Here is a 92,610-nt window from a genome sequence, read left to right as displayed (position 1 = left end):
GCGAGAGTAGGGAACTGCCAGGCATTAATTAAAGTGAAGAAGCCCATCCTGACGGATGGGCTTTTTTGCGTCTGTGCGGGGCAAAAACCGCCGGATGCGGCGTATCGCCTTATCCGGCCTACAAAAGCTAGTCCTGCTACCCGCGTACGAGGTTGAGTAACGGGTACGGTCGTCCGAGATCGTCCACCTGTGTACGTCCCGTCACGCTAAATCCCATCTTCTTATAGAATCCAACCGCCTGCTCATTCTGCTCGTTAACGTTGGTTGTTAGCGTTGAACTCATTGATAAAGCATGTTCAATCAGCAGTTTACCAACACCACTACCACGCACATCCGGATCGACAAACAAAGCATCAATATGCTGGTCGGTCAGGAGCATAAAAGCGACGGGCTCATCCTGTTCTGTCACTGCAACCCACAGAGGGGCTTCTGGTAAAAATGAACGTACCAGCTCCTCCAGCTCAATCCGATAATCCGCAGAGAGGAAATGGTGCGTGGCATCTACTGAGCGACACCAAATAGAAACTAACTTATCTCCTTCGTCCTGACGCGAACGACGAATGGTAAGGTTCATAGCATTCTCCTTTTTTTCTTTACTGCACTATTCTACAGCAAGGAGCCGTGAAACTTTCTCAACTTGAGGATGCAGGCTCGACATTCGCATGATTCCTGGGTATCTTCAGCTATCTGGATGTCTAAACGTTTAAACGTATGTTGTGAGGTTATCAGGTTATGCCAATTCGCGTGCAGGACGAGCTACCCGCCGTCAATTTTTTGCGTGAGGAAAACGTCTTCGTGATGACGACATCCCGCGCTTCCGGTCAGGAAATTCGTCCACTGAAGGTGCTCATCCTTAACCTGATGCCAAAGAAGATTGAAACGGAAAACCAGTTCCTGCGCTTACTGTCTAACTCACCGCTGCAGGTAGATGTTCAGCTATTGCGCATCGATGCCCGCGAGTCACGCAACACCCCAACGGAGCATCTGAATAACTTCTACTGTAATTTCGAGGATATCTGCGATCAGAACTTTGACGGATTGATCGTGACCGGCGCACCGTTGGGCCTGGTTGAATTTAATGATGTGGCTTACTGGCCGCAGATTAAGCAAGTGCTTGAATGGGCCAAAGATCACGTTACCTCGACGTTATTTGTCTGTTGGGCGGTGCAGGCCGCGTTGAATATCCTGTACGGAATTCCCAAGCAAACCCGCACGGACAAACTCTCAGGCGTCTATGAGCACCATATTCTGCACCCTCATGCGTTGCTGACGCGTGGATTCGATGATGCGTTCCTGGCCCCGCATTCGCGCTATGCTGATTTCCCTGCAGCGCTTATCCGCGACTACACCGATCTCGAGATCTTTGCTGAAACCGAAGAGGGAGATGCCTACCTGTTTGCCAGCAAAGACAAACGTATCGCCTTCGTGACGGGTCATCCTGAGTATGACGACCATACACTCGGCAGCGAATATTTTCGTGACGTCGAAGCGGGCTTATCGCCGGAAGTACCCTATAACTATTTCCCGAAAGATGACCCGCAAAACAAACCGCGGGCAACCTGGCGTAGCCACGGTAATTTGTTGTTTACCAACTGGCTCAACTATTACGTCTACCAGATCACGCCATATGATCTGCGTCACATGAATCCAACGCTGGATTAATCTTCTGTAGCAGACGATCCTTAAGCGTTTCAGCATATTGAATCAGGCACCTTCGGGTGCCTTTTTTATTTCCGAAACGCACCTCATCGTGTAATTAAATTTTATTTATATTGTTATCAATAGGTTAATTGATAATTAAATTAAAAATGGAAATTGTTTTTGATTTTGAAATTTAAATGAGTAGTCTTAGTTGTGCTGAACGAAAAGCGCACAACGATCCTTCGTTCGCATTGGGGATGTGTTTGGATCAATGACGAGGAACTACGCAATGAATCAACAGGCAACGACAACCGATGAACTGGTCTTCACCAGGCCGCGTGGCGAACAGGAACAGCAAATTCTGACCGCTGAAGCAGTGGAGTTTCTGACTGAACTGGTGACAAGATTTACGCCAAAGCGGAATAAACTTCTGGCTGCACGTATCCAGCATCAGCAGGATATTGATGACGGTAAGTTGCCTGATTTTATTTCGGAAACAGCTTCCATTCGTGAAGGTAACTGGAAAATTCGCGGAATTCCTGATGATTTACTGGATCGCCGCGTAGAGATCACCGGACCCGTTGAGCGCAAGATGGTCATCAACGCGCTGAACGCGAACGTCAAAGTCTTTATGGCTGACTTCGAAGATTCACTGGCTCCTGAGTGGAGCAAAGTTATCGACGGGCAGATCAACCTGCGCGATGCGGTCAATGGCACCATTAGCTACACCAACGAAGCGGGTAAAATTTATCAGCTCAAGCCTAATCCGGCTCTGTTGGTATGTCGCGTTCGTGGTCTGCATCTGCCGGAAAAACACGTCACCTGGCGTGGCGAATCTATCCCGGGCAGCCTGTTCGACTTTGCCCTCTATTTCTTCCACAACTACAAAACGTTGCTGGCGAAAGGCAGCGGCCCTTATTTCTATCTGCCAAAAACGCAGGCCTGGCAAGAAGCGGCATGGTGGAGCGAAGTGTTCAGCTATGCAGAGGACCGCTTTAACCTGCCGCGCGGCACCATTAAAGCGACCCTGCTGATTGAAACGCTGCCTGCCGTCTTCCAGATGGACGAAATTCTGCACGCCCTGCGTGACCACATTGTGGGTCTGAACTGCGGTCGTTGGGACTACATTTTTAGCTATATCAAAACGCTGAAGAACCATCCGGATCGCGTGCTGCCGGACCGTCAGGTGGTGACGATGGATAAACCATTCCTCAGCGCCTATTCGCGTCTGCTGATTAAAACCTGTCATAAACGTGGCGCATTCGCGATGGGCGGCATGGCAGCGTTCATTCCCAGCAAAGATGCGGAACGTAACAACCAGGTTTTGACCAAGGTAAAAGCGGACAAAGCACTGGAAGCAAATAACGGTCATGACGGCACATGGATTGCCCATCCGGGACTGGCAGATACCGCCATGGCGGTGTTCAACGACGTACTCGGTGAAAACAAAAATCAGCTGTTCGTGACCCGTGAAGAAGATGCCCCGATTACCGCAGAGCAACTGCTGGCACCTTGTGAAGGTGAGCGTACTGAAGAAGGCATGCGCGCCAATATCCGTGTCGCGGTGCAGTACATCGAAGCGTGGATCTCCGGTAACGGCTGCGTACCGATTTACGGTCTGATGGAAGACGCGGCCACCGCCGAAATCTCCCGTACCTCCATCTGGCAGTGGATCCACCACGAGAAGACGCTCAGCAACGGCAAGCCGGTTACCAAACCGCTGTTCCGTCAGATGCTGGCCGAAGAGATGCTGGTGATTCAGGACGAGCTGGGCGAACACCGCTACAGCAGCGGGCGTTTTGACGATGCCGCGCGCCTGATGGAGCAAATCACTACCTCTGATGAACTGATCGATTTCTTGACCCTGCCAGGCTACCGCCTGCTGGCGTAATCCACCACATAACAATATGGAGCATCTGCACATGAAAACCCGTACTCAACAAATCGAAGAATTACAGAAAGAATGGACTCAACCGCGCTGGGAAGGCATCACCCGTCCATATAGCGCGGAGGAAGTGGTGAAATTACGTGGCTCGGTCAACCCGGAATGCACGCTGGCGCAGCTTGGCGCGGCGAAAATGTGGCGTCTGCTGCACGGCGAATCGAAGAAAGGTTATATCAACAGCCTCGGCGCGCTGACCGGCGGTCAGGCTCTGCAGCAGGCGAAAGCCGGTATTGAAGCGGTCTACCTTTCAGGCTGGCAGGTGGCGGCAGATGCCAACCTGGCATCCAGCATGTACCCGGACCAATCGCTGTATCCGGCGAACTCCGTCCCGGCGGTGGTTGATCGGATCAACAACACATTCCGTCGCGCCGATCAGATCCAATGGTCAACCGGTATTGAGCCGAACGATCCTCGCTATGTCGATTACTTCCTGCCGATCGTTGCCGATGCGGAAGCAGGGTTTGGCGGCGTACTGAACGCGTTTGAACTGATGAAATCGATGATTGAGGCTGGTGCAGCGGCCGTTCACTTCGAAGATCAGCTCGCATCGGTGAAAAAATGTGGTCACATGGGCGGCAAAGTGCTGGTTCCGACGCAGGAAGCTATCCAGAAACTGGTGGCCGCCCGTCTGGCAGCCGACGTCATGGGTGTGCCGACGCTGGTGATTGCACGTACCGATGCCGACGCAGCCGATCTGATTACGTCTGATTGCGACCCATACGACAGCGAGTTCATCACTGGCGAACGTACCAGCGAAGGGTTCTACCGTACGCATGCGGGTATTGAGCAGGCGATCAGCCGTGGTCTGGCCTACGCACCGTATGCGGATCTGGTGTGGTGTGAAACCTCCACGCCGGACCTTGAACTGGCGAAGCGCTTTGCCGATGCGATCCACGCGAAATACCCAGGCAAACTGCTGGCTTACAACTGTTCGCCGTCGTTTAACTGGCAGAAAAACCTGGATGACAAAACCATCGCCAGCTTCCAGCAGCAGCTGTCGGATATGGGTTACAAATACCAGTTCATTACCCTGGCGGGTATCCACAGCATGTGGTTCAACATGTTCGACCTCGCGCACTCCTATGCGCAGGGTGAAGGCATGCGCCATTATGTTGAGAAGGTTCAGCAGCCAGAATTTGCGGCAGCTAAAGACGGTTACACCTTCGTCTCCCATCAGCAGGAAGTGGGCACAGGTTACTTCGACAAAGTCACCACCATCATTCAGGGCGGAGCTTCCTCGGTGACCGCGCTGACCGGCTCGACCGAAGAATCGCAGTTTTGATCAATGCCCGGTGGCGCTGCGCTTACCGGGCCTACGAAGGGATGTAGGCCGGATAAGCGAACGCGCCATCCGGCATGACGTTGTGCCGGATGGGAGACATTGATGACGCGTGGCCTGGAATTACTGATTGCTCAGACTATCTTGCAAGGTTTCGACGCCCAGTACGGGCGTTTTCTGGAAGTCACCTCCGGCGCGCAGCAGCGTTTTGAACATGCCGACTGGCATGCGGTTCAGCAGGCGATGAAAAGCCGTATTCACCTTTACGATCATCACGTGGGTCTGGTGGTGGAGCAGTTGCGCTGCATTACTGACGGCAAAAGTACCGACGCGGATTTTTTACTTCGCGTGAAAGAGCATTACACCCGGCTACTGCCGGATTACCCGCGCTTCGAGATTGCGGAGAGTTTCTTTAACTCCGTTTACTGTCGGTTATTTGACCACCGCTCGCTGACTCCCGAGCGGCTGTTTATTTTCAGTTCTCAGCCAGAGCGCCGTTTTCGCACGATCCCACGTCCGCTGGCGAAAGACTTTTTTCCGGATACCGGCTGGGAGTGGCTGCTGACGCGCGTCCTTAGCGATCTGCCTCTGCGTCTGCCGTGGCAGAACAAACATCGTGATATCCACTACATCATCGAACACCTGACCGAAACCCTGGGAGCGGATGTGTTGTCGGGCTGCCATTTACAGGTGGCGAACGAACTGTTTTATCGCAACAAGGCCGCCTGGCTGGTCGGTAAGTTGATTACTCATTCGGGAACGCTACCATTTTTACTGCCAATCCACCGGACTGATGAAGGCGAATTGTTTGTCGATACCTGTCTGACCACGACGGCGGAGGCGAGCATTGTGTTTGGCTTCGCCCGCTCCTATTTTATGGTTTACGCTCCTTTGCCCGCGGCGCTGGTGGAGTGGCTGCGCGAGATCCTGCCCGGTAAAACCACCGCCGAACTGTACATGGCGATTGGCTGTCAGAAACACGCGAAGACCGAAAGTTACCGCGAATATCTGCTCTATCTTGCCCATTGCGATGAGCAATTTATTGAAGCGCCAGGGATCCGCGGCATGGTGATGTTGGTGTTTACGCTGCCGGGTTTTGACCGGGTGTTTAAAATCATCAAAGACAAATTTGCCCCGCAAAAAGAGATGTCTGCCGCCCACGTCCGCGCCTGCTATCAACTGGTTAAAGAACACGATCGTGTTGGGCGGATGGCTGACACCCAGGAATTCGAGAATTTTGTGCTGGAGAAACGGCAAATCGATCCGGCGCTGATGGCGCTGTTATTGCAGGAAGCTCCGGAAAAAATTACCGATCTCGGCGATCAGATCGTCATTCGCCATCTGTATATTGAACGACGGATGGTGCCGCTGAATATCTGGCTGGAGCAGGTCGAAGGTCAGCAACTGCGCGATGCCATTGAAGAGTACGGCAACGCCATTCGTCAGCTGGCCGCCGCCAACATTTTCCCCGGTGATATGCTATTTAAGAACTTCGGCGTGACCCGTCACGGGCGTGTGGTGTTCTACGATTACGATGAAATCTGCTACATGACGGAGGTGAATTTCCGCCATATCCCGCCGCCACGCTACCCGGAAGATGAGATGAGCGCTGAGCCGTGGTACAGCGTATCGCCGGGAGATGTCTTCCCGGAAGAATTTCGTCACTGGCTATGTGCCGACCCGCGTATAGGGCCGCTATTTGAAGAGATGCACGCTGACCTGTTCAGCGCTGACTACTGGCGCGGCCTACAGACGCGCATCAAAAACGGTCACGTGGAAGATGTTTACGCCTACCGACGTCGGCAGCGGTTCAGCGTGCGTTATGAAACCGACCGTAGGCCGGATAAGGCACTTGCACCGCCATCCGGCAATGTGCGCCGTGCCTGATGCGCTACGCTTATCAGGCCTACAAATCTGCCCTAACCTTGGATAGCAGGGCGGGTAAGGCGTAGCCGCCACCCGGCAACCCCATCTTAGCGAAATCCGCCGTATGCCAGCGTCACTTCTTTCGCCGCTTTGATCGCCATGGCGCCAAACTCGGTCACGCGATCGTCGGTAATACGCGAAATGGGTCCGGAGATGGAAATCGCAGCGAACGGCTCGCGGTGCTCGTCATAAATGCACGACGCCACGCAGCGCAGACCCAGCGCATGTTCCTCATCATCAAAGGAATAGCCGCGCTTGCGCGTCTGGGCCAAATCCTCTTTCAGATGCACTGGCGACACCAGCGTGGCGTGTGTATAAGCATGCAGGCCTTTACGGTGCAGCAGGCCAGTCACTTGTTCTTCGCTTAGTTGGGATAAAAACGCCTTACCCGCACCGGAGGCGTGCATCGGCAGTTTGCCGCCGATAGGCGCGGACATGCGCATCAGTTGGGTGCACTGCACCTGGTCGATAATAATGGCCTGATGATCGCTTTGATCCAGCACGGCCAGGTTTACCGTCTCACCGGAATCTTCCATCAGCTTGCGCAGGATCGGATGGACAATCGCCAGCAGATTACGGCTTTGCAAAAAGCTGCTGCCGACGATGAACGCATGCGCACCTACGGCCCAGTGGCCTAATTCACCCACCTGACGGACAAAACCCTGCTGCTGCATGGTGGTCAGCAAACGGTGAGTCGTGGAGTTTGGCAGGCCAGCCTGCTGCGCCAGCTCGGTCAGCGCCACGCTGCCGTTGGATTCCGCAATCCACTCCAGCAGCTTCAGACCGCGGGTCAGAGACTGAACCTGCCCGGTTGCAGGCGCAGTAGCAGCGGCGGGTTTTCTACCGCGTTTCGCGGGGACAGTGGCTACCATGGCAGACTCCTTTTCTGTATCGTGGAAATCATTTTCGTTTTATTCAATTATAATGCAAGAATTCCTGTACTGATCGGATGAGTGAAGCTGAACATGTCTCATGTTGGCCGTTGTTCTCTTTTCCGCCTCTCAGGTTTGTGCCAGTATGACCTGTTGAGTTTTTTTCGGTCTGGTTGAGCGTTGTCGGGAGCGAGTGTGAGCAGCAAAGTAGAACAATTACGTCAGCAGTTAAATGAACGTATTCTGGTGCTGGACGGCGGTATGGGCACCATGATCCAGGGATATCGTCTGAGCGAAGAGGATTTCCGCGGCGAACGCTTTGCCGACTGGCCGTGCGATCTGAAAGGCAACAACGACCTGTTGGTGCTCAGCAAACCGGAGGTCATCGCCGCCATCCATAACGCCTACTTTGAGGCGGGCGCGGATATCATCGAAACCAACACCTTTAACTCGACGACTATCGCCATGGCGGATTACCAGATGGAATCCCTGTCGGCGGAAATCAACTTTGCGGCAGCCAAACTGGCGCGTGCGGCGGCTGACGAATGGACGGCGCGCACGCCGGAAAAACCGCGCTACGTCGCGGGCGTGCTCGGCCCAACGAACCGTACGGCGTCTATCTCGCCTGATGTTAACGACCCGGCTTACCGCAACATTACCTTTGATCAGCTGGTGGCCGCCTACCGTGAATCCACCAAAGCGCTGGTGGAAGGCGGCAGTGACCTGATCCTGATTGAAACCGTCTTCGATACTCTGAACGCCAAAGCCGCTATTTTCGCGGTTAAAACCGAATTCGAAGCGCTGGGCGTTGAGCTGCCGATTATGCTCTCCGGCACCATCACCGATGCTTCCGGGCGTACGCTCTCCGGCCAGACTACCGAAGCATTCTACAACTCCCTGCGCCACGCCGATGCGCTGACCTTCGGTCTGAACTGCGCGTTAGGCCCGGACGAGCTGCGCCAGTACGTGCAGGAACTGTCGCGCATTGCTGAATGCTACGTCACCGCGCACCCGAACGCCGGTCTGCCGAACGCCTTTGGTGAATACGATCTCGACGCCGACACCATGGCGGCGCAGATTCGCGAGTGGGCTGAGGCCGGTTTCCTGAATATCGTCGGCGGCTGCTGCGGCACCACGCCGGAACATATCGCCGCCATGAGCCGCGCAGTGGATGGCTTACCGCCGCGCCGCTTGCCGGAAATCCCGGTTGCCTGCCGCCTTTCCGGCCTTGAGCCGCTGAACATCGGCGACGACAGCCTGTTTGTGAACGTCGGCGAGCGTACCAACGTCACCGGTTCGGCGAAGTTTAAACGCCTGATCAAAGAAGAGAAATACAGCGAAGCGCTGGACGTCGCCCGTCAGCAGGTGGAAAGCGGCGCGCAGATCATCGATATCAACATGGATGAGGGGATGCTCGACGCCGAAGCGGCAATGGTGCGTTTTCTCAACCTGATCGCCGGTGAGCCGGATATCGCCCGCGTGCCGATTATGATCGACTCCTCGAAATGGGACGTTATCGAGAAAGGGCTGAAGTGCATTCAGGGTAAAGGCATCGTTAACTCCATCTCGATGAAAGAGGGGGTTGAGACCTTTATCCATCACGCGAAGCTGCTGCGTCGCTACGGTGCCGCGGTGGTGGTGATGGCCTTTGACGAGCAAGGGCAGGCCGACACCCGCGCACGTAAAATCGAAATCTGTCGTCGGGCGTACAAGATTCTTACCGAAGAGGTGGGCTTCCCGCCGGAAGACATCATCTTCGACCCGAACATCTTTGCTGTCGCGACCGGTATTGATGAGCACAACAACTACGCGCAGGACTTTATCGGCGCGTGTGAAGACATCAAACGCGAGCTGCCGCACGCACTGATCTCCGGCGGCGTTTCTAACGTTTCATTCTCGTTCCGTGGCAACGACCCGGTACGTGAAGCCATTCACGCGGTATTCCTCTACTACGCCATTCGCAACGGCATGGACATGGGGATCGTCAACGCCGGACAGCTGGCTATTTACGACGACTTGCCCGCCGAGCTGCGCGATGCTGTTGAAGATGTGATCCTCAACCGTCGTGACGATGGCACCGAACGACTGCTGGAGCTGGCAGAGAAATATCGCGGCAGTAAAACCGACGACACGGCGAATGCCCAGATGGCGGAGTGGCGCACCTGGGACGTGAAAAAGCGCCTCGAATACTCGCTGGTGAAAGGCATTACCGAGTTTATTGAGCTGGATACCGAGGAAGCGCGCCAGCAGGCTGCGCGTCCGATCGAAGTTATTGAAGGACCGCTGATGGACGGCATGAACGTCGTTGGCGATCTGTTCGGCGAGGGCAAAATGTTCCTGCCGCAGGTGGTGAAATCCGCCCGCGTGATGAAGCAGGCGGTGGCGTACCTCGAACCGTACATTGAGGCCAGCAAAGAGAAAGGCTCCAGCAACGGCAAAATGGTCATCGCGACCGTGAAGGGCGATGTGCACGATATCGGCAAAAACATTGTCGGCGTGGTGCTGCAATGTAACAACTACGAAATCGTCGATCTTGGCGTGATGGTGCCCGCGGAGAAAATCCTCAGAACGGCGCGTGAAGTGAATGCCGATCTGATTGGCCTTTCCGGGCTGATTACCCCATCGCTGGACGAAATGGTCAACGTGGCGAAAGAGATGGAGCGTCAGGGATTCACTATTCCGCTGCTGATTGGCGGCGCGACCACCTCAAAAGCGCACACGGCGGTGAAAATCGAGCAGAACTACAGCGGCCCGACGGTGTACGTGCAGAACGCCTCGCGTACCGTTGGCGTGGTGGCTGCGCTGCTCTCTGACACCCAGCGTGATGACTTTGTCGCCCGTACGCGTAAAGAGTACGAAACCGTGCGTATCCAGCATGCGCGTAAGAAACCGCGTACCCCGCCAGTAACGTTACAGGCTGCCCGCGACAACGATCTGGCCTTCGACTGGGAAAACTACTCCCCGCCGGTGGCGCACCGTCTGGGCGTGCAGGAAGTGGAAGCCAGCATCGAAACTCTGCGCAATTACATCGACTGGACGCCGTTCTTTATGACCTGGTCGCTGGCCGGGAAGTACCCGCGCATTCTCGAAGATGAGGTAGTAGGAGAAGAGGCGAAGCGCCTGTTCAAAGACGCTAACGACATGCTGGATAAACTCAGCACCGAGAAGACCCTGAATCCGCGTGGCGTGGTGGGGTTATTCCCGGCCAACCGCGTGGGTGACGACATCGAGATTTACCGTGACGAGACGCGTACGCACGTCATCAACGTGAGTCATCACCTGCGCCAGCAGACGGAAAAAGTCGGTTTCGCCAACTATTGCCTGTCTGACTTTGTTGCGCCGAAACTGAGCGGCAAAGCGGATTACATCGGTGCTTTCGCGGTTACTGGTGGTCTTGAGGAAGATGCGCTGGCGGATGCCTTCGAAGCCCAGCATGACGACTACAACAAGATCATGGTGAAAGCGATCGCTGACCGTCTGGCAGAAGCATTCGCGGAGTATCTGCATGAGCGCGTGCGTAAAGTTTACTGGGGCTATGCGGCGAATGAGAACCTCAGTAACGAGGAGCTTATCCGCGAAAACTACCAGGGGATTCGCCCGGCGCCGGGCTATCCGGCGTGCCCGGAACACACTGAAAAGGCCACCATCTGGGAACTGCTGGATGTGGAAGCGCACACCGGGATGAAGCTCACCGAATCCTTCGCCATGTGGCCAGGCGCGTCGGTTTCCGGCTGGTATTTCAGTCATCCGGACAGCAAGTACTACGCCGTGGCGCAAATCCAGCGCGATCAGGTTGAAGATTATGCCTTCCGTAAAGGGATGAGCGTGGCGGAAGTGGAGCGCTGGTTAGCGCCGAATCTCGGCTACGACGCCGACTGATTCACAAAACTGTCATCTTTCTTTACAACAAACAGGGCGCTCAATGAGTGCCCTGTCTCTTTATTACGTTTAAACCCTTATACTGAAAGGGGGCCGTTGCCGGATGGCGGTGTAAACGCCTTATCCGGCCTACATAGGGATGATTTGTAGGCCTGATAAGCGCAGCGCCATCAGGCAAATGAGCCTCAAAAAACCATAAAAATAAGGAGAACCTGATTCCGTGTTAACTCTGTTACACCTGCTTTCTGCCGTCGCGATGCTGGTTTGGGGTACGCATATTGTGCGTACCGGCGTGATGCGCGTCTTTGGCGCCCGCTTGCGTACCGTCCTTAGCCGTAGTGTTGAAAAGAAGCCGCTCGCCTTTTGTGCGGGTATCGGCGTGACGGCGCTGGTGCAAAGCAGCAACGCCACCACCATGCTGGTGACCTCGTTTGTCGCCCAAGATCTCGTGGCGCTTACCCCGGCGCTGGTCATTGTGCTGGGTGCCGACGTGGGGACCGCGCTGATGGCGCGTATCCTGACCTTCGATCTCTCATGGCTATCCCCACTGCTGATTTTCATCGGCGTGATCTTCTTTCTCGGGCGTAAGCAGTCCCGCGTGGGGCAACTGGGGCGGGTTGGCATCGGGCTGGGGTTGATTTTACTTGCGCTGGAGCTGATTGTGCAGGCGGTCACGCCGATAACTCAGGCTAACGGCGTACAGGTTATTTTCGCCTCGCTGACCGGCGATATTATGCTGGATGCGCTGATTGGCGCTATGTTTGCGATTATCAGTTACTCCAGTCTGGCGGCGGTGCTGCTGACGGCCACGCTGACCGCGGCAGGCATTATCTCGTTCCCGGTGGCGTTGTGTCTGGTGATTGGTGCCAACCTCGGCTCCGGCCTGTTGGCGATGCTCAACAACAGTGCTGCGAATGCTGCTGCCCGTCGCGTGGCGCTCGGCAGCCTGCTGTTTAAGCTGGTGGGCAGTCTGATTATCCTGCCGTTTGTTCATCCGCTGGCCAATCTGATGGATGAACTGCCGCTGCCGAAATCTGAACTGGTTATCTACTTCCACGTCTTCTACAACCTGGTGCGCTGTGTGGCGATGGTGCCGTTCGCCGAACCGATGGCGCGTTTTTGTAAGCGCATCATCCGCGATGAGCCGGAGTTGGATGCACATCTGAAACCCAAACATCTGGACGTCAGCGCGCTGGATACGCCGACGCTCGCGCTGGCCAATGCCGCCCGTGAAGCCCTGCGTATCGGCGACGCGATGGAGCAGATGATGGACGGGCTGAAGAAAGTAATGCACGGCGAACCGCGTGAAGAGAAAGAGCTGCGCAGGATAGCGGACGACATTAACGTGCTGTACACGGCAATTAAGCTCTATCTGGCGCGGATGCCAAAGGATGAGCTGGCGGAAGAGGAATCGCGCCGTTGGGCGGAGATTATCGAAATGTCGCTCAACCTTGAGCAGGCTTCCGATATTGTCGAACGTATGGGCAGCGAGATAGCCGATAAGTCGCTGGCCGCCCGCCGGGCATTCTCTGTCGAAGGGCTGAAAGAACTGGATGCGCTCTACGATCAGTTGCTCAGCAATCTGCAGCTGGCGATGTCAGTGTTCTTCTCAGGAGATGTGACCAGTGCCCGTCGTCTGCGCCGCAGCAAGCACCGCTTCCGTATTCTCAATCGTCGTTATTCGCATGCGCACGTTGACCGTCTGCATCAGCAGAATGTGCAGAGCATCGAAACCAGCTCCTTGCACCTGGCGCTGTTGGGCGATATGCAGCGTCTGAACTCGCTGTTTTGTTCCGTGGCTTACAGCGTGCTGGAACAGCCGGATGAAGACGATGGGCGGGATGATTACTAATGAGGACAGGTGAAATATTGCCCGATGGCGCAGTCCGGTAGGCCGGATAAGGCGAAGCCGCATCCGGCAATGTGCGCTGAACTGCCTGATGGCGCTGCGCTTATCAGGCCTACAGTTGTAGCCCGGATAAAGCGAAGCCGCCATCTGGCATCAGACAACAAATCAACTAAAAGCAGTGGCCTGCTTCAACGGCAACCGCTTCTTCACCCGCTTTAAAGATATACGTGGTGTTCGGGCCGCCGAGCACGGATTGACCGTTACTTACCTTAATCCAGTTCCCTTCCGGCAGGCCAATCACCGTCAGCTCCGGTGCCACAACCAGCAGCTCGCGGATACGCTGTTCACGCGTTTCGCCTTTATGGCCTTCCGGCAGCGCGTTGGTGAAGTGTGGGTTAATCTGCAGCGGGAACAGACCCAGCGCATCAAAACCTTTTGGATCGACAATCGGCATGTCGTTGGTAGTGCGGATGGTCTGGCAGGCAAGGTTGGAACCTGCGCTCCAGCCGATGTACAGCGCACCGCGTTTGACGACATCCACAATCGGCGCCAGCAGTCCGCGTTCGCGGCTTTCTTTCAGTAACTGGAAGGTATTACCCCCGCCGACAATCACCAGCTCTGCGTTTTCAATAGCGGCAATCGGATCGGCAACGGTATGAATACCCGTAACGTTGACACCCATTGGCGCAAAGATGGCTGCCGTTTTCGCTGTGTACTCATCCCAGGTTTGCGTCACGCCAGCGAACGGAATAAACACCGCCGTACGGCGACCATTCAGTTGTTCAGCAATCAGCGGCAGCGCATGTTCCATCCAGCCTTTGCCCGGCAGCGTCGAGTTACTCAATAAAAGCAGTTCCATCATTTCTCCATGTAATCAGAAAATTACAAACCGCGCTAATGCTACCACTATCAGGCTAACGCCTTACTGATATGGCTCACGATGTTGGAAGGGGGAGATAGAAGCTGAGGCTATTTTTTAAGTGTCAATTCAATGCCGAGTACCTTCATCACTGCAAGGGTGGTTTTCAGCGTCGGGTTACCTTTCTCACTAAAAGAGCGATAAAGCTGCTCGCGGGATAATCCCGTTTCTGCCGCAATGTTCGCCATTCCCTTAGCGCGAGCTACCACGCCCAGTGCTTTTGCAATGTATGCAGCATCGCCTGTTTCGAGGGCATCGGCCATAAACACGGCAATTTCTTCATCATCAACCAGCGCAGTCGCGGGATCGTAGTGAGCAAGTTTATTCATGGCGGAAGACCTCCTGATAATCCAGTGAACGGGCGAGCATTCCCCAACAGGTTTAACATCACCAGCTAAACCATTAGCCAGACGAAAAAGGCGTGTGGCAATTAGCGTTTTAGCTCTCCTGTCCCGTAGGTTTTGCTCCCAAGCCGGAAAACCATTGTCTGAAGAATTTCCATGATGACGTTCCATGTATTTTATAAACTACATTATGAATTGACAAGTTGAGACTAGAGAGTAAAAAAATGGGGAGTAAGGGGAAATGCTTGCTGGAGGAAACAGGAAAGTGTCTCGCAATAATACGTATTTTTTCAGGATGCTGCGGTTGATACGAGAATCGATGATAGGGGATTGGGAGGGCTTTGTGCCAGGAGCGGAAGCTATATGTCCACTAGAATATGACAGATTCATGCATGGTGATTCACCACTACACGTAGTTGCCGTCTTAGCAGGGTTTTATCCTGGAAAGAATAAAATCCACTCGCTCTTCTACAGAAACACATGGTAATTCAATCAACTGATAGTCATACATACGGTATGTTTTTACCATTGCGTGATATGTCGCGATGGCAACATCTAAAGATTGTTTGCGCTCTGTGTCCTGTACATATATTTCACGCCAGGGTGGTGCAATAAATACGATTCGGTTATAGCGAAATTTCTCGATGGCGTTTTCCAGATGCCTCGGTATGGTAAGTTCAGAAAGACGTAAATAACCTACAACATCAGGAACACCACGATCAAAGAAGCAGGGTTGTGTATGCCCTTCCGCTTCATGCCACGAACGCATTTCCCAGGATAGCATCAGATCTGCAAATGCAGTCTGGTTGGCCCACGGTAATGCATCGCCGCCGATGTTAACCTGGTCTTGGATCACACCTCTTCCAGCTTCTTTAGAACACCAAAACCCTCGTTTTATAATCGTATCAATTATCGTGCTTTTGCCTGACCCAGGGCCACCAGTCAGAATGAATCGATGCTGAAACGCTGAAGACATTGAACTCTCCCAAACCTTCTTAGACGCGATGATTTAGCAATTGATGGCGTACTTTTTGCGTATCGTCATATTACCTGCTGATGGCATGACTAACTACGTTTTATCCCCATTTTAATGTCCGCTATTCTCTCATTTCACAGGCCGATCTACTTTATTTCTCACTCGCCGAGGCGTTCCGCCATCTTGATTGTAGCCATCTCACTACTGAAGAAAATCTGGCGCTATCGTTTGGCTGTGAAGAGGCGCTGGCAGGGTTGTACCAGACGCTGAATTTTATGGGCGAAAGCCTGCTGACCATGGCGGGTGAAGGTCAGGAACATTTTGCGTATGAGAGCATATGCCAGTTAGGACACAGTCTGGTCAACATCAGCCAGTTGATTCCCGCACTGGTGCAGTTAGAAGCGAAAGCTGACCAGCAACTGTTCGCTGTTGCATAGTACCTAAAATAGACAGAGCGCCCACCCCTGGCGCTCTGTTCCTGCTCTCTTACCCCGCCCGCGCAAATTCTGCCGCTTCGGCGATTAGCGCGTCATCCGGGCGTACGCCGGTGTACATGGCGAACTGCTCCACGGCCTGTAAGGCAATCACCTCTGCACCGCTGATGGTCTTTTTACCTAATTGCTGTGCCAGTTTGATTACCGGTGTTTCCGGCGGCAGGGCGACGACGTCAAACACCACGCTGGCGGCAGCGACCATCGCTTCGCTGTAGGCCAGTTCATCGCTCTCTTTACCGCCAGCCATGCCGACGGGCGTCACGTTGACCAGAATATCGCAGGTAATTCCTTCCGGCTGCGGCTGCCACTGGAAACCGTACTGTTTTGCCAGCGCCGGGCCGCTCTCCCGGTTACGGGCGGCGACGATCACATCGCGAAAACCGGCATCGCGAAATGCGGCGATAACCGCTTTACCCATTCCACCGCTGCCGCGGATCATGACGCGCGCGTGGTTATCAAGCTGGTGGCTTGCAATCAGGCTTTTTACCGCAATGTAGTCGGTGTTAAATCCTGTCAGCGTACCGTTGTCATTGACGATGGTGTTGACGGAATCAATGACTTTTGCGGAAGGATCGATGGCATCCAGAAACGGCATGCAGCTCTCTTTAAACGGCATAGAGACCGCACAGCCGCGAATCCCGAGTGCGCGAACGCCTTTCACTGCGGCCTCAATATCCTGCGTAGTAAAGGCTTTGTAGATAAAATTTAACCCTAACTTTTCATACAGATAGTTATGAAAGCGTGTGCCAAAGCTGCCGGGGCGACCGGCAAGCGACATGCACAACTGGGTGTCGCGGTTAATCATGTTAAATTTCCTCGGCGTGAGACAATATGTACTGTTCGGCTTCCTGCGACCAGATCCCCTGATGACGCTCCAGGATAGCGCGCAAGGCCGGATCGTCAATCTGGGTGAGCGCAGTTAACGGCAATGATTTTCCGGTGTAAACCAGTTTTTTACCTCCACCGACCTGCGGCAGTTCCAGCGTTGTTTCACCTGCCGCATTCAATCCCAGAATGTGCGTCACCACTTTTGCCGCCTGAACTTTCTTCTCTTCGATCAGTTTTACCGCCGTGCGCATGTCGTCGGTATTGCCGCCAGATGTCCCAACATAATGGGTGAAGGCATAGTGCACGTCGTAGAAGTTAATCGGCGCGCTAAACTGCTTATCCTGCGGACCGGCAAAGAAGTTCATGCAACCATCGGCAGCCAGCAAAGAAGAGGCCAGCGTAACCAACTGTTCGTTGGGCACAAACACAAAGATGTCATCAAACCCGTGCCCGCCGCTCAGCGCCATCAAGGTGTCATAACCTGCATCCTGGGCGTGGAGATAATGGATCAACGTTTGTGGTTCTGATGGATAGTGCTTGCGGGCGTAGTTCAACTTGTCGTGATTGGTGTCGGTAACCACCAGCAGCGCCGGATTAACCGGACCATGCAGCGCGTAGTCGATTGCCAGCAGTCCCATTGGCCCGGTGCCGCCGAGTATCAGTGTACGCCCCTGCGGACGAATGCCCATCTTGTGGTTATACGTGCCTTCCTGTAGGTGATAGTTGGCGTTGAATGCGCCAATCACGCAGGACAGCGGCTCAACCAACGAGCCTTCAAAATAGGTTTCACCTTCGTAGGCTAACAGGCAGTCCTGCTCCATGACTTCATCTGGAATGATGACGTGCGTGGCTTCACCACCTACCCACGGGAAGGAGTAGCCGGGGCAGTCCGGGCGATCCGGCAGTTGCAGGTTAGCCTGAATGGCATAGCGCTGGCCGGGCTGAAACTTATGCTGCCATTTTTTGCCTACGGCAATGATATCGCCGCAAAACTCGTGACCGATGATGATCGGGTTGGTGGCCACATCGTCCGGCACCTTTTTGTGGTTCTCGCCCTGGTTAGCCTCTTTCCAGGAAGAAAGGCACAGGCTGTCGGTTACGACTGAGGCCAGAATTTCATCGTCCTGCATTTCAGGAAGATCGAAGGTTTCCAGGCGCAGATCGCGTTTACCATAAAGGCGTAAAGCTGTTGTTGTTTGCATTGTTACCACCTCTTCCTCTTTCGAGGACTATTTGTTGAAGTAGCCCCGGCATCGCCGGGGCGAAAAAATCAGGACAGGAAACCCAGCGCGTTACCGATAATTCCCAGCGCAAACAGGGCGAAGATCAGCCATACCGGATTAATTTTCCTGTTGAGCAGACGCACCATCAGCAGCGTCAGACCCAGCGCCAGCAGGCCGGGGCAGAGTTGGTCGAGAATGTTCTGCACGGTCATGGTGACGGTGGTGCCGTCTGCGCCAGGCGTTTGCGATACCACCAGCGGCACGTTGATGCTGGTCCATTTAGTGACCAACACCCCCATGACAAACAGGCCGAGAATCGATGCGCCTTCGGTCAGTTTCTGCAGCAGGTTGCCGCCCATGTCGCTGACGATATTGACCCCTTTACGAAAGCCAAGCTGTAAGCCGTACCACTTCATGGCAAGACGTACTGCATTGAAAATAAAGAAGAAAAATAGTGGGCCGAGAATGTTTCCGGACAGCGCCAGCGATGCGCCGAGCGCGGCGGTAATCGGGCGCAATGTTCCCCAGACCAACGGGTCGCCAACACCGGCCAGCGGGCCCATCAGCCCAACTTTGATGCCGTTGATGGCCCCGTCGTCAATTTCCGCACCATTAGCGCGAGCTTCTTCCATCGCGGCGGTCACGCCAATCACCGGGCCGCACACGGCAGGCGTGGTGTTGAAAAACACCAGGTGGCGTTTGAGTGCTGCAACCTGATCCTCTTTCAGCGGATACAGGCGCTTGATGGCAGGGATCATGTCGTAGCAAAAGCCCAGTCCATGAATGCGTTCAAAGTTGAATGACGCCTGTTGCAGGTTGGAGCGAACAAACATGCTAAACAGGTCGGATTTGGTCAGTTTTTTCTGTTCCATGGCTGGCTCCATTAGTCATCAAGCTGATCGAGAGCTTGAGAAGAGGCGGGTTGCGCCTGCGGTTCGGCTTTACGCCACTGTGGGTTCAGCTGGATGTAGACCAGCGCGATAATCACGCCAACCCCACCGAAAGCCAGCAGGCTCAAATCGAGATAACCCCCAGCGATAAACCCGAGGAAGAAGAAGGGCATCAGGTACTTCACGCCCATCATGCGCAGCACCATGGCGTAGCCGACCACCACGATAAAGCCACCGGCAATCTGCAATCCGCGGGTGACGAATTCCGGAATGGCGTTGAGCATATTGCTGACCATATCGGCGCTGACAAACAGCGAGACGATTAATGCAGGAATGGCAACGCGCAGCGCCTGTACGCCGAGAGCGGAAACGTGCAGCATGTCGATGGTGCGAAAGCGGGCGTCTTCGGCTGCTTTATCCGCCGCGTGCTGGAACACCACGGTGATGGTACGGGCAAAGACAGTTAGTACCTGACCTGCCGCCGCCACCGGCAGGGCGATGGCGATACCGGTAGCAATGCTTTGCTGACCGACGATAACCAGAATGGCGGAGATAATACTGGCGAGCGCCGAATCGGGAGACTGCGCTGCGCCGACGTTCATCCAGCCAAGAGCGATTAACTCCAGCGTGCCGCCGAGCATAATCCCGGTTTTTAAATCACCAAGGATCAGGCCGATAACGGTACAAGCAATTAGCGGACGGTGGGTCTGGAACTCATCCAGCACGCTGCCCATTCCGGCAATACAGGAAAATAGGAATATGGCGATAATTTGTAGGGTACTTATTTCCATAATATGTCACCTTGTGAATGTGATCATCCCTGCCTGTTAAAGCATAAGTACACAGGCATTTTTATTTATTCAGCGAACGATTGTTCTTCTATTTTTTCGAGAATATTAATAGATGGATCGGATGCGACAACGCGTAAATCCAGCGTAACACCCAGTTTATCTAACTCACGAAACGCATTAATGTCGTCGCTGTCTAAAGAAACGGCTTTGGTTAATTGTTTTTTACCTGGTCGCCAGGCCATGCCGCCAATATTTAACGTGGCAATTTTTACCCCTTGTTTTACCATTGCTAATGCATCCTGTGGGCGGGTAAATAGATAAAAAACGGTTTCGTTCTGGTATTGCGGATTATGGTAAACCGCGACCGCCTTTTCGATATTAACGACGTTCACTTTCATTCCCGGTGGGGCAGCCTGACGTAATAATGTGCGACGTACTTCATCGTTATAAACGTCGTCATTACAGATAATAATCCGTTGGGCATTCGCCACCTTCGACCAGACGGTGGTGACCTGACCGTGGATCAGGCGGTCATCAATACGAGCAAGGGTAATGTTCATCAGAAATCCTCTTCGGCCGTTTCCAGATGCTTCCAGACGACACAGGTTTGTTGAGCAATGGTCGTCAGGTGTTCGCACAGTTCATCCACATTCATACTGCTTTGGTTGTCTACCAGTTCCAGCGCCAACGGCAGTGATAACCCGCTAATGACCCGTATCGCCGGATTGTGCATCGCCAGCGTCGCAGCGGCATTCCAGGGACTGCCACATTGCAAATCGACGGCAATCAGCCATTCATCACTAGTGTGAATACTTACTAACTTTTTTAGCTTTTCCACAATGTCGCTGGTGTTCTCTCCGGGAACAAATGCCACGGCTTCAACGTTGGCATCACCGTAGACCATCTGTATCGATTCCAGCATGGCGCAGGCCAGTTTGCCGTGAGCACAGAAGATTGCATTGACCATAAAACCTCCTTAGCCGCGCGTTTTTCCGCCCGCAATGTTAGTGGTTACTCCGGTGATGTAACTGGCGCGCTCAGATAAAAGATAACAAACAAAATCAGCGACTTCGCTTAAGCGCCCTGATCGACCAATCGGGATCGCGTTCTTGGTGTAGCCCTCGCGCAGCTGTTCGACGGTGATGTTGCGGGTCCAGGCCAGCGCTTCTTCATACTCGGGGGTCCGCAGTCCGGTTTTTTCCAGAATGCCAGGTGCAATACCAACCACGCGGATGCCGTGTTTGCCCAACTCTTTCGACCAGGAACGGGTAAAACTATTCAATGCGGCTTTGGTCGCGGCGTAACAGCTTTGACCTTCAGAACCTTCCAGTCCGCTTTCGGAAGAGACATTCACAATCACGCCGTTACGCTGTTTTACCATTTGGCGTGCCGCTGCCTGCGACATTAAGAACACACCTTTCTGGTTGATATTAACCATTTTTTCGAAAGCAGCTTCGTTGAGTTCGTATTGCCCGGCGGGTGCTTTTTCATCGACCAGCAGACGCGGAAAATTAACGCCAGCATTATTTACCAGCCCATCAATACGTCCGTAGCGTTGGATAATTTCAGCGACAGTATGATTAACCTCTTTGGCACTGGAAATATCCGTTGGCCAGAAATGATACCCGTCATGGCTATCGTATTTACCTTCTCCACCATGAATATCTGCCATTTGTACATTAGCGCCTTGCACTAATAACTCTTCGACAATCGCCAGACCAATTCCGGATGCACCACCGGTAACAATAATGACTTTGCCCTGCAAGTTTAACCACGTTTGCATAATAAACTCCCGATTCAGATAAGGGGATCCCACATAAAATTAATTATGGCAGGACCAATTAGAATTTATTTACTTCAACAATAATTCAGCGGTATGGCTGTTGGTAACTAAACAGTTAATATAATTCCCACGTAATGCGCCTAATATCCCACTGTATTTTTCTTCACCCATTGCAATGCCAATGGAGTAACGCGCCTGTTTTAATTTATTGGTTTCGATGGAGAGCGTCTTTTCACTCATATTGGTCTCTACGGTTACACCGTTGATATCGTAAAAGCGCGAGCAAATGTCTCCGGCAACCTGGCGGGCATGCAGGTCATCACTCTCTTCACTGCCGTAAAAAGCGTGCCAGTTGGCGCCATCACGTATCGCCGGAGATCCAATCCCGACCAGCGCGATGTCCAGATTATCCCAGTACGCGGAAATCGATTTAAAATGTCGTGACTGCATGATCCCGTTACGGATCAGCGGGTTTTCCAGCAGTGCCGGGAAATCTGCCAGGTGTGATTCCCCTTTGAGCTTTGCCGCAGCGCCGTAGGTCAGCGTATTGACATGGTAGCGGCTTTCAAGCTTGCCGGATGGTCCGCCGATAATCGGCACACAGATCAGCTGGCGCGACTGGCTGGCAGGAGATAATCCTTCCACCAGTCCCCGTACCGCGCGGCCCCATGAGAACCCGATAATGTCCCCAGGTTCCAGTAAGCGTTCCAGCAACTGTGCGCCATGTACGCCCATCATATTAAGTTGTTCATCTTCCTGCTCGCTATCGCAGGAGACTACGACCGCCTCTTTCAGGCCAAATTTCTGTTTTAGCTGCTGTTCCAGCCACAGATTTTCGTTGTAGTCGTAATTAATGGCGATGGTGACGATACCCTGCTCACGTCCACGTTTTAGTAACCGGCTGATCGTGGTGCGATAAATACCCAGCTCGCGGGCGATTTGCGCTTGTGTCATATCCTGTTCGTAATACAGCTGCGCTATTTTTACGATCAGGCGGATATCATCGCTGTTTTCCGTCGCCATTTTTGGACTCCTGCACATTTGTGCAAATCACGAAATTGCCTTCTTGATCTGATATAACCCCATCTGTTCTCCATCTCAAAGCTATTTCCACTTATTTCAGCGCCCTGAAATGACCGATTGTGTTGCACATTTGATGTGGCGATGGCGCGTTGTCGGCACAGATGTGCATACCGCTCTAATGTATTGATTCTGCTTGTTTTCACTCAACAAAATTGCAGGGATGGATCGCTGACACTTTTGTGTCAAAAGGTGTGACGGATCACAAATAGCGCGTGGACAGTCGGACACGATTATTTTTTATCGTCCGCAAGGTAGGGTATATTTCGCTGTCAAAGGAGAAACTATGCTGCCCGACTCATCCATCCGATTAAATAAATACATCAGTGAAAGCGGAATCTGCTCGCGCCGCGAGGCGGATCGCTTTATCGAACAAGGGAATGTCTTCCTGAATGGTAAACGCGCCACCATCGGCGATCAGGTGATGCCTGGCGACGTCGTAAAAGTAAATGGTCGGTTGATTGAGCCGCGTGAAGCGGAAGATCTGGTTTTTATCGCGCTGAATAAGCCGGTAGGGATTGTCAGCACCACCGAAGACAGCGAACGCGACAACATTGTTGATTTCGTGAATCACAGCAAGCGCGTGTTTCCAATTGGTCGTCTGGACAAAGATTCTCAGGGACTTATCTTTCTGACCAACCACGGCGACCTGGTGAATAAAATCCTGCGTGCCGGTAACGATCACGAAAAAGAATATCTGGTGACGGTCGATAAGCCGGTCACTGATGACTTTATCCGTGGTATGGGGGCCGGTGTGCCCATTCTCGGTACCGTCACCAAAAAATGTAAGGTGAAGAAAGAAGCGCCGTTTGTGTTTCGTATTACGCTGATTCAGGGGCTTAACCGTCAGATCCGTCGTATGTGCGAACACTTTGGCTATGAAGTTACCAAGCTTGAGCGTACGCGTATCATGAACGTTGGTTTGTCTGGTCTGCCGCTTGGTGAATGGCGCGACCTGACAGATGACGAACTGATCGATCTGTTCAAGCTGATTGAGAACTCGTCCTCAGAAGCCAAACCGAAGGCGAAAGCGAAGCCAAAAACCGCAGGCATTAAGCGTCCGGTGGTGAAAATCGAAAAATCAGCGGAGAAAGAGAAATCGCGCCCGGCGGCAAACGGTAAGCGTTTTACTTCGCCGGGACGTAAGAAGAAGGGACGTTAACGTCTACCGCGCGTCGGCGTATTTGCTGACCAGGAAAACGATGCTTCCGCATCCGGTTTATAGGCCTGCTTTTTCTTCAACTGGCGGGCTTTTTTAGCTTCTGCTTCGCGCAAGGCCATCAGTTTATCGATGTACTCTTTCTTGATGCTGTTGGTCTCTGCGTTGGTCAGCAGGCGACCATGCGCAATGCGCGCGCGGTCGAGCAGCGTTTTCAGTTCACGCTGTTCGCGCTCGGTCATCTCTTTTTGGGTAATGCGGGGGAGTGCCATAAGGGTGCCCTCTGTTAGCCGATATCCTCAGTGTACGGTAATCCAGAACCTGCTGATAGCGTCATGTATTGTATTATTCAGCAATACGTAATTTTCCGGCGAAGTCCTGCTGTGTATAGCCCGTTGTTCTGAATCGTTTGTCTGTGATGATGTTATCGATCTCTTTTAATGTGGCGATACACATCACTCCGTCCTGGCCAAATTTTGTATGGTCGGCAAGAATTACCGACTTTTTACTCATAGCAATCATTGATTTGGCAACATAGGCTTCATCGAAGCTTTTCACCAGCACACCATGTTGAGGTGAGATACCACCCGCGCCGATGAAGCAGATATCTGCGTGAATAGTGTTTATTTGCTGACAAACGGAGACGCCGAGATTGGCACGGAAATGGTAGTCATATTCACCACCTAATACATAAACGCGCGCTTTAAGATTATGTTCTTTTATTTTATCGGCAATTAAGGCTGAGTTAGTAATAACGGAGTAGGCCAGAGGAGGTAATTGTTCGGCCAGAATAAGATTTGTTGTACAGGAGTCAATGAATAGAGTGTCGTGCTCGCTGACCATCCCGGCGGCAAGTTTACCAATTGCCATTTTTTCTTCGCGGTGTATATCAATCCGCGCGCCAAATTCATCTTCCTGAACAACCTGCTTTTTGACGGCTCCGCCGTGAATCTTGGTAATTTGCCCTTCAGACTCCAGTATGGAGAGATCGCGGCGAATGGTCTCTGATGTGACTTTTAGCGTTTCCGATAATTTGATAACCGTCACTTCACCGAATTTATTTAATTCATCGAGGATATGTTTTCTTCTTTTAATCGGGTTCATTATTTTCCGCCAACGTCGTGCTTTGGCGCATGGTAACTGGATGTGCAGAGCAACGCAACCACTCCAGCGCACAGACAATACCCTCATCATCATTAGAGGCCGTCACATAGCTGGCTTGTCGTTTTACTACCTCTGGCGCATTCCCCATTGCAATACCAATGCCGGCGGCGGAAAACATACTGATATCGTTTTGCTGGTCGCCAATCGCCGCAACTTTATCGGCTGTTATATTTAGCTGGTGCATTAACATGCTAATAGCATAACCTTTATTTATTTCGCTACGTTGGATATCAATGTAATTCTCCCCAGTGATAGTCGCTGTATAACCATAAGGCAATTTATTATTCACGTCAGCACACAACGCATTTATTTTTAACTGCTCAGTAACGAGTGTGATTTTATAAATATCTTGTCGGTTTAAAATATTACCGGGTGCTGCAGGAATAAGTGGTAATTCAAATAAACGGGCTTCATAAGTTGTCCATGGCGCTACCTGTAGGTCGCAACGATGATAAATAGCATCGGCGCTAAAAAAGTGATGAGGGCAGAGGGAAAGTGCAATATGTCGGTCAATATCCCGAAGATTCATACAAGAGAGCGCTGCAGTATGAATATTGCGCTGCTGCGCCATCTCGAGGATCTGACCTCCGTTAAAGCCTGCGCACCAGCCAAACAGCGCATTAACCTGCTGCTGCTGTAGCAGGCGCATCATAGAGGAGACCGGTCTGGCGGAACAGGCGGCCAACAGGCCACCGCGCTGGTGGAATTCTACGAGTGCCTGACGCGTGCGTGGACTGATTGTCTTTTGCGAAGTCAGTAGTGTTCCATCCAGATCGGTGACCAGTAACATGCTTCTTTTCCCTTAATATCAATGCGCAATAAACGGTGTGACAGCCTCTTTGGCGGCGTTGCAGACCATATTGTCGATTGCCGTACCGACGACCAGAATATTGACCCCGGTATCCTTAAACGCTTTGGCATTGGCGAGGTTAATTCCGCCTTCCGCCAGCGTCGGCACGCTTACCGCGCCGACCAGTGCCCACAGGCGATCTTTAATGGCTTGCGGAATATCACCTGCGGCTACGCCTTCGTAGCTCATACCGGTCATTAAACCAATCATGTCGACGCCAATTTCCTGCATCCGTTTTGCTACGCTGGCGACCTCTTCCGGAGTGCGTGCAGGAATACCGAAGGTATGCAGGTCATCCGGGTGACCAATATAAGCATCAACGGTCAGGCCATACTGATGGGCGAGATTAACGATGTCCTGTAGATCGTCCCAGTCGGATTTATGGGTGTGTAAGCCATCGGCACCAGCACGGGCAATCTCCAGTATCTCTGTTTCCGTGAGCGGGACCGGTAACGTTTCGGTAAAGCCACCTGCGATACCGACGGTAATGAAGATATCGTCAGGAACCACATTACGTACGCCATGTACTGCTTCGGCCATCTGGCTGTTGGTGATTTCGTGGCGGATTTGTTCTGCCGCGTGCATGTTGCTTACCCCCTTATGCCCACGCGCCAGCGCCAGTGCGGGATGGTTCGGTTCGAGCAGCTTAACGCCCGCCTCACATACTGCTTTTGCCAGACGCGCATCGTCGCCGGTTATCCCTGTGCTGAGGATGGTCTGCCCGCCGTGCAGCGTGATGGCATCTTTCACTTTCTGTAACGCTTTAGCGCGTTTTTTATTCATATCGCCTTTAAACATGGTGTACCTCTGGTGTTGGTGCATTAATTAATGGGCTGACGCGGTAGATTCTTTCTGTGCGACAGCCTTAAAACGGTTGGCAATAATGGTGGAAATACAGGTCAGGCCCATGACGGTAACCATCACAATCGCCATTTGCAGCGCATTGCTGGATAAGAACGGAGAGGCAAATGCGGGGACATAAGCCACGCCTTTGACGTTAAAGAAACCCAGCATCATGCCGCCCAGACCGGCCCAAACGATCGCTGAACCAAAGACAATTTTGTTGGCAAACATGAACGGATAGGCCGATTCAACGAAGGTCCCAAAGCCGAGGTTGATAAGCAGGCCGGGCGTCGCGACGGCTGCTTCGCTTTTTTCTCGTGGTGCGATGACGTTAGCCAGGTTGATTCCTGCTGCAACCATCACCAGGCCTACCATATCGACAGCGCCGAGGAAGCTGACTCCGGATTTTTCCATTTCCAGGAGCACCAGCGGCAGAATGACTGCGTGATAGACTCCCCCCAGAATAGCTGGCCAGATAACCAACCCAGCCAGCAGGCCAGCAAGAATAGGGCTGAAGGCCAGCGTGCTTTCGATAGCCAGTTTGATGTAATTACCTGCTGACAGCGCCAGCGGACTCAGCAGATAGTGCATGATTAACCCAGCGGCCAGGCCTGAGATCCCACCCGCTACAATGTTGACGGTGGTCATCGGAAAGCGCCAATTCAGGCATAATTCGAACAGCCAACGAACGAAAATCCCGGCCATCAAACCACCGATGATCCCTCCAATCAGACCGCCTTCGACGGAAAGTACTCCGGCGACCACCCCGGCAACAATTGAGACTTCATCCAGTTCCGAAATCTGTTTTGCTGCGAGAACCGCAACTAAAACCGGTAGGCCCTTCAGTAGAATTTCAAAGATATCGTTGAGTTTTTCCAGGCCCGGAATGTGACTGAGTGCGAGCACGATTGCCATGGCAATAAAGCCCGGCAGCGCAGGGATCATTATGCTGCGAATATTGAAGCGCTTAAGCAGACTTTTTCCAGAACCGCCCTGTGAAGGAGAGGCACTGCCCAACTGTGGTTTGTATTTAACGCCCCAGTGCTTACACAGTGATGCGATGAAGGAGACTGCGCGGGTTCGGCTGGTGGTACCCGTCGTGCCCGAGGTTGCGACGACATTTGCCCCTTTTGCCGCCACTAGCGCCATTGAGGTTCCGCCGGTGCCAACAATCGGTGTTTTCATTTCAACAGCTGCGGCAAAGACCGCCTGGTTGGCCTTCACCGGATCGGCGCTCATCACGATGATCCCGTCGATCTCACCGTTACGGATCATTTCAGCAATCCTGCAATCGCTCTCAACTACCGAGTCGTTCACATCTGAAAGTTTGCCCTGAAATATCCTTTGTGGTTTTTGTTGGTTTTCTGTGGTTAGTGCAAATACCGACGCTGGCGTGTGAGCTTTGGCAACGTCCATTGAGGCTTCTGCCGCAATGAACTGCACAGCGGCAACTTCCACTCCTGCGGCTTCGCACTGCTGGTAAATTTCCTGGAGTAGCTTTTCTGGTTCAGCACCACCCAGGTTGTAGAGGTTGCCTCCACTGCTTCCAATAATCGCAATTTTTTTCATAGCGGCCTCGAAGATAGGGTAAGGGTTTATCTGTGTTGTAGTGAAATCATATTCCCAATTAAAACAAACTAAATCAACATTAGAAAAATGATTAAATTTGAATTAAAAACAGGTTTGTTTGTATATTTTATTGAAAAATAACAATTAAATAATTATTTTGTTTTATGTTGATATTTGTTGTTTTGTGATGGGGTTCAAATGCGGGTAGGGAGAAATGGAGGATGCCTCCTCCATTTATGAAGATTAGTGTTGTTTTACTGAGTGTGGTTTCTCTTCAATCGACTTACCGGACCAGTAGCCTGCCAACAGCGAACCGGAAAGGTTGTGCCAGACGGAGAATAACGCGCCAGGCAGGGCGGCAAGCGGGCCAAAGTAGATCTTGCCCAGCGCAGCGGCAAGTCCTGAATTCTGCATGCCCACTTCAATTGCCAACGTACGGCAGGTTGACTCGTCGAAACCAAACATTTTTCCGCCCCAGTAGCCGCTGAGCAGGCCAATGGTGTTATGTAGGATTACGGCGATAATCACCACAAAGCCGACGGATGCAATGTGCGAGGCAGAACCCGCCACGACGGCGCTGATGATTGCCAGAATGCACACCATTGAAAATGCGGGCAGATACGGTTCCACGACTTTTACGACGCGTGGGAACAGGTGGTGAATGACCAACCCCAACGCAATTGGAATGACCACGATCTGCAGGATACTCAGCAGCATACCCATCACATCCACCTGGATATGCGCGTCGACATACAGCCGTGTCAGCAGCGGTGTGGCGACAACGCCGACCAACGTTGAAACCGATGAAATAGTCACAGAGAGCGCCACATCGCCTTTTGCCAGATAGATCATTACGTTTGATGCTGTTCCGCTGGCGACGCTACCGACCAGCACCATCCCTGCGGACAATTCCGGCGGCATATTAAATGCCAGCGCTAAAATCCATGCGGCGAGCGGCATCACCAGATAGTGCAGGAAAATACCCGCCGCGACTGGTGCAGGACGTGAGAGTACGCGTTTAAAGTCGTCTACCTTCAGGTGAACGCCCATACCGAACATGATCAGCATCAGTAACGACGGCACGAATGGCCCGACAGGCGTAAAGGTGGTGGGCGTGTAATACGCAACAACAGAGAGCAGCAGTGCCCATAACGGGAACAGCCGCGTGAGAGTAGCGAGCATGTTATATTCCTTGCGATTGAAATGTGTTGTTATAAAAAAGCCGGGTTCGAGCCCGGCTATCGTTATTGTTTATTGCGTGATGAAATTTTATTCAAACAAATTATGGTGCAGCTTCTGTACCACCTGTTCGGCTTCAGTACCGGGCACCAGGAAGCACAGGTTATGGCTGGACGCGCCGTAGCAAATCATGCGGATGTTGAATGGCTCCAGTACGCCGAACACCTCTTTACCCACGCCACAGGCTTTGGACAGGTCGTTACCAATCAGCGCCACCAGCGCCAGGCCTTCTTCCACTTCAACCCGACACAGGGCAGACAGTTCCATCAGCAGGGACTGTGTTAACAGTGTATCGCCGGTGGAGGTCGAACCGGTGGTATCCAGCGTCAGCGCCACGCTGACTTCGGATGTGGTAATTAAATCGACCGAAATGTTATGGCGTGCGAGGATGCCGAACACTTCCGCCAAAAAGCCGCGAGAGTGCAGCATATTCAGGCTATGCAGCGTTAGCAGCGTTTGCTTACGGCGCAGTGCCAGCGCCCGGAACAGCGGTGGATTCGCGGTTTTATTGCATACCAGCGTACCGCCTGCTTTTGGATCCTTACTGGAGCCAACAAACACCGGGATATCGCTACGTACGGCAGGTAACAACGTTGCCGGGTGTAGCACTTTCGCGCCAAAGGTCGCCATTTCTGCGGCCTCTTCAAAGGCGATTTCATCAATACGCTGCGCCGCCGGAACAACGCGCGGATCGGTCGTGTAAATGCCAGGAACATCGGTCCAGATATCGACGCGCGTGGCGTGCAGCGCTTCGGCCAGCAGGGCAGCCGTATAATCGCTCCCGCCGCGCCCCAACGTGGTGGTGCGGCCTTTACCTTCACTGCCGATAAAGCCCTGAGTAATCACCAGACCTTCGCTCAGACGCGGGGCCAACTGGAGCGTTGCCAGTTCGGCCAGCGCCGCGACGTCAGGTTCTGCGCGGCCAAAACGATCGTTGGTGCGCATCACTTTACGTACGTCAAACCACTGCGCCTGCACGTTGCGCTCACGCAGGATCTCGACGAACAGCAGGGTAGACATCAGTTCGCCGTGGCTGACCAGTTCGTCGGTCAGCGCAGTTGAGGTCGCCAGTGACGCCGCTTCAGCCAGCGTGGTGATGTTTTCCAGCAGACGGTCGATCTCTTCACGGATCACGTTTGGATAACGCAGGCGTTCCAGAATATTGAACTGAATTTGACGAATGGCATCGAGTTTTTCGAAGCGCGCGGTTGGCTCCAGCCCTTCAGCCAGTGCGACCAGCAGGTTGGTGATTCCCGCAGAAGCGGAAAGTACCACTACACGGACGTTAGCATCAGAAAGTACTACATCAGCGCTGCGATTCATGGCATCAAAATCCGCCACGCTGGTACCGCCAAACTTGGAGACAACTACATCAGTCATAACTACCTCGTGTCAGGGAATGAATAGAGCGACCATGGCACATAAGGCAGAACAGAAACCGGTGCAGGCGCAAATGCAAATACCGTATTTATAAATAAAATGTGTAGCTTGCACTGTCAACGCTGGGATTATGCGGATTTTTCATGCTGCAACTGCGTTGAGTAACGGTACTAATAACAACGCTGATAACCGCTATACTTTTTAGCCACGTTTGGCGGATGCCCTGGCAATGGCATTAAAACAATCACACTTTTCTGTGACTGGCGTTACAATCGATCTCAGTCACAATTCTCAAAATCAGAAGAGTATTGCTAATGAAAAACATCAATCCAACGCAGACCTCAGCCTGGCAGGCACTACAAAAACACTTTGAAGAAATGAAAGACGTTACTATCGCGGATCTTTTCGCGAAAGATAGCGATCGTTTCACTAAGTTTTCCGCGACGTTTGACGATTTGATGCTGGTGGATTTCTCCAAAAACCGCATCACTGAAGAGACGCTGGCTAAACTGCAGGATCTGGCGAAAGAAACCGATTTGGCGGGCGCCATCAAGTCCATGTTCTCCGGTGAGAAAATCAACCGCACTGAAGATCGTGCCGTGCTGCACGTGGCGCTACGCAACCGTAGCAATACGCCTATCATCGTTGACGGCAAAGATGTCATGCCGGAAGTGAATGCTGTGCTGGAGAAGATGAAATCCTTCTCTGAAGCGATCATCTCCGGAAGCTGGAAAGGCTATACCGGTAAAGCCATCACTGATGTAGTAAACATCGGTATCGGCGGTTCTGACCTCGGCCCGTTCATGGTGACCGAAGCGCTGCGTCCGTACAAAAATCACCTGAACATGCACTTTGTGTCTAACGTCGATGGTACGCACATTGCTGAAGTGCTGAAGAAAGTGAACCCGGAAACCACGCTGTTCCTGGTCGCTTCCAAAACCTTCACCACCCAGGAAACCATGACCAACGCCCACAGCGCGCGAGACTGGTTCCTGGCGACCGCAGGCGACAACAAGCACGTTGCCAAACACTTCGCAGCGCTCTCCACTAACGGTAAAGCGGTTGGCGAGTTTGGTATTGATACTGCCAATATGTTCGAGTTCTGGGACTGGGTTGGCGGTCGTTACTCCCTGTGGTCTGCAATCGGTCTGTCCATCATCCTGTCCGTAGGCTTCGACAACTTTGTTGAGCTGCTCTCCGGCGCGCATGCGATGGACAAACACTTCTCCACCACTCCGGCTGAGAAAAACCTGCCGGTGCTGCTGGCGCTGATCGGTATCTGGTACAACAACTTCTTCGGTGCCGAAACCGAAGCAATTCTGCCGTATGACCAGTATATGCACCGTTTCGCGGCCTACTTCCAACAGGGCAACATGGAATCCAACGGTAAATACGTTGACCGTAACGGCAATGCGGTGGATTACCAGACTGGCCCAATCATCTGGGGTGAGCCGGGTACTAACGGCCAGCATGCGTTCTACCAGCTGATCCACCAGGGCACCAAAATGGTTCCATGCGATTTCATCGCGCCGGCCATCACCCACAACCCGCTGTCGGATCACCATCCGAAACTGCTGTCTAACTTCTTCGCGCAAACCGAAGCACTGGCATTCGGTAAATCTCGTGAAGTGGTTGAGCAGGAATACCGCGACCAGGGTAAAGATCCGGCAACGTTGGACCACGTTGTGCCGTTCAAAGTGTTCGAAGGTAACCGCCCAACGAACTCCATCCTGCTGCGCGAAATCACGCCGTTCAGCCTGGGTGCGCTGATTGCACTGTACGAACACAAAATCTTCACTCAGGGCGCTATCCTGAACATCTTCACCTTTGACCAGTGGGGCGTTGAGCTGGGCAAACAGCTGGCGAACCGCATTCTGCCAGAGCTGAAAGATGGTTCCGAAGTGAGCAGCCACGACAGTTCTACCAACGGTTTGATTAACCGTTATAAGTCCTGGCGTGCTTGATAGCACACACTTGTAGGCCGGATAAGGCGTTTAGCCGCATCCGGCATTAATGAAATAAAAAGCCGATATTAATATCGGCTTTTTTATAAGAATGCTCCAGGATATCTACGTTCTAACTTCATACCTTAATTGAGCTTAATCCTAAAATAATTTTCTTAATGTTATTCAATTTCTGATGTTTTCGGATTTACCGGATATTGCATTTTAATTTTTATATTTTAATTTATTGATTTAATTGTTTTTGTTGTATTTTTTTAATCATTTTTCCTTTCGTTATCTAATTATCCTAAATTCCCGCGTGGCGTAATTTGCACACTTTGGCTTGTGTATACTCGATCTCGCCCGAAATTCTTTTGGGTAAATCTCCATTCATACAATGAAGGGAATTTGTGATGAAAAAAGTTCTGTATGGCCTGTGGGCTATATCTGCGCTTGCGGCGACTTCTGTCTATGCCGCCCCCGTTCAGGTGGGTGAGGCGGCAGGGTCGGCTGCCGCGTCGGTTTCGGCAGGAAGTTCCTCCGCAACCAGCGTGAGCACCGTAAGTTCTGCAGTGGGGGTCGCCCTGGCGGCGACCGGTGGCGGCGATGGTTCTAATACCGGAACAACAACCACCACAACCACCAGTACCCAGTAATAAAGGTACGTTTAATTCTAACCACACTTCGGTGTGGTTATTTTGAATTGCCAAAAGTATGTGGGATTTGTAGGCCGGATAAGCGTTGCGCCACCCGGCAATAATGCGGAGAAACGTCGTGAAGCGACCAGCGCTCATAATGGTTTGCCTGTTACTGCAGGCGTGCTCAGCCACCACCGAAGGGTTGGGGCATTCGCTGTGGGATAGCGTGTTTGGTACTCCCGGCGTACAGATGACGGACGATGAAATCCAAAATATGCCCTACGCCAGCCAGTATATGCAGCTAAACGGCGGCCCCCAACTGTTTGTGGTACTCGCGTTTGCGGAAAACGGACAGCAGAAATGGGTGACTCAGGATCGGGCTATTCTCGTCACGCAGCATGGGCGCATTGTGAAAACGCATCTCGGCGGGGACAACCTAATTGAGGTGAATAATCTGGCGGCAGACCCACTCATCAAACCCAATCAGATAGTCGATGGCGCCACGTGGACCCGCACAATGGGCTGGACTGAACATCAGCAGGTACGCTATGCCACCGCGCGATCGGTTTTCAAATGGGATGGCGCAGACACCATCAAGGTCGGCAGCGATGACACGCCGGTACGGATCCTCGATGAAGAGATAACGACCGATCAAACGCGCTGGCATAACCGCTACTGGATAGACAGTGAAGGGCAGATTCGCCAGTCGGAACAGTATCTAGGCGCGCATTACTTCCCGGTGAAAACCACGCTGATTAAGGCGGCAAAATCATGATCAAACGAGTCGTTATGGCGCTGCTGTTGAGCCTGAGCGCAGCGTCTGTTTTTGCTGCGGGCAGCGTTAAGGTCTTTACCTCCGCCAGCGAAGAGCCAAAAACGCTGACCGGGGCCGAACATCTGCTCGACCTGGTTGGACAGCCGCGGTTGAGCAATAGCTGGTGGCCAGGCGCGGTTATCAGCGAAGAGCGGGCAACGGCGGCGGCAGAACGCCAACAGCAGGCATTACTGGCTCGCCTGGCGACGCTGGGCGCTGAAGAAAGCGGTGACGATGCTGCCGCTATCAACACATTACGCCAGCAGATTCAGGCGTTGAAGGTGACTGGCAGGCAGATGATTAATCTTGACCCGGATGTTGTGCGCGTCAGCGAGCGAGGCAACCCGCCGTTGCAGGGCAATTACACGCTGTGGGTCGGAGCACAGCCAACGCATATCACGCTGTTTGGCCTGCTAAGCCATCCGGGTAAACAACCGTTTATGCCCGGGCGCGATGTTGCCAGTTATCTCGATGGGCAAAGTCGGCTCAGCGGCGCGGATCGTAGCTTCGCCTGGGTTATCTATCCTGACGGGCGCACGCAAAAAGTACCGGTCGCTTACTGGAACAAACGTCACGTTGAGCCGATGCCCGGCAGCATCATTTATGTCGGACTCTCTGATGCTGTCTGGAGCAGCACCTCGGATGAAATTAATGCCGACATTCTTCGCACCCTGACCCAGCGGATACCCGAATAATGAGAAAAACTTACCTGCTCAGCTTACTGGCGCTGGGCGTAAGCGTTGCCTGCCACGGTGAAACCTGGCCCGCGCCCATTGGACCTTCGCAGTCCGATTTTGGCGGCGTGGGGCTGCTGCAAACCCCAACCGCACGCATGGCACGTGAGGGCGAAATGAGCCTCAATTACCGCGATAACGATCAGTACCGCTACTACTCTGCGTCGGTGCAGCTCTTCCCGTGGTTGGAAACCACGCTGCGCTACACCGATGTGCGTACCAAAAAATACAGTAGCGTGGAGTCGTTTTCTGGCGATCAGACTTACAAGGATAAAGCTTTTGATCTCAAACTACGGCTGTGGGAAGAGAGCTACTGGATGCCGCAGGTGGCGGTTGGCGCGCGAGATATTGGCGGAACTGGCCTGTTCGATGCGGAGTATATTGTGGCGAATAAAGCCTGGGGGCCGTTTGATTTCTCGCTTGGCCTGGGCTGGGGATATCTCGGGACCAGCGGTAACGTCAGCAATCCGTTTTGCTCATACAGCGATAAATTCTGCTATCGCGATAACAGCTACAAGCAGGCCGGTTCTATTGACGGCAGCCAGATGTTCCACGGCCCGGCATCGCTGTTTGGCGGCGTCGAGTATCAGACGCCCTGGCAGCCGTTGCGTCTGAAACTGGAGTATGAGGGAAACAATTACCAGCAGGATTTTGCGGGCAATCTGGATCAGAAGAGCAAGTTTAACGTCGGCGCTATTTATCGCGTCACCGATTGGGCCGACGTTAACCTCAGCTATGAGCGCGGGAACACCTTTATGTTTGGGGTCACGCTGCGGACAAACTTCAACGATCTGCGGCCAAACTATAACGACAACGCCCGCCCGAAATATCAGCCACAGCCGCAGGATGCCATCCTGCAACACTCGGTGGTGGCGAATCAGCTAACGCTGCTGAAATATAACGCCGGACTGGCCGATCCTAAAATTCAGGTGCAGGGCGATACGCTGTATGTGACCGGTGAACAGGTGAAATACCGTGATTCGCGCGAAGGGATCGAACGTGCCAACCGGATCGCGATGAACGATCTTCCCGATGGGATCCGCACGATCCGTATTACGGAAAATCGTCTTAACTTGCCGCAGGTGACGACCGAAACGGAGGTTTCCAGCCTCAAGCGTCATCTGGAAGGCGAACCGTTGGGCCATGAAACCCAGCTGGCGCAAAAACGCGTTGAGCCCGTGGTGCCGAAAACGACCGAGCAGGGCTGGTATATCGATAAGTCACGCTTCGATTTCCACATCGATCCGGTGCTTAACCAGTCGGTGGGCGGCCCGGAAAACTTCTATATGTATCAGTTGGGCGTGATGGGAACGGCGGATTGGTGGGTTACCGATCACCTGCTGACCACCGGGAGTTTGTTCGCCAACCTCGCCAATAACTATGACAAATTTAACTACACCAACCCGCCGCAGGATTCGCATTTGCCACGAGTGCGTACCCATGTGCGCGAGTATGTGCAAAACGATGTCTACGTGAATAACCTACAGGCCAACTACTTCCAGTCACTCGGAAACGGGTTCTACGGACAGGTTTACGGTGGCTATCTGGAAACCATGTACGGCGGAGCGGGGGCAGAAGTGCTGTATCGTCCGCTGGACAGCAACTGGGCGTTTGGTGTTGATGCCAACTACGTGAAACAGCGTGACTGGCGTAGCGCGCAGGACATGATGAAATTCACCGACTACAGCGTGAAGACCGGGCATTTGACGGCGTACTGGAATCCGTCATTCGCTCAGGATGTACTGGTGAAAGCCAGCGTGGGTCAGTATCTGGCGGGAGATAAGGGCGGAACGCTGGAAGTGGCGAAGCGCTTTGACAGTGGCGTTGTGGTAGGCGGCTATGCGACCATCACCGACGCCTCGCCGGATGAGTACGGAGAGGGTGATTTTACCAAAGGGGTGTACGTATCCGTGCCGCTGGATCTGTTCTCGTCAGGCCCGACCCGCAGCCGTGCGGCGATTGGCTGGACGCCGTTAACGCGTGATGGCGGCCAGCAGCTTGGACGTAAGTTTGGTCTGTACGACATGACCAGCGACAGAAGTGAGAACTTCCGGTAATCGAGCCGTTTGCCAGCCGGATGGCGCTACGCTTATCCGGCCTACAAACTGCCTGTACTGAAGGCCGGATAAGGCATTTGCGCCGTCAGCAGGCAAGTTACAGGCGACGCAATAATTTTGCCGGGTTTCCTGCATACACGCCTTTCTCGGTGATCGATTTGGTCACCACGCTCCCCGCACCGATGACCGCGCCATCGCAGATTGTGACCGCCAGAATGGTCGCTCCACTGCCGATTGAGACATCGTTGCCAATCGAAATTCTTCCCCAACTGTTGCGGTCGGCGTTGGGTTTTCCTTCACGAAACATATCGTTGGCGAACATCACGCCATGACCGATAAAACAGCGGGCGCCCAGGGTGACATATTCGCAGATGAAGCTGTGCGACTGAATTTTGCTGCCTGCGCCAATTTGCGTATTACCCTGGATTTCAACAAATGGCCCGACAAAAACGTTGTCACCCAATGTGCAATTGTAGAGATTTGCGGGTTCATAAATTACCACGTTCTCACCGCAGGTAACGTTGCGGACAGCGGATTGTCTTAGCTGCATACTTCATCCTGTGAAATGTGTCGTGACATTCATCATTCCCCGCTGACCTTTCTTGCACAAAACATAAACAAAAAATGTAGATCTCTGTCACATTTTTGCGTTATACATGAACCTCGCCACTGAGTAAGAGGTGCTGTTATGACGTCGCTATCTCGTCCGCGAGTGGAGTTTATCTCCACCATCTTACAGACCGTGTTGAATCTGGGACTGCTGAGTCTGGGCCTGATCCTGGTTGTATTCCTCGGGAAAGAAACGCTGCATCTGGCGGATGTGCTGTTCGCGCCGGAACAAACCAGCAAGTATGAGCTGGTGGAAGGGCTGGTGGTTTACTTCCTCTATTTTGAATTTATCGCGCTGATTGTGAAGTACTTTCAGTCGGGGTTTCACTTTCCGTTGCGCTATTTTGTTTATATCGGGATCACCGCGATTGTGCGGTTGATCATTGTCGATCATAAAGCACCGATGGATGTGCTGATCTATTCCGCGGCGATCCTGCTGCTGGTGATCACCCTGTGGCTGTGTAATTCAAAACGGCTGAAGCGAGAGTAAAAGACAACACGCCGCAATCGGGCTGCGGCGTGTTGCAGGTCAGGATTACTGCGCAGAGGCAGGCTGGGTTTTCTCTGCGGCGGGTTCCCACAGTTCTTCAAGTTCTTCCAGCGTTTTGCCTTTGGTTTCCGGTACAAACTTCCACATAAACAGCGCCGCCAGAATACCCATACAACCGTAAATCCAGTAGGAGAAACCGTTGTGGAAATGGGAAACCAGCCACGAATTTTTGTCCATCATCGGGAAGGTCCAGGAGACGAAATAGTTCGCCAGCCATTGTGCGGCCACCGCAATGGCGAGCGCTTTGCCGCGAATCGCATTGGGGAAGATTTCTGCCAGCAGTACCCAGCAAACCGGTCCCCAGGACATGGCGAATGCGGCGACGTAAAACAGCATCGACAGCAGTGCAACCAGCCCGGAAGCCTGGGTATAAAACGCGGTACCGAGGCTGAACATACCAATGGCCATGCCCAGAGCGCCAATAATCTGCAGCGGTTTGCGACCAAATTTATCCACCGTCATAATCGCCAGCACAGTAAAGCTCAGGTTGATCACGCCAACAATGATGGTCTGTAACAGCGCCACATCGGTGCTGGCTCCCAGCGTTTTAAACACCTCTGGGGCGTAGTAGAGCACGACGTTAATACCGACGAATTGCTGGAAGATAGACAGCATTACGCCGATGACGATAACGCCTGCGCCAAACATCAGCAGGCGACCACCAGTTTTACGACCATGGTCCAGAGACTGATTGATCTCCTGCATGGCCTGGGTGGCGAGGGTGCTGCCCATAATTTTGCGCAGAATACTTTCCGCCTGCTCGTGTCTGCCACGCGCCATCAGCCAGCGCGGGCTTTCTGGTACGGTGTACAGCAGCAGTAAAAACAGCAGGGCGGGAATACTTTCGGACGCAAACATATAGCGCCAGCCATCGGTATTCAACCAGTTAGCGTCGCCAGAACGGGCGATAAAATAGTTAACGCAATACACCAACAATTGACCAAAAATAATGGCGAATTGGTTAAATGACACCAGTTTTCCACGAATATGTGCGGGTGCCAGTTCAGCAATATACATTGGTGAGAGCATTGAGGCTAAACCTACGCCAATACCACCAATGATACGATAAATAACAAATTCGGGAACGTATCCGGCCAAATAAACAGGTACGGAATTATCAGGATTAATCGTCGTAAAGCCTAATTCCGGCCAGGCGGAACCAATACCGGAAATAAAGAACAGCAGAGCCGCGATTTTCAGCGAGTCCCGGCGGCCAAACCGGTTACTGCAATAGCCGCCCAGTGCACCGCCGATGATGCAGCCTATCAACGCACTGGCGACGCAAAAGCCCAACAGCGAGTTGGCGGCGGATTCACTTAAATGTTGTGGCGCGACAAACACGGTATTCAGGGATTCTACCGTTCCGGATATGACCGCAGTGTCGTAGCCGAATAATAGCCCTCCTAACGTTGCCACTAATGTAATCGAAAAAATATAACTGGAATTATATTGAGAGTTCATTCAGACCTGCCTTAGAGGATACAGCTCTTTTGATCAGTGCCGTGATGTTGAATTTAACAGGCAGGGAAGACAATTATCATTTTTTACATTGCAATTACGTTTTGTCTTTTCTGTGATCTTAATTCTGTTTAATTTATCTATATTCAGACAGGGAATAGAATTGCAGTGATGGAGAGCACGAAAGGAAATAATCGTAACAGTGATGCAAAATAACATAAAAAAAGGGCGCTCCGTAGAGCGCCGAATAACAGTCACAGGTTGGGATAACATAAGTTGAGGGTTGCAGTGGCATTGCCCGTTGCCGGGCAGGTACTTCGGTAAAACTTAACCTTTCACACCACCCGCGGTCAGACCGTTGACTAGCCAGCGCTGTGCCAGCAAGAACACCAGAGTGATCGGAATGGCTGAAAGTACAGCCGCGGCGGCAAAGTCGCCCCACAAATAGTTCTGTGGGTTGAGGTACTGCTGCATACCTACCGCAAGGGTATAGCTGTTCACATCACGCAGCAGCAGTGACGCGACCGGTACTTCGGTAATAGCGGCAATGAAAGACAGAATAAACACGACCGCCAGAATCGGAACGGAAAGCGGCAGCAGCACCAGGCGGAATGCCTGCCACGGCGTAGCGCCATCCAGCGCGGCCGCTTCTTCCAGTGAACCGTCGATAGTTTCGAAATAGCCCTTAATCGTCCATACATGCAGCGCAATACCGCCGAGGTAGGCGAAGATCACGCCGCCGTGCGTGTTCAGGCCGATAAACGGAATGTACTGGCCCAGGCGATCAAACAAAGCATACAACGCGACCAGAGACAGCACCGCCGGGAACATCTGGAAAATCAGCATCCCTTTCAGCAGGGTTGCTTTGCCCGGGAAACGCATACGGGCAAAGGCGTAAGCACAGGTAGTGGAAAGCGTCACGATACCGATCGCGGTAATGCTGGCCACTTTCACCGAGTTCCACAGCCATAACAGTACCGGGAACGGCGGTGGCGTCACACGGCCATCCGCGTGTTCAACGCTAAAGCCCAGCGCCAGTTTCCAGTGTTCCCAGGAGATGTTTTCCGGGATCAGGCTGCCGGTGGCAAAGTTACCTTCGCGCAGCGAGATAGCGATAACCATCAGCAGCGGGAACATGATCGCCGCGATAAAAATCAGCAGCCCTAAGTGCGTTGCGAATAAACGTAACTTTTGTGATTTCGGTTGGACCATAGCCATTGTCGTTATCTCCCTTAATCAAACTTCATACGTGTGGCTTTCAGGTTCACAATCGCCAGCGCACCAACCAGCAGGAAGATCAGCGTGGCAATCGCCGCCGCCAGACCGAAGTCCTGACCACCGCCGCCTTCAAAGGCGATACGGTAGGTGTAGCTTACGAGCAGGTCGGTATAACCGGCTGGTGTGGTGGTACCAAGACGGTCCGGACCACCGTTGGTCAACAACTGAATCAGCACGAAGTTGTTAAAGTTAAAGGCGAAGCTGGCGATCATCAGCGGCGTCAGCGGCTTAATCAACAGCGGTAGCGTTATCTTAAAGAAGTTCTGGAACGGACCTGCGCCATCCATCGCCGAGGCTTCATACAGGTCGTCAGGAATCGCTTTCAGCAGACCCATGCACAGGATCATCATGTATGGATAACCGAGCCAGGTGTTGACGATAATAATCATCGAACGCGCGGTGGTTGGGTCGCTGAACCAGGCCGGTTTGATGCCAAACAGCGCGCTCAGCATCATGTTGATTTCACCAAAGCTCTGGTTGAATAAGCCCTTGAAAATCAGAATCGAGATAAACGACGGTACGGCATACGGAAGAATCAGCAGGACGCGGTAAATCGCTTTGCCTTTGAGAGACTCCCACTGTACGAGACAGGCCAGCACCATGCCCACGGCAACGGTCAAAATAACGGTCAGTACCGAGAAGACCACCGTCCAGACGAAGATGGCGAAGAACGGTTTCTGGATGCCCTCGTCGGTAAATACGCGGGTGAAGTTATCCCAGCCGATGGCTACGGTGTAGCCCGGGCTGAGTTTTTCGCTACCCCAGCTACCGTCAGCGTTAATCGCCTGATAATAACCAATATCGTTGTTGGCGCGGTATTTTACGCCGCTCTGGCTGTTGGTGAGCGTACCGTCTTCAGCGAGCGTATAGAGTGGCTGCGTGCCGGAAAACTGGCGCAGCGAACTCATGGTAACTTTGCTTTCATCCGGCAGGATGGCGGTCAATTGGGTAAGCGCCTGGCGATTCTGCGTGATGATACGCAGCGTTGCACGTTCGCCTGCCGGCAGCGCCTCGGCTTCTTTCAGTTGCAGTTTCTGCTCGCCGCCAAATTTAAAGGCGTCAGAAAGGTAATTCTTGCCGGTTTCACCGTCGGTGAGGGCCAGTTGCCACTCATCACCCGCCGGATACAGGCCAAAGTTGTAGGTTTTCCCAGCCTGATACGAACGATCCATCAGGACTTCCTGAGCACGTTCAAATGTCAGCTGGTTGGTACTGCTGTAGTTGGTAAAGGCAATGGCGATCGTACAAATCAGTGGAAACAGGACAAACAGCCCCATACCGGCAACGCCCGGGTAAACATAGCGCCAGGCATAGGCTTTACGGTTAGCGAAAATATACAGGCCAGCAGAGCTTAAAATCAGCGTCATGATGGCAAACAGGTACTCCCCCTGAGCGTACATCAAAACAACAAGGTAACCGACCAGCAGCCCAAGCAGACCCATCACTGACCATTTCAGCGTGTCGCTTTGCCACCAGTGTTTCTTTTTAATGACATCCATGGGGTTCAATCCTCAACAACAATGAAAACCTGTTGGTCAGCGTGCCTGATGACGCTGCGCTTATCAGGCCTACAGGGTATGTAGGCCTGATAAGGCATTTATGCCGCCATCCGGCACGTTCACAACTGCATTACTTGGTGATACGACCCTGCGCGTCTTTCAGTGCGGCATCGACGGTCTGACGGCCGCTGGCTGCGTTGATCACTGCGGTACGAACGGCATACCAGAATGCGGACATCTGTGGGATGTTCGGCATGATTTCGCCTTTCTGGGCGTTATCCATGGTGGCGGCGATACGTGGGTCTTTCGCTAACTGATCCTGGAAGGATTTCAGCGCAACGGCGCCCAGCGGTTTGTCCTTGTTCACTTCATCCAGACCCTGATTGGTCAGCAGGTAGTTTTCGAGGAACTCTTTCGCCAGTTCTTTGTTCGGGCTGGCGGCGTTGATACCGGCGCTCAGAACGCCAACAAACGGTTTAGACGCTTTGCCTTTGAAGGTTGGCAGCAGCGTGACGCCGTAGTTGATTTTGCTCTTATCGATGTTGGACCACGCCCACGGACCGTTGATGGTCATCGCGGTATCGCCTTTGTTAAAGGCCGCTTCGGCGATGGAGTAATCGGTATCCGCGTTCATGTGTTTGTTCTTGATCAGATCAACCAGGAAGGTCAGACCCGCTTTCGCGCCAGCGTTATCCACGCCAACATCTTTCACATCGTACTTACCGTTCTCAAACTTGAACGCGTAACCGCCGTCGGCGGCAATCAGCGGCCAGGTGAAGTACGGTTCTTGCAGGTTGAACATCAGCGCGGATTTACCTTTCGCCTTCAGCTCTTTATCCAGTGCAGGAATTTCTTCCCAGGTTTTCGGTGGATTTGGAACGAGGTCTTTGTTGTAAATCAGCGACAGCGCTTCAACCGCGATCGGGTAGGCAATCAGTTTGCCGTTATAGCGTACGGCATCCCAGGTGAACGGATAGAGCTTGTCCTGGAACGCTTTGTCAGGCGTGATTTCAGCCAGCAGGCCAGACTGAGCGTAGCCGCCAAAACGGTCATGTGCCCAGAAGATGATGTCCGGGCCGTCGCCGGTCGCGGCAACCTGCGGGAATTTCTCTTCCAGTTTGTCAGGGTGCTCAATAGTGACTTTGATCCCGGTGTCTTTCTCGAATTTTTTGCCCACTTCAGCGAGGCCGTTATAGCCTTTGTCGCCGTTAATCCAGATAACCAGCTTACCTTCTTCAATCTTGGCGAGAGCCGAGGCGGAAAACATCATCGTCGTTAATGCAGACAATGCGAGGATGCGTGCGCCAGTTTTGATTTTCATAGTTCCCATCCTGTTTGGTGATTTTGCAGAGGTGGCTTAACGGTTACTAGTTTCTTTATACGACAACCTCTTTCCATCCTCCTTACCCCTACGCCCCACCCGCTCTTTATGTGATCTGTGTTACATAAATGTGAGTATTGCGTACTGGCGCACATAAAAACCCACCGATTTTTGCAGGCTGCATCACGAAATTCCTCTGAGGCTGGTGGCCCGGGTCTCAGACGCTGCTCTCTCATCCTCCCGCCTCCTCCCCCATAAAAAAGCCGGGGGGTGGAGGATTCACGCAGTCAAGGGATCGCGCATAGTCAGCCCATCATGAATGTTGCTGTCGATGACAGGTTGTAACGAAGGGAGAAGGGCATGGCGAGCGTACAGCTACGAAATGTAACGAAAGCCTGGGGTGACGTGGTGGTATCGAAAGATATCAATCTCGACATTCACGAAGGGGAGTTCGTGGTGTTTGTCGGACCGTCAGGCTGCGGTAAGTCGACCTTGCTGCGTATGATCGCCGGACTTGAAACCATCACCAGTGGTGACCTGTTTATCGGGGAGACCCGGATGAACGACATTCCGCCCGCCGAACGCGGTGTGGGCATGGTCTTTCAGTCCTACGCGTTGTATCCCCATTTGTCTGTCGCGGAGAACATGTCGTTCGGCCTCAAACTGGCCGGGGCGAAAAAAGAGGTGATGAACCAGCGCGTGAATCAGGTTGCGGAAGTTCTGCAACTGGCGCACCTGCTGGAGCGTAAACCGAAAGCGCTTTCCGGCGGACAACGTCAGCGTGTGGCGATTGGCCGTACGCTGGTCGCCGAACCGCGCGTATTCCTGCTGGACGAACCACTGTCGAACCTCGACGCTGCTCTGCGCGTGCAGATGCGTATTGAAATATCCCGCCTGCATAAACGTCTCGGCCGCACGATGATTTACGTCACCCACGATCAGGTCGAAGCGATGACGCTGGCCGACAAAATTGTGGTGCTGGATGCCGGTCGCGTCGCGCAGGTTGGTAAGCCTCTGGAACTGTATCACTACCCGGCTGACCGCTTTGTCGCGGGCTTTATCGGTTCGCCAAAAATGAACTTCCTGCCGGTGAAAGTTACCGCAACGGCGATTGATCAGGTGCAGGTTGAATTACCAAACCGCCAGCAAGTCTGGCTCCCGGTAGACAGCCATGCGGTACAGGTTGGCGCCAACATGTCTTTAGGTATCCGCCCGGAACATCTGCTGCCCAGCGATATCGCCGATGTCACCCTCGAAGGTGAAGTGCAGGTGGTCGAGCAGCTTGGTCACGAAACACAAATTCATATCCAGATCCCCGCCATCCGTCAAAACCTGGTTTACCGCCAGAACGACGTGGTGTTGGTAGAAGAGGGTGCCACATTCGCTATCGGCCTGCCGCCAGAGCGTTGCCATCTGTTCCGTGAGGATGGCACTGCATGTCGTCGGTTGCACCAGGAGCCAGGCGTTTAAGGTCCCCATAAAAAAACGAAACGCAAAACCATTCGCAGTTTTAGAAGGTGGCAGCGTTTAAAGAAAAGCAATGATCTCAGGAGATAGAACGATGATTACTCTGCGCAAACTTCCTCTGGCGGTTGCTGTGGCAGCAGGCATTATGTCTGTTCAGGCAATGGCTGTGGATTTCCATGGTTATGCTCGTTCCGGTATCGGCTGGACGGGTAGTGGCGGCGAACAACAATGTTTCCAGGCAACAGGTGCACAAAGTAAATACCGTCTCGGTAACGAATGTGAAACCTACGCTGAAATTAAATTAGGCCAGGAAGTGTGGAAAGAAGGCGATAAGAGCTTCTACTTCGACACCAACGTCGCCTACTCCGTAGCACAGCAGAATGACTGGGAAGGGACTGACCCAGCCTTCCGTGAAGCCAACGTGCAGGGTAAAAACCTAATTGAATGGCTGCCAGGCTCCACTATCTGGGCCGGTAAGCGCTTCTATCAGCGTCATGACGTCCACATGATCGACTTCTATTACTGGGATATTTCAGGTCCTGGTGCTGGTATTGAAAACATCGATCTGGGCTTCGGTAAACTATCTCTGGCAGCAACCCGTTCTCAGGAAGCGGGCGGTTCATACGCGTTCAGCAGCCAGAATATCTATGACCGTACCAAAGACACCGCGAACGATGTATTTGACGTTCGTTTAGCGCAGATGGCTACTAACCCGGATGGTATGTTGGAGCTGGGCGTCGACTACGGTCGTGCTAACACCACCGACGACTACAGCCTGGCAGACGGCGCATCTAAAGACGGTTGGATGTTCACCGCTGAACATACCCAGAGCATGCTGAAGGGCTACAACAAGTTTGTGGTTCAGTACGCGACAGATTCTATGACCACTCAGGGCAAAGGCCTGTCTCAAGGTTCCTACGGCTCATCTAGCATTACTATTGATGGCGTGAACTATGCCAACAATGTTGTGAATAACAACGGTAGCCTGGTGCGCGTACTTGACCACGGTGCTATCTCTCTGGGCGACAAGTGGGACCTGATGTACGTCGGTATGTATCAGAATATCGATATGGATAACGACCTGGGGACCGAATGGTACACCGTCGGTATTCGTCCGATGTACAAATGGACGCCGATCATGAGCACCCTGATGGAAGTCGGCTACGACAACGTCAAATCTCAACAGACTGGCGATCGCAACAGCCAATACAAAATCACCCTGGCGCAACAGTGGCAGGCAGGCGACAGCATCTGGTCTCGTCCGGCAATCCGCGTCTTTGCAACCTATGCAAAATGGGATGAAGAGTGGGGCTACGTTAAAAATGGTAACAACGTATCTAAATACGCAGCTGCAACAAACTCTGGTATCAGCACCACCAGCCGTGGCGACAGCGATGAGTGGTCCTTCGGTGCTCAGATGGAAATCTGGTGGTAATTCAGCACTAACCTGACGTAAAGACCGAAAGAGGGGCGTAAGCCCCTCTTGATTACGGTTTAGCGCGCTATTGCCTGGCCACCGCTGAACCCATGCTATCTGAGGTGATAACAATGAAAATGAAGAAAAGTCTCGTTGCCCTTTGTTTATCTGCAGGGTTATTTGCCAGTGCGCCTGGCATCAGCCTGGCCGATGTAAATATTGTTCCGCAGAACACCACCGCGGCCCCAACAATCCCCACTGCTGCGCTGCAACAGTTAACCTGGACGCCGGTTGATCAATCTAAAACTCAGTCCACACAGCTTGCCAATGCAGGTCAGCGTTTAGATGTTGCTGGTATTACTGGCCCTGTAGCGGCCTATAGCGTACCGGCGAACATTGGCGAACTGACCCTGACGCTGTCCAGTGAAGTCAACAAACAAACCAGCGTATTTGCGCCAAACGTCTTAATTCTTGACCAAAACATGACGCCATCTGCGTTCTTCCCCAGCAGCTATTTCACCTACCAGGAGCCCGGCGTGATGAGTGCCGATCGTCTGGAAGGCGTAATGCGTCTGACGCCAGCGCTGGGCCAGCAAAAACTGTATGTTCTGGTCTTTACCACAGATAAAGATCTCCAGCAGACCACGACCCTGCTCGACCCGGCAAAAGCCTATGCCAAGGGGGTAGGTAACGCTGTTCCTGATATCCCTGACCCGATCGCGCGTCATACCACCGATGGTCTGCTGAAACTGAAAGTTAAAACCAGCTCCTCCTCCAGCGTGCTGGTCGGGCCGCTGTTTGGTTCTTCCGGCCCTGGCCCTGTTACGGTTGGTAATACCGCCGCGCCTGCAGTGGCTTACGCGGCTCCGGCGGCAGCCGTTGCTGCTCCGGCACCACAACCCGTGAAGAAAAGCGAGCCAATGCTGAACGACACGGAAAGCTATTTTAATCAGGCGATTAAGGATGCCGTGGCGAAAGGCGATGTTGATAAAGCGCTGAAGCTGCTTGATGAAGCGGAACGTCTGGGATCCAAATCTGCCCGATCCACCTTTATCAGCAGTGTAAAAGGCAAGGGGTAAACATCTCCCCACATTGTTGATTTTGCAACAACTGGTGCGTCTCCTGGCGCACCTTTTTTTATCCTTCGGTGCTAATTGTTACACTTATGTTGCCCTACCGATCACTTAATCGTGTTTGCTCACCCCGTAATGCCTTTTCTGCGATACAATGCCTTCAGGTTATAAATCGGAGAGTAAGGCATGCCACACCCTGCGTTAACGCAACTGCGTGCGCTGCGTTATTTTGATGCGATCCCGGCGCTGGACGCCCAACTGCTCGACTGGTTGTTATTGGAAGATTCTATGACCAAACGTTTTGAGCAGCAGGGGAAAAAGGTCACCGTAACGTTGATTCGCGAAGAATTCGTTGGGCAAAATGAGGTGGCTGAAGAACTGACGCTGCTGCCTAAAGAGTCTCGTTATTGGTTACGTGAAATCCTGTTATGCGCGGATGGTGAACCCTGGCTTGCCGGACGGACTGTGGTGCCTGAATCAACCTTGTGCGGCCCTGAACTGGCCTTACAGAACCTGGGGAAAACCCCGCTCGGACGCTACCTGTTTACGTCATCGACATTGACCCGAGATTTTATTGAGATTGGCCGCGATGCAGCGCTGTGGGGGCGTCGTTCCCGCCTGCGGCTGAGCGGTAAGCCACTGATGCTTACCGAGCTTTTTCTGCCTGCGTCGCCGTTGTACTGAGAGGAAGATAAAGATGGAGTGGAGTCTGACGCAGAATAAGCTGCTGGCGTTTCACCGCTTGATGCGTACGGATAAGCCAATCGGCGCCTTACTGCTGCTCTGGCCTACGCTGTGGGCTCTGTGGGTGGCGACCCCAGGCATGCCGCAACTGTGGATCCTGGCGGTTTTTGTCGCTGGCGTTTGGTTAATGCGCGCCGCCGGATGCGTGGTGAATGATTATGCCGACAGGAAATTTGACGGGCACGTCAAACGCACCGCGAATCGACCGCTGCCGAGCGGGGCTGTCACCGAGAAAGAAGCCCGAACGCTGTTTGTGGTACTGGTGCTGCTGGCCTTCCTGCTGGTTTTGACCCTCAACACGATGACCATTTTGTTGTCCGTTGCGGCATTAGCATTAGCGTGGGTTTACCCGTTTATGAAGCGCTATACGCATCTGCCGCAGGTGGTGCTGGGGGCGGCGTTTGGCTGGTCGATCCCGATGGCGTTCGCCGCCGTGAGTGAATCCGTACCGCTGAGCTGCTGGCTGATGTTCCTTGCGAATATTCTCTGGGCGGTGGCTTATGATACGCAGTATGCCATGGTTGACCGGGATGATGACCTGAAGATCGGCATTAAATCGACCGCGATCCTGTTCGGTCAGAACGACAAGCTGATTATTGGTATTTTGCAGGTAGGTGTGCTGGTGCTGATGGCGCTGGTGGGCTGGTTAAACGGGTTAGGACTGGGCTATTACTGGTCTCTGTTGGTGGCGGGCGCGCTGTTTGTCTATCAGCAGAAACTGATCGTCAACCGTGAACGTGATGCTTGCTTTAAAGCGTTTATGAACAATAACTACGTCGGTCTGGTGCTGTTCTTAGGTCTGGCAATGAGCTACTGGCATTTTTGATTTTGGCTTAGCCTGCAAAATAAAAAAACCGGTCATTTCGACCGGTTTTTTTATGCTTACTCGCCCTGAGTGGCGCTCTCGATGGTCAGACGCACATCTGACGTGACCAGTTCGGCCAGCATCTGATAGATCTTCATCGTCTCTTCCGGTTCGGCATCTCCGGTATCGCTGATGAATCCCTCGTCACGCAGCGTCAGCACCAGAGAGCTGAACACGGCTTTATCGAAGAATTCCGGCGCGTTAATGCCGTGCAGCACTGAGAGGCGTTGCGCCACGGTGCGGCTCTCTTTCTCCAGCGTGCCACGGTTGATGGACGGGTTCGCGCTCAGCAGCCAGAAGGTAATGGCGTAGCGCTGCAACGTCTCGCGAGCACCTGCAGCCAGCAGCTGTAGCGTGCGGGAGCGGGCTGGATTGATATGCAGTTCGTCATCGGTCAGGGTGATGAGTCCCTGGCGCTGCATTTCGCTGGCCAGTTCGTCAATCACTCCGGCAAGCTCATCACGCTCCCAGCGTAAGAACAGCTCCGCTTTCAGCATCGGGTACAGCGCATCAATATGCTGCTGCAACGCGGCGCGTGAAATACGACGATGCTGAGTCACAATGGCTGCCATCAACGAAGGCAGAACCAGCATATGCGCAATGTTATTGCGGTAGTAGGTCATCAATACCGCCTGCTCGCGCGGCAGAATAATGATGTCACCGATGGTGTCTTTCTCGACCTCAAACTTGTTCATCTGCAAGGCGTGGTCGATCAGTTCACTGGCGCTCTGTGCCGGCACAGTCGAATCCGCAGCATACGGCACATTGCGCAGCAGGCTCAGGTAGCAGTCGAGTTGTTCGGTCAGCTGTTCACGGGTCAGAGAGCGCTGGCGGGAGGCCAGTAAAGCAGTACAGCACAGGTTCATGGCATTGGCCGCGCCTGCGTTGTTAATGCGCACCATCAAATCGGCGGCAATGTTATTCACCGTCGGCGTCAGCCAGGCCGGGCGGATAGACTCGATAGGGTCAATAGATTCACGCCACTCCGGCACATGCTGGTTGAGGTAAGTCATCAATGGCATTGGTTCACCAAAGTTGACGTAGCCCTGACCCAGATTACGCAGCTTGCTTAAGCCACGCAGCATTTGCGGCAGACTTTCTTTCTCTTTCGTCGCGCCACGCAGCTCTTTTGCGTAGGTGCCCACTTCCATTACGTGCTCATAGCCGATGTAAATAGGAACGAGGGTAATCGGACGTGTACCGCCGCGCAGCATCGCCTGAATAGTCATCGACAGCGTGCCGGTTTTCGGGTCGAGCAGACGACCGGTACGTGAACGGCCCCCTTCGACAAAGTACTCAACCGAGTAACCACGGCTGAACAGCTCGCCCAGGTATTCACGGAATACGGTGGAATAGAGCTTGTTGCCCTTGAAGGTACGACGAATAAAGAACGCGCCCAGACGGCGGAAAATCGGACCCGCGGGCCAGAAGTTCAGGTTGATACCGGCTGCGATGTGCGGCGGCACCAGACCCTGATGGTACAGAACGTACGACAGCAGCATATAGTCCATATGGCTGCGGTGGCACGGAACGTACACGATTTCATGCCCATCATGCGCCAACTGGCGTACACGTTCAGCATTGTGAACGTTAATCCCCTGATACAGACGGTTCCAGGTAAAGCCCAGAATACGGTCCGTCAGACGAATCATTTCGTAGGAGAAGTTGGCGGCAATCTCTTCCATCAGCGCAATGGCATTTTGCTGCGCTTTTTCGTGGGAGATTTTTTTACTGCGCGCTTCATCTTCTACCGCACGAGCGATCGCTTTTGAAGCTAACAGCTTATTAAACAGATCCTGGCGGGCAGGGAGGCGCGGGCCGACAGCGGCCAGGCGCTGGCGAGCAAAGTGCATACGCGCCACGCGAGCCAGCTTCTGGGCGATGATCTTATCCGTACCGTGTTCATCCGCCATACGACGCAGAGAAACTGACGGGGAGAAGCGGACAAAACTGTCGCGACCCAGCCAGGACACCGCAAAGAATTTCTGTACGCCGTTTAGCATACGTAACGGCGGATTGACCTCGCCTTTCTCACGCCCTGGCGCACGGCCAAACATCACCGAAACCGGCACCATCTGCACATCCAGATCCGGATTGCTGCGATGCAAGTCGAGATAGTTGTGGAACAGCTTGATGGACTCTTCTTTCGGCGTGTAATAGGTGAATACACGCGGACCGCCGTGAATAAACACGTAGCGCGGTAACAGCGTTCCGTCTATCTCTAGTGGTTCCAGGGGATCGGGGAGGTCGTGCACCAGACATTGGGCACGCAGCGTCAGCAAGTCTGCTTTCGAATTGTACGGTAGGACGTACATAATGGGACGCGAAGTATCGAGTCCCAATTCCGGAGCAGGTTCTGCTGGAATAGACTTGCTTTTTACCAGGACGCTTAATGGTAAATTCAGTAATTTGTAGTAAATTCGTGGCCAGCCGGACATAAACGATGTAAAGCCTCTGGTTAATAATGCAAATGCGCTGCAAGGATATCAGAAAGTTTAGTGAATTTCTGTGGTATCCGGTCATACTTCGCGCTGCTTTGCCACACCCTGAACAAACGGGGTAACGTTACAATGACATTGACGCTAATAATGTAAAAAGGTTCTTTTTGATGGCCAATAATACCACTGGATTCACCCGAATTATCAAAGCTGCAGGTTATTCCTGGAAAGGTTTTCGCGCCGCATGGATTAATGAGGCGGCATTCCGTCAGGAAAGTGTTGCCGTCCTGCTGGGCGTCGCCATCGCCTGCTGGCTGGATGTTGATGCAATTACCCGCGTGTTGTTGATCGGTTCTGTGATGCTGGTGATGATCGTTGAAATCCTCAACAGTGCGATTGAAGCGGTAGTTGATCGTATTGGTTCTGAGTACCACGAACTTTCCGGTCGAGCGAAAGATATGGGGTCGGCTGCGGTATTGCTGTCTATTTTTGTCGCTCTAATCACCTGGGGCATCCTGTTGTGGTCGCATTTGCGATAAGGCTTCCACAACTGCATAAATCTCCTGTTTTTTGTGCAGTTTGCGGTTCCAAATTCGCCTTTAGCTGTATATACTCACAGCATAACTGTATATACACCCAGGGGGCGGAATGAAAGCGTTAACGGCCAGGCAACAAGAGGTGTTTGATCTCATTAGAGATCACATCAGCCAGACAGGTATGCCACCGACGCGTGCGGAGATCGCGCAGCGTTTGGGGTTCCGTTCCCCAAACGCAGCTGAAGAACACCTGAAAGCGCTGGCGCGTAAAGGTGTGCTGGAAATTGTATCCGGCGCATCGCGCGGTATTCGACTGTTGCAGGAAGAAGAAGAAGGGTTACCGCTTGTCGGTCGCGTGGCAGCCGGTGAGCCACTTCTGGCGCAGCAGCACATCGAAGGCCACTATCAGGTCGATCCTTCACTGTTCAAACCGAACGCCGACTTTCTGCTGCGCGTTAGCGGTATGTCGATGAAAGATATCGGGATTATGGACGGTGATTTACTCGCTGTGCATAAAACCCAGGACGTGCGTAACGGCCAGGTTGTTGTTGCCCGTATTGATGATGAAGTCACGGTTAAGCGGCTGAAAAAGCAGGGAAACAAGGTTGAACTCCTGCCAGAAAACAGCGAGTTCAAACCTATCGTTGTCGACCTGCGCGAACAAAACTTCACTATTGAAGGGCTGGCAGTAGGCGTCATCCGTAACGGTGAATGGCTGTAATTTTCTGTTGAATCCCTGTAGGCCGGATAAGACGATGACGTCGCCATCCGGCAACGTGCCCGGTAGCGCTGCGCTTGCCGGGCCTGCATCACATTGTCCAGTACGTCTAACTTCTTCTCAGGCCCTCCTGTATGCCTTTCTTTACCTCTTCTGATAAAGCGCTCTGGCACCTCGCCTTACCGATGATCTTCTCCAATATCACTGTTCCCCTGCTGGGACTGGTGGATACCGCGGTGATTGGTCATCTGGATAGTCCGGTCTATCTTGGCGGTGTTGCGGTTGGTGCCACGGCAACCAGTTTTCTTTTTATGCTGCTGCTTTTTTTGCGCATGAGCACCACCGGTCTTACCGCCCAGGCATTTGGTGCGAAAAATCCGCAGGCGCTGGCGCGCGCACTGGTGCAGCCGCTCATGCTGGCGCTGGGAGCGGGGTTGCTTATCGCACTGTTTCGTACGCCGATTATCGATCTGGCTCTGCACATTGTTGGCGGAAGTGAAGCGGTACTGGAGCAGGCCCGACGTTTCCTCGAAATTCGCTGGTTAAGCGCACCCGCCTCGCTGGCGAATCTGGTGCTGCTCGGCTGGCTGCTTGGCGTTCAGTATGCGCGTGCGCCGGTTATCTTGTTGATTGTCGGTAATATTCTCAACATTGTGCTTGATATATGGCTGGTGATGGGCCTGCATATGAACGTGCAGGGTGCGGCACTGGCAACGGTGATTGCTGAATATGCCACCTTGCTGATCGGCCTGATGATGGTGCGCAAAGTCCTGCATATGCGCGGAATTTCGCTGGCAATGCTGAAGCAGGCGTGGCGTGGCAACTTCCGCCGTTTGCTGGCGCTTAACCGTGACATCATGTTGCGCTCGCTGCTGCTGCAGCTCTGTTTTGGCGCTATCACGGTGCTGGGTGCGCGTCTGGGAGGCGATATCATTGCGGTTAATGCCGTTCTGATGACCCTGCTAACCTTTACCGCCTACGCGCTGGATGGATTTGCCTATGCCGTGGAAGCGCATTCGGGCCAGGCCTATGGGGCGCGAGATGGTAGCCAGTTGCTGGACGTCTGGCGGGCGGCCTGCCGACAGTCCGGTATTGTGGCTATTTTGTTTTCGCTGGTTTATGCCCTGTTTGGCGAGCAGATTGTTGCGCTGCTGACCTCGCTGCCACAGATCCAACAGCTGGCCGATCGCTATCTTTTCTGGCAGGTGGTGTTACCGCTGGTGGGTGTCTGGTGTTATCTGCTCGACGGAATGTTTATTGGCGCGACGCGCGCGGCAGAAATGCGCAACAGTATGGCCGTTGCCGCCACAGGATTCGCATTAACGCTGCTGACTTTGCCGTGGCTGGGAAATCATGGCTTGTGGTTGGCGTTAACCTTTTTCCTGGCGTTGCGCGGGCTTTCACTGGCCTTTATCTGGCGACGTCACTGGCGTAATGGAACCTGGTTTGCCTGAGCGGGATGGTTAAAAATTCCGAATAGTAAATAAAACCCAGAATCACTGACTACACTTATTCTCACGTCCAGCAAAAACAGCATGTGTCTGGACATGGCACTCTCGCTATTCACAACCTAACGATGAGGACTTGATGATGAATAAAGACGAAGTCGGCGGCAACTGGAAGCAGTTTAAAGGTAAAGTGAAAGAGCAATGGGGCAAACTGACCGATGATGATATGACGGTCATTGAAGGTAAACGTGACCAACTGGTCGGTAAAGTCCAGGAGCGTTACGGTTACGCGAAAGATCAGGCGGAGAAAGAAGTTAACGATTGGGAAAAACGTAATGATTACCGCTGGTAATTAACCCTTCCCTCCTGAGAGTACAAGGATGTACGCTCTCCCGCTTACCTAGCGCCCAACTTTCTTCTTCACCTGAATCGTATGGTCATGCTGGCACTCGCCAGGATGGCGGCAAGATTCAACTTCTACACAGGCCGGACACAGCCCGTGGGCTTCAATAACGTTATGCCGCAGTGCAAAGCCCATTTTTGCCGCCAGCGTATGCATAATGTCTTCCACGCCTTCCGCACACTCTTCTTTTACCACGCCACAGCGGTCGCAAATGAACATTGCAGAACTGTGGGTTGGCTGATCGAACAGATGACAAAGCACATAGCTGTTGGTGGATTCCACCTTGTGCACGAAACCTTGTTCCAGCAGAAAATCGAGCGCACGATAGACGGTAGGTGGTTTAGCCTGTGGCTCAGTTTCCCGCAACAGGTCGAGCAGGTCATAGGCGCTGATCGCACCTTCCTGCAGGCTCATCAGGCGCAGTACTTCGAGGCGTTGTGGCGTAAGCCGCACGTTGCGTTGCGCGCAGAGTTTTTCAGCTTGAGCCAATAACTCTTGCGTAGTGGTTTTGTCCATTTGGCGCCTCGATTTGCGTGGAAGGTTAATCCCTTACTTTAACATGTTCTGCTTAAAACACCGAGATCCACCGTGGTGTGCTATACCTGACGCATCGCAATACTGGAAAATAACCATGAAAAGACCCGATTGTATTCGCCACTGGCGTGAGGTTGAGGGGGCTGATGACTCCACTTATCCTGACAGCGATGAGCTATTTGCTATTGGCGCGCCGCTTGCCCGCAAGTTGGGGTTAGGACGACTCGGCATTCATCATGAACGCCTGCCGCCGGGTCGGCGTACCTCGTACCCGCACGCCGAAAGCGATGAGGAAGAATTTATCTACGTGCTTGAAGGTTATCCTGAGGCCTGGATTAACGGGTATTTATGGAAGCTGGAACCGGGCGACAGCGTCGGTTTCCCGGCAGGTACAGGCGTGTGCCATACCTTTATCAATAACACCAGTGAAGAGGTGCGCCTGTTAGTCGTGGGTGAGGCGAACAAAAAATACAACCGCATTTATTATCCGCTTAACCCGGTCTATGCCGCTACACGTGAGGATCGCTGGGTCGACCATCCGCCGCAGTTTTTTGGATCTCACGACGGAAAACCGGGGCGTAAATAGCTTTTGTTTAGGGTCAGGGGGAGTGAGCCGCGAGGATGTGGCTCACTATCGTAACGGTCTATGCTATAGTAGCGCCCCTTTTTTAACCGGATGCTTGAATATTCGCCATGCTGCCTGAATCTCAGTCTACCGCTTTTCCCGCTCATCGTTTTTCTATCGCGCCGATGCTCGACTGGACGGACAGACACTGCCGCTACTTTTTGCGCTTACTGTCCAGCCAGACGCTGCTCTATACGGAGATGGTAACCACTGGGGCAATCATTCATGGTAAAGGCGATTATCTGGCGTATAGCGAAGAAGAACATCCGGTCGCATTGCAACTGGGCGGGAGCGATCCTGCGGCGCTGGCGCAGTGCGCAAAGCTCGCTGAACAGCGGGGCTACGACGAAATTAACCTCAACGTGGGTTGTCCTTCCGACCGCGTACAGAATGGCATGTTTGGCGCCTGCCTGATGGGGAATGCGCAACTGGTCGCCGATTGCGTCAAAGCGATGCGCGACGTGGTGTCGATTCCGGTTACGGTGAAAACTCGTATCGGCATTGATGACCAGGACAGCTACGAATTCCTCTGCGATTTCATCAACACGGTATCTGGCAAAGGCGAATGTGAGATGTTTATCATTCACGCCCGCAAGGCCTGGCTGTCAGGGTTAAGCCCGAAAGAAAACCGCGAAATTCCACCGCTGGATTATGACCGTGTTTATCAGTTAAAGCGTGATTTTCCGCATCTGACGATGTCGATCAACGGCGGCATTAAATCGTTGGAAGAAGCGAAAATTCATCTGCAACATATGGATGGCGTGATGGTGGGGCGTGAGGCGTATCAAAACCCAGGCATTCTGGCGTCCGTTGACCGCGAGATTTTTGCAGCTACCACCGAAGATACCGATCCAGTCGCCGTGGTGCGTGCCATGTACCCGTATATTGAGCGTGAACTGAGTAAGGGAACCTATTTGGGACATGTGACACGCCATATGCTGGGGCTGTTTCAGGGCATCCCTGGTGCCCGTCAGTGGCGTCGCTATCTGAGCGAGAATGCACATAAAGCCGGGGCAGATATTAACGTTCTGGAGCATGCGCTGAAGCTGGTGGCAGACAAGCGTTAAGTTTTCACCAAAAGTTAGTTAATTTCACCACGCCCTGCGCTTTGTCGCGGGGCGTTTTCTTTATAAATCAACGCATTATTTTTGGCATGTTTCTTGTAAAGCAATGGAGAGAATTTCATTTCGGGAGAGAGCCATGCTGGAACTACTTTTTGTGATTGGATTTTTTATCATGCTGATGGTCACCGGCGTATCTTTGCTGGGCGTTCTGGCCGCATTGGTCGTAGCCACCGCCGTGATGTTTCTGGGCGGACTATTTGCTTTGATGATTAAACTGTTGCCCTGGCTGCTACTGGCTGTTGCTGTGGTGTGGGTGGTCAAGGCGATAAAAGCGCCAAAAGTCCCACAGTATCAGCGCAATAACCGCCGGTTTTACTAAGGTATTGAGCGGTACGTCACAACCTGCAACATTGCCTTTAGAACCAAATAGGAATTGATTATCAAATCTGTCACTATTGCCAGGTTAACGAATTCATCGAGCTGTACCCTACATACAGCCGAACTAAAAAAAGAAAGGGCTTCCTGCGGGAAGCCCTAATTCTTTCTTTCCCCGTCATAATTCAAACTCCAGGTGTGTTGGCTGCTTTCATTCACCCCAGTCACTTACTCCAGTAAGCTCCTGGGGATTCATTCCATTGCCGCCTTCCTGGAGCTTGAATTATTTAGGGGAAAATGATGGCGTTACGGAATCAGCAAACTCGATCCCTGCGTGGCCCGGCTTTCCAGTACTTCATGAGCACGCTGTGCATCGTGCAGTGCGAACGTCTGACCAGGTGCGACATCCACTTTGATCACTCCGCTGGCAATCAGCGAGAAAAGCTCATTGCTGGCTTCGGTTAATTCGCGGTGATTGGTGATGTAACCCTGTAGAGAAGGACGGGTCACGTAGAGCGAACCTTTCTGGTTCAGAATGCCTAAGTTCACGCCGGTCACCGGCCCGGAAGCATTACCAAAGCTGACCATTAATCCCCGGCGCTGTAAACAATCCAGCGAGGCTTCCCAGGTATCTTTCCCCACCGAGTCATACACCACCCGCACTTTTTTACCGCCAGTTACCTCTTTCACTCGCTCAACAATGCTCTCTTCACGATAGTTAATGACCTGCCATGCGCCAGCCTGCAGTGCAATTTGCGCTTTTTGCGCACTGCCGACGGTACCAATCAGCTTCGCACCCAAGGCTTTTGCCCACTGGCAGGCAATCATGCCGACGCCGCCCGCAGCCGCATGGAACAAAAACGGCTCATCAGGTTGAATTTCATAGGTTTTACGTAACAGATAAAAAACGGTTAGCCCTTTAAGAAACGAGGCGGCAGCTTGTTCAAACGAGATAGCGTTAGGCAGGATGGCGGCTTTATCGGCCGGAACGTTATGCACTGAGCTGTAGGCGCCAAGAGCAGACTGGGCGTACACCACGCGATCGCCAGCTTTAATGTGTGTCACTTTGCTGCCAACTTTGCTGACTACGCCGGCAGCTTCGGTACCCAGCCCGCTGGGCAGGGAAGGCGGTGGATAAAGACCACTGCGGATGTAGGTGTCGATATAGTTGATCCCAATCGCTTTGTTCTCGACCTGGATTTCGTTTTCCGCCGGGTCTACGGGCGTAAACTCCACCGCCTTGAGTACATCAGGGCCACCATGCTTGTGAAATTCAATACGTGTTGCCATGCTTCCTCCAAAAGAAATGTGGTAATCTTTCGACCCAATCATTATCTCGGTAACTCCATTCACTATGGCAGGAAATAAACCCTTCAACAAACAACAGACTGATGCTCGTGAGCGCGATCCCCAGGTCGCCGGGCTGAAAGTACCGCCGCACTCGATTGAAGCGGAACAGTCGGTGTTGGGCGGTTTAATGCTGGATAACGAACGCTGGGACGATGTCGCCGAGCGTGTGGTGGCGGAAGATTTTTATACCCGTCCGCACCGGCATATCTTCACGGAAATGCATCGCCTGCAGGAGATGGGAAAACCCATCGATCTGATCACGCTGGCAGAGTCGCTGGAAGTTCAGGGACAACTGGACAGCGTCGGCGGTTTTGCTTACCTGGCTGAGTTGTCTAAAAACACGCCAAGTGCGGCGAACATTAGCGCTTATGCGGATATCGTCCGCGAACGTGCCGTTGTTCGTGACATGATTTCAGTTGCGAACGAAATCGCGGAAGCCGGTTTTGATCCGCAAGGGCGCTCCAGTGAAGATCTGTTGGACCTTGCAGAATCCCGTGTCTTTAAAATCGCGGAAAGCCGCGCTAATAAAGACGAAGGCCCGAAAAATATTACTGACGTGCTCGACGCCACCGTCGCGCGTATCGAGCAGCTGTTCCAGCAACCGCACGACGGCGTCACCGGGGTGAACACCGGTTATGACGACCTCAATAAAAAGACGGCTGGTTTGCAGCCGTCAGACTTAATTATCGTCGCCGCGCGTCCGTCGATGGGTAAAACGACATTTGCAATGAACCTCGTCGAAAATGCGGCGATGTTGCAGGATAAGCCGGTTCTTATCTTTAGTCTTGAAATGCCCTCAGAACAGATCATGATGCGTTCCCTGGCCTCGCTCTCACGCGTAGACCAAACCAAAATTCGTACCGGTCAACTGGATGATGAAGACTGGGCGCGAATTTCCGGAACAATGGGTATTTTGCTGGAGAAACGAAACATCTATATTGATGACTCCTCCGGCCTGACGCCTACGGAAGTGCGCTCGCGTGCCCGTCGTATCGCCCGTGAACATGGCGGTATCGGACTTATCATGATCGACTACCTGCAACTGATGCGCGTACCGTCGCTCTCCGACAACCGTACGCTGGAAATTGCAGAAATCTCCCGCTCGCTGAAAGCGTTAGCGAAAGAACTGCATGTGCCGGTGGTGGCGCTGTCGCAGCTTAACCGCTCTCTGGAACAACGTGCCGACAAGCGTCCGGTCAACTCGGATCTGCGTGAGTCTGGCTCCATCGAGCAGGATGCCGACTTAATCATGTTTATCTATCGTGATGAGGTTTATCACGAAAACAGCGACCTGAAAGGGATCGCAGAAATCATTATTGGTAAGCAACGTAACGGCCCGATCGGAACGGTTCGCCTGACGTTTAACGGACAGTGGTCGCGCTTTGACAACTATGCCGGTCCTCAATATGACGATGAGTAATTTCTAAGGAATACAAATGCAAGCGGCAACTGTAGTTATTAACCGCCGCGCTCTGCGACACAACCTGCAACGTCTGCGTGAACTGGCTCCAGCCAGCAAACTGGTTGCGGTTGTGAAAGCGAACGCCTACGGCCATGGTCTGTTAGAGACCGCGCGAACGCTCCCCGATGCGGACGCTTTTGGTGTCGCTCGTCTTGAAGAAGCCCTGCGCTTGCGAGCGGGAGGGATCACGCAGCCCATCCTGCTGCTGGAAGGATTTTTTGATGCCTCCGATCTGCCGACTATTTCCGCGCAGCGCCTGCATACTGCCGTCCACAACCAGGAGCAGCTCGAAGCCCTGGAAGCCGCTAAACTGGCTGAACCCGTTACCGTCTGGATGAAGCTCGACACCGGTATGCACCGCCTGGGCGTACGCCCTGAGCAGGCCGAGGCGTTTTATCAGCGCTTAACACAGTGTGAAAACGTGCGCCAACCGGTCAATATCGTCAGCCACTTTGCTCGCGCGGACGAGCCTGAGTGTGGCGCGACCGAAAAACAGCTCGATATCTTCAACAGCTTTTGTGAAGGCAAACCGGGGCAGCGTTCGATTGCCGCGTCGGGTGGTATTTTGCTGTGGCCGCAGTCTCACTTCGACTGGGCGCGTCCGGGGCTGATTCTGTATGGCGTATCGCCACTGGAAAATCACTCCATCGGCGCTGATTTTGGCTGCCAGCCGGTAATGTCGCTGACCTCAAGCCTGATTGCGGTGCGCGAGCACAAAGCGGGGGAGCCGGTTGGTTATGGTGGAACCTGGCTGAGTGAGCGCGACACGCGTCTTGGCGTGGTAGCGATGGGCTATGGCGATGGTTATCCGCGCGCAGCGCCTTCGGGGACGCCGGTACTGGTCAATGGCCGTGAAGTGCCGATCGTCGGTCGCGTCGCGATGGATATGATCTGCGTCGATTTAGGCCCCGAAGCGCAGGATAAAGCCGGCGATTCGGTGATTCTGTGGGGCGAGGGCTTGCCCGTTGAACGTATTGCTGAAATGACGAAAGTAAGTGCTTACGAACTTATTACGCGCCTGACCTCAAGGGTAGCGATGAAGTATATCGATTAGCAGCATGATGTGCCGGACAGGTGGTTACGCCGCCTTCCGGCAATATTCCTCTCAACATCCTCTCGATCTTCTCCCACTTCCGGTTTATTGTGTTCGTAACCCCTGCCTGTAAACCCGGAGAACCACACGTGTTTCAAAAAGTTGACGCCTACGCCGGCGACCCGATCTTATCGCTCATGGAGCGCTTCAAAGAAGATTCACGTAGCGACAAAGTGAATCTCAGCATCGGCCTGTATTACAACGAAGACGGCATTATTCCTCAGCTTAAAGCTGTGGCGGAAGCGGAAGCCCGCCTCAATGCCAAACCGCATGGCGCTTCGCTGTATCTGCCGATGGAAGGTCTGAACACGTATCGCCATACTATTGCGCCGCTGCTGTTTGGCGCAGAACATCCGGTTCTCCAGCAGCAGCGCGTCGCAACCATTCAGACGCTGGGCGGCTCCGGTGCGTTAAAGGTTGGCGCAGACTTCCTGAAACGTTATTTCCCTGATTCTGGCGTGTGGGTCAGCGATCCGACCTGGGAAAACCATATCGCGATTTTTGAAGGTGCCGGATTCGAAGTAAGCACTTACCCATGGTATGACGACACGACCAACGGCGTGCGTTTCAACGACCTGCTGGCAACGCTGAATACCCTACCGGCGCGCAGCATCGTGCTGCTACATCCGTGCTGCCATAACCCGACAGGGGCGGATTTAACGCCTGCGCAGTGGGATAGCGTTATTGAGATCCTGAAAGCACGTGATCTGATTCCGTTCCTGGACATTGCTTACCAGGGCTTTGGTGGTGGAATGGAAGACGACGCCTATGCGATTCGCGCCATTGCCAGCGCCGGATTGCCTGCTCTGGTCAGTAACTCATTCTCGAAGATTTTCTCCTTATACGGCGAGCGTGTCGGCGGACTGTCAGTGGTATGTGAAGACGCTGAAGCCGCTAGCCGCGTGCTGGGGCAGCTAAAAGCGACGGTGCGTCGGAACTACTCCAGCCCGCCAAACTTTGGTGCGCAGGTAGTTGCCGCGGTACTGGGTGATGACGCGCTGAAAGCCAGTTGGCTGGCGGAAGTTGAAGAGATGCGTACCCGCATTCTGGCGATGCGCCAGGAGTTGGTTAACGTATTGAATACGGAGATCCCAGGCCGTAACTTTGACTACCTGCTGCAACAGCGCGGGATGTTCAGCTATACCGGGCTTAGCGCAGCCCAGGTTGATCGTCTGCGCGATGAGTTCGGTGTATACCTGATCGCCAGCGGTCGTATGTGCGTGGCCGGGTTGAATCACGGTAACGTGCAGCGCGTGGCGAAGGCATTTGCCGCCGTCATGTAACCGACTTTGCAGGCCTGATAAGCGTCGCGCCATCAGGCCTGTTTTCCAATGTGATCGTGCTCCTTTTCCAGGACAAAACCAGAGAAAATCCTTCCTTTCCCTCCCCCTAAGGGGTAAGGTCAGATAGTTTTTTGACCAGTTGTTAATAAAAAAATGATAACTAACTGACTACTTAGGGAAAAATATGCGCAAGTTTACGTTGGCACTGAGTGCCGTTTGTTTATTGTTCACGCTAAATCAGCCAGCCCAGGCACTCGTTTCTTCTCCCTCTCAGCTCAATCCAGGCACTAACGTTGCAAAGCTCGCTGAGCAGGCTCCCATTCACTGGGTCTCCGTGGCACAAATTGAAAACAGCCTGACCGGACGTCCGCCGATGGCCGTCGGGTTTGATATCGATGACACAGTCCTCTTTTCCAGCCCAGGCTTCTGGCGCGGTAAAAAAACGTATTCTCCGGACAGTGAGGATTACCTGAAGAATCCGGCCTTCTGGGAAAAAATGAACAATGGCTGGGACGAGTTTAGTATTCCAAAAGAAGTCGCGCGCCAACTGATTGATATGCACGTGCGTCGCGGTGACAGCATCTTTTTCGTGACCGGGCGTAGCCAGACGAAGACTGAAACGGTGTCGAAAACGTTGTCTGATAACTTTCACATCCCAGCTGGAAATATGAATCCGGTCATTTTTGCCGGCGACAAGCCGGGTCAGAACACCAAAACGCAGTGGCTGCAGGATAAAAATATCCGCATGTTCTACGGTGACTCCGATAATGACATTACCGCCGCTCGCGACGTGGGTATTCGCGGTATTCGCATTTTGCGCGCCTCTAACTCCACTTATAAGCCGTTGCCACAGGCCGGTGCGTTTGGTGAAGAGGTGATCGTCAACTCGGAATATTGAGGACGCTGGCTGCGGATTGCTGTTTTTTTAAACAAATTTACATTGCTGGCTTTTACCTTTTGCGGACTTGCTGCACACTGAATAAAAGATGTTCTCATGAGGCAATATGCTGGTAAGGGGAATAAAGATGACGAATTCGGAGTTGCTGCAATACTGCATGGCAAAAACGGGCGCGGAGCAGAGCGTTCACAGTGATTGGAAGGCCACGCAAATCAAAGTCGAAGATGTGCTTTTTGCCATGGTAAAAGAGGTGGAAGAACGCCCGGCGGTGTCTCTGAAAACCAGCCCAGAACTGGCAGAACTGTTGCGCCAGCAGCATAGCGATGTTCGGCCAAGCAGGCATCTCAATAAGGCGCACTGGAGTACGGTGTATCTGGACGGCTCGCTGCCGGATTCACAGATTTATTATCTGGTCGACGCCTCTTATCAGCAGGCTGTGAACACGTTGCCGGAAGATAAACGCCGGATACTGACGCAGCCCTGATCCGTTTCGCCGGATGCGGCGCAAGCGCCTTATCCGGCCTACAAGCAATTATACCTGATCTGTAGTTTCGTAGGCCTGATAAGCGTAGCGCCATCAGGCACAACGGTTGCCGGATGCGGCGCAAGCGCCTTATCCGGCCTACAGGCTTTATATCTGGTCTGTAGTTTCGTAGGCCTGATAAGCGCAGCGCCATCAGGCACAACGGTTGCCGAATGCGTCTTATCCGGCCTACAAGCTTTATGCATATTCTGTAGGCCAGACAAGTGTTGCGTAATTACAACAGCGGTTTGAGGAAGCGGGCCGTGTGTGAGGCTTCACACTCAGCGACCGTTTCTGGTGTGCCGGAGACAAGGATTTCGCCGCCGCCGCTGCCGCCTTCCGGACCGAGATCGACAATCCAGTCTGCGGTCTTAATCACGTCCAGATTGTGCTCAATCACCACGATGGTGTTGCCCTGATCCCGGAGTTGATGCAGCACGTCCAACAGTTGCTGAATATCCGCAAAATGCAGACCGGTGGTCGGCTCATCGAGAATATACAGCGTTTGCCCGGTACCGCGTTTGGACAGCTCGCGCGCCAGCTTCACGCGCTGTGCTTCACCGCCCGAGAGCGTGGTAGCGGACTGACCCAGTCGAATGTACGTCAGGCCAACGTCCATCAGCGTTTGCAGCTTACGCGCCAGCGCCGGAACGGCATCGAAGAACTCACGCGCTTCTTCAATCGTCATATCCAGCACTTCGTGGATAGTCTTGCCTTTGTACTTAATTTCTAACGTTTCGCGGTTATAGCGCTTGCCTTTGCACTGATCGCACGGCACGTAGATATCCGGCAGGAAGTGCATTTCGACTTTGATCACGCCGTCGCCCTGACAGGCTTCACAGCGTCCGCCACGGACGTTAAAGCTGAAACGCCCCGGCGTGTAACCGCGTGCTCGTGACTCCGGTACACCGGCAAACAGTTCGCGCACTGGCGTAAACACCCCGGTGTAGGTTGCCGGGTTAGAGCGCGGCGTACGGCCAATCGGGCTTTGGTCAATGTCGATCACTTTGTCGAAATGCTCCAGGCCTTGAACGTCGCGATACGGCGCAGGTTCAGCCAGCGTCGCACCGTTTAGCGCCGTCTGTGCAATCGGGAACAGTGTGTCGTTAATCAGCGTCGATTTACCCGAACCGGAAACACCGGTAATGCAGGTAAATAAACCTACCGGCAGCGTCAGGGTGACATCTTTCAGGTTGTTACCGCGTGCGCCGGTGAGCTTCAGCACTTTCTCTGGGTCAGCCGCAACGCGCTGTTTAGGCACTTCAATCTTGCGTTTACCGCTCATGTACTGGCCGGTCAGCGACTCAGGCACTGCCATGATGTCGTCGAGCGTCCCTTCGGCGACGACCTGACCGCCGTGAACACCCGCGCCCGGGCCGATATCGATAACGTGGTCAGCGGCGCGAATCGCGTCTTCATCATGCTCGACCACAATAACGGTATTACCCAGATTACGCAGGTGGATAAGCGTACCCAGCAGACGTTCGTTATCGCGCTGGTGCAGGCCAATAGACGGTTCATCCAGTACGTACATTACACCGACCAGACCCGCGCCGATCTGGCTTGCCAGGCGAATACGCTGGGCCTCACCGCCGGAGAGTGTTTCTGCTGAACGCGATAGCGTCAGGTAGTTGAGGCCGACGTTGACCAGGAACTTCAGACGATCGCCAATCTCTTTAAGAATTTTCTCGGCAATCTTCGCCCGCTGACCCGCAAGCTTCAGATTGTTGAAGAAATCCATTGCATGACCGATGCTCATGTCAGAAATCGCAGGCAGCGGCGTATTTTCAACAAATACGTGACGGGCTTCCCGGCGTAAACGCGTCCCTTCACAGCTGGCGCAAGGACGGTTACTGATGAACTTGGCTAATTCTTCACGTACCGCGCTGGATTCCGTTTCTTTATAGCGGCGCTCCATATTGTGCAATACGCCTTCGAACGGATGGCGACGTACGGACGTATCACCGCGATCGTTCATGTATTTAAATTCGATATTCTCTTTACCGGAACCGTACAGTACCACTTTATGCACGGTAGGGTTCAGGCTGGCCCACGGGGCTTCAACGTCGAATTTATAGTGTTCCGCCAGAGACTTAAGCATCTGGAAGTAATAGAAGTTACGGCGATCCCAACCGCGGATAGCACCACCGGCCAGCGACAGTTCCGGGTTTTGGATCACCCGATCAGGATCGAAATATTGCTGCACGCCGAGACCGTCACAGGTTGGACACGCGCCCGCCGGGTTGTTAAACGAAAACAGCCGCGGTTCCAGTTCGCGCATGCTATAGCCGCAGATAGGGCAGGCGAAGTTGGCGGAGAACAGCAGCTCCTCCGCTTTCGGGTCGTCCATATCGGCAACGACCGCCGTACCGCCGGACAGTTCCAGCGCGGTTTCAAAGGATTCCGCCAGTCGTTGGGTGAGATCGTCACGGACTTTAAAGCGGTCAATCACCACTTCAATGGTGTGTTTCTTTTGCAGCTCAAGCTTGGGCGGATCGGAAAGGTCACAGACTTCACCGTCGATACGGGCGCGGATATAGCCCTGGCCTGCCAGGTTTTCCAGCGTTTTGGTGTGCTCGCCTTTACGCTCTTTGATCACCGGCGCCAGCAGCATCAGACGCTTACCTTCCGGCTGCGACAGGACGTTATCCACCATCTGGCTTACGGTCTGCGCTGCCAGGGGAACGTCGTGATCCGGACAGCGCGGCTCGCCAACGCGGGCAAACAGCAGACGGAGATAGTCGTGAATTTCGGTAATTGTACCTACCGTGGATCGCGGGTTATGGGACGTCGATTTTTGTTCAATTGAGATGGCAGGAGAGAGCCCCTCAATGTGGTCGACGTCCGGTTTTTCCATCAGCGACAGAAATTGACGCGCGTACGCGGAAAGGGATTCAACGTAACGACGCTGCCCTTCGGCATATAAGGTGTCGAAAGCGAGCGAAGATTTGCCTGAGCCCGAAAGCCCGGTGACGACAATCAGCTTGTCGCGCGGGATGACGAGGTTGATGTTTTTGAGATTATGGGTGCGGGCGCCCCGAACTTCGATCTTATCCATTCATCTTTCCCGGATTAAACGCTTTTTTGCCTGGCTGCATGGTGCTACCGGCGATCACAAACGGTTAATTATGACACAACCTGACCTGAATGGATATACAGTATTGGAATGCAAAACGCAGACGTCTGTGCAACAATGTCTGGCTGGGGTTGTTTACTGGAATCAACTTCGCAACGTAGTAAAAGCGCTATTGGAAATGCTACAATCCCGCGCTTACACTTATTCAGTAACGTTTTTCAGGAGACACGATCATGGCCAGCAGAGGCGTAAACAAGGTGATTCTCGTCGGTAATCTGGGCCAGGACCCGGAAGTACGCTATATGCCGAATGGTGGCGCAGTTGCCAACATTACGCTGGCTACTTCCGAATCCTGGCGTGATAAAGCGACCGGTGAAATGAAAGAGCAGACTGAATGGCACCGTGTTGTGCTGTTTGGCAAACTGGCGGAAGTGGCCAGCGAATATCTGCGTAAAGGTTCTCAGGTCTATATCGAAGGTCAGCTGCGTACCCGCAAATGGACCGATCAGTCCGGCGTAGAAAAGTACACCACAGAAGTTGTGGTTAACGTTGGCGGCACCATGCAAATGCTGGGTGGTCGTCAGGGTGGTGGTGCTCCGGCAGGTGGCGGTCAGCAGCAGGGCGGTTGGGGTCAACCTCAGCAGCCGCAGGGTGGCAACCAGTTCAGCGGCGGCGCGCAGTCTCGTCCGCAACAGTCAGCTCCGGCAGCGCCGTCTAACGAGCCGCCGATGGATTTCGACGACGATATTCCGTTCTAATCCTACTGCGTTACGCTGAAATAATGGCTACCTCAAGACTGGGGTAGCCATATGCAATTTTGTTATCAGTTCAACACCATCGGCCAATCTGGCGGTGTGTGGCTCATCACGTCAACCATTACGGTTTCAATGTTCTTCCAGATAGCGGACATATCCACCAAGGTTATGCCGAGCAATCCAGTCGCAAACCAGCAGGCAAAAACCAGCCCCAAACCGCTGCTAATGACGGCCAGGCCAATATAATCTGATTTACGAAAACGGATATTGAGCGTACTGGCTAAAAACATCAGCACCGCGCTGAGTAGTTGCCACCGCAGAAGAACCACGCCAGTTGTTATTGTCGCCATGAAAAACGTCCTCAGAAAGTCTGGATGCCCAGGACAGCGCGGGGGTGTTCACCGAGGGTGTGATACTCTGGCTATCGACGGGCAATAACATGAATGAAACATTGTTTCTGTTACATGATTTTTGTGAACTATATCACATCTGGTCGTTTGTTCACCAGTATTGGCCGTTATTTTTGTAGGCTTATAACCACTCCAGGTGTGTGGTTTTGTTTAATGAAGAGTTGATAATAAATAACCATGTTTTAAACATGCATTTAGTCTGCTTGTTATATTTATCCTAAATTAAACGTTAAAAAAATTAATGAATTTCTTAAATGCAGCCAGGATAATGCTCATAAAAAATTACTCCGTGGGGATAATAACGTTATGAAATAAGCATAACTTTAAGTTTGCCTTACGGAAAAATAATATCATCATCAACTATTATCAGACTTTTACATAGAGAAGTCTGTTGCTAATACTGATAGATTCATGCAACTTAATCAGTCGGTGTTTATAGCATCCTGCCTTGATGGGTTCTGGCATATACGAAACAGGGAAATAGGGCTGACATGAATCACAGTGCGCGACGCAAGATGCTGAAGTTCCTGGGAACATTCATGGTGGTATTGTTCCCCGTGGTGCTGGCGATATGGTTTGCGCACATCCGGGCGATGACCGAAACCCATAGCCAACTCCGCTCTTTTGCTCAACTGGTGTTAAATAAAACAGAATTGGTGATCCTACAAGCTGATTTGGCGCGTGATATGGCCCAGTTGTATCAGGGTAAGATGTGTACCCCGGCACATCAGAAAAGTATGCTAAATATTATTCGCGGTCGTTTATATATCAGTGAGCTAATTTATGCGCAGGGCGATCACTTTTTGTGCTCTACGTCGATGGCGCCGCCTGTTACTTATATTATGCCGACAGCCGATTATAAACGTACGCCGGATATCGCCATCTATTACTACCGCGATACCCCTTTTTTCGCTGGCTACAGAATGACGTACATGCAACGCGGGAACTACGTAGCAGTCATCAATCCATTGTCCTACAGCGAAGTCATGTCAGATGATCCGGATCTCTCCTGGGGCGTGTATGACACAGTAACAGATACGTTTTTCTCTGCTAGTGAAGCGGCAAATATTGCGCAATTCGCGCCGCTCATACGCGGTGAAGCATCGACCTTTCAACAAGACGATCGCTTCTACACCATCGTGCATTCAGAAAAACGTCCAATTGCGATTATTGTGTCGACCTCAGACAACCGCGTAAGTCAGATTTTCTATCACGAGGCGGCATTAACCATTCCCTTCGGGATTATCTGCAGCATCCTGATACTGCTAATGTGGTGGCGCACGCGCCAGGAATACTTATCTCCCCGGCGCTTATTAAAACGCGCGATCAAAAAACGTCAGCTTTGCCTGCATTACCAGCCGATTATTGATATCAAGAACGGTCAATGTGTTGGCGCTGAAGCTCTGCTGCGCTGGCCGGGCTGTAAAGGTGAGGTGATGAGCCCGACGGAGTTTATTCCGCTGGCTGAAAAAGAGGGAATGATTGAGCGGATCACGGATTATGTCGTTGAAGAGGTGTTCAACGATTTGGGGTATTTTCTTTCGGCGCATCCTCAGCTTTCTATATCGATTAACCTTTCCGCTTCTGACTTTCATTCATCCCGATTGATTGCTCTGATTAACGACAAAAATCGTGAGTACTCCGTGGCGGCCCAGCAAATTAAAGTCGAAGTGACCGAGCGTGGGTTTATAGATGTTCATAAAATGACCCCCGTAATCCAGGCGTTCCGCAAGGCGGGTTATGAAGTGGCATTTGATGATTTTGGCACGGGATATTCCAATCTGCATAATTTGTCAGCGCTGAATGTCGATATCCTGAAGATCGACAAATCGTTTATTAGCACGTTATCCACTAACAGCACCAGTCACTTGATTGCCGAACATATTATTGAGATGGCACAAAGCTTACACCTGAAGACGATTGCGGAAGGTGTGGAAACGAAGGAGCAAATCGAATGGCTGCTTGAACGCGGCGTACAGTATTGTCAGGGCTGGTATTTTGCGAAGGCGCTGCCGCCGCAGGAGTTCATGCACTGGATACAACGGTCGCCCGCCATACTGACGCAGAGCGGGCAATAATCTTACAGACGATGGCGGTAGTCGCTGGGAGTACGATCAAATTCGCGGCGAAACACACGCGAGAAGGTTTGTTGCGACACATAACCAAGATCCATCGCGATATCAAAAATAGGTCGCTCAGTTGTCCGCAGTTCAACGGCGGCCAGCAAAAGTCGACGCTGGCGGATGTAGTCACCCAAGGTCTGGCGCGTCACCGTGCGGAACATTCTTTGTAAATACCACTTCGAGTAACCTGATTTTTTCGCCACCGCCTCAATGTTCAGCGGTTGATCGATATGTTCATCAATCCATTCAATAAGGGTCTGAATAATCTGCTGATGGGACATAGGGCTGCCTCTTTCTCAGTATTCGATTCGTCGTTTTGTCTGTGGGCGAGTATAATTCCTCAAGTTAACTTGAGGTAAAGCGATTTATGGAAAAGAAATTACCCCGGATAAAAGCGCTGCTCACACCAGGTGAAGTCGCCAAACGTAGCGGCGTGGCGGTATCGACCCTGCATTTCTATGAAAGCAAAGGGTTAATCAGTAGCATGCGCAACAGCGGCAATCAGCGCCGATACAAACGTGATGTGTTGCGTTACGTCGCGATAATCAAGATTGCTCAACGCATCGGGATCCCGCTGGCCACGATCGGTGACGCGTTAGGGGTATTACCTGAGGGGCATTCGCTTAGTGCCAAAGAGTGGAAGCAGCTCTCTTCGCAATGGCGTGAAGAACTGGACCGACGCATCCATACTTTGGTGGCGCTACGCGATGAGCTGGATGGGTGTATTGGTTGCGGATGCTTGTCACGTAGCGATTGCCCGTTGCGTAACCCTGGCGATCAGCTTGGCGAGCAGGGGACCGGAGCGCGCCTGCTGGAAGATGATTAATTGGTTTAAAATATGTGACGGGTATGAAGGATATAAAACTAAAGCGCCACAGAGGGCGCTTTAGTTTGGTTCCGGTCTTTGTCTTTCACTCTATCCCGCTGGTTCACGGGAGGGTTTCCCCCGACATCAACACCCCTCAGTCGAGCACATTAGGGGAGGTTCCGGCCTGTGTTGATAATGTAAGTGTAAGCCACCTCCCTCCATTTGCCAGTGAAATGGTGATTTTTTAGCCAAAAAATTTTACGCATCTTCACCTGTTTTCTTGCGCGAGTTGCGCGAAATAAACACGCCGATGTTGTAATAACTCCGCGAAATTTGTTGCCAAATTGCGCATTGACGATAACGTTTGCGCATCGACTGGTTATTTCTTGCGCGTTATAAGAAGAAATGAGTAAAAAGCGGCAAAGTTCAGTTGAAAACCAGCGTATGATCGCTGGATAATCGTTTGCTTTTTTTTACCACCCGTTTTTTATGCGCGGAGCTAAACGTTTGCTTTTTTGCGACACCCCTATTGACGCAAACCTGGCACATGGAGAAAACGTTTAGCAGGCAGTGGATTGTCCAGCACGCATAATGACGAAAAAATAAACTCTCAGGGGATGTTTTCTATGTCTACGCCTTCAGCGCGTACCGGCGGTTCACTCGACGCCTGGTTTAAAATTTCGCTCCGCGGCAGTACCGTTCGTCAGGAAGTCGTTGCCGGATTAACGACCTTCCTGGCCATGGTCTACTCCGTTATCGTGGTTCCGGGGATGCTGGGTAAAGCCGGGTTCCCACCTGCTGCTGTATTTGTGGCGACCTGTCTGGTCGCGGGCGTCGGTTCTATTGTGATGGGCCTGTGGGCAAACCTGCCGCTGGCAATTGGTTGCGCCATTTCTCTGACCGCATTTACCGCATTCAGCCTGGTGCTGGGCCAACATATTAGCGTGCCCGTTGCGCTGGGTGCGGTGTTCCTGATGGGTGTCCTGTTTACCATCATTTCCGCGACCGGTATCCGTAGCTGGATCCTGCGCAATCTGCCGCAGGGCGTTGCGCATGGTACGGGGATTGGTATCGGCCTGTTCCTGCTGCTGATTGCGGCAAACGGTGTCGGTCTGGTAATTAAGAACCCGCTGGACGGCCTGCCGGTTGCGCTGGGTGACTTCGATACCTTCCCGGTCATTATGTCGTTGATTGGTCTGGCGGTGATTATTGGCCTCGAAAAACTGAAAGTACCGGGTGGCATTCTGCTGACCATTATCGGTATTTCCGTGGTTGGTCTGATTTTCGACCCGGCCGTGCATTTCTCCGGCATTTTTGCCATGCCGTCTCTGAGTGATGAAAACGGCAATTCGCTGATCGGCAGCCTGGATATCATGGGGGCACTGAACCCGATTGTCCTGCCGAGCGTGTTGGCGCTGGTCATGACCGCTGTCTTCGATGCAACCGGAACCATCCGCGCGGTAGCCGGACAGGCGAATCTGCTGGATAAAGACGGACAGATTATCGACGGTGGCAAGGCGCTGACCACTGACTCCCTGAGCAGTGTGTTCTCTGGTCTGGTGGGTGCAGCTCCGGCGGCGGTTTACATTGAATCCGCAGCGGGTACGGCGGCAGGCGGTAAAACTGGCCTGACAGCGATCACCGTTGGCGTACTGTTCCTGCTGATCCTGTTCCTCTCTCCGCTCTCTTATCTTGTACCTGTGTACGCAACGGCACCTGCGCTGATGTATGTGGGTCTGTTGATGCTGAGCAACGTCGCGAAAATCGATTTCGCTGACTTTGTCGACGCGATGACGGGACTGGTTACGGCCGTATTTATCGTGCTGACCTGTAACATCGTTACCGGCATCATGATTGGCTTTGCGACCCTGGTAATTGGCCGCATCGTTTCTGGTGAATGGCGCAAACTGAACATCGGCACCGTGGTGATCGCCATCGCGCTGGTGGCCTTCTACGCCGGCGGTTGGGCTATCTGATTCTGATTTCCTGACGATCCTAAAAACGGGTGGCTTTGGCCGCCCGTTTTCATTTTCAGAACACACTCGTTGTCTTTTGCGTTACTCTCAATTAGATAGAATTGAGGCACGACGCCTCTCATTAGCAATCATAAGAAACATCGCAAACAGGGAACGCATGGAAATCTTTTTCACCATACTCATCATGACCCTTGTGGTCTCGCTGTCGGGGGTATTTACTCGCGTATTGCCCTTCCAACTTCCTTTACCCCTTATGCAGATCGCCATCGGCGCCTTGCTGGCGTGGCCGACGTTTGGTTTGCATGTGGAATTCGATCCTGAGCTGTTCCTGGTTTTGTTCATCCCGCCGCTGCTCTTTGCCGATGGCTGGAAGACGCCAACGCGTGAGTTTCTCGAGCACGGGCGAGAGATTTTCGGCCTGGCGTTGGCGCTGGTGCTGGTCACGGTGGTCGGCATTGGATTTATGATTTACTGGCTGGTGCCGGGGATCCCTCTCATCCCAGCCTTTGCGCTGGCTGCTGTGCTATCGCCAACCGATGCCGTCGCACTTTCCGGCATTGTGGGAGAGGGACGTATACCGAAGAAAATCATGGGTATCCTGCAGGGCGAAGCGTTGATGAACGACGCCTCCGGTCTGGTCTCTCTGAAGTTTGCCGTCGCCGTGGCGATGGGGACAATGGTATTCACCGTTGGTGGCGCAACGCTTGAGTTCTTCAAAGTGGCGATTGGCGGCATCCTGGCTGGTTTTGTCGTCAGTTGGCTGTACGGCCGCTCCCTGCGCTTCCTCAGCCGCTGGGGCGGTGACGAGCCGGCAACGCAAATCGTCCTGCTGTTCCTGCTGCCGTTTGCGTCTTACCTGATTGCGGAACATATCGGCGTTTCCGGTATCCTCGCGGCGGTCGCTGCCGGGATGACGATCACCCGTTCCGGGGTGATGCGCCGCGCGCCACTGGCGATGCGTTTACGTGCTAACAGTACCTGGGCGATGCTGGAGTTTGTATTTAACGGCATGGTCTTCTTGCTGTTAGGGCTACAGTTACCGGGAATTCTGGAGTCTTCTTTGGCGGCGGCCGAGGCCGATCCGAATGTTGAAATCTGGATGCTGTTTACCGATGTCGTGCTGATTTACGTGGCGCTAATGCTGGTGCGTTTTGGCTGGCTGTGGACCATGAAAAAGTTCAGTCTGCGCTTCCTGAAGAAAAAACCGATGGAGTTTGGATCCTGGACGACGCGTGAAATCATGATCGCCTCTTTTGCCGGTGTACGCGGGGCAATTACTCTCGCTGGTGTGCTCTCCATTCCACTGTTGTTACCGGACGGTAGCGGCTTCCCGGCGCGATATGAGCTGATCTTCCTTGCCGCAGGCGTGATCCTGTTTTCGCTGTTTGTCGGCGTGGTGATGCTGCCGATTCTGCTACAACATCTGGAAGTGGCAGACCACTCGCAGCAGCAGAAAGAGGAACGTATTGCCCGCGCCGCCACGGCAGAAGTGGCGATTGTCGCGATCCAGAAAATGGAGGAGCGACTGGCCGCAGACACCGAAGAGAACATCGATAACCAGTTGCTCACCGAGGTGAGTTCACGCGTGATTGGTAACCTGCGCCGACGCGCCGACGGGCGCAACGATGTGGAAAGCTCGATGCAGGAAGAAAACCTCGAGCGACGTTTCCGCCTGGCAGCGCTGCGTTCAGAACGCGCGGAGCTTTATCACCTGCGCGCCACGCGTGAAATCAGCAATGAAACGCTGCAAAAACTACTGCACGACCTGGATTTGCTGGAAGCGCTGTTGATTGAGAATCAGTAAACGATAGCGCCTGATGCGCTACGCTTATCAGGCCTACAAGACCGGCAATAGCGATGTAGGCCGGATAAGGCGCTAGCCGCATCCGGCGAAGGGTGTGCCTGATGCGCTACGCTTATCAGGCCTACAAGACCGGCAACAGCGATGTAGGCCGGATAAGGCGCTAGCCGCATCCGGCGAAGGGTGTGCCTGATGCGCTACGCTTATCAGGCCTACAAGATCGGGAATAGTGATGTAGGCCGGATAGGGCGTCAGCCGCATCCGGCGAAGGGTGTGCCTGATGCGCTACGCTTATCAGGCCTACAAGACCGGCAATAGCTATGTAGGCCGGATAAGGCGCTAGCCGCATCCGGCGAAGGGTGTGCCTGATGCGCTACGCTTATCAGGCCTACAAGACCGGCAATAGTGATGTAGGCCGGATAAGGCGCTAGCCGCATCCGGCGAAAGGTGGGCCAAATGGCGCGCAACTGGCTGCAAGAAATTATTCATCGTGTAATTTGCGAGCGACATTCCTGAACGAATCCATCCCTCTTGTCGATTCCCTCTTTTCTCCATACGGTTGAGAAAAGGGGGAAACATGTCCAACTATCGACGAAATTACATCAATGGGGGAACCTGGTTTTTTACGGTAAATCTGCAGGACCGTCGAAGCCACCTTCTGACAGACAACATTCACGCGCTTCGGTGTGCAATCGCTGCGATCAAAAAGGTTAGGCCTTTTCGCATCAATGCGTGGGTCGTTTTACCCGAGCATATGCATTGTATATGGACGTTACCTGGCAATGATGCGGATTATTCCTCTCGCTGGCGAGAAATTAAGAAGCATTTCACCCACTCATTGTCTTCCCGACATATCTGGCAATCTCGCTTTTGGGAGCACACCATCCGTGATGAACATGATTATCGCCAGCATGTTGATTATATTTACATTAACCCTGTGAAGCACGGCTGGGTAAAACAGGTACAGGACTGGCCTTTTTCAACATTTCATCGTGATGTGAGGCACGGTTTGTACCCGCAAGATTGGGCAGGTGAAATCATGGATTTTAATGCGGGTGAACGTGCCTGATGCGCTATGCTTATCAGGCCTACAACACCGGCATACCGTTGTAGGCCGGATAAGGCGTTAGCCGCATCCGGCATTTTACGACGCTTGCGGTAGCCAAAACCCTTCACAGCATTTGAGCCACGCCTGGGCGCTGTGCGACAGATAAACGCCTTCGCGCCAAATCATGCCCAACTGCCAGCGTAAGTCGCTCTCCAGAGGGATCCAGCGCAACGTTTGCTTATCCAGCCGCTGGCAAATCGGCTCCGGTAAAATGGCAATCCCAACTCCGGCTTGTACCATTGCTGCCAGAAAATCCCACTGCCCGCTGCGCACCGCGATGCGGGGCTTGACGTTGTGTTGGCTAAACAGCTCAAGCAATTGGCGGCTCAACGCGAAATCTTCGTTGTAGATAAGCAGCGGATGTTCCGCCAGCGCCTCGGGGGGAATGGATTCGCACGTTGTCCACTGGCCGGAGCGAGGAACCAACACGCAGAGTGGATGGCTAAAAAGCGGTAAGGTTGCCAGACCGCTCTCTTCTTCAACCGGCAGCGCGGTCATCGCGACATCCAGGTCACCGTTCATTACCGCCTGCTGAACGGTTAAGCCGCCAAATTCAGAGACCTTCAGCTCAACGCCGGGATAGCGCTGGCGAAACAGGCCGATCGGCCCAGCCATTAACATCCCCACCATGGGCGGGATACCGAGGCGCAGCACGCCCTTGTTGAGGTGATTAATGTCACTGAGTTCCGCTTCAAGCTGGCGAAACTCGGCAAGGATCGCCAGGCCGCGTTCGAAAACGACCTGCCCGGTGTCGGTTAACAGCAGTCGCCGACCGTCACGGATTAACAGCGTGCAGTTAAGCTCGTCTTCAAGGTTCTTCAACATCTTGCTGATGGTGGGCTGGGTGACAAAAAGCTTCTCCGCTGCGCGGGTAAAGCTCTGCTGACGAACCACCTCAACAAAATAGCGCAGCGTTCTGATATCCATGATTATTCCTTAAGACTATGCCTGCAATGAGTTTAATTCATTTCAGTCCTGGACGGGGGCTCTCTATACTGGCGCTCTCTATTTTTTAAGGACATACCCTCATGGCTGTGGCGATAAGCCGCGTGACGCCTGCTGTTATTCATCGACTCCAGATCCCCGTTCAGGTTCTGTTGTACGCAGGTCTCTTTGTATTTGCTCAATATCTTGTCTCCTGGCTGCATCTGCCGCTTCCTGCCAACCTGGTCGGGATGGTGCTGATGCTGGCGTTAATTGTCTGCCGGGTTATCCCGCTGAACTGGATCCGCGCAGGTGCACGCTGGTTACTGGCTGAAATGCTGCTGTTTTTTGTTCCGGCGGTGGTCGCCGTTGTGAACTACACGCAGCTGTTGCTGGTTGATGGCTGGCGTATATTTGCCGTGATTGCGATCAGTACGCTGATGGTGCTTGGCGCAACGGCGTGGGTGGTGGATAAAGTGTATCGCTATGAAATGTGCAGGCTAAACCGTGAGTAATTTCCAGTTAAGCGTGTTGTGTCTGGTGATTACGCTGGGTATCTACTTTGCCAATAAGCGTCTGTATCGCCGTTTTCGTAAATTACCCCTGATGCCATTAGTTCTCACCCCAGCCCTGCTGGTGCTGATGCTGGTTTTTGGCCATATCTCCTGGCAAAACTATATTGGTGAATCGCACTGGTTGCTGTGGCTGTTAGGCCCGGCGACCATCGCGTTTGCCGTTCCGGTGTATGACAACCTTGCCGTGATTAAGCGTCACTGGATGTCGCTGACGGCGGGCGTGGTAACGGCAACGCTGGTGGCCGTCACCAGTTCCGTATGGCTGGCGCGCCTGTTTATGTTGCCTGATGAGATCCAACGCAGTCTGGCGGTGCGCTCCGTCACCACACCGTTTGCGCTGGCGGCGGCAGAACCGTTGGGCGGGCAGCCGGACCTGGTGGCATTGTTCGTGGTGGTGACCGGCGTATTTGGTATGGCGGTCGGCGATGTGCTGTTTTTACGGCTTTCTATTCGTGAAGGGATGGCGAAAGGTGCAGGATTTGGTGCAGCATCGCACGGTGCGGGCACGGCACGCTCTTATGAACTCGGTCAGCAGGAAGGGGTCGTTGCCAGCCTGGTGATGATGCTTTCCGGCGTGGTAATGGTGCTGGTGGCACCGCTGGTGGCGAGGCTGATGTTCTGAGAAAGGATGTAATCCTCCGGCCCGAAAGCCGGAGGAGAAGGGAAGTTAGTGCGCGCGACCTTGTTCTACGCCGTACCCGGTCTGGGAACGGATGAACTGAGCACGGAACTGCTCGCGTTCGCGGTTGCCTTCTTCTGAGTTGTCGGTGGCAGAGAAGAACCAGATCCCGAGGAATGCTACGCTGATGGAGAACAGCGCCGGATACTCATACGGGAAAATGGCTTTTTCGTGACCGAGGATCTGGACCCAAATCGTTGGACCAAGAATCATCAGCACCACTGCCGTCAGCAGGCCTAACCAGCCACCCAACATTGCGCCACGCGTGGTCAGTTTCGACCAGTACATAGAGAGCAGAATGATGGGGAAGTTACAGCTCGCCGCGATGGCGAACGCCAGGCCGACCATGAAGGCGATGTTCTGGTTTTCGAACAGCACGCCGAGCACGATGGCAATCACGCCCAGCACCAGCACGGTGATTTTCGAGACTCGCAGCTCTTCACGTTCGGTGGCGCCTTTGCGGAACACGTTGGCGTACAGGTCGTGAGACACTGCCGATGCGCCCGCCAGCGTCAGACCGGCAACCACCGCCAGAATGGTGGCAAACGCCACGGCTGAGATGAAGCCGAGGAACAGGTTACCGCCCACCGCATTCGCCAGGTGAACCGCCGCCATGTTGTTACCGCCGATAAGCGCGCCAGCAGCGTCTTTATACGCAGGGTTTGCACCAACCAGCATGATCGCGCCAAAGCCGATGATAAAGGTCAGGATGTAGAAATAACCCATAAAACCGGTGGCGTAGAACACACTCTTACGAGCTTCACGGGCATCGCTAACCGTGAAGAAGCGCATCAGGATGTGCGGCAAGCCTGCCGTACCAAACATCAGGCCGAGACCTAACGACAGTGCGGAGATTGGGTCTTTTACCAACCCGCCCGGGCTCATAATGGCTGAACCTTTCGGGTGTACCGCCATCGCTTCGGTGAACAGATTATTGAAGCTAAAGCCGACGTGTTTCATCACCATAAAGGCCATGAAGCTGGCACCGAACAGCAACAGTACGGCTTTGATGATCTGTACCCAGGTGGTCGCCAACATGCCGCCAAACAAAACGTACATCATCATCAGCACGCCAACCAGTACGACAGCGATGTGATAGTTCAGACCAAACAGCAGCTCAATCAGCTTACCTGCACCAACCATCTGGGCGATCAGATACAGCGCAACCACCACCAGGGAACCACAGGCGGACAGAATACGGATTGGCCCTTGCTTCAGACGATAAGACGCAACGTCTGCAAAGGTGTAACGACCCAGGTTACGCAAACGCTCAGCAATCAGGAACAGAATAATTGGCCAGCCGACCAGGAAGCCGAGTGAATAGATCAGCCCGTCATAACCGGAGGTAAAGACCAGCGCGGAAATCCCGAGGAAAGATGCCGCCGACATATAGTCGCCCGCAATCGCCAGCCCGTTCTGGAAACCGGTGATGTTACCGCCAGCGGTGTAGTAGTCATTACGCGAACGTACGCGCTTTGACGCCCAGTAGGTAATGCCGAGCGTAAAGATGACGAAAATCAGGAACATAATAATCGCCTGCCAGTTGGTTGGCTGGCGTTGGACTGCACCGCTAATAGCATCCGCCGCGTTTGCGGCGAAGGGCAGCGTGGCGGCAAGCGCCGTCAGGACTCTCTTCATGATGCTTTAACCTCGTGCAAAACCGCATTGTTCAGGCGATCGAATTCACCGTTTGCCCGCCAGATGTAGATCCCGGTCAGGATGAAAGAGATAAGGATCACACCGACCCCAATCGGAATACCGCGGGTGACGCTGGTTCCCGCGTGTAGCGGAGTACCCAGCCAGCCCGGCGCAAAGGCAATCAATAAAATAAAGCTGATATAAACTGCCAGCATGATGATGGACAGAATGGTGGCAAACCGTTGCCGTTTTTCTACTAACTCCCTGAAACGCGCACTGTCTTCTATCCGCTGATAAATTTGGTCATTCATCACAGAGCTCTCCAGAGGTCCCCCTGCGTCTTTCGTGCTACAAGTTCGTTGGCCGCACTTGCCCACCCCAGTCACATAGTGAACTATGCTCTTGGGGATGTGCTTGCTTGCCGCCTTCCTGTAACACGAAATCCTTTGGGGGAGGTTTTTTATATTTCCCTCCCGGTGAAGAGAGGGTAGGGTCAGATTTGTAGGCCGGATAAGACGCTTTCGCGTCGCCATCCGGCATTTTCAGGACTTTGTTATGATGGCATCGCGATGGCCTGCTTCTCTTCGAGCAGTTTCTCCACGACGCCAGGATCGGCGAGGGTCGAGGTATCGCCCAGATTGCTGGTATCGCCCGCCGCGATTTTGCGCAGGATGCGGCGCATGATTTTGCCGGAGCGGGTTTTCGGCAGTGAGTCGGTCCAGTGCAGCACGTCTGGCGTTGCCAACGGACCAATTTCTTTACGCACCCAGTTGCGAACCTCGGCGTACAACTCAGGTGACGGCTCTTCACCGTGATTCAGCGTGACGTAGGCGTAGATCGCCTGGCCTTTAATATTATGCGGAATTCCCACCACCGCGGCTTCGGCAATCTTCGGATGCGACACCAGCGCTGATTCGATTTCAGCCGTTCCCAGACGGTGGCCAGAGACGTTCAGCACATCGTCCACACGTCCGGTGATCCAGTAATAGCCATCTTCGTCACGGCGCGCGCCGTCGCCGCTGAAGTACATATTCTTGAAGGTAGAGAAGTAGGTTTGCTCAAAGCGTTCGTGATCGCCAAACAGCGTTCTCGCCTGGCCTGGCCACGAGTCGGTAATCACCAGGTTACCTTCCGTCGCTCCTTCCAGTGGATTACCTTCGTTATCGACAATCGCAGGCTGTACGCCAAAGAACGGACGGGTTGCAGAACCGGCTTTCAGCTCGGTAGCGCCCGGCAGTGGGGTGATCATGAATCCCCCGGTTTCGGTCTGCCACCAGGTATCGACGACCGGGCATTTTTCGTTGCCGATCTTCTTCCAGTACCACTCCCACGCTTCCGGGTTGATCGGCTCGCCAACGGAACCCAGGATACGCAGCGACGAACGGTCAGTACCTTCAATCGCTTTGTCGCCTTCTGCCATCAGTGCGCGAATGGCGGTCGGTGCGGTATACAGAATATTGACCTGGTGCTTGTCCACAACCTGCGACATACGCGCAGGCGTTGGCCAGTTTGGTACGCCTTCGAACATCAGCGTGGTTGCGCCGCAGGCCAGCGGGCCGTACAGCAGGTAGCTGTGTCCGGTTACCCAACCCACGTCAGCGGTGCACCAATAGATATCGCCCTGATGGTAATCAAACACGTACTTAAAGGTGGTTGCAGCGTAGACCAGATACCCGCCGGTGGTGTGCAGCACGCCTTTTGGCTTGCCGGTTGAACCGGAGGTATACAGGATAAACAGTGGATCTTCCGCGTTCATCTCTTCCGGTTGGTGTTCTGAGCTGGCTTTCTCAATAAGATCGGACCACCACAGGTCACGGCCTTCCTGCCACTCCGTTTTACCACCGGTACGTTTGAGGACGACCACATGTTCAACGGTTTTTACGTTTGGATTTTTCAGCGCATCATCCACGTTCTTTTTCAGTGGGATAGCGCGTCCGGCGCGAACGCCTTCGTCGGCGGTGATCACCAGGCGTGAATTGGAGTCGATAATACGTCCGGCGACGGCTTCCGGTGAGAAACCACCGAAGATGACAGAATGCACGGCCCCAATGCGGGCACAGGCCAGCATGGCAACCGCAGCTTCTGGCACCATCGGCATATAAATGGCCACCACGTCACCTTTTTTAATGCCTAAATCCAGTAGCGTATTGGCGAAACGGCAGACATCGCGATGCAACTCGCGATAGGTAATGTTTTTGCTTTGGGTAGCGTCATCGCCTTCCCAGATAATGGCGGTACGATCGCCGTTTGCCTGCAGATGGCGGTCAAGGCAGTTTGCGGCCAGGTTCAGGGTGCCGTCTTCGTACCATTTAATAGACACGTTGCCTGGTGCGAAGGAGGTGTTCTTCACCTGGCTGTACGGCTTGATCCAATCAAGAATCTTTCCTTGCTCGCCCCAAAATGTGTCGGGTTCGTTAACGGATTGCTGGTATTTCTCTGCGTACTGCTCCGGATTTATCAGGCAACGATCCGCAATGTTTGCGGGAATAGCGTGTTTATGTATTTGGCTCATGGCTTTTGTTCTCCTTGTAGGATGTTAATAATATGTCTCATAAACGTTAAATGTAGGGGCTTTGAGAGTTTTGTTTAGTATTTGCGCGGCAGATCACGCAATAAACGAATTGTGCAAATTAGCGACAAACTGAATTTTGAAGGGAACTAGCAAAAATTGATTAAATCTCGCGATAACATGCAGTTATCTAAAGGATAGTTGAAAAGGTGATCTGTCTCTGAATTAGACAAAAGAGTGAGAGATTAGAGGGGTGTTATAACTCTAAAGTGGTATTTTACATACACTTACAATTGATTAAAAACAACATTTTCAGTGTGGTTTCTTGTTACAAATAGGGTGGAGCAATGTCATGACAGTATTCGTGTGGTTGCTGTTGTGGAAAACAATAAAAGAACCGCCATTGCAGATAATGGCGTCATCTGGATGAGACCCCTATGGCAAGGATAAAATCACGCGTACGCCGTTTCTTCAGCCTGTTATTACCTTTATTATTTATTTCTGCTGTTCACGCTGAACAAACTTCTGTACCTGCAAAAACCGTCACCGTTGAAGCGAAGAATGAAACCTTCGCACCTCAGCATCCCGATCAATATCTCTCCTGGAAAGCCACGTCTGAGCAATCAGCCCGTGAAGATGCACTGGCAGAAGATCCGCGTCTGGTGATCCTGTGGGCGGGATACCCATTCTCGCGCGATTACAACAAACCGCGGGGACACGCGTATGCCGTGACCGATGTCCGTGAAACCTTACGTACCGGCGCACCAAAAACGGCAGAAGATGGTCCGTTGCCGATGGCCTGCTGGAGCTGTAAAAGCCCGGACGTAGCGCGTCTTATCCAGAAAGACGGTGAAGATGGCTACTTCCACGGTAAATGGGCGCGCGGCGGTCCGGAAATTGTTAACAACCTCGGTTGTGCGGATTGCCATAATACCGCGTCACCAGACTTCGCCAAAGGCAAGCCAGAACTGACCCTGTCGCGTCCTTATGCAGAACGCGCGATGGAAGCCATCGGTAAACCGTTTGAGAAAGCCGGTCGCTTTGACCAGCAATCCATGGTCTGCGGCCAGTGCCACGTGGAATACTACTTCGACGGTAAAAACAAAGCCGTTAAGTTCCCGTGGGACGACGGCATGAAAGTCGAGAACATGGAGAAATACTACGACAACATTGCTTTCTCTGACTGGACCAACTCCCTGTCTAAAACGCCGATGCTGAAAGCGCAGCACCCGGAGTATGAAACCTGGAGCGCGGGCATTCACGGCAAGAACAACGTGACCTGTATCGACTGTCACATGCCGAAAGTGCAAAACGCGGAAGGCAAGATCTATACCGACCATAAGATTGGTAACCCGTTCGACAACTTCCCTCAGACCTGCGCGAACTGCCACACCCAGGACAAAGCGTCCCTGCAAAAAGTGGTCGCCGAGCGTAAACAGGCTATTCATGACCTGAAAATCAAAGTTGAAGATCAGCTGGTTCGTGCGCACTTCGAAGCGAAAGCCGCATGGGATGCGGGCGCGACTGAAGCGGAAATGAAGCCGATTCTGGAAGATATCCGTCACGCACAATGGCGTTGGGACCTGTCTATCGCCTCACACGGCATTCATATGCACGCCCCGGAAGAAGGTCTGCGGATGCTGGGTAGCGCAATGGATAAAGCCGCCGACGCGCGTACCAAACTGGTCCGTCTGCTGGCGACCAAAGGCATCACGCATGAAATTCCGTTGCCGGATATCTCGACCAAAGAGAAAGCCCAGGCGGCGATTGGTCTCAACATGCAGCAAATCAATGCTGAGAAGCAGGACTTCATCAAAACGGTGATTCCGCAGTGGGAAGATCAGGCGCGTAAAAACGGTCTGTTAAGCCAATAACCCCATTTCGCCCCGCAAGGGGCGGATAACTCAACGGAGTGAATATGAGCGTATTACGTTCGTTATTAACTGCTGGGGTGCTGGCGTCAGGCTTGTTATGGAGCCTGAGTGGAATCACTGCCACGCCAACGCCGCAGGAGTCGGATCAACGCTGGACGGTTACCCAACAGCGTAATCCGGATGCTGCCTGTCTGGACTGTCACAAGCCGGATACCGAAGGCATGCATGGTAAGCATGCGGAAGTCATCAACCCGAATAACAAACTGCCGGTCACCTGCACTAACTGTCACGGCCAGCCATCACCGAACCACCGTGAAGGGGTGAAAGATGTGATGCGCTTTAATGAGCCGATGTACAACGTGGAGCAGCAGAACAGCGTCTGTATGTCCTGTCACCTGCCTGAGCAGCTGCAAAAAGCGTTCTGGCCGCACGATGTCCATGTAACCAAAGTGGCGTGTGCCAGCTGTCACTCACTGCATCCGAAGCAAGACACGATGCAAACGCTGAGCGATAAAGGACGGATCAAGATTTGCGTCGATTGCCACAGCGATCAGCGTAACAATCCGAACTTTAACCCGGCGTCGATTCCGTTGCTTAAGGAGCATCCATGAGTTGCTCTCGTCGCCAGTTTATCACCGGCGTCGGCGCGCTGGTGGCAGTGAGCGGGACGGCGGGGCGCGTTGTGGCGAAGACGCTGAACATCAACGGCGTGCGTTACGGTATGGTACATGATGAGTCATTATGCATCGGCTGTACGGCCTGTATGGATGCTTGTCGCGAAGTCAACAACGTGCCGGAAGGCGTATCGCGTCTGACGATTATTCGCAGTGAGCCGCAAGGAACGTTTCCTGATGTGAAGTATCGCTTCTTCCGTCACTCGTGCCAGCACTGCGACCACGCTCCCTGCGTTGACGTCTGCCCGACGGGGGCATCGTATCGTGATGCCGCCAGCGGCATTGTGGATGTGAACCCGGACCTTTGCGTTGGCTGCCAGTACTGCATTGCCGCGTGTCCTTATCGCGTGCGCTTTATCCATCCGGTGAGCAAAACGGCGGATAAATGCGATTTCTGCCGGAAAACCAACCTGAAAGCGGGCAAACAGCCCGCCTGCGTTGAGTCATGTCCGACGAAGGCGCTGACGTTTGGTAATCTGGACGATCCCAACAGCGATATCTCCCGTTTGTTGCAGCAGAAAACGACCTACCGTTACAAGCTGGCGTTGGGTACAAAACCGAAGGTCTACCGCGTTCCCTTTAAATTTGGGGAGGTGAGCCAATGACATCCGCTTCTGCATTTCATTTTGAATCACTGGTGTGGGACTGGCCCATTGCCATCTATCTGTTCCTGATAGGTATCTCTGCCGGACTGGTCACGCTGGCGATTCTGCTGCGTCGCTTCCATCCGGAGGCGGGCGGTTCGGACAGCACGCTGCTGCGCACTACGCTGGTGTTAGGGCCGGGGGCGATTATCCTCGGTCTGTTAATTCTGGTGTTCCACCTGACGCGTCCATGGACCTTCTGGAAACTGATGTTCCACTACAGCTTCACTTCGGTGATGTCGATGGGGGTCATGCTGTTCCAGTTGTACATGGTGGTGTTAGTGCTGTGGCTGGCAAAAATCTTTGAAAAAGAGGTAATTGCTCTGCAACAGCGCTGGCTGCCGCGGTTAGGTATCGTGCAGAAAGTATTGACGCTGGTCGCGCCGTTTCATCGCGCGCTTGAGACGTTAATGCTGGTGCTGGCGGTCCTGCTCGGGGCGTACACCGGTTTTCTGCTGTCGGCGCTGAAATCTTACCCGTTCCTGAATAACCCGATCCTGCCGGTGCTGTTCCTGTTCTCTGGGATCTCCTCCGGCGCCGCGGTGGCGCTGATCGCCATGGCGTTACGCCATCGTAGCAACCCGCACAGTACCGAAGCGCACTTTGTGCATCGTATGGAAGTCCCGGTGGTATGGCTGGAGATCTTCCTGCTGGCGGCGTTCTTCGTCGGTCTGGCGCTGGGCGATGACGGCAAAATGCGCGCGCTGGCGGCGGCACTGGGCGGTGGATTCTGGACCTGGTGGTTCTGGCTTGGCGTGGCTGGGCTTGGGCTGATACTGCCGATGCTGCTAAAACCCTGGGCCAACCGCAGTTCGACGTTTCATGGCGTGCTGGCAGTCTGCGGCGCCAGCCTGACCGGCGTACTGCTGCTGCGTTTTTTTATACTCTATGCGGGTCAGCTAACCGTTGCGTAAGGTGATATCTGGACGTTCTCCTTCCTGAAGCCGGTTTTCTGGCGCTGTTATTAAGCCTTGGGGTCAACGTGTTGACCCCGCTTGCCGTGTTGGTGGGTGTCCGCCAGCGCTGGCAAGGGGTGATGCGCCTTGCAACGGTGGGCGTGTGGGCGCAATTTACCCTGCTACTGCTGGCTTTTGCCATTCTGGTATTCTGCTTTTTGACCAGCGACTTTTCGGTGGTCTACGTTGCTCAGCACAGCTACAGTCTGCTGCCGTGGGGATTAAAACTGGCGGCGGTGTGGGGCGGTCATGAAGGATCGCTGCTGCTGTGGGTGCTGTTTCTTTCCGGCTGGAGCGCGCTGTTCGCTTTACGCTATCGGCGTGATACCGACGCGCTGTTTCCGCTGACGCTCAGCGTCCTTTCAATGATAACGGCCCTGCTGCTGCTGTTTGTGGTGGTATGGTCCGATCCGTTTGTGCGTATCTTCCCGCCAGCCATTGAAGGGCGCGACCTTAACCCGATGCTGCAACATCTCGGGTTAATCCTCCATCCACCTCTGCTGTACCTGGGTTACGGTGGTTTGATGGTGGCGGCAGGCGTGGCGCTGGCCTCGCTGCTACGTGGTGACTTTAATGCGCAGAGCGCCTGGGTGTGCTGGCGCTGGGCGCTGCCCGGCTGGTGCGCGCTGACGCTGGGGATTATCCTCGGCTCCTGGTGGGCCTATTGCGAGCTGGGCTGGGGCGGCTGGTGGTTCTGGGACCCGGTTGAAAATGCTTCCTTATTACCCTGGCTTTCCGCCAGCGCGCTGCTGCATAGCCTGTATATCACGCGCCAGCGCGGAATCTTCCGCCACTGGTCGCTGCTACTGGCGATCGTCACGCTGATTTTATCGCTGCTTGGGACGCTGATTGTACGTTCCGGCATTCTCGTTTCGGTGCATGCTTTCGCGTTGGATAACGTCCGCGCCGCGCCGCTGTTTGCGCTGTTTACCGTGTTGAGTCTGGCGTCGCTCGGGCTGTACGCCTGGCGGGGCCAGCAAGTCCGGCAGAATGCGCGTTTTGGCGGTTGGTCACGCGAGATGCTGATTCTGGTTGCGCTGCTGCTCTTTAGTGCGGTGCTGCTGATTGTGTTGATTGGCACGCTCTACCCGATGATTTACGGGCTGTTCGGCTGGGGACGGCTCTCCGTAGGCGCACCGTACTTTAACCGCGCTACGCTGCCCTTTGGCCTGCTGATGCTGCTGGTTATCGTACTGGCAACGGTCAGAAGCCGCAACGTGTCTTTCCGCATCCAGCTTCCGGCACTGCTGGCGCATGCTGGGGTGCTGGTGTTTGCGGCGGGGATCGTCTTTTCCAGCGGTAGCCGTCAGGAGATAAGCCTGAACCTGAGCCCTGGGCAGCAGGTTGAACTGGCGGGTTACATTTTCCGTTTTGAGCGTCTCGACCTGGAAGCCAAAGGTAACTACACCAGTGAAAAAGCGCAGATCACGCTGTGGCACAATGAGAAACGTATTGGCAGCCTGCAACCCGAAAGGCGCTTCTATGCCGCGCGACGTCAACAGATGATGGAGCCGGGGATCCGCTGGAATCTGATGCATGACTGGTACGCGGTAATGGGTGAAAAAACCGGACCTGACCGCTATGCCATGCGTTTGTACGTGCAGACCGGCGTGCGCTGGATTTGGGGTGGGGGACTATTAATGGTCTTTGGCGCGCTGCTGAGCGCATGGCGAGGAAGGAAGCATCCAGAGTTATTGCCTGATGGCGCTGCGCTTATCAGGCCTACGAGTGAAAAGCATGGTAGGCCGGATAAGGCGTTCACGCCGCCATCCGGCAAAACGATGTTACTTGTGGCTTTACTGATTTTTCTACCTTTTACCACCCATGCCCAGGTTGTGGATACCTGGCGCTTTGAAAATCCGCAACAGCAGGAACAAGCGCTGTCCATTGCCAGCCAGCTTCGCTGCCCACAGTGTCAGAACCAAAACCTACTGGAATCCAATGCGCCGGTAGCGGTCAGTATGCGCCATCAGGTTTATAGCATGGTGGCGGAAGGGAAAAGCGAAGCTGAGATCACGACATGGATGACCGAGCGTTACGGTGACTTCGTTCGTTATAATCCGCCGCTGAATGAGCAAACGCTGCTGCTGTGGGCGTTGCCGTGCCTGCTGTTATTGCTGGTAGGTGTGGTGGTCTGGCGAGTGAGAAGACGTCAGCATACGGAGGCAGGTGAACAATGAACCAGTCCGAACCGCTGTTACGCCCAATGCCTGTGAAGCGGCTGACCGCTGCGGCGGTGCTGATGGTTGTGGCCTGCATTGGAGGCTACTTGTTGACGCCAAAATGGCAGGCGGTTCGTCAGGAGCAGACGCGGCTGGCGGACCCTTTACATGCTTTCTCCGATGAGAATGTTCAGGAAAAACAGTTGCTTTTGCTGCAATCGCAGATTCGCGCTAATCCCCAGAACGGCGTGAAATGGGCGCAACTCGGGGAGTACTATCTTTGGCAAAACGCGTATCATAATGCGCTGCTGGCCTACGAGCAGGCGCTGCGTGTCGGCGGTGAAAATGCTGAGATCTATTCAGCGATGGCAACGGTATTGTATTACCAGGCCGGACAACATATGACGCCACCCACTCGCGAGATGATTGATAAGGCTCTGGCGCTGGATCCGGCAGAGGTCACAGCGCTGATGCTGTTAGCCTCAGATGCGTTTATGCAGGCAGACTACGCCCAGGCTATTTCAGTGTGGCAAAAGGTTATGGATTTAAACTCGCCTAGGGTGAACCGGGCACAGCTCGTTGACTCTATTAATATGGCGAAGTTATTGCAGAATCGGCAAAAATAAATTTGTTTTTTTTGTGATTTGTATCATTTGGCCTGTTTAAAAAACAGGCAAACGAACAAATTGGCGAAAAAAACTCACACCATGACTTCTTCATTTTTGAACATATTAAAATTCTTTTATAACAAAAAGTTATTCATCAATACCGCGATAAAATTGCATTTTTATGCATAAAATCAGCAAAAAGCCCTGTTCTTAGAGGGTTGCGCGGAATGCCATGCAGATGATAATGATAATAAGCGTTAAAAAACTCCATAAACGAACGCAACACAATTCATACCCTTTCAGTATGTACTATTCCCACACACCGCATGTGGAATAGCGCTCCATCGAGGAAGTCCGTTGTTATGAAAAATTTGAAAGTCAGCCTGGCATGGCAGATTCTAATCGCCATGGTGCTGGGCATTCTGCTAGGGAGTTACCTGCATTACCATAGTGACAGCCGTGAATGGCTGGTTGTAAACCTGCTGTCACCGGCGGGCGATATCTTTATCCATCTGATCAAAATGATCGTTGTGCCCATTGTCATCTCTACGCTGGTTGTCGGTATCGCCGGAGTCGGTGATGCAAAACAGCTGGGCCGCATTGGCGCCAAAACTATTCTCTATTTCGAAGTGATCACCACCGTGGCGATTATCCTTGGGATCACGCTGGCTAATGTGTTCCAGCCGGGTTCCGGGATTGATATGTCGCAACTGGCGACCGTGGATATTTCGAAATATCAAAGCACGACTGCAGAAGTACAGAGCCACGCGCATGGTTTGATGGGGACAATTTTGTCACTGGTGCCGACCAATATCGTCGCCTCGATGGCAAAAGGCGATATGCTGCCGATTATCTTCTTCTCGGTGCTGTTCGGTTTAGGTTTGTCTTCCCTGCCAGCCACTCACCGCGAGCCGCTGGTTACCGTGTTCCGCTCTATTTCCGAAACCATGTTTAAAGTGACCCACATGGTTATGCGTTATGCGCCAGTCGGCGTTTTCGCGCTGATTGCCGTTACCGTCGCAAACTTCGGTTTTGCCTCCCTGTGGCCGCTGGCGAAGCTGGTGCTGTTGGTGCACTTTGCCATCCTGTTCTTCGCGCTGGTGGTGCTGGGGATTGTCGCGCGTATCTGCGGTTTGAGCATTTGGATCCTGATCCGCATTCTGAAAGACGAGTTGATTCTGGCTTACTCTACCGCCAGCTCCGAGAGCGTACTGCCGCGTATTATCGAGAAGATGGAAGCCTATGGCGCACCGGCTTCAATCACCAGCTTTGTGGTGCCGACCGGCTACTCATTCAACCTTGATGGTTCAACGCTGTACCAGAGTATTGCCGCGATCTTTATTGCGCAGCTGTATGGTATCGACCTGTCGCTGTGGCAGGAAATCGTGCTGGTGTTGACGTTGATGGTGACCTCGAAAGGGATTGCGGGCGTGCCGGGCGTATCATTCGTGGTGCTGCTGGCAACGCTGGGCAGCGTGGGGATCCCGCTGGAAGGCCTGGCGTTTATTGCCGGTGTTGACCGTATCCTCGACATGGCGCGTACCGCGCTGAACGTGGTGGGTAACGCACTGGCGGTGCTGGTTATCTCCAAGTGGGAACACAAATTTGACCGCAAAAAAGCGCTGGCCTATGAGCGCGAAGTATTAGGTAAGTTTGATAAGACTGCCTTGTAGGCCGGATAAGGCAACGCCGCCATCCGGCAACCTGCTCCGGGTTGCCTGATGGCGCTACGCTTATCAGGCCTACAACGACTACCCGTTGGTTAACTTATCAAACTCTTCGCAACCGGTATCGAATCCTTCCGTACAGCTCAGATTCAGCCAGTGCAGTGCCTTCTGTTTATTCTTCACGATAAAACCCTGCTCACCGTTTAAGAACATCATCCCGGCCCAGTATTCGGAATAGCCGGTGCGGGAAATGGCTGAGCTACGCTTGAAATACCACGTCGCTTTCTCATCGTCTGCGGGAATACCCACGCCGTTGGCGTAAATCAGCCCAAGCAGCATTTGCGCGTCGACGGCGGAGTCGTTTTCCAGGTCCTCGGAGGCGTTTTGCAGCAAGGTAATGGCTTTGGGGTAATCGGTGTGTCCAGCCTGAGTGTTGACCAGAATACGCGCCAGCGTAATTTCCCCGGTTTTACTGCCTGCCTGGGTCGCTTTTTCCGCCAGCGTTTTGGCCTGGGGGTAATCCAGACTGACCGGATTAGTAATCTTAATCTGTGCCAGCAATGCGTAAGCATCGGCATCACCATTGTCGGCGGCTTTTTGCGCCCAATATTCCGCTTTACCCAAATCGCCTGAGCTAAACCAGGTATCAGCGAGGAAATATTGTGCACGTCTGTCTCCGGACTCGGCGGCTTTCAAAAACTGACTACCGGGCTCTTCGGCATGGACAAAGCATGTCATTAACACCATCAAGGCGAAAAGTCGTTTCATCTTATATTTAGATTTAGTGTAGGGAATGAACAGTATAGAGAGATTATATGCATAATAAATATCCTCCGGCATAGCCGGAGGTTTTTCTGATGCGCCTATAAGGCTCTGTTACCAGCCGCGCCCTAACAGGCGCATACGATCTGACATTTGCATCAGACTTCGTTACTTACGGCCCGTAAACGGGCTACCCGGATAAGGGATCGATAACTGCTCGCCCATTTTATCCTCTGCAAGCTGGTGCTTTATGTATTCCTGTATCCTTGCTGTGTTCTTACCCACCGTATCTACGTAATACCCACGACACCAGAACTCCCTGTTCCTGTATTTAAACTTCATATCACCAAACTGCTCATACAACATCAGACTGCTTTTACCTTTCAGATAACCCATAAAACCGGATACGCTCATTTTGGGCGGGATTTCCACAAGCATATGGATATGATCTGCACAGCATTCCGCTTCCAGGATCCGCACGTTTTTCCACTCACACAGCTTTCTTAAGATGCTGCCTATCGCCCTACGTTTCTCCCCGTAGAATGCTTGTCTTCGGTATTTGGGCGCAAAAACTATGTGATATTTACAGTTCCATCGGGTGTGCGCTAAGCTCTTTTCGTCCCCCATTGGGACCCCCTTTTGATTTCTTGTTTAACCCTTGCAGTTGCCAGACCGCAAGGTGTTTTAACAAATCAAAAGGGGTTTTAATAACTGGCCCAAAGCTGAAAGCTTTCCGGAACC

83 protein-coding genes are annotated in these 92,610 nt (G+C 53.1%); 46 read left to right on the top strand and 37 right to left on the bottom strand.

Annotated elements, in window-relative coordinates; translation table 11 throughout:
• Positions 1-136: 136 nt before the first annotated feature.
• Positions 137-574 carry an acetyltransferase gene (locus tag OGY08_RS04065; RefSeq protein WP_125363353.1) on the bottom strand — a complete coding sequence of 146 codons (438 nt, stop codon included), beginning with the start codon at positions 572-574 and terminating at the stop codon, positions 137-139.
• A 158-nt stretch (positions 575-732) separates the two neighbouring features.
• Between OGY08_RS04065 and metA the strand changes: the two genes are divergently transcribed.
• From metA to aceK, 4 genes are all read left to right on the top strand, one after another.
• Positions 733-1,662 carry a homoserine O-acetyltransferase MetA gene (metA, locus tag OGY08_RS04060; RefSeq protein ID WP_003826503.1) on the top strand — a complete coding sequence of 310 codons (930 nt, stop codon included), beginning with the start codon at positions 733-735 and terminating at the stop codon, positions 1,660-1,662.
• 268 nt (positions 1,663-1,930) lie between these two features.
• Positions 1,931-3,532 carry a malate synthase A gene (aceB, locus tag OGY08_RS04055; protein ID WP_286565694.1) on the top strand — a complete coding sequence of 534 codons (1,602 nt, stop codon included), beginning with the start codon at positions 1,931-1,933 and terminating at the stop codon, positions 3,530-3,532.
• Positions 3,533-3,563: 31 nt separating this feature from the next.
• Positions 3,564-4,868 (top strand): isocitrate lyase, encoded by a 1,305-nt coding sequence (gene aceA, locus OGY08_RS04050; protein WP_003826506.1) that lies wholly within the window; start codon positions 3,564-3,566, stop codon positions 4,866-4,868.
• A gap of 102 nt (positions 4,869-4,970) precedes the next feature.
• Complete coding sequence (gene aceK / locus OGY08_RS04045; protein ID WP_063941205.1) at positions 4,971-6,752, top strand: bifunctional isocitrate dehydrogenase kinase/phosphatase; 1,782 nt, start codon at positions 4,971-4,973, stop codon at positions 6,750-6,752.
• 86 nt (positions 6,753-6,838) lie between these two features.
• Here aceK and iclR read toward each other — a convergent pair whose 3' ends face one another.
• Positions 6,839-7,663, bottom strand: a complete 825-nt coding sequence (iclR, locus tag OGY08_RS04040) for a glyoxylate bypass operon transcriptional repressor IclR (RefSeq protein WP_003826510.1) — start codon at positions 7,661-7,663, stop codon at positions 6,839-6,841.
• Between the two features lie 195 nt (positions 7,664-7,858).
• Between iclR and metH the strand changes: the two genes are divergently transcribed.
• Together metH and OGY08_RS04030 are read left to right on the top strand one after the other, a co-directional pair.
• Positions 7,859-11,542, top strand: a complete 3,684-nt coding sequence (metH, locus tag OGY08_RS04035; RefSeq protein WP_125363351.1) for a methionine synthase — start codon at positions 7,859-7,861, stop codon at positions 11,540-11,542.
• A gap of 220 nt (positions 11,543-11,762) precedes the next feature.
• Positions 11,763-13,394 carry a Na/Pi cotransporter family protein gene (locus tag OGY08_RS04030; RefSeq protein ID WP_125363350.1) on the top strand — a complete coding sequence of 544 codons (1,632 nt, stop codon included), beginning with the start codon at positions 11,763-11,765 and terminating at the stop codon, positions 13,392-13,394.
• Between the two features lie 166 nt (positions 13,395-13,560).
• Here the strand turns inward: OGY08_RS04030 and pepE are convergent, their stop codons facing one another.
• The 3 genes from pepE to OGY08_RS04015 all read right to left on the bottom strand — a co-directional run bounded on the left by pepE (position 13,561) and on the right by OGY08_RS04015 (position 15,630).
• A complete protein-coding gene (pepE, locus tag OGY08_RS04025; RefSeq protein ID WP_032942056.1) occupies positions 13,561-14,250 on the bottom strand; it encodes a dipeptidase PepE in 690 nt (229 codons plus the stop codon).
• Positions 14,251-14,360: 110 nt separating this feature from the next.
• Positions 14,361-14,639 carry an addiction module antidote protein gene (locus tag OGY08_RS04020; RefSeq protein ID WP_008786890.1) on the bottom strand — a complete coding sequence of 93 codons (279 nt, stop codon included), beginning with the start codon at positions 14,637-14,639 and terminating at the stop codon, positions 14,361-14,363.
• Between the two features lie 439 nt (positions 14,640-15,078).
• The gene (locus OGY08_RS04015; protein ID WP_125363349.1) at positions 15,079-15,630 is read right to left on the bottom strand and encodes an AAA family ATPase; all 552 of its coding nucleotides are present in this window, start codon (positions 15,628-15,630) and stop codon (positions 15,079-15,081) included.
• Between the two features lie 254 nt (positions 15,631-15,884).
• Between OGY08_RS04015 and OGY08_RS04010 the strand changes: the two genes are divergently transcribed.
• Entirely contained in the window at positions 15,885-16,067 is a 183-nt protein-coding gene (locus OGY08_RS04010; RefSeq protein ID WP_008786892.1) for a hypothetical protein, read from the top strand.
• A 49-nt stretch (positions 16,068-16,116) separates the two neighbouring features.
• Here OGY08_RS04010 and OGY08_RS04005 read toward each other — a convergent pair whose 3' ends face one another.
• From OGY08_RS04005 to OGY08_RS03970, 8 genes are all read right to left on the bottom strand, one after another.
• Entirely contained in the window at positions 16,117-16,929 is an 813-nt protein-coding gene (locus OGY08_RS04005; RefSeq protein ID WP_125363348.1) for a shikimate 5-dehydrogenase, read from the bottom strand.
• A 1-nt stretch (position 16,930) separates the two neighbouring features.
• On the bottom strand, positions 16,931-18,154 hold the full coding sequence (sorE, locus tag OGY08_RS04000) for an L-sorbose 1-phosphate reductase (protein WP_286565691.1): 1,224 nt from the start codon (positions 18,152-18,154) through the stop codon (positions 16,931-16,933).
• A gap of 68 nt (positions 18,155-18,222) precedes the next feature.
• On the bottom strand, positions 18,223-19,047 hold the full coding sequence (locus OGY08_RS03995) for a PTS system mannose/fructose/sorbose family transporter subunit IID (protein WP_125363347.1): 825 nt from the start codon (positions 19,045-19,047) through the stop codon (positions 18,223-18,225).
• 11 nt (positions 19,048-19,058) lie between these two features.
• On the bottom strand, positions 19,059-19,856 hold the full coding sequence (locus tag OGY08_RS03990) for a PTS mannose/fructose/sorbose transporter subunit IIC (protein WP_003826527.1): 798 nt from the start codon (positions 19,854-19,856) through the stop codon (positions 19,059-19,061).
• Between the two features lie 65 nt (positions 19,857-19,921).
• Complete coding sequence (locus OGY08_RS03985) at positions 19,922-20,416, bottom strand: PTS sugar transporter subunit IIB (protein WP_048227499.1); 495 nt, start codon at positions 20,414-20,416, stop codon at positions 19,922-19,924.
• Complete coding sequence (locus OGY08_RS03980; RefSeq protein ID WP_125363346.1) at positions 20,416-20,823, bottom strand: mannose/fructose/sorbose PTS transporter subunit IIA; 408 nt, start codon at positions 20,821-20,823, stop codon at positions 20,416-20,418. The genes OGY08_RS03985 and OGY08_RS03980 overlap by 1 nt, the downstream gene beginning before the upstream one ends.
• Positions 20,824-20,832: 9 nt before the next feature.
• The gene (locus tag OGY08_RS03975; RefSeq protein ID WP_125363345.1) at positions 20,833-21,639 is read right to left on the bottom strand and encodes an SDR family oxidoreductase; all 807 of its coding nucleotides are present in this window, start codon (positions 21,637-21,639) and stop codon (positions 20,833-20,835) included.
• 69 nt (positions 21,640-21,708) lie between these two features.
• Complete coding sequence (locus OGY08_RS03970) at positions 21,709-22,662, bottom strand: sugar-binding transcriptional regulator (RefSeq protein ID WP_032942077.1); 954 nt, start codon at positions 22,660-22,662, stop codon at positions 21,709-21,711.
• 343 nt (positions 22,663-23,005) lie between these two features.
• Between OGY08_RS03970 and rluF the strand changes: the two genes are divergently transcribed.
• Complete coding sequence (rluF, locus tag OGY08_RS03965; RefSeq protein WP_008786901.1) at positions 23,006-23,881, top strand: 23S rRNA pseudouridine(2604) synthase RluF; 876 nt, start codon at positions 23,006-23,008, stop codon at positions 23,879-23,881.
• On the opposite strand, the gene OGY08_RS03960 is transcribed toward rluF, so the two are convergent.
• From OGY08_RS03960 to lysC, 7 genes are all read right to left on the bottom strand, one after another.
• The gene (locus OGY08_RS03960) at positions 23,878-24,150 is read right to left on the bottom strand and encodes a YjbD family protein (RefSeq protein ID WP_003826541.1); all 273 of its coding nucleotides are present in this window, start codon (positions 24,148-24,150) and stop codon (positions 23,878-23,880) included. The genes rluF and OGY08_RS03960 overlap by 4 nt on opposite strands.
• A gap of 73 nt (positions 24,151-24,223) precedes the next feature.
• Entirely contained in the window at positions 24,224-24,982 is a 759-nt protein-coding gene (locus tag OGY08_RS03955) for a DeoR/GlpR family DNA-binding transcription regulator (RefSeq protein ID WP_032942078.1), read from the bottom strand.
• The gene (locus tag OGY08_RS03950; protein ID WP_071445339.1) at positions 24,969-25,832 is read right to left on the bottom strand and encodes a Cof-type HAD-IIB family hydrolase; all 864 of its coding nucleotides are present in this window, start codon (positions 25,830-25,832) and stop codon (positions 24,969-24,971) included. Before OGY08_RS03950 ends, OGY08_RS03955 begins: the two co-directional genes overlap by 14 nt.
• An 18-nt stretch (positions 25,833-25,850) precedes the next feature.
• Positions 25,851-26,690: a beta/alpha barrel domain-containing protein gene (locus tag OGY08_RS03945; RefSeq protein ID WP_032942081.1), complete on the bottom strand. Its 840-nt coding sequence runs from the start codon at positions 26,688-26,690 to the stop codon at positions 25,851-25,853.
• Positions 26,691-26,717: 27 nt separating this feature from the next.
• Entirely contained in the window at positions 26,718-28,304 is a 1,587-nt protein-coding gene (locus OGY08_RS03940) for a hypothetical protein (RefSeq protein ID WP_057068619.1), read from the bottom strand.
• A gap of 243 nt (positions 28,305-28,547) precedes the next feature.
• Positions 28,548-29,486, bottom strand: a complete 939-nt coding sequence (gene panS / locus OGY08_RS03935; protein ID WP_125363344.1) for a ketopantoate/pantoate/pantothenate transporter PanS — start codon at positions 29,484-29,486, stop codon at positions 28,548-28,550.
• Positions 29,487-29,573: 87 nt separating this feature from the next.
• Positions 29,574-30,923, bottom strand: a complete 1,350-nt coding sequence (gene lysC / locus OGY08_RS03930; RefSeq protein ID WP_032942084.1) for a lysine-sensitive aspartokinase 3 — start codon at positions 30,921-30,923, stop codon at positions 29,574-29,576.
• A 314-nt stretch (positions 30,924-31,237) separates the two neighbouring features.
• Between lysC and pgi the strand changes: the two genes are divergently transcribed.
• The 5 genes from pgi (at position 31,238) to OGY08_RS03905 (ending at position 37,109) form a co-directional block, all read left to right on the top strand.
• Complete coding sequence (pgi, locus tag OGY08_RS03925; protein ID WP_003826559.1) at positions 31,238-32,887, top strand: glucose-6-phosphate isomerase; 1,650 nt, start codon at positions 31,238-31,240, stop codon at positions 32,885-32,887.
• A gap of 392 nt (positions 32,888-33,279) precedes the next feature.
• Positions 33,280-33,522, top strand: coding sequence for an exopolysaccharide production protein YjbE (gene yjbE, locus OGY08_RS03920; RefSeq protein WP_003826562.1), 243 nt, complete (start codon positions 33,280-33,282; stop codon positions 33,520-33,522).
• Positions 33,523-33,640: 118 nt separating this feature from the next.
• The gene (locus OGY08_RS03915) at positions 33,641-34,279 is read left to right on the top strand and encodes a YjbF family lipoprotein (RefSeq protein WP_057068678.1); all 639 of its coding nucleotides are present in this window, start codon (positions 33,641-33,643) and stop codon (positions 34,277-34,279) included.
• Complete coding sequence (locus tag OGY08_RS03910; RefSeq protein WP_125363343.1) at positions 34,276-35,013, top strand: capsule biosynthesis GfcC family protein; 738 nt, start codon at positions 34,276-34,278, stop codon at positions 35,011-35,013. Before OGY08_RS03915 ends, OGY08_RS03910 begins: the two co-directional genes overlap by 4 nt.
• Positions 35,013-37,109, top strand: a complete 2,097-nt coding sequence (locus OGY08_RS03905) for a YjbH domain-containing protein (RefSeq protein ID WP_125363342.1) — start codon at positions 35,013-35,015, stop codon at positions 37,107-37,109. The genes OGY08_RS03910 and OGY08_RS03905 overlap by 1 nt, the downstream gene beginning before the upstream one ends.
• A gap of 97 nt (positions 37,110-37,206) precedes the next feature.
• Here the strand turns inward: OGY08_RS03905 and OGY08_RS03900 are convergent, their stop codons facing one another.
• Positions 37,207-37,659 (bottom strand): acyltransferase, encoded by a 453-nt coding sequence (locus tag OGY08_RS03900; RefSeq protein ID WP_057068684.1) that lies wholly within the window; start codon positions 37,657-37,659, stop codon positions 37,207-37,209.
• A gap of 138 nt (positions 37,660-37,797) precedes the next feature.
• Here OGY08_RS03900 and psiE point away from each other — a divergent pair, with 138 nt between their 5' ends.
• Positions 37,798-38,208, top strand: coding sequence for a phosphate-starvation-inducible protein PsiE (psiE, locus tag OGY08_RS03895; RefSeq protein ID WP_003031674.1), 411 nt, complete (start codon positions 37,798-37,800; stop codon positions 38,206-38,208).
• A gap of 45 nt (positions 38,209-38,253) precedes the next feature.
• Here the strand turns inward: psiE and xylE are convergent, their stop codons facing one another.
• From xylE to malE, 4 genes are all read right to left on the bottom strand, one after another.
• Positions 38,254-39,729 (bottom strand): D-xylose transporter XylE, encoded by a 1,476-nt coding sequence (gene xylE / locus OGY08_RS03890; RefSeq protein ID WP_219013498.1) that lies wholly within the window; start codon positions 39,727-39,729, stop codon positions 38,254-38,256.
• 324 nt (positions 39,730-40,053) lie between these two features.
• Positions 40,054-40,944, bottom strand: coding sequence for a maltose ABC transporter permease MalG (gene malG / locus OGY08_RS03885; protein ID WP_003826575.1), 891 nt, complete (start codon positions 40,942-40,944; stop codon positions 40,054-40,056).
• A 14-nt stretch (positions 40,945-40,958) separates the two neighbouring features.
• Entirely contained in the window at positions 40,959-42,503 is a 1,545-nt protein-coding gene (gene malF, locus OGY08_RS03880; protein WP_003826577.1) for a maltose ABC transporter permease MalF, read from the bottom strand.
• Positions 42,504-42,633: 130 nt separating this feature from the next.
• A complete protein-coding gene (gene malE / locus OGY08_RS03875) occupies positions 42,634-43,824 on the bottom strand; it encodes a maltose/maltodextrin ABC transporter substrate-binding protein MalE (RefSeq protein ID WP_125363340.1) in 1,191 nt (396 codons plus the stop codon).
• A gap of 360 nt (positions 43,825-44,184) precedes the next feature.
• Here malE and malK point away from each other — a divergent pair, with 360 nt between their 5' ends.
• From malK to ubiA, 5 genes are all read left to right on the top strand, one after another.
• The gene (malK, locus tag OGY08_RS03870) at positions 44,185-45,294 is read left to right on the top strand and encodes a maltose/maltodextrin ABC transporter ATP-binding protein MalK (RefSeq protein WP_008786916.1); all 1,110 of its coding nucleotides are present in this window, start codon (positions 44,185-44,187) and stop codon (positions 45,292-45,294) included.
• Between the two features lie 91 nt (positions 45,295-45,385).
• Positions 45,386-46,726, top strand: coding sequence for a maltoporin (locus OGY08_RS03865; protein WP_020996090.1), 1,341 nt, complete (start codon positions 45,386-45,388; stop codon positions 46,724-46,726).
• A 113-nt stretch (positions 46,727-46,839) separates the two neighbouring features.
• Complete coding sequence (malM, locus tag OGY08_RS03860; protein WP_008786918.1) at positions 46,840-47,787, top strand: maltose operon protein MalM; 948 nt, start codon at positions 46,840-46,842, stop codon at positions 47,785-47,787.
• A 180-nt stretch (positions 47,788-47,967) separates the two neighbouring features.
• A complete protein-coding gene (gene ubiC / locus OGY08_RS03855; RefSeq protein ID WP_003826587.1) occupies positions 47,968-48,465 on the top strand; it encodes a chorismate lyase in 498 nt (165 codons plus the stop codon).
• Positions 48,466-48,478: 13 nt separating this feature from the next.
• Complete coding sequence (gene ubiA, locus OGY08_RS03850) at positions 48,479-49,351, top strand: 4-hydroxybenzoate octaprenyltransferase (protein WP_003826589.1); 873 nt, start codon at positions 48,479-48,481, stop codon at positions 49,349-49,351.
• 56 nt (positions 49,352-49,407) lie between these two features.
• On the opposite strand, the gene plsB is transcribed toward ubiA, so the two are convergent.
• The gene (gene plsB / locus OGY08_RS03845; protein ID WP_008786919.1) at positions 49,408-51,828 is read right to left on the bottom strand and encodes a glycerol-3-phosphate 1-O-acyltransferase PlsB; all 2,421 of its coding nucleotides are present in this window, start codon (positions 51,826-51,828) and stop codon (positions 49,408-49,410) included.
• A 170-nt stretch (positions 51,829-51,998) separates the two neighbouring features.
• On the opposite strand from plsB, the gene OGY08_RS03840 reads away from it, so the two are divergent.
• From OGY08_RS03840 to OGY08_RS03825, 4 genes are all read left to right on the top strand, one after another.
• The gene (locus OGY08_RS03840) at positions 51,999-52,367 is read left to right on the top strand and encodes a diacylglycerol kinase (RefSeq protein ID WP_003826594.1); all 369 of its coding nucleotides are present in this window, start codon (positions 51,999-52,001) and stop codon (positions 52,365-52,367) included.
• A 109-nt stretch (positions 52,368-52,476) separates the two neighbouring features.
• Positions 52,477-53,085: a transcriptional repressor LexA gene (gene lexA / locus OGY08_RS03835; protein ID WP_003826596.1), complete on the top strand. Its 609-nt coding sequence runs from the start codon at positions 52,477-52,479 to the stop codon at positions 53,083-53,085.
• Between the two features lie 131 nt (positions 53,086-53,216).
• Positions 53,217-54,536 (top strand): MATE family efflux transporter DinF, encoded by a 1,320-nt coding sequence (gene dinF, locus OGY08_RS03830; protein ID WP_032942096.1) that lies wholly within the window; start codon positions 53,217-53,219, stop codon positions 54,534-54,536.
• Positions 54,537-54,672: 136 nt separating this feature from the next.
• The gene (locus OGY08_RS03825) at positions 54,673-54,882 is read left to right on the top strand and encodes a CsbD family protein (protein WP_003031706.1); all 210 of its coding nucleotides are present in this window, start codon (positions 54,673-54,675) and stop codon (positions 54,880-54,882) included.
• Between the two features lie 48 nt (positions 54,883-54,930).
• On the opposite strand, the gene zur is transcribed toward OGY08_RS03825, so the two are convergent.
• A complete protein-coding gene (gene zur, locus OGY08_RS03820) occupies positions 54,931-55,449 on the bottom strand; it encodes a zinc uptake transcriptional repressor Zur (RefSeq protein ID WP_003031709.1) in 519 nt (172 codons plus the stop codon).
• A 115-nt stretch (positions 55,450-55,564) separates the two neighbouring features.
• On the opposite strand from zur, the gene OGY08_RS03815 reads away from it, so the two are divergent.
• The 3 genes from OGY08_RS03815 (at position 55,565) to pspG (ending at position 57,535) form a co-directional block, all read left to right on the top strand.
• Positions 55,565-56,053: a cupin domain-containing protein gene (locus tag OGY08_RS03815; RefSeq protein ID WP_003031710.1), complete on the top strand. Its 489-nt coding sequence runs from the start codon at positions 55,565-55,567 to the stop codon at positions 56,051-56,053.
• A 107-nt stretch (positions 56,054-56,160) separates the two neighbouring features.
• On the top strand, positions 56,161-57,159 hold the full coding sequence (gene dusA / locus OGY08_RS03810; protein WP_020996089.1) for a tRNA dihydrouridine(20/20a) synthase DusA: 999 nt from the start codon (positions 56,161-56,163) through the stop codon (positions 57,157-57,159).
• Positions 57,160-57,292: 133 nt separating this feature from the next.
• Complete coding sequence (gene pspG, locus OGY08_RS03805) at positions 57,293-57,535, top strand: envelope stress response protein PspG (RefSeq protein ID WP_125363339.1); 243 nt, start codon at positions 57,293-57,295, stop codon at positions 57,533-57,535.
• A gap of 302 nt (positions 57,536-57,837) precedes the next feature.
• Here the strand turns inward: pspG and OGY08_RS03800 are convergent, their stop codons facing one another.
• Positions 57,838-58,821 carry a quinone oxidoreductase gene (locus tag OGY08_RS03800; protein WP_008786924.1) on the bottom strand — a complete coding sequence of 328 codons (984 nt, stop codon included), beginning with the start codon at positions 58,819-58,821 and terminating at the stop codon, positions 57,838-57,840.
• 64 nt (positions 58,822-58,885) lie between these two features.
• Here OGY08_RS03800 and dnaB point away from each other — a divergent pair, with 64 nt between their 5' ends.
• The 5 genes from dnaB to OGY08_RS03775 all read left to right on the top strand — a co-directional run bounded on the left by dnaB (position 58,886) and on the right by OGY08_RS03775 (position 64,101).
• A complete protein-coding gene (gene dnaB, locus OGY08_RS03795) occupies positions 58,886-60,301 on the top strand; it encodes a replicative DNA helicase (protein ID WP_003826610.1) in 1,416 nt (471 codons plus the stop codon).
• A gap of 16 nt (positions 60,302-60,317) precedes the next feature.
• Positions 60,318-61,397 carry an alanine racemase gene (alr, locus tag OGY08_RS03790; protein ID WP_003826612.1) on the top strand — a complete coding sequence of 360 codons (1,080 nt, stop codon included), beginning with the start codon at positions 60,318-60,320 and terminating at the stop codon, positions 61,395-61,397.
• A 128-nt stretch (positions 61,398-61,525) separates the two neighbouring features.
• A complete protein-coding gene (tyrB, locus tag OGY08_RS03785; RefSeq protein ID WP_125363338.1) occupies positions 61,526-62,719 on the top strand; it encodes an aromatic amino acid transaminase in 1,194 nt (397 codons plus the stop codon).
• Between the two features lie 184 nt (positions 62,720-62,903).
• Complete coding sequence (gene aphA / locus OGY08_RS03780) at positions 62,904-63,617, top strand: acid phosphatase AphA (protein ID WP_003826615.1); 714 nt, start codon at positions 62,904-62,906, stop codon at positions 63,615-63,617.
• Positions 63,618-63,744: 127 nt separating this feature from the next.
• Positions 63,745-64,101, top strand: coding sequence for an MmcQ/YjbR family DNA-binding protein (locus tag OGY08_RS03775; RefSeq protein WP_008786927.1), 357 nt, complete (start codon positions 63,745-63,747; stop codon positions 64,099-64,101).
• 274 nt (positions 64,102-64,375) lie between these two features.
• Here OGY08_RS03775 and uvrA read toward each other — a convergent pair whose 3' ends face one another.
• Positions 64,376-67,198 carry an excinuclease ABC subunit UvrA gene (gene uvrA, locus OGY08_RS03770; RefSeq protein WP_061547501.1) on the bottom strand — a complete coding sequence of 941 codons (2,823 nt, stop codon included), beginning with the start codon at positions 67,196-67,198 and terminating at the stop codon, positions 64,376-64,378.
• A 251-nt stretch (positions 67,199-67,449) separates the two neighbouring features.
• Between uvrA and ssb1 the strand changes: the two genes are divergently transcribed.
• On the top strand, positions 67,450-67,974 hold the full coding sequence (gene ssb1 / locus OGY08_RS03765; RefSeq protein WP_003826621.1) for a single-stranded DNA-binding protein SSB1: 525 nt from the start codon (positions 67,450-67,452) through the stop codon (positions 67,972-67,974).
• A gap of 65 nt (positions 67,975-68,039) precedes the next feature.
• Here ssb1 and OGY08_RS03760 read toward each other — a convergent pair whose 3' ends face one another.
• Complete coding sequence (locus OGY08_RS03760; protein WP_003826625.1) at positions 68,040-68,321, bottom strand: YjcB family protein; 282 nt, start codon at positions 68,319-68,321, stop codon at positions 68,040-68,042.
• Between the two features lie 551 nt (positions 68,322-68,872).
• Between OGY08_RS03760 and pdeC the strand changes: the two genes are divergently transcribed.
• On the top strand, positions 68,873-70,459 hold the full coding sequence (gene pdeC, locus OGY08_RS03755) for a cyclic di-3',5'-guanosine monophosphate phosphodiesterase PdeC (protein WP_048236344.1): 1,587 nt from the start codon (positions 68,873-68,875) through the stop codon (positions 70,457-70,459).
• 2 nt (positions 70,460-70,461) lie between these two features.
• Here pdeC and soxS read toward each other — a convergent pair whose 3' ends face one another.
• Positions 70,462-70,785 carry a superoxide response transcriptional regulator SoxS gene (gene soxS, locus OGY08_RS03750; RefSeq protein ID WP_003031731.1) on the bottom strand — a complete coding sequence of 108 codons (324 nt, stop codon included), beginning with the start codon at positions 70,783-70,785 and terminating at the stop codon, positions 70,462-70,464.
• An 86-nt stretch (positions 70,786-70,871) separates the two neighbouring features.
• Between soxS and soxR the strand changes: the two genes are divergently transcribed.
• The 4 genes from soxR to OGY08_RS03730 all read left to right on the top strand — a co-directional run bounded on the left by soxR (position 70,872) and on the right by OGY08_RS03730 (position 76,158).
• Positions 70,872-71,330 carry a redox-sensitive transcriptional activator SoxR gene (gene soxR, locus OGY08_RS03745; RefSeq protein ID WP_003826630.1) on the top strand — a complete coding sequence of 153 codons (459 nt, stop codon included), beginning with the start codon at positions 70,872-70,874 and terminating at the stop codon, positions 71,328-71,330.
• A gap of 608 nt (positions 71,331-71,938) precedes the next feature.
• The gene (gene ghxP / locus OGY08_RS03740) at positions 71,939-73,288 is read left to right on the top strand and encodes a guanine/hypoxanthine transporter GhxP (protein WP_125363337.1); all 1,350 of its coding nucleotides are present in this window, start codon (positions 71,939-71,941) and stop codon (positions 73,286-73,288) included.
• A 157-nt stretch (positions 73,289-73,445) separates the two neighbouring features.
• On the top strand, positions 73,446-75,092 hold the full coding sequence (locus OGY08_RS03735; RefSeq protein ID WP_003826634.1) for a Na+/H+ antiporter: 1,647 nt from the start codon (positions 73,446-73,448) through the stop codon (positions 75,090-75,092).
• Positions 75,093-75,666: 574 nt separating this feature from the next.
• Complete coding sequence (locus OGY08_RS03730; RefSeq protein ID WP_125363336.1) at positions 75,667-76,158, top strand: REP-associated tyrosine transposase; 492 nt, start codon at positions 75,667-75,669, stop codon at positions 76,156-76,158.
• A 75-nt stretch (positions 76,159-76,233) separates the two neighbouring features.
• On the opposite strand, the gene OGY08_RS03725 is transcribed toward OGY08_RS03730, so the two are convergent.
• Positions 76,234-77,124 carry a LysR family transcriptional regulator gene (locus OGY08_RS03725; protein WP_003826636.1) on the bottom strand — a complete coding sequence of 297 codons (891 nt, stop codon included), beginning with the start codon at positions 77,122-77,124 and terminating at the stop codon, positions 76,234-76,236.
• Positions 77,125-77,225: 101 nt separating this feature from the next.
• Here OGY08_RS03725 and OGY08_RS03720 point away from each other — a divergent pair, with 101 nt between their 5' ends.
• Positions 77,226-77,636: a CidA/LrgA family protein gene (locus tag OGY08_RS03720; protein ID WP_125363335.1), complete on the top strand. Its 411-nt coding sequence runs from the start codon at positions 77,226-77,228 to the stop codon at positions 77,634-77,636.
• Positions 77,629-78,318: an LrgB family protein gene (locus tag OGY08_RS03715; RefSeq protein ID WP_003031745.1), complete on the top strand. Its 690-nt coding sequence runs from the start codon at positions 77,629-77,631 to the stop codon at positions 78,316-78,318. The genes OGY08_RS03720 and OGY08_RS03715 overlap by 8 nt, the downstream gene beginning before the upstream one ends.
• 45 nt (positions 78,319-78,363) lie before the next feature.
• Here the strand turns inward: OGY08_RS03715 and actP are convergent, their stop codons facing one another.
• The 3 genes from actP to acs all read right to left on the bottom strand — a co-directional run bounded on the left by actP (position 78,364) and on the right by acs (position 82,525).
• The gene (gene actP / locus OGY08_RS03710; RefSeq protein ID WP_008786931.1) at positions 78,364-80,013 is read right to left on the bottom strand and encodes a cation/acetate symporter ActP; all 1,650 of its coding nucleotides are present in this window, start codon (positions 80,011-80,013) and stop codon (positions 78,364-78,366) included.
• Entirely contained in the window at positions 80,010-80,324 is a 315-nt protein-coding gene (locus OGY08_RS03705; protein WP_003031750.1) for a DUF485 domain-containing protein, read from the bottom strand. Before OGY08_RS03705 ends, actP begins: the two co-directional genes overlap by 4 nt.
• Positions 80,325-80,566: 242 nt before the next feature.
• A complete protein-coding gene (gene acs, locus OGY08_RS03700) occupies positions 80,567-82,525 on the bottom strand; it encodes an acetate--CoA ligase (RefSeq protein ID WP_003826645.1) in 1,959 nt (652 codons plus the stop codon).
• A 434-nt stretch (positions 82,526-82,959) separates the two neighbouring features.
• On the opposite strand from acs, the gene nrfA reads away from it, so the two are divergent.
• The 7 genes from nrfA to gltP all read left to right on the top strand — a co-directional run bounded on the left by nrfA (position 82,960) and on the right by gltP (position 91,113).
• Complete coding sequence (nrfA, locus tag OGY08_RS03695) at positions 82,960-84,396, top strand: ammonia-forming nitrite reductase cytochrome c552 subunit (protein ID WP_003826647.1); 1,437 nt, start codon at positions 82,960-82,962, stop codon at positions 84,394-84,396.
• A 44-nt stretch (positions 84,397-84,440) separates the two neighbouring features.
• Positions 84,441-85,007: a cytochrome c nitrite reductase pentaheme subunit gene (gene nrfB / locus OGY08_RS03690; RefSeq protein ID WP_003826649.1), complete on the top strand. Its 567-nt coding sequence runs from the start codon at positions 84,441-84,443 to the stop codon at positions 85,005-85,007.
• A complete protein-coding gene (gene nrfC, locus OGY08_RS03685; protein WP_003031761.1) occupies positions 85,004-85,675 on the top strand; it encodes a cytochrome c nitrite reductase Fe-S protein in 672 nt (223 codons plus the stop codon). The genes nrfB and nrfC overlap by 4 nt, the downstream gene beginning before the upstream one ends.
• Entirely contained in the window at positions 85,672-86,628 is a 957-nt protein-coding gene (gene nrfD / locus OGY08_RS03680; RefSeq protein ID WP_048236342.1) for a cytochrome c nitrite reductase subunit NrfD, read from the top strand. The genes nrfC and nrfD overlap by 4 nt, the downstream gene beginning before the upstream one ends.
• Before the next feature lie 8 nt (positions 86,629-86,636).
• Positions 86,637-88,850 (top strand): heme lyase NrfEFG subunit NrfF, encoded by a 2,214-nt coding sequence (nrfF, locus tag OGY08_RS03675; RefSeq protein ID WP_286565697.1) that lies wholly within the window; start codon positions 86,637-86,639, stop codon positions 88,848-88,850.
• Positions 88,847-89,458, top strand: coding sequence for a heme lyase NrfEFG subunit NrfG (gene nrfG, locus OGY08_RS03670; protein WP_057068918.1), 612 nt, complete (start codon positions 88,847-88,849; stop codon positions 89,456-89,458). Before nrfF ends, nrfG begins: the two co-directional genes overlap by 4 nt.
• Before the next feature lie 344 nt (positions 89,459-89,802).
• A complete protein-coding gene (gene gltP / locus OGY08_RS03665; protein WP_020996087.1) occupies positions 89,803-91,113 on the top strand; it encodes a glutamate/aspartate:proton symporter GltP in 1,311 nt (436 codons plus the stop codon).
• Between the two features lie 78 nt (positions 91,114-91,191).
• On the opposite strand, the gene yjcO is transcribed toward gltP, so the two are convergent.
• Together yjcO and tnpA are read right to left on the bottom strand one after the other, a co-directional pair.
• A complete protein-coding gene (yjcO, locus tag OGY08_RS03660; protein ID WP_032934129.1) occupies positions 91,192-91,875 on the bottom strand; it encodes a Sel1 family TPR-like repeat protein YjcO in 684 nt (227 codons plus the stop codon).
• Between the two features lie 162 nt (positions 91,876-92,037).
• Positions 92,038-92,496: an IS200/IS605 family transposase gene (tnpA, locus tag OGY08_RS03655; RefSeq protein WP_057069660.1), complete on the bottom strand. Its 459-nt coding sequence runs from the start codon at positions 92,494-92,496 to the stop codon at positions 92,038-92,040.
• Between the last annotated feature and the right edge of the window lie 114 nt (positions 92,497-92,610).

This window comes from Citrobacter sp. Cpo069 (assembly GCF_030332785.1).
In the GTDB taxonomy this organism is placed as follows: Bacteria; Pseudomonadota; Gammaproteobacteria; order Enterobacterales; family Enterobacteriaceae; genus Citrobacter; species Citrobacter portucalensis.
This window is presented reverse-complemented; position numbering and strand designations above follow the sequence as displayed.

Excerpts from the sequence above, each read along its gene's own strand:
- OGY08_RS03995 (WP_125363347.1), bottom strand. The coding sequence starts at position 19,047 with ATGGAACAGAAAAAACTGACCAAATCCGACCTGTTTAGCATGTTTGTT.
- metA (WP_003826503.1), top strand. The coding sequence starts at position 733 with ATGCCAATTCGCGTGCAGGACGAGCTACCCGCCGTCAATTTTTTGCGT.
- OGY08_RS03990 (WP_003826527.1), bottom strand. The coding sequence starts at position 19,856 with ATGGAAATAAGTACCCTACAAATTATCGCCATATTCCTATTTTCCTGT.
- aceK (WP_063941205.1), top strand. The coding sequence starts at position 4,971 with ATGACGCGTGGCCTGGAATTACTGATTGCTCAGACTATCTTGCAAGGT.
- yjbE (WP_003826562.1), top strand. The coding sequence starts at position 33,280 with ATGAAAAAAGTTCTGTATGGCCTGTGGGCTATATCTGCGCTTGCGGCG.
- OGY08_RS04015 (WP_125363349.1), bottom strand. The coding sequence starts at position 15,630 with ATGTCTTCAGCGTTTCAGCATCGATTCATTCTGACTGGTGGCCCTGGG.
- OGY08_RS03760 (WP_003826625.1), bottom strand. The coding sequence starts at position 68,321 with ATGGCGACAATAACAACTGGCGTGGTTCTTCTGCGGTGGCAACTACTC.
- aceA (WP_003826506.1), top strand. The coding sequence starts at position 3,564 with ATGAAAACCCGTACTCAACAAATCGAAGAATTACAGAAAGAATGGACT.
- OGY08_RS03985 (WP_048227499.1), bottom strand. The coding sequence starts at position 20,416 with ATGAACATTACCCTTGCTCGTATTGATGACCGCCTGATCCACGGTCAG.
- aceB (WP_286565694.1), top strand. The coding sequence starts at position 1,931 with ATGAATCAACAGGCAACGACAACCGATGAACTGGTCTTCACCAGGCCG.
- OGY08_RS03900 (WP_057068684.1), bottom strand. The coding sequence starts at position 37,659 with ATGCAGCTAAGACAATCCGCTGTCCGCAACGTTACCTGCGGTGAGAAC.
- OGY08_RS03975 (WP_125363345.1), bottom strand. The coding sequence starts at position 21,639 with ATGCAAACGTGGTTAAACTTGCAGGGCAAAGTCATTATTGTTACCGGT.
- nrfA (WP_003826647.1), top strand. The coding sequence starts at position 82,960 with ATGGCAAGGATAAAATCACGCGTACGCCGTTTCTTCAGCCTGTTATTA.
- nrfC (WP_003031761.1), top strand. The coding sequence starts at position 85,004 with ATGAGTTGCTCTCGTCGCCAGTTTATCACCGGCGTCGGCGCGCTGGTG.
- iclR (WP_003826510.1), bottom strand. The coding sequence starts at position 7,663 with ATGGTAGCCACTGTCCCCGCGAAACGCGGTAGAAAACCCGCCGCTGCT.
- alr (WP_003826612.1), top strand. The coding sequence starts at position 60,318 with ATGCAAGCGGCAACTGTAGTTATTAACCGCCGCGCTCTGCGACACAAC.
- zur (WP_003031709.1), bottom strand. The coding sequence starts at position 55,449 with ATGGACAAAACCACTACGCAAGAGTTATTGGCTCAAGCTGAAAAACTC.
- aphA (WP_003826615.1), top strand. The coding sequence starts at position 62,904 with ATGCGCAAGTTTACGTTGGCACTGAGTGCCGTTTGTTTATTGTTCACG.
- lysC (WP_032942084.1), bottom strand. The coding sequence starts at position 30,923 with ATGACTGATGTAGTTGTCTCCAAGTTTGGCGGTACCAGCGTGGCGGAT.
- ssb1 (WP_003826621.1), top strand. The coding sequence starts at position 67,450 with ATGGCCAGCAGAGGCGTAAACAAGGTGATTCTCGTCGGTAATCTGGGC.
- OGY08_RS03960 (WP_003826541.1), bottom strand. The coding sequence starts at position 24,150 with ATGGCACTCCCCCGCATTACCCAAAAAGAGATGACCGAGCGCGAACAG.
- malM (WP_008786918.1), top strand. The coding sequence starts at position 46,840 with ATGAAAATGAAGAAAAGTCTCGTTGCCCTTTGTTTATCTGCAGGGTTA.
- pepE (WP_032942056.1), bottom strand. The coding sequence starts at position 14,250 with ATGGAACTGCTTTTATTGAGTAACTCGACGCTGCCGGGCAAAGGCTGG.
- nrfB (WP_003826649.1), top strand. The coding sequence starts at position 84,441 with ATGAGCGTATTACGTTCGTTATTAACTGCTGGGGTGCTGGCGTCAGGC.
- rluF (WP_008786901.1), top strand. The coding sequence starts at position 23,006 with ATGCTGCCCGACTCATCCATCCGATTAAATAAATACATCAGTGAAAGC.
- nrfD (WP_048236342.1), top strand. The coding sequence starts at position 85,672 with ATGACATCCGCTTCTGCATTTCATTTTGAATCACTGGTGTGGGACTGG.
- OGY08_RS03945 (WP_032942081.1), bottom strand. The coding sequence starts at position 26,690 with ATGTTTAAAGGCGATATGAATAAAAAACGCGCTAAAGCGTTACAGAAA.
- soxR (WP_003826630.1), top strand. The coding sequence starts at position 70,872 with ATGGAAAAGAAATTACCCCGGATAAAAGCGCTGCTCACACCAGGTGAA.
- OGY08_RS03720 (WP_125363335.1), top strand. The coding sequence starts at position 77,226 with ATGGCTGTGGCGATAAGCCGCGTGACGCCTGCTGTTATTCATCGACTC.
- OGY08_RS03970 (WP_032942077.1), bottom strand. The coding sequence starts at position 22,662 with ATGGCGACGGAAAACAGCGATGATATCCGCCTGATCGTAAAAATAGCG.
- OGY08_RS03980 (WP_125363346.1), bottom strand. The coding sequence starts at position 20,823 with ATGGTCAATGCAATCTTCTGTGCTCACGGCAAACTGGCCTGCGCCATG.
- OGY08_RS03735 (WP_003826634.1), top strand. The coding sequence starts at position 73,446 with ATGGAAATCTTTTTCACCATACTCATCATGACCCTTGTGGTCTCGCTG.
- tnpA (WP_057069660.1), bottom strand. The coding sequence starts at position 92,496 with ATGGGGGACGAAAAGAGCTTAGCGCACACCCGATGGAACTGTAAATAT.
- panS (WP_125363344.1), bottom strand. The coding sequence starts at position 29,486 with ATGCTCGCTACTCTCACGCGGCTGTTCCCGTTATGGGCACTGCTGCTC.
- OGY08_RS03940 (WP_057068619.1), bottom strand. The coding sequence starts at position 28,304 with ATGAAAAAAATTGCGATTATTGGAAGCAGTGGAGGCAACCTCTACAAC.
- OGY08_RS04065 (WP_125363353.1), bottom strand. The coding sequence starts at position 574 with ATGAACCTTACCATTCGTCGTTCGCGTCAGGACGAAGGAGATAAGTTA.
- dinF (WP_032942096.1), top strand. The coding sequence starts at position 53,217 with ATGCCTTTCTTTACCTCTTCTGATAAAGCGCTCTGGCACCTCGCCTTA.
- OGY08_RS03905 (WP_125363342.1), top strand. The coding sequence starts at position 35,013 with ATGAGAAAAACTTACCTGCTCAGCTTACTGGCGCTGGGCGTAAGCGTT.
- pspG (WP_125363339.1), top strand. The coding sequence starts at position 57,293 with ATGCTGGAACTACTTTTTGTGATTGGATTTTTTATCATGCTGATGGTC.
- OGY08_RS03955 (WP_032942078.1), bottom strand. The coding sequence starts at position 24,982 with ATGAACCCGATTAAAAGAAGAAAACATATCCTCGATGAATTAAATAAA.
- soxS (WP_003031731.1), bottom strand. The coding sequence starts at position 70,785 with ATGTCCCATCAGCAGATTATTCAGACCCTTATTGAATGGATTGATGAA.
- acs (WP_003826645.1), bottom strand. The coding sequence starts at position 82,525 with ATGAGCCAAATACATAAACACGCTATTCCCGCAAACATTGCGGATCGT.
- uvrA (WP_061547501.1), bottom strand. The coding sequence starts at position 67,198 with ATGGATAAGATCGAAGTTCGGGGCGCCCGCACCCATAATCTCAAAAAC.
- OGY08_RS03800 (WP_008786924.1), bottom strand. The coding sequence starts at position 58,821 with ATGGCAACACGTATTGAATTTCACAAGCATGGTGGCCCTGATGTACTC.
- ubiA (WP_003826589.1), top strand. The coding sequence starts at position 48,479 with ATGGAGTGGAGTCTGACGCAGAATAAGCTGCTGGCGTTTCACCGCTTG.
- ubiC (WP_003826587.1), top strand. The coding sequence starts at position 47,968 with ATGCCACACCCTGCGTTAACGCAACTGCGTGCGCTGCGTTATTTTGAT.
- malF (WP_003826577.1), bottom strand. The coding sequence starts at position 42,503 with ATGGATGTCATTAAAAAGAAACACTGGTGGCAAAGCGACACGCTGAAA.
- malE (WP_125363340.1), bottom strand. The coding sequence starts at position 43,824 with ATGAAAATCAAAACTGGCGCACGCATCCTCGCATTGTCTGCATTAACG.
- yjcO (WP_032934129.1), bottom strand. The coding sequence starts at position 91,875 with ATGAAACGACTTTTCGCCTTGATGGTGTTAATGACATGCTTTGTCCAT.
- dusA (WP_020996089.1), top strand. The coding sequence starts at position 56,161 with ATGCTGCCTGAATCTCAGTCTACCGCTTTTCCCGCTCATCGTTTTTCT.
- plsB (WP_008786919.1), bottom strand. The coding sequence starts at position 51,828 with ATGTCCGGCTGGCCACGAATTTACTACAAATTACTGAATTTACCATTA.
- xylE (WP_219013498.1), bottom strand. The coding sequence starts at position 39,729 with ATGAACTCTCAATATAATTCCAGTTATATTTTTTCGATTACATTAGTG.
- pgi (WP_003826559.1), top strand. The coding sequence starts at position 31,238 with ATGAAAAACATCAATCCAACGCAGACCTCAGCCTGGCAGGCACTACAA.
- malG (WP_003826575.1), bottom strand. The coding sequence starts at position 40,944 with ATGGCTATGGTCCAACCGAAATCACAAAAGTTACGTTTATTCGCAACG.
- OGY08_RS03950 (WP_071445339.1), bottom strand. The coding sequence starts at position 25,832 with ATGTTACTGGTCACCGATCTGGATGGAACACTACTGACTTCGCAAAAG.
- malK (WP_008786916.1), top strand. The coding sequence starts at position 44,185 with ATGGCGAGCGTACAGCTACGAAATGTAACGAAAGCCTGGGGTGACGTG.
- nrfG (WP_057068918.1), top strand. The coding sequence starts at position 88,847 with ATGAACCAGTCCGAACCGCTGTTACGCCCAATGCCTGTGAAGCGGCTG.
- pdeC (WP_048236344.1), top strand. The coding sequence starts at position 68,873 with ATGAATCACAGTGCGCGACGCAAGATGCTGAAGTTCCTGGGAACATTC.
- OGY08_RS03775 (WP_008786927.1), top strand. The coding sequence starts at position 63,745 with ATGACGAATTCGGAGTTGCTGCAATACTGCATGGCAAAAACGGGCGCG.
- ghxP (WP_125363337.1), top strand. The coding sequence starts at position 71,939 with ATGTCTACGCCTTCAGCGCGTACCGGCGGTTCACTCGACGCCTGGTTT.
- OGY08_RS03840 (WP_003826594.1), top strand. The coding sequence starts at position 51,999 with ATGGCCAATAATACCACTGGATTCACCCGAATTATCAAAGCTGCAGGT.
- lexA (WP_003826596.1), top strand. The coding sequence starts at position 52,477 with ATGAAAGCGTTAACGGCCAGGCAACAAGAGGTGTTTGATCTCATTAGA.
- OGY08_RS03910 (WP_125363343.1), top strand. The coding sequence starts at position 34,276 with ATGATCAAACGAGTCGTTATGGCGCTGCTGTTGAGCCTGAGCGCAGCG.
- OGY08_RS03815 (WP_003031710.1), top strand. The coding sequence starts at position 55,565 with ATGAAAAGACCCGATTGTATTCGCCACTGGCGTGAGGTTGAGGGGGCT.
- actP (WP_008786931.1), bottom strand. The coding sequence starts at position 80,013 with ATGAAGAGAGTCCTGACGGCGCTTGCCGCCACGCTGCCCTTCGCCGCA.
- OGY08_RS04020 (WP_008786890.1), bottom strand. The coding sequence starts at position 14,639 with ATGAATAAACTTGCTCACTACGATCCCGCGACTGCGCTGGTTGATGAT.
- dnaB (WP_003826610.1), top strand. The coding sequence starts at position 58,886 with ATGGCAGGAAATAAACCCTTCAACAAACAACAGACTGATGCTCGTGAG.
- sorE (WP_286565691.1), bottom strand. The coding sequence starts at position 18,154 with ATGCAAACAACAACAGCTTTACGCCTTTATGGTAAACGCGATCTGCGC.
- OGY08_RS03825 (WP_003031706.1), top strand. The coding sequence starts at position 54,673 with ATGAATAAAGACGAAGTCGGCGGCAACTGGAAGCAGTTTAAAGGTAAA.
- gltP (WP_020996087.1), top strand. The coding sequence starts at position 89,803 with ATGAAAAATTTGAAAGTCAGCCTGGCATGGCAGATTCTAATCGCCATG.
- psiE (WP_003031674.1), top strand. The coding sequence starts at position 37,798 with ATGACGTCGCTATCTCGTCCGCGAGTGGAGTTTATCTCCACCATCTTA.
- OGY08_RS03705 (WP_003031750.1), bottom strand. The coding sequence starts at position 80,324 with ATGAATGACCAAATTTATCAGCGGATAGAAGACAGTGCGCGTTTCAGG.
- OGY08_RS03725 (WP_003826636.1), bottom strand. The coding sequence starts at position 77,124 with ATGGATATCAGAACGCTGCGCTATTTTGTTGAGGTGGTTCGTCAGCAG.
- OGY08_RS03865 (WP_020996090.1), top strand. The coding sequence starts at position 45,386 with ATGATTACTCTGCGCAAACTTCCTCTGGCGGTTGCTGTGGCAGCAGGC.
- OGY08_RS03730 (WP_125363336.1), top strand. The coding sequence starts at position 75,667 with ATGTCCAACTATCGACGAAATTACATCAATGGGGGAACCTGGTTTTTT.
- OGY08_RS04005 (WP_125363348.1), bottom strand. The coding sequence starts at position 16,929 with ATGATTAACCGCGACACCCAGTTGTGCATGTCGCTTGCCGGTCGCCCC.